The sequence below is a fragment of the Piscinibacter sp. genome (genome assembly GCF_047600445.1).
Lineage (GTDB): Bacteria > Pseudomonadota > Gammaproteobacteria > Burkholderiales > Burkholderiaceae_C > Piscinibacter.
Map to the genome: position 1 here is coordinate 612,763 of NZ_JASGKT010000002.1, position 111,931 is coordinate 724,693.

The window sequence follows — 111,931 nt, forward strand, 5'->3', positions numbered from 1 at the left end:
CCGCGCTTGGCCTCAGACGTTGAACAGGAAGTTCATCACGTCGCCATCCCTGACGACGTATTCCTTGCCCTCGGCGCGCATCTTGCCGGCGTCCTTCGCGCCCTGTTCGCCCTTGTAGGCGACGAAGTCGTCGAAGGCGATGGTCTGGGCGCGGATGAAACCGCGCTCGAAGTCGGTGTGGATCACGCCGGCGGCCTGCGGCGCGGTGTCGCCGACGTGGATGGTCCAGGCGCGCACTTCCTTCACGCCGGCGGTGAAGTAGGTCTGCAGCCCCAGCAGCTTGAAGGCGGCGCGGATCAGGCGATTCAGGCCCGGCTCGCTCTGGCCCATCTCGGCGAGGAACATCTGCCTGTCCTCGTCGCTCATGTCGGCCAGTTCGGCCTCGGTCTTCGCGCAGATCGCCACCACCGGCGCCTTCTGCGCGTCGGCGTAGGCGCGCAGCTTGTCGAGCAGCGGGTTGGCCTCGAAGCCGTGTTCGTCGACGTTGCCGACGAACATCGCCGGCTTGGCGGTGATCAGGCACAGCGGCTTGAGCACCGCCTGTTCCTCCTTGCTGAAGTCCAGGCTGCGCACCGGCCTGCCTTCGTTCAGCGCCGCCTGGCATTTGTTCAGCACGTCGACCAGGCGCTGCGCCTCCTTGTCGCCGCCGGCCCGGGCCACCTTGGTGTAGCGCGCCAGCGACTTGTCCACCGTGGCCAGGTCGGCCAGGCACAGCTCGGTCTGGATCACCTCGATGTCGGAGATCGGGTCGACCTTGCCGGCCACGTGGATGACGTTCTCGTCCTCGAAGCAGCGCACCACGTTGACGATCGCGTCGGTCTCGCGGATGTGGGCGAGGAACTGGTTGCCCAGGCCTTCGCCCTTGCTCGCGCCGGCCACCAGCCCGGCGATGTCGACGAACTCGACGATCGCCGGCACGATGCGCTCGGGTTTCACGATGGCCGACAGCGCGTCGAGCCGCGGGTCGGGCAGCTCGACCACGCCGACGTTCGGCTCGATGGTGCAGAACGGGTAGTTCTCGGCGGCGATGCCGGCTTTGGTCAGGGCGTTGAAGAGGGTGGACTTGCCGACGTTGGGCAGGCCCACGATGCCGCACTTGAGGCTCATGGGGGGCTTTCCGGGGAATGGCGCGGGAAAGCGCGAATTCTAGGGCGCGCGCCCCGCGCCGCCGCGGCTCGCCGGGCCGGTCAGTCGAAGCGGTAGCTCGCCGTGCCGGCCTGGCCGATGCGCAGCACGGCCTCCACGCCTTCGACGATCACCGCGTTCATGCCGAAGGTGATCGCGCCGTCCAGGCGCGCGTCGGCGCGGTAGGCGGCCAGCGTGTCGCCGACCGCGTGGCCGGTCTGCGCCGTGGCCGGGTCGACGTCGGGGATGCTGCAGCGCGCGCAGGGCTTGACCAGCTTGAGGCGCACCGCGCCGTCGGGCGTGTCGAAGACGATCTCGTCGAGGTGGTCCTCGCCGTTGGCCTCCAGCCCGTCGAGCACGAGGTTGGGGCGAAAACGCTGCATCGTCACCGCGTCGTGGCCGGCCTGGCCGAGGCGCGTGTTCAGTTCGTCCAGCCCGGCGCTGGAGGCCACCAGCAGCGGAAAGCCGTCGGCGAAGGCGGTCTCGGCCTCGATCGGCCCGGTCCAGCGCCGGTCGGCGAGGCGGCGCTGTTCGGGGTCGAAGCGCACCAGGCGCAGCGGGCGGCCGAGGAAGTCGCTGAACCACTGCGCGGCGAGGTCGCCCATGTCGTAGGCCTTCACGGTGTCGTTCCACACCGTGGCCTGCGCCGGCGCCTCCACCGCGTCGAGCGCCAGGTGCAGCGCCAGCATGCCGGGCGCGCGCAGCAGCATGTCGGCGTGGCGCAGCGTAGGCCGCACCAGTGCCATGCGCGGCAGCTCGCGCTGCGTGACGAAGCGGCCCTGCGGGTCGACCACCATCCAGGCGCGGTCGAACTCGAAGCCGGTTTCGATGACCAGCGCCTCGTCGACGGCGATGCCGCCGCAGGACTTGACCGGATGCAGGTTCAGCCCGGCGATGCGCACCGCCACGTCGGCGTCGCCGCTCACTTGAACAGCCCCTTCAACAGCTTCTCCTTCAGCACGTCTTTCGGCTTGGGCGCGGAGGCGCCGGGCTCGGCCGGCTTGATGCCGAGCTTTTCCTTCAGCTTGTCTTCCACCTTGTTCTGCAAGGCGCCGGCCGCCACCGCCGACCATTGCACCTTCCAGTCGATGGCGTCGAAGGGCCCGGTCAGCCGCACCGGCACCGTCAGGCCCCTGAGCGCCGCCAGTTCGGCGCCGCCCTGGCCGGCGCTGGTGTCGGTGACGGTGGCGCGCGCGGTGTAGTCGATGCGGCCGCGGCCGATGTCGATGAGGCCGTCGCCGCCCAGGCGCAGGAACGGGCTCTTGACGTCGAGGTCGTGGCTGCGCGCCACGCCGTCGGCGATCTGGAAGGTGGCGCTCAGCTCGGAGAAGTCGGTCTTTTCGGTCTGGCGCGCCTGCTCCACCGCGTCCTGCTTGAGCGACAGCGCGGCCCGCGCCTGGCGCAGCGTCTTGGCCAGGTTGATGCCCTTGATGGCGCCGTCGCGCAGGTGCAGCGCCGCGTTGCCGCGCAACTGCGAGCGCAGCTCGCCGACGCTGCGGCCGCTGGTGTCCACGTCGAGCTGCACGCGGCCGGTGCCTTCGAGCAGGTCTTTCGATGCCACGTCCTTCAGCATCGCGTTGACGTTCACGCCGGTGGCCACCGCCTTGACCGCGATGCGGCTGGCGCGCGCGTCGGCCAGCGCGTTGGCGTCGAGCGCGCCGCCCCAGGCCTTGGCCTGCAGCACCGGCACGCGCAGCATGCCGCCGGCCAGCTTGGCCTCGACGCGCGCGTCGGCGATGCGGTACTGGCGCAGCGCCAGGCTGCCGGCGCGCAGCGTGATGTCGGCGTCCAGCGCGCGCAGGCCCGACAGGTCGACCGGCGCGTCCGCCGGCGCCGGCTTGCCCGAGCCCGGCGCGGTGCCGGCCGAGGCACCCTCGGGCAGCAGGGTATTGAGGTCGAGCGAATCGAAGCGGCCGTTGGCCTTGACGAACACCGGGTGCGCGGCCAGGTTGGCGTTGCCGTCGACGGCGAAGTTGTTGGCGTTCAGCGTGCCGGCCAGCGACCACTTCGCGAGCTGCGGCGAGGCCTGCGCGTTGCCGCGCAGGTTCAGCGCCAGCGGCTTGAGCTGCTTGTCCTGCAGGTCGGCCTTCAGCTCCAGTCCGTCGAGCGCCAGCGCCGACTTGGCCGGCTGCAGGCCGAGGTGGGCGCGCAGCGTGCCGGCGATGCGGCGGCCCGAGCCGTCGCTGTGGATGTCGGCCTCGAAGCCGGGCAGCGCGATGGCGTCGAAGTTGCCGGTCGGCGCGCCGCTCTTGAAGGCGGCGGCGATCGGCAGCTCGCCGCCGAGCGAGAACCTGCCCTGCAGCGCGCTGCCGGAGAGCTTCTCGCCGGCCACGTCCAGCCGCGGCCAGTCGAGGTCGAGCGCGAGCGGATCCTTGCCGCGCTGGCCTTTCAGGCGCAGCTTCAGCGCCTCGACGCGCAAGGCCTGCCGCGCCGGGTCGAAGGCGAAGGCGTCCAGCGCCAGCGTGCTGTCGGCGAGCTGGATCGCGCCGGCGCGCGCGGCCAGCGTCAGCTCGAGCTTGCGCGCCTCGGCCGCGCCCTTGGCGCCGTCCCAGGCGAGCGCGCCGCGCAGTTGCGCGTCGACGCCGGCCGCGCCGGGCAGGTCGCCCTTCCAGGCCAGGTTCATGTCGGCCAGCCTCGCCGAGCCGCTGGCCAGTTCGGGCGTCAGCGTGGTCTTGCCGCTGAGCGTGCCCTTGAGCGCCGGCTGCCTGAAGTCGGCGTTGGCCGACAGCTCCACCGGCGCGGCCACGCCGTCGGCGATGCGGCCGGTGGCCAGCGTGGCCAGCGCCAGCTCGCCGTCGAGCTTGGCCACCTCGTCCTTGATGCGGGCGCGCACGTCGCCGAGCACGATGCGGTCGATGTCGAAGCTCAGCGGGCGGGACGACGCCTCGGCCGGCGTGCCGGCCTTCTTGTCGTCCTTCGTGTCGGTCTTCGCGTCGGCGGGGCCGGTCAGGTCGTCGGTGTTGCGGCGGCCCCGCGCGTCGCGCAGCAGTTGCACGCGCACGCCGCTGGCCTCGACGCGGCCGACCACCACGCGGCCCGACAGCAGCGGCAGCAGCTCGACCGCCAGCGCGGCCTTGTCGACCGCCGCGAACTGCTCGGCGCGGCCATGTTCGCTCAGGCTCACCTGGGCGAGCTTGACCGCCACGCGCGGGAACACCGACAGCTCGATCGGCCCGGCGATCGCCAGCGTGCGGTCGTGGCGGGTTTTCATCCAGTCGATCGCCGCGCCCTTGTAGCGGTTCGGGTCGAAGCTGGCGACCAGCCAGGCGGCGGCCGCGACGGCCACCAGAAGCAGCGCTGCGAGCGCGATGAGGATGCGCTTGATCCAGAAGCTCATGGACGGCACGGTAGCCGAAAAACGGAGCGCGGATTTTGCACCCCGTTGCAAGCGGGGCGTTGTGACCCGCTGCCTACAATGCAAGGCGATGAAACACGTGGACGTGCTGGTGCGGGGCGCGGGCATCGTCGGGCAGAGCCTGGCGCTGTCGCTGGCCCGGCTCGGGCTGCAGGTCGGGCTGTGCCGCGATGCGCCGAACGAGACGCCGCGCCCCGGCGCCGCGCCCGACGTGCGCGCCTATGCGCTCAATGCCGCGTCCGTCGCGCTGCTGAAGTCGCTCAAGGTCTGGGATTCGCTGCCGGCGCACGCCGCGACGCCGGTGTACGACATGCACGTGCAGGGCGACGCCGAGGGCGCGGCGATCGACTTCTCCGCCTGGGAGCAGCGCGCCGGCGAGCTGGCCTGGATCGTCGATGCGCCGGTGCTCGAACGCGAACTGGCCGCGGCGGTGCGTTTCGCGCCGCACGTGCAGGTGCTGACGGCCGCGCAGGCCGATCACGCCAGGGCCGGCCTGGTCGCGCTGTGCGAGGGCAAGGCCTCGGCCGCGCGCGAGGCGCTGGGCGTGCGCTTCGAGCGCCACGACTACGGCCACAGCGCGATCGCCGCGCGGCTGGTCGCGTCGCGCCCGCACCAGGGCGCCGCGCGGCAGTGGTTCCGCTCGCCCGACGTGCTGGCGCTGCTGCCCTTCGATTCGCCCGAACCCCAGCGCAGCTACGCGCTGGTGTGGTCGCTGCCGCGCGAGCGCTGCGCCGAGCTGATGGCGCTGGACGAGGCGGCCTTCGCCGCCGCGCTGATGGAGGCCACGCGCGGCGAGGCCGGCGAGCCGGCGCTGGCCTCGGCGCGCGCCGAATGGCCGCTCGGCATCGCCAGCGCGAGCGCCTGGAGCGGCCCGGGCTGGGTGCTGCTGGGCGACGCCGCGCACCTCGTGCACCCGCTGGCCGGCCAGGGCCTGAACCTCGGCCTGGCCGACGTGGCGGCGCTCGCGCGCGTGCTCGCCGCGCGCGAGCCGTGGCGGCCGCTGTCCGACCCCCGGCTGCTGCGCCGCTACGCGCGCGAACGCGCGCTGCCCACCTGGGCGATGAGCCGCCTGACCGACGGATTGCTGCATTTGTTCGCGCAACCCGCACCCGCCGCGCGGGAACTCCGCAACCGCGGGCTGGGTCTGGTCAATCGCCTCACCCCGCTCAAGCGCTGGCTCACCGAGCGCGCCCTCGACAGCTGAAAGACCCCCCATGCACCGCATCGCCGCCCTCTCGCTCGCGTTCGTTTTCACCACGGCGCTGGCCGCCCCGGCCCAGGCCCAGGAGGCGGCGATCCGCAAGAACCTCGCCGAACGCCTGCCCAACTTCCCGAAGATCGACGAGGTGGTCAAGAGCCCGGTCGCCGGGCTGTACGAAGTGCGCTCGGGCACCGAGATCTTCTACACCGACGAGCAGGCCAACTTCATCGTCGACGGCCACCTGATCGACACGCGCACGCGCGCCAACCTGACGCAGGAGCGCATCGACAAGCTCACCGCGATCGACTTCGCCAAGCTGCCGTTCAAGGACGCGATCGTCTGGAAGCAGGGCAGCGGCGAGCGCAAGATGGCGGTGTTCGCCGACCCGAACTGCGGCTACTGCAAACGCTTCGAGCGCGATTTGAACGAGGTGAAGAACATCACCGTCTACACCTTCCTCTACCCCATCCTGGGCGCGGATTCGCTGGAGAAGTCGAAGAACATCTGGTGCGCGAAAGACCGCACCGCCGCCTGGCGCGACTGGATGCTCGAGGGCGCCGCGCCCGCCAAGGCGATGGGCCAGTGCGACACCGCGGCGCTGCAGCGCAACGCCGACTTCGGCCGCAAGTACCGCATCAACGGCACGCCCGGCGTGATCTTCGAGGACGGCAAGCGCTCGCCCGGCGCGATGAGCGCCGAGCAGATCGAGAAGCAGCTCCTGGCCAGCCGCGCCGCCGCCCCCAAGCCGTGACGATCAGCTACCGCGTCGACGCCGCGGACGTCCACGCGCACCAGTTCCACGTCACGCTGCGCGTGCCGCGCCCGGCCGCCGCGCAGCGCCTCAGCCTACCGGTGTGGATTCCGGGCAGCTACCTGGTGCGCGAGTTCGCGCGCCACCTCAGCGACCTGCGCGCCGAGCAGGGCGGCCGGCCCGTGGCGCTGGAGCAGCTCGACAAGACCACCTGGCTGGCGCGCTGCGCCGGGCGCGGCGAGCTGACCGTCAGCGCGCGCGTCCATGCCTTCGACACCTCGGTGCGCTGCGCCTTCCTCGACGCGCAGCGCGGCTTCTTCAACGGCACCGGGCTGTGCCTGCGCGTCGAAGGGCGCGAGGCCGAGCCGCACCGTGTGCAGGTCGGCGCGCTGCCGCGCGGCTGGCAGGTGGCGACGGCGATGCGCGCGCTGAAGGTCGATGCCAACGGCCGCGGTACCTACGAGGCGGCCGACTACGACGAACTGGTCGACCACCCCTTCGAACTCGGCCGCTTCTGGCGCGGCGCGTTCCGCGCGCACGGCGTGCCGCACGAGTTCGTCGTCGCCGGCGCGCTGCCCGACTTCGACGGCGAACGCCTGCTGGCCGACGCGCGCCGCATCTGCGAGGCGCAGATCGCCTTCTGGCACGGCGCGCGCAAGCCCCGGGCGCCGTTCGACCGCTACGTGTTCCTGCTCAACACCGCCGAAGACGGCCACGGCGGACTCGAACACCGCGCCAGCACCGCCTTGCTGACGGCGCGCCGCAACCTGCCGCAGCTCGGCCGCGCCGAGGCGAGCGAGGGCTACGTCGAACTGCTCGGCCTGATCAGCCACGAGTACTTCCACACCTGGAACGTCAAGCGGCTGCGCCCGGCGGAGTTCGCGCGCTACGACTACACGCGGGAGAACTACACGCGGCTGCTGTGGTTCTTCGAGGGCTTCACCTCGTACTACGACGACCTGATCCTGCGCCGCTGCGGCCTGATCGACACGCCGCGCTACCTCAGGCTGCTCGCGCGCACCGTCGGCAGCGTCGCCGCCGTGCCCGGGCGCGAGGCGCAGAGCGTGGCCGAGGCGAGCTTCGATGCCTGGGTGAAGTTCTACCGCCCCGACGAGAACACGCCCAACGCCACCATCAGCTACTACGCCAAGGGCGCGCTGGTGGCGCTGGCGCTCGACCTTTCGCTGCGCCGCGACGGCAGCTCGCTCGACGCGGTGATGCGCGCGCTGTGGAACGCCAGCGGCGGCGGGCCCATAGGCGAAGCCGACATCGCCGCCGCCTTGCAGGGCTGCGCCGGCCGCTCGTATGCGAGGGAACTGGCCGAGTGGGTGCACGGCCGCGCCGAGCTGCCGCTGAAGGGCCTGCTGCACGGCGCCGGCATCGCGTGGCAGGCGCAGCCGGCCACGCTGGCGCAGCGCGTCGGCCTGCGCGTGGCCGAGAGCGCGCTGACCGGCGTCAAGGCGACGCACGTGCTGCGCGGCGGCGCGGCCGAGGCGGCCGGCGTCGCGCCCGGCGACGAGGTCCTCGCCGTGGCCGGCTGGCGCATCCGCCGCCTCGACGACGCGCTGCGCCTGATGAGGCCGGGGCAGGGCAGCGAGTGGCTGCTGGCGCGCGACCAGCGCGTGCTGGCGGTGCGCGTGGTGCTGCCGCGCGATGCCGGCATCGGCGCGCCGGTGCAACTGGCCGCCGACGCGAAGCCGGCCCCCGCCGCGCAGGCGCTGCGCGAGGCATGGCTGGGCCGCTGAGCCGCGCCGCCTTCACGCCGCGACGACGCCTCGCCTTCGCCGCGCTCACGGCCGCCGTGCTCGCGCTGCATGCGTGGTTGGCCGCCGCGCTGCGCGACCGGCTCGGCGACATCGCGCAGCGCGCGGCGATGCCGGCGCGCATCGAAGTGGCCTACGTGCGCGAGCTGGAGCCGGCCGCGCCGCCGGCGGTCGCACCACCTCCACCGCAGCAGCCGCCGCCGACGCCGCGCCGCGCGCGGCCACCGGCGCCGGCCCCGAGCGCGGCCTCGGCGCCCGAGCCGGTGGACAGCGGGTCCGGAACGGGCTCGCAGGAACCGCCGCCGCCGCCCGAGCCTGAACCCGAGCCAGAACCCGACACGCCGCCGCCCGCCGCTGAAACACCCTTACTGGCCGTCGCCGAACCCGCCAGCGCGGCGGCCTCGGCCCCCGAACCCTTCGCCTGGCCGGCCGCCACGCGCCTGAGCTACAAACTGAGCGGCAACGTGCGCGGCGAGGTGCATGGCGATGCGCAGGTGGAATGGATCCGCCAGGGCGAGCGCTACCAGGTGCACCTCGACGTGACCGTGGGCCTGCCCGTCGCGCCCCTGCTGTCGCGCCGCATGAGCAGCGACGGCGAGCTGACCGGCGAGGGCCTGTTCCCGCGCCGCTACGACGAGGACACCAAGATGATGTTCCGCGACCGCCGCCGCGTGACCCTGCTGCTGGAGCCCGAGACCATCGTGATGCCCGACGGCCGGCGCCTGCGCCGCCAGGCCGGCGTGCAGGACACCGCCAGCCAGTTCGTGCAGATGAGCTGGCTGTTCAGCACCCGGCCGGCGCTGCTGCGCACCGGCAACACGGTCGACTTCGCGCTCGCGCTGCCCAGGAGCGTCGACCGCTGGGTCTACGACGTGCTCGGCGAGGAGCCGGTGGCCACGCCCTTCGGCGCCGTCGAGGCCTTCCACCTCAAGCCGCGGCGCGTGTCGCGCCCGGGCGGCGAACTGGTGGCCGAGATCTGGTTCGCGCCGGCGCTGCGCTACCTGCCCGCGCGCATCCGCATCGAGCAGGACGGCGAGACCTTCATCGACCTCGTGCTGGCGCGCAAGCCCGAGCTGGCGCCGTAGCGCGCGCCGTATAGTCGCCGCAGCACATCCAAGGAGACGCCCATGAGCGACCAGAACATCCTCGTCGAAACCCGCGGCGCCGGCGAGCGCCGCGCCGGCTGGATCACGCTGAACCGGCCCAAGCAGCTCAACGCGTTGAACGACGCGCTGATGGACGAGCTGGGCGCCGCGCTGAAGGCCTTCGACGCCGACGACGGCATCGGCTGCATGGTCATCACCGGCAGCGAGAAGGCCTTCGCCGCCGGCGCCGACATCGGTGCGATGGCGAGCTGGAGCTACATGGACGTCTACAAGACCGACTACATCACGCGCAACTGGGAGACGCTGCGCGGCGTGCGCAAGCCGGTGATCGCCGCGGTGGCCGGCTTCGCGCTCGGCGGCGGCTGCGAGCTGGCGATGATGTGCGACTTCATCATCGCCGCCGACAACGCGAAGTTCGGCCAGCCCGAGATCAAGCTCGGCGTCATCCCCGGCGCCGGCGGCACGCAGCGCCTGCCGCGCGCGATCTCCAAGGCCAAGGCGATGGACATGGTGCTGACCAGCCGCATGATGGACGCCGCCGAAGCCGAGCGCGCCGGCCTGGTCTCGCGCGTGGTGCCGGCCGCCGAGCTGCTCGAGGTGACGCTGGCCGCCGCGCAGACCATCTGCGAATTCAGCGGACCGAGCGTGATGATGGCCAAGGAGTGCGTCAACCGCGCCTACGAGGGGCCGCTGAGCGAGGGCATGGCGTTCGAGCGGCGCCTGTTCCATTCCCTGTTCGCCACCGAAGACCAGAAGGAAGGCATGGCCGCCTTCGTGGAGAAGCGCAAGCCGCGGTTCAGGCAGCGCTGACGCTCAGGGCTGCACCCAGCGCGCGCCGTGCCCGTTGAAGACCGCCCGGCGGTGCCCGTCGGCGTGCAGTTCCAGCCAGTCGATGGACTCGATGCTCGCCTCGATGACCGAGAAGTAGTCGCGCGCCACCGGAGCGTGCGGCGGCGCGGTCGGCGTTGGCGTGGCGACCGTGGCGCCCGGCGGCAGCGGCGAGAGGTAGTCCTGCGCGGCCGGCGTGAGGCGCACGCGCGCCCAGCGCGACGAAGCCGACAGGCCCGACATCTCGATGGCGAGCCGCACGCGGCAGCGCAACTGCCAGCCCAGCGGCTGCGACCACATCACCAGCGTGCCGTAGGGGTGGCTCAGCAACTGGCGCACCTTGCCGGCGCGCTCGTCGGTGTAGATCAGCAGCTGCTTCTGGCGCTCGTCGAGCTCGCGCAGCACCACGGCGCGCGCGTCGGCGCGTTCGCCGTCGACGGTGGCCAGCACCGGCGTGCGCCAGGGGTGCGACTTGTCGGCGATGCACAGCGCCAACTGGCGCCAGATCGCGGCCTCGACGGCACCCAGCGTATCGAGGCGGTCGGCCATCTGCGTCAGGCCTCCTTGCGCAGCGACGGGAACAGGATCACGTCGCGGATGCTCGGACTGTCGGTCAGCAGCATGATCAGCCGGTCGATGCCGATGCCGCAGCCGCCGGTGGGCGGCATGCCGTACTCGAGCGCGCGGATGAAGTCGGCGTCGTAGTACATCGCCTCGTCGTCGCCGGCTTCCTTGTTGGCCACCTGCGCCTGGAAGCGCGCCGCCTGGTCCTCGGCGTCGTTCAGCTCGGAGAAGCCGTTGGCGTACTCGCGCCCGGTGATGAACAGCTCGAAGCGCTCGGTGACGGCCGGGTTGGCGTCGGAGGCGCGCGCCAGCGGGCTCACCTCGACGGGGTAGTCGATGATGAAGGTCGGATCCCAGAGCTTTTCTTCCACCGCCGCCTCGAACAGGCCGAACTGCAGCTCGGCGAGCGTCCAGTGCGCCGGCGGTTCCTCGCCGAGCGACTTCAGCTTGTCGTGCAGCGCGCGCGCGTCGCCGGCCTCGGCGGGCGTCAGGCCGGCGTGCGCCACCAGCGCGTCGTGCACCGTCAGGCGCGCGAAGGGCTTGTCCAGGTCGACCGGCCGGCCGGCGTAGCCGAGGCTCGCCGAGCCGGTGGCCTGGCGCGCCGCGTGGCGAAGCAACTGCTCGGTGAAGTCCATCAGGTCGTGATGGTTCCAGTAGGCCGCATAGAACTCCATCATCGTGAATTCCGGGTTGTGCCGGACGCTGATGCCTTCGTTGCGGAAATTGCGGTTGATCTCGAACACGCGCTCGAAGCCGCCGACGACCAGGCGCTTCAGGTACAGCTCGGGCGCGATGCGCAGGAACATCTCCTGGTCGAGCGCGTTGTGGTGCGTGACGAAGGGCTTGGCGTTCGCGCCGCCGGGAATCGGGTGCAGCATCGGCGTCTCGACCTCGAGAAAGCCGTGCTCGACCATGAAGTTGCGTATCGACGCCACCGCCTTGCTGCGCGCCATGAAGCGCAGCCGCGCCTGCTCGTCGGTCATCAGGTCGACGTAGCGCTGGCGGTACTTCTGCTCCTGGTCGGTCATGCCGTGGAACTTGTCGGGCAGCGGCCGCAGGCTCTTGGTCAGCAGGCGCAGCGTGTTCACGGTGACCGTCAGTTCGCCGGTGCGCGTGCGCATCAGCGTGCCCTCGGCGCCGAGGATGTCGCCCAGGTCCCAGTGCTTGAACTGCTCGTAGCCCTCGGCGCCGATGCCGTCGACGCTGACGCGCAACTGGATGCGGCCCGAGGCGTCCTGCAGCGTCGCGAAGCTGGCCTTGCCCATGATGCGCTTGAGCATCATGCGGCCGGCGACGCTGACCTTCACCGCCTGCGGCTCGAGTTCCTCGTTGGGGATCTCGCCGTACCTGCGCTGCAGCTCCAGCGCGCGCTGCGCGGGCTTGAAGTCGTTCGGGAACACCGCGGCGCCCCTGGCCTTGGCCTGCGCGCGCAGCTCGGCGAGTTTTTCGCGGCGTTCGGCGATGAGCTGGTTGTCGTCGGGGGCGGCGGCGGCGGGGTGGGCGTCGGTCATGGCGGGGTCCGGTGGACCGGCGATTTTAGGGGCCGGGCCGGCCGGTATCATTCCAGGTTCCCCGTCACGGGCGGACCCAGCCCCGAGTTGGCTTCGACATCGATGAAGAACGAGAGTGAGTGGCGACCGAGCAAATACGTCCAGCGGGGCAAGACCCTCGTGGCCTCTCGCAATGTCGAGGAGGTGGGCGTCGCCTCGCGGCTGATCGCGGATCTCGTGGCAGCCCGCTACGCCGCCCTCCTGCCGCGATTCGCACGAGGCCGGCTCGTCGATCTCGGCTGCGGCAAGGCGCCGCTCTATGCGGCCTACCGGCCCCATGTTGACAGTGTGACCTGCGTGGATTGGGGCAACTCGGTCCATGCCAGTCCGTACCTGGATGTGCAGACCAGCCTGTCCGAGCGCCTGCCCTTCGGCGACGGCCAGTTCGACACCATCCTGCTGTCGGACGTGCTGGAGCACATCGCCGATCCCGGCCTGCTGTGGGACGAGATGGCCCGCATCGTCGCACCGGGCGGCCACGTCATCCTGAACGTGCCGTTCCTGTACTGCATCCATGAGTCGCCGTACGATTTCTACCGCTACACGGGCTTCGCGCTGAAGCGCTTCGCGGAGATGCGCGGGATGGCCGTCACCGTGTTGGAACCCATCGGTGGCGGGCTGGACGTACTTGCGGACACGCTGGCAAAGCACCTGCAGTTCGTGCCGGTGCTGGGCGCTCCGCTGGCCCGCGCCGTCCAGGCGCTGGTGGCTTGGTTTGGCAGGACGGGCCCGGGCCGTCGGTTTTCGCAGAACTCCGGAAGGGTAATGCCGTTGGGTTACTTCATGGTGGCATCAAGAGGTGGGCAATGAACGCTGCTGCAGTCAGCGTCAACTGGGACTGGTATGACGACGTGCTTGCCCGTAGCATTCGACCCTCGCAAGACGCGCCGACGTCGCGGTTCGGACTACGAAGCAGGCGGGTGCACTTATCGACGTGCATGGCAGAATGAATTGGGCGAAAAGCGATGAGTGACAAACCGATCTATGTGACGCAACCCAATTTGCCGCCCTTGGAAGAGTTCGTTCCTTACCTTCGGCAAATCTGGGATAGCAAGATCCTGACCAATGGTGGTCCGTACCATCAGCAGTTAGAGCACGCACTCTGTGAATACCTTGGTGTCGATCACCTGTCGCTGTTTGCAAATGGCACTCTAGCGCTGGTTACGGCCTTACAGGCTCTGCGCATCACTGGGGAAGTGATCACGACGCCGTATTCGTTCGTCGCCACGGCTCATGCGCTACTTTGGAACGACATCAAGCCGGTGTTCGTGGATATCGACCCCGAATCGCTCAATCTCGACCCCGCGAAGGTCGAGGCTGCAATCACTACGAAGACCACAGCCATCCTGCCGGTGCACTGTTATGGGCGGCCGTGCAACGTATCTGCGATCCAGAAGATCGCAGACAACTACAATCTCAAGGTGGTGTATGACGCTGCGCATGCGTTCGGCGTGCAGAACGCATGCGGCGGCATCTTGCGGCATGGTGACCTGTCCGTGCTCAGCTTTCATGCCACCAAGGTGTTCAACACATTCGAGGGCGGGGCGATCGTTAGCCCGGACGCCAAGTCAAAGCAGCACATTGACCACCTGAAGAACTTTGGATTTGTGGACGAAGTGACTGTCGTCGCACCGGGCATCAACGCCAAGATGAGCGAAGTCAACGCGGCCTTTGGTCTGCTGCAACTGCGGCACGTAGATGAGGCCTTGAAGCGACGGGCACAGATTTCAAACACCTATCGTCAAGCTCTTGAGCGGGTCCACGGTATTCGTCTGTTGAGCGAGCCGGAGCACGTTCAAGCAAACCACGGCTACTTTCCGATTTTGGTCGAGGACAGTTATCCGCTGGCGCGTGACGAACTCTATCAACGGATGCGTGAACGAAATATCTACGCGCGGCGCTACTTCTACCCATTGATCTCGGAGTTTCCGATGTATCGAGGACTGCCATCGGCACAAGCTACCAACTTGCCTGCGGCGACCCGGGCTGCAGCACGAGTACTCTGCCTGCCAATATTTCCGGCTATGACACCGGCGGAGCAGGAGCGAGTCATCGACGTAGTACGAGCGAGCTGATATGGCACACCTCGTGCGCGAAGAATTGGAGCGCATGGGATTTGCGTCCGTCGGCCGCAACGTGTTGCTCTCGGATCGAGCTTCGTTCTACAACTGCTCGCGGATTTCTCTTGGGGACAACGTTCGAATAGACGATTTTTGCGTCCTCTCTGCTGGCTTGGGCGGTATCGAAATTGGCGACTACGTGCATGTTGCCGTGTACACATCGCTCATCGGTGCCGGCCGGATCGTTCTTTCCGATTTCTGCAATCTCTCTTCGCGGGTCTCCGTCTACTCCAGCAGTGATGACTATTCGGGTGCGTCTATGACCAACCCGATGGTCCCGGCCAAGTACACAGGTGTCACCCACGCAGATGTGCTCATGGGCAAGCATGTGATCGTCGGCGCGGGTAGCGTGATACTTCCAGGGGTGACCCTGGGAGAGGGGGTTTCCGTGGGTGCTCTCAGTCTCGTCAATCGGGACTGCGAACCTTTCAGCGTCTACGCAGGTATACCTGCACGCCGATTTGGAGAACGCAAGCGAGATCTGCTGGCGCTCGAGGCCGAGCTTCTTCGCGGCAGCGAACGTCGGTGAGTCCGCTCAAGATCAACCTTCTCGCCAACTACATCAGCCAGATCTATGTTGCGCTGATCGGCATCGTTATGGTGCCGGTGCTGCTGAGCTACATGGGCGCGGAGGCCTATGGGCTGGTCGGATTCTTCGCGATGTTGCAGGGATGGTTTGTCGTGCTTGACTTGGGGTTCTCAGCGGCACTATCGCGGGAAGCGGCGAGACGCAAGGGCCTTGCGTCGGAGATGGCTGACTTGCGACACCTGCTGCGGGTGGTTGAGAAGCTGTTCCTTGTAGTCAGCGCGGCAGGAGCGGTGCTAGCCCTGGTGGGCGCACCGGTTGTCGCTCAACGATGGTTGCGGGTCGAGCACCTAGCATCAGCCGATGTTCGTTCTGCACTGATTCTGATGACGCTGGCCGCGCTACTACGTTGGGTATCCGGCCTGTACCGTGGCGTTATCGCCGGCTTGGAGAGGCAGGTATGGTTGGGTGCCTTCAACTGTCTGATCGTGACCTTGCGCTTCGTTGTGGTCATACTGTTCTTCATGTGGGTTGGTGTCGGGCCCGTTGCCTTCTTTGCTTACCAATTGGGTGTGGCCGCCTTCGAACTGCTCGTCGTGGGTGGCTATGCTTACCGGTTGCTCCCGACTGAAAGACCTGATGCGGCGACCGGGGAGCGTCTTCCAGAGTCATTTCGGGAGTTTGCTCTGTTCGCTATCAGTATGGCCTCGACCAGTATCGTCTGGGCATTTGCTACCCAAGTCGACAAGGTATTGCTTTCAAGCATGCTCCCATTGTCCGAGTACGGCTACTTTTCAGTCGCCGTCTTAGTTGCGGGCGCCGTACTCATGATGACTGGGCCGCTGGGCATGGCTGTGTTACCGCGAATGTCTCGACTTGTCCGCGAGGGAGACATCGAAGCGCTAGTTGTGCTCTACCGGAACGCAACACAGCTAACGACGGTGGCGTCGGTTCCGGTTGTCCTCACGCTTAGCCTTTTTCCCGAGCAACTGCTTTGGGCTTGGACAGGCGACCAAGCCACGGTGTCACAAGCCGCTCAAGTGATGGCGCTGTATGCAGCGGGCTATGGCTTTCTCGTCCTTGCCGCGCTCCCCTACTTTATTCAGCATGCCAAGGGCGATCTGCGCCTGCACCTTACCGGCACGGTGCTATTCGTGATCGTGTTGGCGCCGCTGCTGTGGGTGGCGGTGGCTCGGAATGGCATGGCCGGCGCCGGATTGGCCTGGTTGGTGGTCAACATGCTGTTCTTCTTTGCGTGGGTGCCCTTGGCGCATCAGCGCTTTCTCCCAGGGGTGCATACAACTTGGCTACTACGAGACATTGCCTCAATTGTTCTGCCGACGCTGCTGTGCGCACTCTTACTGTCGGCTCTTCTACCTTGGCCTGAACAACGGGCGACGGTGGCGTTGCAGATAGTCGGAGTGACTCTATTGTTGCTGTCGTGCGCGACCATCTGCAGCCGCCAGGGACGCGCGCTTCTGACGCAACTGATGAGAAGGTCTTGATGATGCAGAGGTGCGTGGTCGGGCGTCGAGCCGGGGAGTGGCGTTGCCTTATGCGACGCGCGAATCGCGTAGGGCGAGGGGAAAACCTCCTGCGTGTGTGTTGCGGGTGGGCAGAACAGCGCTGCTTCATGTTCGAGAGGAAGGTATGACCTCGCCAAGTGCCCCTCTGGTGTCGGTGTGCGTTGCTACCTACAAGCAGGATCGCTACATCGAAGAATGCCTGCTGAGTGTTTTGGCGCAGGCAGGCGATGTCCCGATAGAAGTATTGGTCGGCAACGATGGCGACTCCCCTGATACGCCACATATCGTGGCGCGACTGTCGGCACGTTTTCCAGGAGTCATCCGCTATTTCGCGCACGAGCGGAATCTCGGTGCATCACGCAACTACCAGTTCTTGGTGCGGGAGGCGAGGGGGTACTACATCGCCCATCTGGACGGCGACGATTATTGGCTGCCCGGGAAGCTCAGGGCGCAGATCGCATTGCTGGAGGAGCGACCTGATAGTCCAGCCTGTTACGCCAACGCTGTCGTGATTGATGACGCGGGCAGGTTGCTCGGTGCCTTCACATCCTTCTCAGGGCGAGAGATCGATTTGCCCACTCTTGTGATGCGGGGCAACTTCCTGAACCATAGTTCGTTGTTGTATAGAGCGAGCCATCGCGATGTGGTGCTCGATATCAGCGACGAGTGGGTGGACTACCGGTTGCACTTGGGGTTTGCGCGCCGTGGAGTGCTTAGCACGATCGATCGAGTCTTGGTCGTTTATCGGTCCGGCTCGGAGCAGTCGATGATCGATACCATGGCGGATCACGTCCATGAGCGGGTGTTCGAAGCCATGTGCACCGTTCTGCCTCAGTCGTCCATTGTCCGGGAGGTGAGGCGAAGTGCCCTGGGGACATTCTGGGCTGCACACTTGATCGCGTCGATGCGGCAACGGCGGCGTCGACCAGCTTTGTACTGGTACCGGCGCATCCGCGACGCATTCCCACAAGATGCCGTGCCGACGCTGATCGTCGGTGTGTACATCGCTGGCGGCCGGATGCTACGCGCCGTAGGTTCGAAGCTTTGGCGTGGTCGATCGTCGGTGGGGGCGTTGAGAGTTCTGTTCGAAAGGTAGGTACTAACCCTCACCGGTCGGTATGCCTGAGCGTGCTGATTGTCTTCCGCCTTTCAGTCCTTAAAGGCGGGAAGGGTCGAGTGCAGTTCAATTCTGTAATCTGGATGAATCGATTCGCTGTGGTACTGTTGAATTGGAACGCGGTTTCCGACACGATTGCGTGCCTGAACTCGCTCCCGAAGGCCGGGAAGGGCTCCGTTTCCATCGTCGTCGACAACGGTTCAGAGGACGATTCCGTCCCCCGACTCCTGCAATGGTCGCGAGCCCGCGGTGTCGCGCTGGCCGATTGCCGCGACGACGACTTGGCGGCCCTGTCGCAGTTCGCCGCCATGCCCGACTTGGTGCTGGTACGCAGCAAGGAGAACCTGGGCTTCGCCAAGGGCTGTAACCTCGGCCTGCAGGCTGTGTGTGCGCTGGGCCTTGAGGAAGTCGTCTTCCTAAACAACGACACCGTCGTCGCGCCGCGTGCGCTGTCGCGTCTTGTGGAGCGCCTGCGCGGCGATGCGGGCTTGTTCGCCACGATTCCGCTGATCCTGGTCCACGGCACGCGGACCATTTGGAATTGCGGGGGCAGGATTTCGAGGCTGGGCTTCCGGCGCTATCACCACGCCGGCGCCTCGCTCGACGCAACGCCGCTGCCGGCTGAACTCGAGTGCACCTTCTTCACAGGCTGCTGCTTCGCAGTACGAACGCAGCAGTTCGCCGCGCGCGGTGGCTTCACCGAGCGCTTCTTTTTCGGCGAGGAGGATTTCGAACTCTGTCTGTGGATGCTGGATCACGGCAAACGCGCCATGGTCCTGACCGACTGCGTTGTCGAGCACAAGGTCAGCGCGGCTTTCAACCGCGCCAGCCGACGTGATGCCGCACGGGTCTACGTTTACTACTTGAACCGCTTCATCCACATGCGGCTGCGGCTCGGGCGCGCGACCTGGTTCCTGTGGCTGCTCCTGTACCTGCCCTACACGGCCCAACTGCTGCTGCGCGGCTCGGCAGTGCGCCTGCGCGAGTTGCCGGGATTCGTCTGGCGATTGATCCGGGACGCGATGCGGCACGACGGCGTCGATCGGGCGAAGTTCATGAGCGTCATGAAAGGCGCGGCGGGATGAGCCTTGCCGCTGCCGCCGTGCTCGCGCTGCTCAGCCTTGCGTTTGGCAAGCTCGACCGCTGGTTGTGGGGCTCTGCGCTTACGCCAGGTGTTGTGCTGGCCTCAGGGTACGCGGTGATCGTGTTGATCTACGGCATCGCGCGCAGCTTCTACGACTTCGCCGAAGTGCGATGGATCACCTACGCTGCCCTGGCGCTGTTCATCGCCGCATGCATGCTTTGCAGCGTGGTTGCAGCGGCAACTCTGCACTGGCGGCGCAGTGAGATCCACACCAATGCTCGTGGGACGGGCGCAGCCGCGTCGATCGTGCTCGTGTTGGTACTGGCCGTGTTTCTCCCTGTCGCCGTGGTCACGTCGATCGCCAACGGTGGGCTTTGGTCGACGGGCGCGCGCGATGCGATGTCGAGTGGCCCAATTGGACACTTGCATGTGCTGTTGGCGTTTGCGACTGTGTGGTACGCGGTCGGCGGGAGAGGTGACGCATGGCGTCGCGCGCTTCTGCTCGCTACCGCACTTGCGGCGCTGTCGCTCTACCCGGTCAAAGGATGGACGCTCATTCCGCTGACCGCCGTCATTTTTGCCGTGCTCTATCGATCCCGTACTACTAGTAGTTCCGCGTGGAAGTATTTGCCACTGCTCGCATTGACCGGGACAGCAGTGTTCTTCACGATCTACGTGGCGCGCGCCGACCTCGGGGCAGCAGACGGTGAAGTCGCTGCAGGGGTTCTCTCGGCGGTCTTCGAGCACTTTTTGTTCTACCTGACAGCGGGTCTGTTTGGGCTGGACGCTGTCGTCGCAGGGTTGCAACTACCGGGTGGGCCAATTCTCCTATTTGCGCCGCTGCACAACATGCTGGCCATATTGACTGGTGATTTGCTGGTCTCGTCGTTCAGTTCGGTGTATGTGGAGGGAATGGAGAGCCACGACACAGGGGGCAACGTCTTTTCGTTTCTCGGAAGCTTAGTCGGCTATGGTGGTGTGCTTGTGGGGGTGGCCACCGCAGGCCTGATCGTGACTCTTGCCTATATCTTGTTGGGTTTGGCCTGGCGAATGCGCGCGGCTCCGCTTCGCGCCGCGGCGCTGTATGTCCTCGCGACGCTTGCGTTTGGGTGGTTTGACTACTACCTCTGGTTGCTAACGCCTTGGGAAGTACTAGTCATCGGCGTTCTGGTGGCGTTGCCGGCACTATCGTGGCGCCGGAGATCGACATGAAAGTCGCCTTCATGGCCCCCGCCAGCGTCGTGCACACCCAGCGCTGGGTCACGAGCCTCGCTGCCCGCGGGGTCGACCTGCTGTTGCTGACGCAGCACGCGCCGGGCGAGTGGCCCGTCCCGGGCGGCGTTCGCCTGCAGATGCTGCTCTTCGAAGGCAACAAGGGCTACTTCCTCAATGCACCGGCGGCACGCCGCGCCTTGCGCGACTACGGCCCCGACTTGGTCAATTGCCACTACGCATCGGGTTACGGCACGCTGGCTTCGCTGTGTGGCCGTCGCCCCTGCTTGTTGTCGGTATGGGGCTCCGACGTGTACGACTTTCCCTACCAGTCCGCCATTGCCGGTCGCATCGTGCGCCACAACCTGCGGCATGCGGACCGTATCGCGTCGACCAGCCATGTGATGGCGGCACAGGTGCGCCGGCTCGTGCCCAACGTCGGCGAGATCGACATCACACCGTTCGGCGTGGAGTGCGATCGTTTCATCCCCATGCCGCAGCGGCGCGATGGCGGCGCGATCACGATCGGCACGGTGAAGACGCTGGCCGACAAGTACGGCATCGACACGCTGATCGACGCGTTCGCCGCGCTGCTGCGCGAGGCGTCGTCGCTGCCACCGGAACTGCGCGGGCGCCTGCGCCTGCTGCTGGTGGGTGACGGCCCCGAACGCGCGGCGCTGGAGGCGCGCGTCGATGCGCTGGGGCTGCGCGAGCGCGTCACGTTTGCGGGCAAGGTGCCGCACTGCGAGGTGCCGGCCTGGCTGAACCGCCTCGACATCTACGTGGCAGCCGAGCCGCCTCGACAGCGAGAGCTTCGGCGTGGCGATCATCGAGGCCTCGAGCTGCGAGCTGCCGGTCGTCGTGTCGGATGCCGGCGGCCTGCCGGAAGTCGTGCGCGACGGCGTGACGGGGCTGGTGGTGCCGCGCAACGACAGTGCCGCACTGAGCGCGGCGCTCGCACGCCTTGTTGCCGACGCAGAACTGCGCGCACGGATGGGCAAGGCCGGGCGGGCCCTGGTGCAGCGCGAGTACGAATGGGAGCGCTGCGTCGACCACATGCTCGAGTGTTATGCGGCGCTGCTGCGTTCGCACCGCCGCTGATCCCGAGGACTTCCGAAGGCTGCCATGCTCGTCTCCATCATCTCCCCGTGCCGCAACGAAGCCGGCCACATCGACGCCTACGTCGAAGCCGTGCTGGCGCAGCAATGCCGCGGGTTCGAGCTGGAGGTCGTGATCGCCGATGGCCAGAGCGACGACGGCACGCGCGAGAAGCTCGAGGCCTGGATGCGCCGCGAGCCGCGCCTGAAGGTGATCGAGAACCCCGGCCGCATCGTTTCCACCGGACTGAACCTGGCGCTGCGCGAGTCGCGCGGCGAGATGGTCGTGCGCATGGACATCCACACGACGTATGCGCCCGACTACGTGGCCGAGTGCGTCAAGGCGCTGGAGGAGACCGGCGCCACCTGCGTGGGCGGGCCGTGGGTCGCCAAGGGTGAGGGGCTGGTGCAGCGCGCCATCGCCCGCGCGTTCCAGAGCCGTTTCGGCTCGGGCGGAGCGGCCTCGCGCGACGCGGCCTACAGCGGGCCGGTCGACACCGTCTATCTGGGCGCCTGGCGGCGTGCCGACCTGCTGGCGATCGGGGGCTTCGACGAAAGCCTGGTGCGCAACCAGGACGACGAGCTGAACCTGCGCATCGTCCGCGGTGGCGGCCGTGTGTGGCAGAGCAGTGCGATCCGCTCCGAGTACCGCCCACGGGCGTCGCTGGCGGCGCTGTTCCGGCAGTTCCACCAATACGGGTACTGGAAGATCCCGGTCATCCGCAAGCACCAGCTGCCCGCCTCACCGCGCCACCTGGTGCCATTCGGCTTGGTGCTGTGGCTGGTGGTGCTGGCGCTGGCGACGCCTTTTTCGATGATCGCTGCGATCGTGCTGGCGGCGACTCTGCTGGCGTACGGCGCGGCGGTGCTCGCCAACGCCTTTGCCGTCCAGGACGACGAATGGACCTTGCCGGGCGTGGCCGTCACCGCGCTGGCGTTCGCCTGCATGCATGCTGGCTACGGCCTGGGGTTCGGCCGCGCGCTGTGGGACTTCGCCGTCCTGCGGCGCGGCGCGGCCACGACGATGACGCGATTGACACGATGAAAGCGGTGTGGAACAAGCCATGAAGGAAGTCGACGCGGTGCGCGAGCGCTACGCTCGCCGGGACAGCCAGGCGACGCAGCAGCGCTACAGCCTGCTCAACGAGTCGGCGCTGCTGCCGCGCCAGGAATGGGAGCGGGCCGTCGTGCGCTGGGCCAAGCGCAGCGGCATGGCGCCGCTCGAGTCGCGCTCCCTGTTGGAGGTTGGCTGTGGTGCCGGCGCGAATCTCATCGAGTTCATGCGCCTGGGCTTCCAACCCGAGAACCTCGTCGGCAACGAATTGCTGCCGGAGCGCAGCGAGGCCGCGCGGCGCCTGCTGCCCGTGGCGGTGCGCGTGATCGCCGGCGACGCGACGCAGATGGACGTCGCACCTCAGAGCTTCGACGTCGTGCTCCAGTCGACGGTGTTCTCCTCGCTGCTCGATGACGCCTTCCAGCAGCGCCTCGCCGACGCGATGTGGCGCTGGATCAAACCCGGCGGCGGCGTGCTCTGGTATGACTTCGTGTACGACAATCCGACCAACCCCGACGTGCGTGGCGTGCCCTTGAGGCGGATTCGAGAGCTGTTTCCCCAAGGCCGCGTGGACGCGCGCCGCATCACGCTCGCGCCGCCGATCGCGCGCCGCGTATGCCGCGTCCATCCGTCGCTGTACACCGTTTTCAACGCGCTGCCGTTGTTGAGAACGCATCTGCTTTGCTGGATCGAGAAACCATGAGCACCCCCTTCCTGCCCTTTGCGCTGCCCGACATCGGCGACGAGGAGATCGCGGCCGTCACCGAAGCGCTGCGCTCGGGCTGGGTGACGACCGGGCCGAAGACGAAGCAGTTCGAACAGGACTTCAGCGCATACCTCGGTGGCGGCGTCGAGAGCATCGCGGTGAATTCGGCCACCGCCGGCCTGCATCTGGCGCTGGAGGCGCTGGGTGTCGGACCGGGCGACGAGGTGATCGCCCCGTCGCTGACCTTTACTGCCACCGTCGAAGTGGCGCGCTATCTCGGCGCCGATGCGGTGGTGGTCGATGTCGACCCGGTCACGCTGAACATCGACCCGGCGAAAATCCGTGCCGCGATCACGCCGCGCACCAAGGTGCTGATGCCGGTGCACTACGGCGGCCTGGCCTGCCGCATGGACGAGATCCTGGCGATCGCGAAGGAGCATGGGCTGAAGGTCGTCGAGGACGCCGCCCATGCGCTGCCCACGACCTGGAAGGGAACGCCGATCGGCCGGCTCGCCTCCGACATCACGGTGTTCAGCTTCTACGCCAACAAGACCATGACGACGGGCGAGGGCGGCATGGCGGTGACGCGCGACCCCGAACTCGCCAGGCGCATGCGTGTGATGCGCCTGCACGGCATGAGCCGCGACGCCTTCGACCGCTTCGTGTCGAAGACGCCTGCCTGGTACTACGAGATCGTGGCGCCGGGCTTCAAGTACAACTTGACCGACATCGCCTCGGCGATGGGCATCGAGCAGTTGCGCAAGCTGCCGCGCTTCCTGGCGCGGCGCCAGCAACTCGCGGCGCGCTACCACGAAGGCCTGGCCGGGTTGCCGCTGATCCTGCCGGCCGACGCTCCGCCGGGCGACGTGCACGCCTGGCACTTGTTCGTGATCCGGCTCGGCGAGGCAGCGAAGCCTGGCCGCGATGCGGTGATCGAGGCCTTGTCCCGGCGCGGCATCGGCACCAGCGTGCACTACGTGCCCTTGCACCGCCAGCCGTATTGGCGCGATCGTTACGGCCTCACGCCGGAGATGTTCCCGGTGGCCGATGCCGCCTATCGTTCGATGATCAGCATTCCGCTGTTCACGAAGATGAGCGATGCCGACCAGGATCGCGTGATCACCGCGCTGCACGAGGTGCTGGGCTGATGGCCAAGCGCCTGTTCGACATACTGTTCTCGGCCGTGGTGTTGTTGGTGCTCACGCCGCTGCTGCTGGCGGTGGCGGTGTGGGTCCGGCTGGATTCGCCCGGGCCCGCGCTGTTCCGCCAGGTGCGCGTCGGGCGCGGGGGGCGCGAGTTTCGCATTCTCAAGTTCCGCACCATGCATGTGGACGCGCCAGCACGCGGCCCGCAGATCACGGCCGGGCGCGATCCGCGCATCACTCGGGCGGGCCATGTCCTGCGCCGATATAAGATCGACGAGTTTCCCCAGTTCATCAACGTGCTGGTGGGCGACATGAGCGTGGTCGGCCCGCGGCCGGAGGTGCCGCGCTACGTGGCGATGTATCCGACGGCGACGCGCGAGCTGGTGCTGAGCGTGCGGCCCGGTATCACCGATCTGGCCTCGATCGAGTACCGTGACGAGAGCGAACTGCTCGGACGCAGCGCCGACCCGGAGCGCACCTATGTCGATCAGGTGATGCCGGCCAAGCTCGCGTATTGCGAGCGCTACGTGCGCGAACGCAGCTTCGTTGGCGACATCGGCATCATCGGCCGCAGCTTTGCGGCTTCGTTCGTGAGCCGATGAAACCGACCTCGATGTTCTCCCAGCTCACGAGACTGCCGCCCGTCGCGAAGAGCCTGCTCATCGTGGCGGCGGACGTCGTCGTGCTGCCCTTCGCGTTGTGGTGCGCCATCGCGCTGCGTCTGGGCAGCCTGCCGCCCGTGGGCGTGCCGAAATGGTGGGTGTATGCGCTGACGCTGCTCATCACGCTGCCGATCTTCCTGCACCTGGGGTTGTATCGGGCGGTGATTCGCTATCTCGAGACGCGCGCCTTCCTGCTAGTGATCGGCGCGTCGCTCGGCGCGGCAGCCGTGTTCTCCGCCATTGCGCTGGCGCTGGGCTTCGAGGGCGTGCCAGGCACGTCGCTGGTGATCTACGCCGTGTTCTCGGCCGCCTACGCGGCGCTGGCGCGGCTGCTGGCGCGGCAGTTGCTGCGTGGCGCCGTCGGCCGCGCCGGGCACATCGAGCGTGCGCCGCTGGCGATCTACGGCGCCGGCGCGGCCGGGCGGCAACTGGCGCAGGCGCTGCGCGCCAGCAGCGAGTTCCGGCCGGAGATCTTCGTCGACGATGCCCCCGCGCTGCACGGCCGCACGGTGATGGGCCTGCGTGTCTTCTCGCCGGCGGAACTGCCGCCGGCGATCGAACAGCACGACATCCGCACGGTGGTTGTCGCGATCCCGAGCCTGTCACCCGGGCGGCGTGCCGAGTTGCTGCGCCGCCTCGAACCGCTCCATCTCGAAGTCCGCCTCGTGCCGGGCATGGCGGACCTGATCCGCAATGAAGTCGGCTTGGCCGACATCCGGCGCGTGCGCCCGGAGGATCTGCTCGGCCGCGACGCCGTGCACCTGGACACGCAGGCGATGCACCGCTTCCTGGCCGATCGTGTCGTGATGGTCACCGGCGCTGGCGGCTCGATCGGCTCCGAGCTGTGTCGCCAGATCCTGCACTACCGCCCGAGCCGTCTGGTGCTGTTCGAGATCAGCGAACCGAGTCTGTACACCTTGCGCGAGGAACTCGTCGCGCTGGCGCCGTCGATCGTGCTGGTCTGCGCGATCGGCGACGTCAAGAACGCGTCCCGCGTCGACGCGGTGTTGCAGGAGCATCGGCCCGCGGTGGTGTTCCATGCGGCGGCCTACAAGCACGTGCCGTTGATGGAGGAGATCAACGCCTGGGAGGCGGTGCGCAACAACACGCTGGGAACCTACGTGATCGGGCAGGCGGCGATACGCCACGGCGTCGAGCGCTTCGTGCTCGTCTCCACCGACAAGGCCGTCAACCCGACCAACGTGATGGGCGCATCCAAGCGCCTCGCGGAAATGGTCTGCCAGGCGCTGAACGGCGCGGGCGGCACGCACTTCGGGATGGTGCGCTTCGGCAACGTGCTCGGCAGCAGCGGCAGCGTGATCCCGAAGTTCCGCGACCAGATCGTCGCCGGCGGGCCGGTGACGGTGACGCACCCGGACATCGTGCGCTACTTCATGTCGATCCCGGAAGCCGCGCAACTCGTGCTGCAGGCCGCCTGCATGGGCCAGGGCGGCGAGGTGTTCGTGCTCGACATGGGCGAGCCGGTGAAGATCGTCGATCTGGCGCGCAACATGATCCGCCTCTCGGGTTTCAGCGAAGACCAGATCCGCATCGAGTTCACCGGCCTTCGCCCGGGCGAGAAGCTCTTCGAGGAACTGCTGGCCGACAGCGAGTTCACGCGGCCGACGCACCATCCGAAGATCCGCATCGCGCGCGTGGCCGGCGTCGACGAGGAGCGCTGGTCTCACCTTCGTGAGTGGGTCGTCAGCGACGGCTGCTTCGACGACGACGCGGTGCGTCGCCGGATGGCGGGGCTGCTGCCCGAATACAAACCCTGGCAACCCTGACGGCCAGCGTCATCAGACCACCCCGGCGTCGAGCAGCATGCGCATGTTGACGGCGCCGACGAGGGTGCCGGCCGCGTCGACGACGGGTACCGCCGAGATGTGCTTATGCTCCATCAGCTCGACGGCTTCCACGGCGAGTTGCTCGGGCCGCACCGCTGTGAAACGGCGCGTCATCACGGCTTCGATCGGCGTCGTGCGGATGTCGAGGTCACGATCCAGCGTGCGGCGCAAGTCGCCGTCGGTGTAGACGCCGACCAGGGCACCGGCCGGATCCAGGACGTTGACGAAGCCCATCGCGCCGCGCGACATCGCCACGAGCGCCTCGCGGACGGTGGTTGTCGTGGTGCTGCGCGGTATGTCGTCGCCCTGCGCCATGACGTCGCCGATCGTCACGAGCAGCTTGCGCCCGAGTGTGCCGTGCGGATGCGTGGCGGCGAACATGTCGGCCGTGAAGCCGCGCGCCTCCAGCAGGCACAGGGCGACGGCGTCGCCGAGCGCCAGCGTGAGCGTGGTGCTCGCCGTCGGCGCGAGGCCCAGCGGGCAGGCCTCGCGCTCCACAGCGGTGTCGAGCATCGCGTCGGCATGCTGCGCCAGGGGCGAGTCGGCCGCGCCGGTCATCGCGATCACGCGGATGCCGTTGCGCTTCATGTAGGGCATGACGCGCAGCAGCTCGTCGCTCTTGCCCGACTGCGAGATGGCGATCACCACGTCGTCCGCGGTGATCATGCCGAGATCGCCGTGCCCGGCCTCGCCCGGGTGGACGAAGTGCGCCGGCGTGCCGGTGCTGGCGAGCGTCGCGGCGATCTTGCGGCCGATGTGGCCGGACTTGCCCATGCCCATCAGCACCACGCGACCGGACTTGCTGACGCCCAGCAGGATGTCGAGCACGTCGATGAAGCGTTGGTCGAGCCGGCGCCGGGCGGAGACAATGGCCTCGGCCTCGGTGTCGAGGACATGGCCGGCGAGGGCTAGCAGTCGTTTCATGACGCCGATTGTGCGCCGCCGGACGCGGCGGCGCGAAGTCTCAGTCGAAGAGCGCTGCGGCCGACAGTTGCGGGCCCTGGGCATCCTTGGCGGACAGCAAGGGCGAGGTGTGCGGCCAGTCGATGCCGATGTCGGGATCGTTCCAGCGGATGCAGCATTCGGCCGACGGTGCGTAGTAGTCGGTGGTCTTGTAGAGAAAATCCGCCGACTCGCTCAGCACCAAAAAACCGTGCGCCATCCCCTCCGGCAACCACATCTGCCGATGGTTCTCTCCGCTCAGCTCCACACCCACCCATTTTCCGAACGTCGGGCTGCTGCGGCGAATGTCAGCGGCCACGTCGAACACCTTTCCCTGCGTCACCCGCACCAGTTTGCCCTGCACATGCGGCGGCAGCTGGTAGTGCAGCCCGCGTAGCACGCCTTTCGTGGAGCGCGAGTGGTTGTCCTGCACGAACGCCACGTGCCGCCCCACCGCCTCGTCGAACACCTTCCGGTTGAAGCTCTCCATGAAGAAACCGCGCTCGTCGCCGAACACATCCGGCTCGAGGATCAGCACGCCGGGAATCGCAGTGGGTATGACCTTCATCGAAGTACCCGCTCCTCGAGCAGTCGCACGAGGTATTGCCCGTAGCCGTTCTTCAGCATCGGCTGGGCGAGCCGGCTCAGTTGCTCCGCGTCGATCCAGCCGCTGCGCCAGGCGATCTCTTCCGGGCAAGCCACCTTCAGGCCCTGACGCCTTTCCAGCGTGGCGATGAACTGGCCGGCCTCCATCAGGCTGTCGTGCGTGCCGGTGTCCAGCCACGCATAGCCGCGGCCCATGATCTCGACGTCGAGCTGGCCCTGGCCCAGGTAGCGCGCGTTGACGTCTGTGATCTCCAGCTCGCCGCGTGCCGAGGGCTGGATGCTCGCGGCGATGTCACACACCTGGTCGTCGTAGAAATACAGGCCAGTCACCGCGTAGTTGCTCTTCGGCGCCTTGGGTTTCTCGGCGATGCTCAGTGCGCGCTTGTCCGCCCCGAACTCGACCACGCCATAGCGTTCGGGGTCGGTCACGTGATAGGCGAACACGGTGGCGCCGCTGGCGCGGTCGGCGGCGTTGTGCAGCAGGCGCTGGAAGTCGTGGCCGTAGAAGATGTTGTCGCCCAGCACCAGCGCGCTCGGATGCCCGGCGACGAATTCGCGGCCGAGGATGAAGGCCCGCGCTAGGCCGTCGGGGCTGGGCTGCACGCGGTAGCGGATGTCCAGGCCCCACTGCGCGCCGTCGCCGAGCAATGCCTCGAAGCGTGGTGTGTCCTGCGGCGTGCTGATCAGCAGGATCTCGCGGATGCCGGCCAGCATCAGCGTGGTCAGCGGGTAATACACCATCGGCTTGTCGTACACCGGCAGCAGCTGCTTACTCATTGCCAGCGTGGCGGGGTGCAGACGGGTACCGGAACCTCCGGCGAGGATGATGCCTTTGCGGTTCATGCTGTTGTGCTCCGACGCGCCTGCGCGCGCAGCCCGCCCACGATGACGAACAGGCTCGCGCCGAGCAGGGCGGCGAGCGCCGCCGCCACGGTGATGAAGGCCCGCTTCGGCCCCGCTTTGCGCTCGGCCGGCAGCGCCGGGTCGACCACCTGGATCAGCGCGCCTTCGCGGCTCTCGTCGACCTTCGCCAGCTCGTACTGCTTGACGAAGATCTCGAACAGCGCTTCCTGGTACTTGAACTCGCGGTACTTGTTGACGTAGTCGGAATCGTTGCCGCGGCTGTCCTGCCGCTCAGCGCGTGCCAGCTGCTCGCGCAGCGCGGCCAGCGCCGCCTGCTGCTGAGCGACTTCCGGCGTGTTGTCGGCCAGCATGCGGCGCAGCGTCTGCAGCTTGACTTCGGCAGCCGTCGCCTGCGCGCGTAGCCGTGCGTAGCTCTCAGCGGCGGTCTTGGGCTCGACCTTCAGCGCGCCCTGGCTGATGCCGCTTTCCTCCAGAGCCGATTGCGCCGAGGCGAGGCGCTTCTTGGTGTCGTTCAACTGCTGCTCGAAGAACATGCGGCGTTGCTGGGCCTCCGAAACGGCCAAGCCGTTGGTCATCTCGCGCAGTTCCTCGACGTAGGCGTTGGCCATCGCGGCGGCGCGCGCCGGCTCGCGGTCGTCGACTTCGACGGCGATCAGCCCGTCCTTCTTGCCGACCGTGATGCGCACGTTGTTCTTCAGCTGCTTGCGCGCGTCCTGGCGAAACTCCACGTCGTACACCTTCAGCAGCTCGAAGCGGTCGATGATTCGATTGCTGATGGTGGCGCTCTCCATCAGCGCGACGTACTGGTCGGCTGGGCTCTTGACGTTGGCCAAACCTCCCGCAAGGCCGGCCAGCGCGCCGAGCTGCGAGATCGCCGCGGCGGCGGAGCTTTGCTGCTGTTGCGGCGGCAGGAACACGGTTTTCGACGTGTACCACTTGGGCACGAGGAAGGCGATGACCAGGCCGATCAGCGCGCCCAGCAGCGTCGCGGCGCCGATCAGGCGGCCACGCGCGGCCAGCAGCGCGAACAGCTCCGACAGCGTGATGCCGTCATCGGCTTCCATCTCGTCCATGGCGGGTACGGCGCTCATTTCATTTGAGGCTGTTGATCGCCGCCACGCCCAGGCCGAACTGCGCCAGAATTTGCGTCCACTCCTTGGCGGCCTGCACGAAGGTGGTCTTGCCGACCTCCTCAGGCACGAAGATGGTGTCGCCCGGCTGCGCGTTCACGCCGGCCAGCGAGCCGCCACTGATCCAGGTGGCGCGCTGCCGCGCGCTGACCACGCTGCCGTTGGCGCGCAGCACGAAGGTGCTGTCGGCGTCGGCGCCGCGTGTCGCTCCGCCGGCGAGCTTGAGGAAGTCGTCGACGGTCCGACCTTGCGCGAAAAGGTAGTTGCCGCCGTTGAAGACGCTGCCGAACACGCCCACGGTGTTGGGCCGCGGCGGGATGTAGAGCCGGTCGCCGTCTTCCACCACCAGCGGCGGGATTTCGGGGGCCGCAGGGTCGAGTTGCAGCACCACGCGGCCGTTAGGACGCACGTCGCGCAGGCGCTGGATCAACACCGATGAGCCGCTGCCTGCCGCCGCCTGCGCCGCAGCCTCGTCGGCGCTGATGGCGCGGCGCGTATAGGCGGCCTTGGCGAACTCGACTTCCAGGTCGCGCAGCGCACGCTCGTAGTTCTCCTGCTGCGCGACGCGCACGCTCTCGCGCGTGAACTCGGCGCCGAACACATAGGCCAGCGGCGTCAGCCCGCCGGCGGTGCGCAGCGCGTCGGCCAGCGTGCTGTCGGGCGTCAGGATGTATTCGCCGGGCTTGGCGACTTCGCCCTCGATGCGCACGCGCTTGTTCTGCAGCTGCGTCGACAGGCGCGCATCGACCTCGCTGAACGAGCGCAGCACGTCGCCGCTGGCGAGCATGTCCTTCGAGGCGTCGGGCATGCGCAGTTGGGCGATGCGCTTTTCGCCACGCTCGGACAGGCGCTCGACCGACAGGCGCGTACGGTCCGCGACGGCCGTGAAGCCGCCGGCCATCACGATCACGTCGCCAACGGTCTCGCCCGCCTTCAGCTCGAACACCGCCGGCTTGTTGAAGCTGCCGATCGCGCCGATCTGCGCGCCCACCGGGCCGATGTAGAGCACGTCTTCAGCCTGCACGATAGCGTCGGCCGCCTTGTCGCCCTTGAGCAGCAGGTCGTAGAGATCGAAGCTGGAGACGGTCTTGCCGGCGCGGCGCAACTCGATGTGGCGGAAACTGCCCGCCGCCGACGGCCCGCCCGAGCGCATCAGCACGTTGACGATGGTCGACAGGCTGGCCACGAAGTGGGCGCCGGGCTGCTTCGCGAAGCCGGTCACGTAGACGCGCACGCTGCGCAACTGGCCCAGGCCGACGCTGATCTGGAAGTTCTTGAACACCTGGCCGACGCGCCGGCCGATCACGTCGGGCAGGTCGGCGTAGCGCGTACCGGCCACCATGATGCTGCCCACGCGCGGCAGGCTGATGCGGCCGGAGCGGTCGACGGTGGCTCGCACGTCGGCGTCGACGCTGCCCCACAGCGTGACCATCAGTTCGTCGCCGGCGGCGACGATGTAGTCGGCCGGCACGAGAGCGCTGTGGTCGGCGGCAGCCATCGCCTGCCCGGTCATCAGGTCGACGCCGAAGCGGCGGATGTCGGGCTGCGTCGGGTCGGCCGGTGTCGTGGCGGTGGCGACGGCGCGCGATTCGTCGATGCCGGCAAGCTTGCGCACGTAGCGCTCGAAGTCGTCGGGCTTGTACGGTTGCGGCGGTTCGAGGCGCTCGGCCAGCGGCCGGCGCGGCATCGTCGACAGGCCTTCACCGGGCAGCGCATCACGCTGCTCGGCGCGCACGGTCGACGGCGTCTGGCGCAGCCGGATCGGCGCGCCCGAGACGCTAGCTCCCGGCTCGTTGGCCACCTGCGCCGGCTCCAGCTGCGCATGCGCGCTCCAGCACGCGGCCAGCAGCGCCGCGGCCAGGGCCATGCGCACGGGCCGAACCAGGGGCGTGATCCAGGGGTCTGCAGACATGGGCGAGAGCACCTTCGAGTTGTCGTGGCGCGTGCGCACCGGCTAGGAGGATCGCGGATTCTATGCGCCGGCCCCGACGCGCCTCAGCGGCCCAGCACCTCGGTCAGCATGCGCTCCACCCCCCAGCGCCAATCCGGCAACACGAGCCCGAAGCGCTCGCGCAGCTTGCCCGTATCCAGCCGCGAGTTCAGCGGCCGCCGCGCCGGCGTCGGGAAAGCCGAAGTCGGCACCGCCTCGACCGCCTCTTCGCCCACCTTCAGCGCCACGCCGGCCGCGCGCGCGAAGGCGATCACGTGGCTGGCGTAGCCGTGCCAACTGGTCTCGCCGGCGGCCGCGGCGTGGTAGGTGCCGGCGAGGGACGCATCGGCGCGCACGGCGCGGATCATGTGCGCGCTGAGGTCGGCAAGCAGGTCCGCGCCGGTGGGCGCGCCGATCTGGTCGTCGATCACCTTCAGCGTCTCGCGCTCCTGCGCCAGCTCGAGCATCGTGCGCGCGAAGTTGCCGCCGCGCGCGCCGTAGACCCAACTGGTGCGCAGGATGAGGTGGTGGCAGCCGCTGGCGCGGATCGCCTCCTCGCCTTCCAGCTTGGTGCGGCCGTAGACGTTCAGCGGGCCGGTAGCCGCTTCTTCGTCGCGCGGCGTGCTGCCGCTGCCGTCGAACACGTAGTCGGTGCTGTAGTGCAGCAGCCAGGCGCCGCGTACCGCCGCCTCGCGCGCCAGCACGGCGGGGGCTTCGGCGTTGATCGCGCGCGCCAGTTCGGACTCGCTCTCGGCCTTGTCGACGGCGGTGTGCGCGGCGGCATTGACGATCACGTCGGGCGCCACCGACTGCACCGTGGCGGCGAGCGATTCGGGCTTCGAGAAGTCGGCCTTCAGCGGCCCGGGGCTGTCGAAATCCAGCGCGACCAGCTCGCCCAGCGGTGCCAGCGAGCGCTGCAACTCCCAGCCGACCTGGCCGTTCTTGCCCAGCAGCAGGATCTTCATGCGATGTCAGCGCGAAGCGTAGTTGGTGGCCACCCAGTCGCGGTAGCTGCCGCTCTGTACATGCGCCACCCAGTCGGCGTTGTCGAGGTACCAGCGCACCGTCTTGCGGATGCCGCTGTCGAAGGTCTCGGCCGGGCGCCAGCCGAGTTCGCGCTCGATCTTGCGTGCGTCGATCGCGTAGCGGCGGTCGTGGCCGGGGCGGTCGGTCACGTGGGTGATCAGCCTTGCGTACGAGCCGGCTGGGTCGGGTTTCATCTCGTCGAGCAGCGCGCAGACGCTGCGCACGATCTCGATGTTGGGGCGCTCGTTCCAGCCGCCGACGTTGTAGGTCTCGCCGACGCGGCCGCAGGCCAATACGGTGCGGATCGCCGCGGCGTGGTCTTTCACGTACAGCCAGTCGCGCACCTGCATGCCGTCGCCGTACACCGGCAGCGGCTTGCCCGCCAGCGCGTTGACGATCATCAGCGGGATCAGCTTCTCGGGGAAGTGATAAGGCCCGTAGTTGTTCGAGCAGTTGGTGGTCAGCACCGGCAGGCCGTAGGTGTGGTGCCAGGCACGCACGAGGTGGTCGCTGGCCGCCTTGCTGGCCGAGTAGGGGCTGTTCGGCTCGTAGGTGTTCGTCTCGGTGAAGGCGGGGTCGTCGGCCTTCAGCGAGCCGTACACCTCGTCGGTCGAGACGTGGTGGAAGCGGAACGCCTCCTTCTCGCCGGCCGGCAGCGCCGCCCAGTGCGCGCGCACCGCTTCGAGCAGCGTGTAGGTGCCTGCTATGTTCGTCTTGATGAACGCGCCCGGGCCGTGGATGCTGCGGTCGACGTGGCTCTCGGCGGCGAAGTGCACCACCGCGCGCGGGCGGTGCTCGGCGAGCAGGCGATTGAGCAGCGCGCGGTCACCGATGTCACCTTTCACGAACACGTGCCGCGCATCGCCTTGCAGCGATTTCAGGCTCTCGAGGTTGCCGGCGTAGGTCAGCGCGTCGAGGTTGAGCACCGGCTCGCCGGTGGCGGCGATCCAGTCGAGCACGAAATTGGCGCCGATGAAGCCGGCGCCGCCGGTGACGAGGATCATGACGAGCGTGTCCGCAGGTGTGGCAGGGAACCCAAGATTCTAGGGTGCCCTGCGGGTGTTCCCGGAGGCCGGCGGCCCCAGGGGCGATAATCGCGAAATGAGTGACCCCACCCCCGGCATCGCCATCAGCGGCGCCACCCCGGAGCCCGCGACACCCGCGCCGGCCCGTTTCGACACCCTGCCGCTGGACGACAAGCTGCTGCGCGCCGTGGCTGACAGCGGCTACCAGACGATGACGCCGATCCAGGCCAAGGCGATTCCGATCGTGCTGGCCGGGCGCGATGTGATGGGCGCGGCGCAGACCGGCACCGGCAAGACCGCCGCGTTCTCGATCCCGCTGCTGCAGAAGATGCTCAAGCACGAGAACCCGAGCATGTCGCCGGCGCGCCACCCGGTGCGCGCGCTGGTGCTGGCGCCCACGCGCGAGCTGGCCGACCAGGTGGCCAACAACGTCAAGCAGTACTCCAAGTTCACCAAGCTGCGCGCCGCGGTGGTGTTCGGCGGCATCGACATGAAGCCGCAGACGCTGGAGCTGAAGGCCGGCGTCGAGGTGCTGATCGCCACGCCGGGCCGGCTGCTCGACCACATCGAGGCGAAGAACTGCGTGCTGAACCAGGTCGAGTACGTGGTGCTCGACGAGGCCGACCGCATGCTCGACATCGGCTTCCTGCCCGACCTGCAACGCATCCTCAGCTACCTGCCCAGGCAGCGCCAGACGCTGCTGTTCTCGGCCACCTTCTCCAACGAGATCAAGCGCCTGGCCGAGAGCTACCTGCAGGACCCGGTGCTGGTGGAAGTGGCGCGCCCCAACGCCACCGCCTCGACGGTGGAGCAGCGCTTCTTCAGCGTCGCCTCCGACGACAAGCGCCGCGCGGTGCTCAAGCTGCTCAAGGAGCGCTCGATCGGGCAGGCCATCGTGTTCGTCAACTCCAAGCTCGGCTGCGCGCGGCTGGCGCGTTCCTTCGAGCGCGACGGCCTGCGCACCAACGCGCTGCACGGCGACAAGAGCCAGGACGAGCGGCTGAAGGCGCTCGAAGCCTTCAAGCGTGGCGAGGTCGACGTTCTCGTGGCCACCGACGTGGCGGCGCGCGGCCTGGACATCGCCGACCTGCCGGCGGTGTTCAACTTCGACGTGCCCTTCAACGCCGAGGACTACGTGCACCGCATCGGCCGCACTGGCCGCGCCGGCGCCTCGGGCCTGGCCTTCACGCTGGTGGCGCGCGAGGACATGCGCAACGTCGGCGACATCGAGAAGCTGATCAAGAAGAAGATCGAGATCGAGCCGCTCGAACTCGACGACGCGGCGCCGCCGCGGCGCGAGCGCTACAAGGACCGCGACCGCGACGACGACCGCCCGCCGCGCGCCGCCGCGCCGCGGCCCAGCGCCCCGGCGCGGCCGGCCGATCCGCTGTTCGACCAGCCCTACGTGCCCAGCAATACCGAGGCCAAGCCCGAGTGGGAGCAGAAGGCTGCCGCGCCGGTGCCGCGCGGCCTGTCGGCCTACATCAAGCCGAAGAAGAAGGTGGCGGCGCTGTTCGGCGCCAAGAAGACGCCCGCGCCGGACGAGGAAGTGTCCTCGTCCTGAGCCGCGCGCTCAGACCTTCACTCAAGCCGCGAGCAAGGCGAACACCGCCGGCCGGTCGCCCGGCAGCGATGCGGGCTGGGCGCGCCAGCGCGCCACCGTGTCGCTGCGCGTGAAGCCGCCCGGCGCGGTCAGCCCGCAGCCCACCGCGAGCCGCGTGCCGGCTTGCAGGTGCGCCAGCAGCGCCTCCAGCAGCGCGGCGTTGCGGTAGGGGGTCTCGATCAGCAGTTGCGTCTGGCGCGCCTTGCGCGACAGCGTCTCCAGCTCGCGCACGCGCGCGGCGCGCTCGGTCGCGTCCACCGGCAGGTAGCCGACGAAGGCGAAACTCTGGCCGTTCAGCCCGCTGGCGGCCAGCGCCAGCAGCAGCGAACTGGCGCCGGGCAGGGCGACCACCTCGATGCCGGCGGCATGCGCCGCCTGCACCAGCGCCGCGCCGGGGTCGGCCACCGCGGGCAGGCCGGCTTCGGAGATCAGGCCGAGGTGGTGGCCGGCGCGCAGCGGGGCGAGCAGGGGAGCGAGGTCGGGCTGTGATGCGGTTCTCACGCCTTTCGGCGCGCGCGGCAACTCGACGATTTCGATCTGTTGCAGCGGCAGCGCGAGCGGCACAACGGCATCGACGCGCTTGAGGAAGGCGCGCGCGCTGCGTGCGTTCTCCGCCACCCAGTGATCGAGCCGCGCCGCGATGCGCAGCACGCCCATAGGCAGCAGCTCGTCGAGCGGCACGGCCTCGGCGCCTTCGATGCCGAAGTCGAGCGGGCTGGGCACGAGATGGAGCGTGCCGGGTTTCGGGCTCATGGCCGCAGCGCGTCGATGCCCGCTTCGCGCAGCAGCGCGCTGGTGCGGATCAGCGGCAGGCCGACCAGCGCGGTCGGGTCGTCCGACTCGATGGCCTCCAGCAGCGCGATGCCCAGCGTCTCGCACTTGGCGCTGCCGGCACAGTCGTAGGGCTGCTCGGTGCGCAGGTAGTGCTCGATCTCGGCGTCGGACAGCTTGCGAAAGCGCACCGTCACCGGCGCCAGCGCCGCGCCGGCATGGCCGCTGGCCGCGCATTGCACCGCCACCGCGGTGTGGAACACCACGCTGCGCCCGCGCATCGCGCGCAGTTGCGCCACCGCGCGCTCGTGCGTGCCGGGCTTGCCGATCGCCTGGCCGTCGAGTTCGGCCACCTGGTCGGAGCCGATCACCACCGCGTCCGGATGCAGCGCCGCCACCGCCGCCGCCTTGGCCGCCGCCAGGCGCCGGGCCAGCGCGGCCGGCGCCTCGCCGGGGCGCGGCGTCTCGTCGACCTGCGGCGACACCACCTCGAAAGGCAGGCGCAGCCGCTCCAGCAGTTCGCGCCGGTAGCGCGAGGTGGAGGCGAGGATCAGCGGTGGGCGCGGCGTCATGGCGGGCATTGTCCCATCGCGCCTCGCCCGCCCCGCGGCCCCGTACACTCGCCGCGATGAAACCGCGCGTGCACGATCCGCTGCGCCTCGATGTCGAGGTTTTTGCCAAGGACGCCGGCCGGCTCGAAGGCCGCTGGCCGCTGGCCGGCTTCGCGCGCCTGGCCGAATCGGCGCATGCGCAGGCGCGCCCCGGCGCGGCCGACCCGGTGGCCTGGCAGGCGCGCGGCGAGCAGCGCGCGCAGCGCGGCGGCGCGGCGCAGACCTGGCTGCACGTCGAGGCCGAGGCCGAGGTGCAGCTCGAATGCCAGCGCTGCCTGCAGGCCGTTGCCGTGCCGCTGGCCGTGCGGCGCAGCTTCCTGTTCGCGCCTGATGAACCCACCGCCGCCGCGATCGACGCCGACAGCGAAGACGACGTGTTGGTGCTCACTCGCGCGCTCGACCTGCACGAGCTTGTCGAGGACGAGCTGATCCTGGCACTGCCGCTGGTGCCGCGCCACGACGTTTGCGCGCAGCCGCTGGCGGTGCCGGCGCCCGCCGAGGAGGCGCAGGCCGAGCGCCCCCATCCCTTCGCCGCGCTGGCGGCACTCAAGCGCGGCGCGGGCGGCTCGCACTGAGGCGCTGCCGGGGGCATCGCGGAGGGGTAGCCCCGCCCATGCTAGAATCATCGGCTTTTCATCGGGTGCCTTGCCGTTTGGGTTTGCAGGGCCGTCAGGAGAATTCCACATGGCCGTTCAGCAGAACAAGAAGTCGCCGTCCAAGCGCGGCATGCACCGCTCGCACAACGCGGTGGCCGCGCCCGGCACCGCGATCGAGCCGACCACCGGCGAGACGCACCTGCGCCACCACATCAGCCCGACCGGCTTCTACCGCGGCCGCAAGGTCCTGAAGACCAAGGCCGACGCCTGATTCCCGGGTGACGGCGGCGCGCCGCCGCGCCGCCCCCGAGCCGCTTCCGGTCAGACATGATTCCAGCCGCCCTCGCGCGGGTGACGCTCGCCGTCGACTGCATGGGCGGCGACCACGGTCCGTCGGTCACGCTGCCGGCCTGCCGCGCCTTCCTCGAGGCGCACCCTCAAGCCCACCTGATCCTCGTCGGCAAGCCCGACGTGCTGGCCGAAGCCGCCGGCTGGCCGCGCTGCATCGTGGTCGGCGCGAGCGAGGTCGTCGAGATGGACGATCCGGTCGAGGTGGCGCTGCGCAAGAAGAAGGATTCGTCGCTGCGCGTGGCCGTCTCGCAGGTCAAGCCGGGCGAGAACGGCGAATCGGCCGCGCACGCCTGCGTCTCGGCCGGCAACACCGGTGCGCTGATGGCGGTGTCGCGCTACGTGCTCAAGACGCTGGAGGGCATAGACCGCCCGGCCATCGCCAGCGTGATGCCCAACGAGCGCGACGGCTACACCACCGTGCTCGACCTCGGCGCCAACGTCGACTGCACGGCCGAGCACCTGTTGCAGTTCGCGGTGATGGGCAGCGCGCTGGTCGCCGCCGTCGAGGGCCGCGACGACCCCAGCGTCGGCCTGCTGAACATCGGCGAAGAGGCGATCAAGGGCAGCGACACCATCAAGCGCGCCGGCGAGCTGCTGCGCGCCGCGGCCGCCAGCGGTCAGTTGAACTTCCACGGCAACGTGGAGGGCAACGACATCTTCAAGGGCACGACCGACATCGTCGTGTGCGACGGTTTCGTCGGCAACGTCGCGCTCAAGACCGCCGAGGGCCTGGCCTCGATGCTGTCGAACTTCATCAAGCAGGAGTTCACGCGCAGCGTCTTCACCAAGCTCGCCGCGCTGGTGGCGCTGCCGGTGCTGAATCACTTCAAGGCGCGCGTCGACCACCGCCGCTACAACGGCGCCGCGCTGCTCGGCCTGCGCGGGCTGGTGTTCAAGAGCCACGGCTCGGCCGATGCCTTCGCCTTCCAGACCGCGCTGAACCGGGCGTATGATGCCGCGCGCAATCGACTGCTCGATCGCGTGCACGACCGCATCCTCGAGACGCTGGCGGCGATGCCGGCGCCGGGCGCGGAGCCTTCGACCGACACGCCGGCGCTGGCCGCTTCAGCCTCACGATGAGCCCATCCTCACCGCGCTTCTCCCGCATCACCGGCACCGGCAGCCACCTGCCGCCGCAGCGCGTGACGAACGCGGCGCTCGCCGAGCGGCTGGCGCGCGACGGCATCGAGACCTCCGACGAGTGGATCGTCGAGCGCACCGGCATCCGCGCGCGCCACTTCGCCGCGCCCGAGATGGCCTGCAGCGACCTGGCCGAGCAGGCGGCGCGCCACGCGCTCGAATCCGCCGGCCGCAAGCCGGAGGAAATCGACCTGATCATCGTCGCGACCTCGACGCCCGACATGGTCTTCCCGTCCACCGCCTGCATCGTGCAGCGCAAGCTCGGCGCCGCCGGCGGCGCGGCCTTCGACGTGCAGGCGGTCTGCTCGGGCTTCGTCTACGGCCTCGCGGTGGCCGATTCGATGATCCGCGGCGGCCTGGCCACGCGCGCGCTGGTGATCGGCGCGGAGGTGTTCTCGCGCATCCTCGACTTCAAGGACCGCACCACCTGCGTGCTGTTCGGCGACGGCGCCGGCGCGGTGGTGCTGGAAGCGAGCGACACGCCCGGCATCCTGGCCAGCGACCTGCACGCCGACGGCCGCCACGTCGACATCCTGTGCGTGCCGGGCACCGTCTCGGGCGGGCAGGTGCTGGGCGATCCGCTGCTCAAGATGGACGGCCAGGCGGTGTTCAAGCTCGCCGTCGGCGTGCTCGAAAGCGCGGCGCGCGCGGTGCTCGCCAAGGCCGGCCGCAGCGACGCCGACATCGACTGGCTGATTCCGCACCAGGCCAACATCCGCATCATGCAGAGCACGGCGCGCAAGCTGAAGCTGCCGCCCGGCAAGCTCGTCGTCACTGTCGACCGGCACGGCAACACCTCGGCCGCCTCGATCCCGCTGGCGCTCGACGCGGCGGTGCGCCAGGGGCAGGTCCAGCGCGGCGACACCATCATGCTCGAAGGCGTGGGCGGCGGTTTCACCTGGGGTGCGGTGCTGCTCGACTTCTGACGCGCCGGCCCGCCGGCGCGGGCCGCGAGAAACTCATACAAGACAGAGAGACAAGCCGCGATGACCACCTTCGCATTCGTCTTCCCCGGCCAGGGTTCACAAAGCGTCGGCATGCTCGACGCCTGGGGCGAGCACCCGGCCGTGCGCGACACGCTCGCCGAAGCCTCGCAAGCGCTCGGCGAGGACATCGCCCGGCTGATCCACGAGGGCCCGAAGGAGCAGCTCGACCTCACCACCAACACCCAGCCGGTGATGCTGGCCGCGGCCGTGGCCTGCTACCGTGCCTGGATGGCCGAGACCGGCCGCGCACCCGCGCTGGTGGCCGGGCATTCGCTGGGCGAGTACAGCGCCTTGGTGGCGGCCGGTTCGCTGACGCTGGCCGACGCGCTGCCGCTGGTGCGCTTTCGCGCCCAGGCCATGCAGGAGGCGGTGCCTGTCGGTGCCGGCGCGATGGCGGCCATCCTCGGGCTCGACGCCGAACTCGTGCGCAGCACCTGCGCCGAGGTCGAGGCGGCGGTCGGCGAGACGGTCTCGGCGGCGAACTACAACGATCCCAAGCAGACCGTGATCGCCGGCAGCAAGGCGGCGGTCGAGCAGGCCTGCGAAGCGCTCAAGGGCCGCGGCGCCAAGCGCGCGCTGCCGCTGCCGGTGTCCGCGCCCTTCCACTGCGCGCTGATGAAACCCGCCGCCGAGCGGCTCGAGGAGCGCCTCGCCGCGGTGGAGCTGCGCGCGCCGCAAATCCCGCTGATCAACAACATCGACGTGGCGGTGCACGACGCGCCCGAGGCGATCCGCGAGGCGCTGTACCGCCAGGCCTTCGGCCCGGTGCGCTGGGTCGAGGTCGTGCAGGCGATGCACTCGCGCGGCGTCACGCACGTCGTCGAATGCGGGCCGGGCAAGGTGCTGGGCGGGCTGGCGCGGCGCATCGTCGCCGAGCTGGCGGTCGGCCACGTGAACGATCCGGCCTCGCTGGCCGAGACCAAGGGGATGCTGGCATGAGCGAGACCACGACGAGCGCCACGCCGAGCGGGCAGGTCGCGCTGGTCACCGGCGCGTCGCGCGGCATCGGCCGCGCGATCGCGACGGCGCTGGCCGCGCAGGGCATGAAGGTGGTCGGCACCGCCACCACCGAGGCCGGCGCGGCCGCGATCGGCGAGGCGCTCGCGCCGCACGGCGGCAGCGGCCTGAAGCTCGACGTCACCGACGCCGCGGCGCTGGACGCGGCCATCGACGCCATCGTCAAGCAGCACGGCGGCCTGCACGTGCTGGTCAACAACGCCGGCATCACGCGCGACACGCTGGCCATGCGCATGAAGGACGAGGACTGGGACGCGGTGCTGGACACCAACCTCAAGGCCGTGTTCCGCGCCAGCCGCGCCGCGATCCGGCCGATGATGAAGCAGCGCTACGGGCGCATCGTCAACATCACCTCGGTGGTCGGCGCCAGCGGCAACCCGGGCCAGGCCAACTACGCCGCCGCCAAGGCCGGCGTGGCCGGCATGACACGCGCGCTGGCGCGCGAGCTCGGCAGCCGCGGCGTCACGGTCAACTGCGTCGCGCCGGGCTTCATCGCCACCGACATGACACACGGCCTGCCCGAAGCGCAGAAGGCCGCGCTGCTGGCACAGATCCCGCTTGGCCGGCTCGGCGCGGCCGAGGAGATCGCGCACGCGGTGGCCTTTCTCGCCTCGCCCGGCGCCGGCTACGTCACCGGCACCGAACTGCACGTCAACGGCGGCATGTACATGGCTTGATTCCGGTCCGTGCCGGGCCCGGCGACCGGGCCGGCCGCCGGCCGGGCAAGCCCTTAGAATCCGCCCCTGTTTTCAGCAAACAACTCCCGGAGGAGTCATGAGCGACATCGAAGCACGAGTCAAGAAGATCATCGCCGAACAGTTGGGTGTGCCCGAAGCCGATGTGAGCAACGAGAAGGCCTTCGTCGCCGACCTCGGCGCCGACTCGCTGGACACCGTCGAGCTGGTGATGGCCCTCGAAGACGAGTTCGGCATCGAGATTCCCGACGAGGAAGCCGAGAAGATCACGACCGTGCAGTTGGCGATCGACTACGCCGTCAAGCACCAGAAGGCCGCCTGAGGCGCTTCGGCACCGTTCGCATGAGCCGCCGTCGCGTCGTCGTCACGGGCCTCGGCCTGGTCAGCCCCGTGGGCAACACGGTGGCCGAGGGCTGGGACAACATCGTCGCCGGCCGCACCGGCATCGCGAACATCACGCGCTTCGACGCGTCGGCGTTCGCCTGCCGCTTCGCCGGCGAGGTGAAGGGCTTCAACGTCGAGGACTACATCCCCGGCAAGGAAGCGCGCCACATGGACACCTTCATCCACTACGGGATGGCGGCGGCGATCCAGGCGGTGCGCGATGCGGGCCTGCCCACCAACGACGCGCTGGACGAGGAATACGCCGAGCGCATCGGCTGCATGGTCGGCTCGGGCATCGGCGGGCTGCCGATGATCGAGCAGACCGAGGTCGAGTACGCCGCGCGCGGCCCGCGCCGCATCTCGCCGTTCTTCGTGCCGGCCTCGATCATCAACATGATCTCCGGGCACGTGTCGATCCACTTCGGCTTCCAGGGGCCGAACCTCGCCATCGTGACGGCCTGCACCACCGGGCTGCACTGCATCGGCGAGGCGGGCCGGCTGATCGAGTACGGCGACGCCGACGTGATGGTGGCCGGCGGCGCCGAGTCGACCGTCTCGCCGCTGGGCATCGGCGGCTTCGCGGCGGCGCGCGCGCTGTCCACGCGCAACGACGACCCGGCCACCGCGTCGCGCCCGTGGGACAAGGGCCGCGACGGCTTCGTGCTCGGCGAGGGCGCCGGCGTGCTGGTGCTCGAGGAGTACGAACACGCGAAGAAGCGCGGCGCGAAGGTCTACGCCGAGCTGTCCGGCTTCGGCATGGGCGCCGACGCCTTCCACATGACCGCGCCGAACGTCGACGGCCCCAAGCGCAGCATGCGCGCCGCGCTGCGCAACGCCGGCATCGACGCCGCGCAGGTGCAGTACCTCAACGCGCACGGCACCTCGACGCCGCTGGGCGACGTGAACGAGACCAACGCGATCAAGCTCGCCTTCGGCGAGCACGCGAAGAAGCTGGTGGTCAACTCCACCAAGTCGATGACCGGCCACCTGCTCGGCGGCGCCGGCGGCATCGAGTCGGTGTTCACCGTGCTGGCGCTGCACCACCAGGTGTCGCCGCCGACGATCAACATCTTCGACCAGGATCCCGAGTGCGACCTGGACTACTGCGCCAACGAGGCGCGGCAGATGAAGATCGAATACGCCGTCAAGAACAACTTCGGCTTCGGCGGCACCAACGGCACGCTGGTGTTCCGCCGCGCCTGAGCCGGCACACGCGGTTCGGCCGCGTGATGGCGCCGCCATGACTGCCTCCCGCTTCGAGTTCGGCTGCGCGCGCGCCTGGCGCGCCGGCAGCCTCGCGCTCGCGGCGCTGGCCCTGCTGGCCGCCGCGGCCTGGGCGCTGACGCTGCTCGGGCGCGGCGAGGCCGGCCTCGCCTGGCTGGCGCTGCCGGCGGCGGCGCTGGCGCCGTGGGCCGCGAGCGCGAGCCGGCTGCCCGGCGGCGCGCTGCGCGACGAGGGCGGGCGCTGGTGGCTGGACGCCGCGCCCGGCTCGCTGGCCGTCGCCTTCGACTTCGGCGCCTGGATGCTGCTGCGCTTCCGCCCCGACGGCGCGCGCCGCGGCCGCTGGCTGGCGCCGTCGCGCGCCGACCTGCGCGACGCCTGGCCGGCGTTCCGGCGTGCTGTATATTCGCCGCGCAGCGCCCCGGCCGGCCTCTCGGCGCAGGCTCCCGCCGACCCTCCCGCATGAACCCCAACGACGCCGACGCACCGCTGATCGAGAGGATCCGGCAAGGCGACGTGCGGGCCTTCGAGATGCTGGTGGTCAAATACCAGCGCCGCATCGAGCGCCTGATCGGCCGCATGGTGCGCGACGTCGACCTCGTGCCCGACATCGCCCAGGAGACCTTCGTGCGCGCCTACCGCGCGATCGGCCAGTTCCGCGGCGACAGCGCCTTCTACACCTGGCTGTACCGCATCGCCGTCAACACCGCCAAGAAGGCGCTGGTCGACCTCAAGCGCGATCCGATCGTGACCGAATCCGCACTCGCCAGCCGCGACGACGACGACGAAACTTCGCGGGTGGAAAACGAACTAAGCGACGGCGAGACCCCCGACGCCGTCCTGGCCAGCAAGGAAATCGCGGCGGCGGTGAACTCGGCGATCGAAGGCTTGTCCGACGATCTGCGCCAGGCCATCACCCTGCGCGAGATCGAGGGCTTGAGCTACGAAGAGATCGCGGAGTTGATGAACTGCCCGATCGGGACGGTGCGTTCGCGCATCTTCCGGGCGCGCGAGGCGATCGCGGCGCGGCTGAGGCCGCTGCTCGACACCCGCGAGGGCGAGCGGTGGTGAGGGGTCGGGAAGGGTATGGAGTCGAAGATGTCGATTGAGCACAGCGGGTTGACGGCCGGAGGCGCCGAGCGCTTGTCGGCGCTGGTCGACGGCGAAGTCGCCGCCGATGAAGTGAAGCATGTCTGCATGGCCTGGCGCGGCGATGCGCAGGCGCGCCAGCGCTGGCATACCTACCAGTTGATCGGCGACGTGCTGCGTTCCGACGACCTCGCCTCGGCGCCCGGCCGCGACGAAGCCTTCCTGCAAGCGCTGCGCGCGCGCCTGGCCGGCGAGCCGGTGGTGCTGGCGCCCCAGCCCGCCGCGCCGGCGAAGTTGGACATGGCCGCCGGCCGCTCGCTGCGCCGCTGGCGCACCGGCATGGCGGTGGCGGCCGGCTTCGTGGTCGTGGCCGGTGCGCTGGTGGCCGTGCAGATGCCTTCGGGGCCCTCGGTCGACAACGCAGCGGGGCTGGCGCAGGCGCCGGCACCCGCGGCGCCGCCGCTGGCGGTGGCCGCGCCGGCCGTGCCGACGCTGGCCAGCGCCGAACAGCCGCTCGAAACGGCCGACGCCTCGGCCGATGCCGCCGCGCTGGTCACCGACGGCCGGGTGATCCGCGACGCGCGGCTCGACCGCTACCTCGCCGCGCACCAGCGTTTTGCCGGCGCGTCGGCGCTGGGCGTGCCTTCGGCCTTCCTGCGCAGCGCCACCGCCACGGCGGACGGCGCCAAGCGCTGAGCATCGCCTCATGCTGCTGCGTCCCGCGCTCGCGCTGACCCTGTTCGGCGCCCTCGGCGGCCTCGTGCCCGCCGCCGTGCTCGCCGGCCCGGCCGCGGCCGGCGAGGGCGGCGAGATCCGCTCGCTGCTGACGCGCATCCACGAGGCGGCGGGCAAGCAGAATTTCCAGGGCACCTTCGTCGTCAGCGGCGGCGGCGCGGTGTCCAGCGCGCGCATCGCCCACTACGGCGAGGGCAGCAACCAGTACGAGCGCATCGAGTCGCTCGACGGCCAGGCGCGCTACGTCTACCGCCACAACGACGTGGTGCAGACGATCTGGCCGGGCAGCCGCGTCGCGCTGGTCGAGCAGGCGCGCTCGATGACCAGCTTCCCGGCGCTGCTGCAAGGCGGCGTCGAGCGGCTGGCCGAGTTCTACGAGCTGAAGGCGCAGGGCAGCGAGCGCGTCGCCGGGCGCGAGGCGCAGGTGCTGCTGGTGCAGCCGCGCGACGCGCACCGCTTCGGCTACCGGCTGTGGTCGGACACGGCCTCGGGCCTGCTGCTGCGCGCCGACGTGCTCGGCGAGCGCGGCGAGGTGATCGAGACCTCGGCGTTCTCCGAGGTCACCATCGGCGTCAAGCCGCAGTTCGACAGCGTCACCGGCCCGATGCGCAAGCTCGACGGCTACCGCGTGATCCGTCCGGCGGTCAGCAGCACGAAGATGGAATCCGAGGGCTGGGCGATGCGCCAGCTCGTGCCCGGCTTCCGCGAGGTCAACTGCGTCAAGCGGCCGATGGAGTCGCCCACCGCCGGCGCGCTGGAGGCCGCCTCCGAGCCCGTGCTGCAGACCATCTTCTCCGACGGCCTGACCTATGTGTCGGTGTTCATCGAGCCCTTCGACGCGCAGCGCCATTCGCGCGCGATGCGCACCGCCGTCGGCGCCACGCAGACGCTGATGCGCCGCCAGGGCGAGTGGTGGGTCACCGTGGTGGGCGACGTTCCCCAGGCCACGCTGCTGGCCTTCGCCAAGGGGCTCGAACGGCGCAAGTAGCGCAACCATTTTCGGTCTTCCGGATCCGAAGACCGTCGCAGTTCCAAAGGAGCATGAAGAACATGCAAAACCACCTCATCGCGGCGGTCCGCCGCAGTGTCGCCGCGGCGCTGGCCGGGCTCGCCCTCATCGTCGCCGCCGCGGCGCTGGTGCCGCCGGCCGCGCACGCGCAGAGCAACCTGCCCGAGTTCGCCGACCTCGCCGAGCGTGTCGGCCCGGCGGTCGTCAACATCCGCACCACCGAGCGGCGCGCCGCGCGCGGCGGCGCGACGGGCGAGATGGACGAGGACATGCTCGACTTCCTGCGCCGCTTCGGCCTGCCGGTGCCCAACCAGCCGGGGCCGCGCGGCCAGCGCCCGCAGCAGCCGCAGCCCGACGCCGAGCCGCAGCAGCGCGGCATAGGCTCGGGCTTCATCCTCAGTGCCGACGGCTACGTGATGACCAATGCGCACGTGATCGAAGGCGCCGACGAGGTGTTCGTCACGCTGACCGACAAGCGCGAGCTGAAGGCGCGCGTGATCGGCTCGGACCGCCGCTCCGACGTGGCGCTGGTGAAGGTCGATGCCAGCGGCCTGCCGACGGTGCGCATCGGCGACGTCGGCAAGCTGCGCGTCGGCGAGTGGGTGATCGCGATCGGCTCGCCGTTCGGGCTGGAGAACACCGTGACGGCCGGCATCGTCAGCGCCAAGGCGCGCGACACCGGCGAATTCCTGCCGCTGATCCAGACCGACGTGGCGATCAACCCGGGCAACTCCGGCGGCCCGCTGATCAACATGCGCGGCGAGGTGGTGGGCATCAACTCGCAGATCTACAGCCGCTCGGGCGGCTACATGGGCATCTCGTTCGCGATCCCGATCGACGAGGCCACGCGCGTGGCCGAGCAGCTCAAGGCCGCCGGGCGCGTCAGCCGCGGCCGCATCGGCGTGAGCATCGACCAGGTGAGCAAGGAGGTCGCCGAGTCGATCGGCCTGGGCAAGCCGAGCGGGGCGCTGGTGCGCAGCGTCGAGGCCGGCGGGCCGGCCGAGAAGGCGGGCGTCGAGCCGGGCGACATCATCACCCGGTTCGACGGCAAGCCGGTCGAGCGCTCGGGCGACCTGCCGCGCATCGTCGGCGCGGTGAAGCCGGGCAGCAAGGTGTCGCTGCAGGTGTTCCGGCGCGGCGCCACCAAGGACCTGAGCGTGACGGTGGCCGAGGTCGAGCCCGACAAGACGCGCCGCACCGCCGAGGCCGAGGGCAAGCCGCAGGCGACGCCGACGACGACGCTGGGCATCGGCGTGTCCGACCTGACCGAGGCGAGCAAGCGCGAGCTGAAGATCAAGAACGGCGTGCGCGTCGAGGTGGCCGAAGGCGCGGCAGCGCGCGCCGGCGTGCGCGAGGGCGACGTGATCCTGTCGATCGACAACACCGAGATCGGCAGCGCCAAGCAGTTCGAGACGGTTGCGGCCAAGCTCGACAAGAGCCGCGCGGTGACGCTGCTGGTGCGGCGCGGCGACACGGTCAACTTCCTGATCGTCCGCCCGGCGCGCTGAGCGAGGCACCCGACTGCAAAGTCGGGTCTTTCCGGGATCCGGGAAGTGATCCGAAGTGATCGCACCCGGATCTCTAAGTCAGTGACCGCAAACGTTCGCTTGCCAGCTCGGATTGCTGTTGCCAGGGGCTAGAATTCGGGGGTTGTCAGCGTTCGTTTCGACGTTCGAGGCAATAAAAACAGGCGACTCCAACTATCCCCAGGCGGTCCACAAGGGTTTGTGGATAAGCTGTTGATGAATTTCGATGTTGGAACCCTGCAACGCGCAGCAAACCAGCATTGGCGCGGCTTCCGGAGGGGTGCTTTTGGCTACAATGAAGGCCCAACAAGCAGTTGCCATACGTTTTGTTGGAAGGCGCGTCACTCTTTCGACGTGCCTTTTTTTTGACTTCGACACGCCGCTTCGCGGCTTCACATCGCTGCGCGATGGGAGTCTGCGTCGCAACGGCTGCGCCGTTGTGTCTACCGCGTGAGCTTCGAGTCACGGCTTCATGGACCACATCCGCAACTTTTCCATCATTGCCCACATCGACCACGGCAAGAGCACGCTGGCGGATCGGCTGATCCACCGCTGCGGCGGCCTGTCCGACCGCGAGATGGAGGCGCAGGTGCTCGACTCGATGGACATCGAGCGCGAGCGCGGCATCACGATCAAGGCGCAGACCGCGGCGCTGGAATACAAGGCGCGCGACGGCAAGACCTACAACCTCAACCTGATCGACACCCCGGGGCACGTCGACTTCAGCTACGAGGTCAGCCGCTCGCTGTCGGCCTGCGAGGGCGCGCTGCTGGTCGTCGACGCCAGCCAGGGCGTCGAGGCGCAGACGGTGGCCAACTGCTACACCGCGATCGAGCTCGGCGTCGAGGTGGTGCCGGTGCTCAACAAGATGGACCTGCCGCAGGCCGACCCCGAGCGCGCCAAGGAGGAGATCGAGGACGTGATCGGCATCGACGCCGACGACGCGATCCCGTGCAGCGCCAAGACCGGCGAGGGCATCGACGAGATCCTCGAAGCCGTGATCGCGCGCATGCCGGCGCCGCGCGGTAAGCCCGACGGCGCGCTGCGGGCGATGATCATCGACTCCTGGTTCGACAACTACGTCGGCGTCGTGATGCTGGTGCGGGTGGTCGACGGCTCGCTGTCCCGCGGCGAGCGCATTCGCCTGATGGCCAGCGACGCGGTCTACGGCTGCGAGCAGCTCGGCGTGTTCACGCCCAAGTCGGTCGCGCGCGAGTCGCTGCGGGCCGGCGAGGTCGGCTTCGTGATCGCCGGCATCAAGGAGCTGCAGGCCGCGCGCGTGGGCGACACCATCACGCTGGAGAAGAAGCTGCCCAACAACAACGGCGTGGCCAGCGAGCCGCTGCCGGGTTTCAAGGAGATCAAGCCGCAGGTGTTCGCCGGCCTGTACCCGACCGAGGCGAGCGAATACGACCAACTGCGCGACGCGCTGGAGAAGCTCAAGCTCAACGACTCCTCGCTGCAGTACGAGCCCGAGGTCAGCCAGGCGCTGGGCTTCGGCTTCCGCTGCGGCTTCCTCGGCCTGCTGCACATGGAGATCGTGCAGGAGCGCCTGGAGCGCGAGTTCGACCAGGACCTGATCACCACCGCCCCTTCGGTGGTCTACGAGGTCGAGCTGAACGACGGCACGGTGCTGCAGGTCGAGAACCCCTCGAAGATGCCCGACCAGGGCCGCATCCGCGAGATCCGCGAGCCGATCGTCACGGTGCACCTGTACATGCCGCAGGACTACGTCGGCCCGGTGATGACGCTGGCCAACCTCAAGCGCGGCAACCAGATCAACATGGCCTACCACGGCCGCCAGGTGATGCTCACCTACGAGATGCCGCTGGCCGAGATCGTGCTCGACTTCTTCGACAAGCTGAAGTCGGTGTCGCGCGGCTACGCGTCGATGGACTACGAGTTCAAGGAGTACCGCGCGGCCGACGTCGTCAAGGTCGACATCCTGCTCAACGGCGACAAGGTCGACGCGCTGTCGATCATCGTGCACCGCAGCCAGAGCGTGTACCGCAGCCGCGCGGTGGTGAGCAAGATGCGCGAGCTGATCTCGCGCCAGATGTACGACGTGGCGGTGCAGGCGGCCATCGGCGCCAATATCATCGCGCGTGAGACAATCAAGGCGCTGCGCAAGAACGTGCTCGCCAAGTGCTACGGCGGCGACATCACGCGCAAGCGCAAGCTGCTCGAAAAACAGAAGGCCGGCAAGAAACGCATGAAGCAGATCGGCTCCGTCGAGGTGCCGCAGGAGGCGTTCCTGGCCATCCTCCAGGTGGACGACTGAATGGGAACCCTCACCGGTGCGCTGTACGGACTGCTGCTCGTCTACCTCGGCGGCTGGTACGTCGGCAAGTGGACGGGCAACTTCTCGCTGCTGCTGTTCATCCTGAGCGTCGTCACGCTGGCCTACTGGCTGGCCGAGCGCTTCCACTTCGCGCCGCGGCGCGCCGCCGCGGCCCGCGCGCTCGAGGCGCAGGACGCGCAGCGCCGCGCGCAACTGGCCGCGCAGGGCATCGCCAAGGTCGACACCGACATCGCCCCGGCGCGCGAGAAGCTGCTGATGCAGCCGTGGTGGCTCGACTGGACGGCCGGGCTGTTCCCGGTGATCCTGGCGGTGTTCCTGCTGCGCTCGTTCCTGTTCGAGCCCTTCAAGATCCCCTCGGGCTCGATGATCCCGACGCTGCTGGTCGGCGACCTGATCCTGGTGAACAAGTACCACTACGGCATCCGCCTGCCGGTGATCAACAAGAAGATCATCGCCAACCACGACCCGCAGCGCGGCGACGTGATGGTGTTCCGCTTCCCGCGCGACCCCAGCGTCGACTACATCAAGCGCGTGGTCGGCGTGCCGGGCGACGAGGTCAGCTTCCGCGGCCAGCGCCTGTACCTCAACGGCGAGGCCGTGCCGCTGGAGCCGCTGCCGCCGCCGGGCTTCTACGACGAGACCACGCTGCGCTACTCGCCGGAGTTCAAGGAGAAGCTCGGCAAGGTCGAGCATCGCATCCTGGTCGACCCGAACGCGCAGCGCCTGTTCGGCGCCGACGGCGCCTACGTCTTCCCGTTCCGCGAGAACTGCCGCTACAGTGCGCAGGAAGTGACCTGCAAGGTGCCCGAAGGGCACTATTTCATGATGGGCGACAACCGCGACAATTCGGAGGACTCTCGCTTCTGGGGCTTCGTCCCGGACGAGAACATCGTCGGCAAAGCCTTCTTCGTGTGGATGAACTTCGGCAACCCGAAGCGCATCGGCTCGTTCCAGTGACGTTCACGTTGGGAGCATGAACGCATGACCTGCAAGCCCGCATCGAGCCGCCGCCAGCGCGGCGTCACCCTGTTCGGCCTGATGTTCTGGGCCATCCTGATCGGCATCACGGCGCTGGTGGTGATGCGCGTGCTGCCGACCGTCAACGAGTACTTCACCATCCAGCGCGCGGTCGACAAGATCGCCCGCGAGGGCGGCACGACGGTGCCGGAGATCCGCGCCGCGTTCGAGAAGCAGAAGCAGATCGAGTACTCGATCACCTCGATCGACGGCAAGGACCTGCAGGTCACCAAGGAGAACGAGCAGGTCGTGGTGGCGTTCGCCTACGACAAGGAGATCGAGCTGGTCGCGCCGGTCTACCTGCTCATCAAGTACGAGGGGCGCTCGAAGAAGTAGCGCGCGGGGGCAAGCCCGGGCCCGGCCCGAGGACAATTCACCCGATGGATCCACGACTAGCCGAACTCCAGGCCCGCATCGGCCACCGCTTCCGCGAGGCGGACCTGCTCGAGCGGGCGCTGACGCACCGCAGCTTCGGCGCCGACCACAACGAGCGCCTCGAATTCCTCGGCGACGCCGTGCTGAGCCTGGCCGTCTCCAGCCTGCTGTTCGAGCGCTTCGGCGGCTCCGACGAGGGCGACCTGACGCGCGTGCGCGCGCATCTCGTGCGCGAGGACAGCCTGCACCGCGCGGCTTTGCAACTCGGCCTGCCCGATGTGCTGCGCTTGTCCGAAGGCGAGGCGCGCGGCGGCGGCGCGCAGCGCGCCTCCATCCTCGCCGACGCGCTGGAGGCGGTGATCGGCGCGGTCTTCCTCGACGCCGGCTTCGACGCCGCGCAGGCGCTGGTGCGGCGCCTGTTCGGCGAGGTGATCGCCGGCTCGGAGATCGGCGGCTGGGCCAAGGACGCCAAGACCGAATTGCAGGAGTGGCTGCAGGCGCGCCGCCTGCCGGTGCCGGGCTACCGCATCCTGGCCACGCGCGGCCAGGCGCATGCGCAGACCTTCGACGTCGAATGCGCGGTGCCGGCGCTGGGCCTGACACAAAGCGGCGAGGGCCGCTCGCGCCGCCAGGCCGAGCAGGAGGCGGCGCGCAGGATGCTCGACGTGCTGAAAGCCAGCGACCGCCCCGGCGGCCCCCTTCGGTCATGACCCCCCCCCGGAGCGCCTCCGGCGCTCCCCCCCAGGGGGGCGCCGCCAGCGAACCGGCGGAGCCGGATCCGCGGCGACCGCTCGATCCTTCCATCCAACGCTGCGGGCTCGTCGCCATCGTCGGCCGGCCCAATGTCGGCAAGTCGACGCTGCTCAATGCGCTGGTCGGGCAGAAGATCAGCATCACCTCGGCCAAGGCGCAGACCACGCGGCACCGCATCACCGGCATCCGCACGGTGGGCGACACGCAGTACGTGTTCGTCGACACGCCCGGCTTCCAGACGCGCCACGGCGCGGCACTGAACCGCACGCTGAACCGCACCGTGCAGGGCGTGCTGGCGGATGTGGACGTGGTGCTGTTCGTCGTCGAGGCCGGCCGCTTCGGGCTGGACGACGCCAAGGTGCTGTCGCTGATCCAGGGCGAGGGGCTGCGCGACAAGCCGGTGTTCCTGGTCGCCAACAAGCTCGACGCGGTGCAGCGCCGCACCGAGCTGCTGCCCTGGCTCAAGGGCATGCAGGACCGCCACGCCTTCGCCGAGTACGTGCCGCTGTCGGCCAAGAAGGCGGCCGAGGTGGAGCGGCTGCTGGCCATCGTCCGCCCCTACCTGCCCGAGCAGGGCTGGTTCTACGAGGAAGACGCGCTGACCGACCGCAGCGAACGCTTCCTCGCCAGCGAGATCATCCGCGAGAAGCTGTTCCGCCTGACCGGCGACGAGCTGCCCTACACCTCCACCGTGGTCATCGACAAGTTCGAGGAAGAGGGCAACCTGCGCCGCATCGCCGCCTCCATCGTCGTCGAGCGCGACGCGCACAAGGGCATGATCATCGGCAGCGGCGGCGAGCGCCTGAAGCGCATCGGCTCGGAGGCGCGCCAGGAGCTCGAGCAGTTGATGGAGGCGAAGGTCTTCCTCGAACTGTTCGTCAAGGTGCGCTCGGGCTGGGCCGCCGACGAGCAGCACCTGCGCAGCTACGGCTACGAGTGATGGCCACGGCGCGCGGCGCGGCGCCGCTGGCGGCCTACGTGCTGCACCGCTGGGACTGGAGCGAATCCAGCCTGATCCTCGACCTGTTCACGCGCGCCCAGGGCCGCGCCACCGTGGCCGCCAAGGGCGCGAAGAAGCCGCACTCGAACCTGCGCGCGGTGCTGTTGCCGTTCCAGCGCGTCAACGTCACGCTCGGCCGCCTGCCCGAAGGCGAGGGCGCGAGCGACATCCAGACACTGCGCCAGGCCGAGTGGGCCGGCGGCGCGGCGATGCTCACCGGCGAGGCGCTGTTCAGCGGCTTCTACCTCAACGAACTGCTGATGAAGCTGCTGGCGCGTCACGACCCGCACCCGGCGCTGTTCGACGCCTACGCGCAGACGCTGCCCGCGCTGGCCGCGGCCGACGAGGCGCGCGCGCAGGCGGCGCTGCGCGCCTTCGAGCTGACGCTGCTGCGCGAGATCGGCCTGCTGCCGGACCTCGCGGCGGCGACGCTGACGCTGCAGCCGCTGCGGCCCGAGGCGCTCTACGCGCTGCGCCCCGAGGCCGGCGTGATCGAGGCGGCCGGCGACGAGGCCGGGCTGCCCGGCGCGGTGCTGGCGGCCCTGCAGGCGGCGCTCGATCGTGCCGGGCTCGACGCGCTGCAACAGACCTGCGCGCTCGCGCTGCCGCCGCTCAAGGCGCAGTTGCGCGCGCTGCTTCACTATCATCTCGGCTCCACCCCGCTGCGCACCCGCCAGGTGATGCACGACCTCCGCACGCTCTGATGAACCCGCTCGTCACCACCGGCCTCGATGCCCAGCGCGGCGCGACGGCGCTGTCGGTCAACCTCAACAAGGTCGCGCTGCTGCGCAACACGCGCGCGCTCGGCATCCCGAGCGTGACGCGCGCCGCGACGCTGGCGCTGGAAGCCGGCTGCCAGGGCATCACCGTGCACCCGCGCCCCGACCAGCGCCACATCCGCCCGCACGACGTGGTCGAGCTGGCCGAGCTGCTGAAGGCCTGGCCGCAGGCGGAATACAACATCGAGGGCAACCCCTTCCACAACCTGATGGACTGCGTGCGCGACCTGGTGCGGCGTGGCCTGCCGGTGCATCAGGTGACCTTCGTGCCCGACAGCGTGGACCAGCCGACCTCCGACCACGGCTGGCGCTTCCCCGACGACCACGCGCGCCTCGCGCCGCTGGTGGCCGAATGCCGGGCGATGGGGCTGCGCGTGAGCCTGTTCATGGACCCGGAAGGCTCGCAGATGCGCGGCGCGCGCGAAGCGGGGGCGGATCGCGTCGAGCTGTACACCGAGACCTACGCGCGCGCCCACGGCACGCCGCGGCAGGCCGAAGTGCTGGCCGGCTTCACCGCGGCGGCGCGGGCCGCGCTCGCCGAGGGCCTGGGCCTGAACGCCGGCCACGACCTGAACCGCGACAACCTCGCCGACTTCCTGCGCGCCGTGCCCGGCGTGCAGGAGATGTCGATCGGCCATGCGCTGATCGCCGACGCGCTGGAACTCGGCATGGTCGAGACGGTGCGCGACTACCTGCGCTGCATCCACCGCGCGTACGAATGAGCGTCCCGAGATCGAGGCGGGCCGAGCGCCGGGCCGCTCCCAAGCCGGCCGGCATTCCCTCGGGGGATCGGCCGGCGTACTCGACGGCCGAGGGGTCGTCATGATCTACGGCGTCGGCACCGACATCTGCGACATCCGCCGCCTGCGCGACGCCTATGCGCGGCGCGGCGAGCGCTTCGCGCTGAAGGTGCTGGGGCCGCACGAGATCGAGGTGTTCCGCGCCCGGCTCGCCAAGGTCGAGTCGCGCGGCATCGCCTACCTCGCGACGCGCTTCTCGGCCAAGGAGGCGTTCTCCAAGGCCATCGGCCTGGGCATGCGCACGCCGATGACCTGGCGCGACTGCGAGATCGTCAAGGCCGCCAGCGGCAAGCCCGAGATCCGCCTGCACGGCGCGCTGGCCGAGTGGTTCGCGCAGCGCGGCCTGCGCGCGCAGGTCAGCGTCAGCGACGAAACCGACTACGCGGCGAGCTTCGTCGTCGTCGAAACCCTGGACAACCGATGAGTCCCATGCGCCATTCGCCCGTCATCCTCGACATCGCCGGCACCACGCTGAACGCCGACGACCGCCGCCGCCTCGCGCACCCGCTGGTGGGCGGCATGATCCTGTTCGCGCGCAACTGGGCGAGCCGCCGCGCGCTGGTCGAGCTGAACGCCGAGATCAAGGCGATCCGCCCCGACCTGCTGGTCTGCGTCGACCACGAGGGCGGCCGCGTGCAGCGCTTCCGCAGCGACGGCTTCACGCACCTGCCGGCGATGCGCGTGCTCGGCGAGCTGTGGATGCGCGACGCGCTGGCCGCCACCGATGCCGCCACCGCCGCCGGCCACGTGCTCGGCGCCGAGCTGCGCGCCTGCGGCGTCGACCTCAGCTTCACGCCGGTGCTCGACCTCGACCACGGTGAAAGCGGCGTGATCGGCGACCGCGCCTTCCACCGCGACGCGCGCGTCGCGACGCTCCTGGCCAAGAGCCTGATGCACGGCCTGCTGCTGGCCGGCATGGCCAACTGCGGCAAGCACTTCCCGGGCCACGGCTTCGTGAAGGCCGACAGCCACACCGAGGTGCCCGTCGATCGCCGCGGCCTCAAGGCCATCCTCGCCGACGATGCGAAGCCCTACGAATGGCTCTCGACGAGCCTCGCCAGCGTGATGCCGGCGCACGTGATCTATCCCAAGGTCGATGCGCACCCGGCCGGCTTCTCGCCGCGCTGGCTGAAGGAGATCCTGCGCCAGCAGCTCGGCTTCACCGGCGCGATCTTCAGCGACGACCTGAGCATGGAAGGTGCACGCCGCCTCGGCGGCGTGGAACTGAGCTACGCCGAGGCGGCGGCCGTGGCGCTGTCGGCCGGCTGCGACCTGGTGCTGCTGTGCAACCAGTCGGTGGACGGCGGGCGCGCCGTCGACGAACTGCTCGACGGCATGCAGCGCGGCCTGGACCAAGGTCGCTGGCAGCTCGACCCCGACAGCGAGGCGCGGCGCCTGCGGCTGCTGCCGCAGAGCCGCCCGCTGTCGTGGGACGAGCTGATGCACGACGCGGCGTACCAGCGCTCGCTGGAACGCCTGCCCTGACGGCGGATCAGCGCGCCGCGTCGAACGGCAGCGTGATCTGCGACAGGTCCTTGCGCGTCTCGACCAGCACCAGCGGGCCTTCGTCGATCACCACCGGCGCCGGGCGCTCGCGCGGCACGTGCACCGGCTTGGGCTCGCGCGCCATCGCCTCCTGCACGGCGCGGATCTTCTCGGCGTCGGAGTTCACCCACTGCAAACCGGCGGCCTCGGCGATCGAGGCGAGCTGATCGGTCGGTAGCACGAAGGCCTGGACGCGGGGGGCGGCTGCCACGATGGGTGCCGGCGCCGGCTGCGCCGCGACGGCGGGTGCGATAGCGACGGGTTCGACGGGGGCGGCGGCAACTTCTTCGACCACGGCTTCGGCCACGGTCGTCGCGGGAGTCACGGCTTCGGCAACCGCTTCCGGCGCGACGGGCGTCGGCTGCTCGGCCTCGACCGCGCCGTCTTCACGGCGCTCGCGGCGCGGCCGGTCGCCGCGGCCACGGCGGCGGCGGCCGCCTTCTCGTTCTTCGCCTTCGGCGGGCGGCGCGGTGTCGACGGGCGCGGTGTCGGCCACGGCCTCGCTGGCGACGGCTTCGCTGTCCGCCGCCGCATCGGCGGCCTCGGCATCGCCGTTCAGTTCGTTGATGGCCTCGCCGTTGCGCGCCTCGTCGCGGTCGCGTCCACCACGGCCACGGCGGCGACGGCGGCCGCCGCGTTCGCCCTGGGCCTGCTCACCGTCGGCCGGCGCGTCGCCGGTCGGCACGGTGTCGACGAAGGCCTGCGGCGGCACGGCGGCGCTGTCCGGCGCCACCGCTTCCGGCGCCGGACGGCGCTCGCTGCGTTCACCACGTTCGCCGCGCCCACCGCGGCGGCCTTCGCCGCGCGGCTCGCTGCCGGCCTGTTGTTCGCCTTCGGGGCGCTCGGCGCGCGGCTGCTGCTCGCCACGGCGGCCACGGCCGTCGCGGCCCTCGCGTTGTTCGCGGCCTTCACGGCCTTCACGGCCTTCGCGGGCGCTGCGGCCTTCGCCGCGCTGTTCTCCGCCACGCTCGCCACGTTCGCCGCGCCGGCCATCGCGCCCGCCCTTGCCGCCGCGCTCACCACGCTCGCCCCGGCCTTCCTTGCGCGGCTCGCCGGCCGTCGCTGCCTTGGCCGGCGCTGCCGGTGCGGTTGCCGGCGCGGCGGTTTCGCCAGCGCCGAAGATCTTCTTCACCCACGCGAAGAAGCCGCCACCCGCCACGGGCGCGGCCACCGCCACCGGCGCGGGCGCCGGCACCGCAGCGGCCGGCACCGGCGCCGGCTTGGGCTCGGGCTGCGGCGCCGGCGCGTCGGGCAGGATGCCCTTGATCACCGGCTCCTGCTTGGCCTTGGCCTTCTCGCGCCGCGTGATGCCGACTTCCTCTTCCACGTCGTCGATCATCGTGTAGCTGGCCTGCAGGTTCTCCAGGCGCGGATCGTCGTGGCGCAGGCGCTCGAGGCGGTAGTTCGGCGTCTCGAGGTTCTTGTTCGGCACCAGCAGCACGGTGACGCGCTGCTTCAGCTCGATCTTGGTGATCTCGGTGCGCTTCTCGTTGAGCAGGAAGGAGGTCACCTCCACCGGCACCTGCACGTGCACGGCGGCGGTGTTCTCCTTCATCGACTCCTCCTGCACCATGCGCAGGATCTGCAGCGCCGAGCTTTCGGTGTCGCGGATGTGGCCGGTGCCGTTGCAGCGCGGGCAGGTGATGTGGCTGCCTTCGCTGAGCGCCGGGCGCAGGCGCTGGCGCGAAAGCTCCAGCAGGCCGAACTTGGAGATCGAGCTGAACTGCACACGCGCGCGGTCCTGGCGCAGCGCGTCGCGCAGCCGGGTCTCGACCTCGCGGCGGTTCTTGCTCTCCTCCATGTCGATGAAGTCGACGACGATCAGGCCGCCCAGGTCGCGCAGCCGCATCTGGCGCGCGATCTCGTCGGCGGCTTCGAGGTTGGTGCGCGTGGCGGTCTCCTCGATGTCGCCGCCGCGCGTGGCGCGCGCCGAGTTCACGTCGACGCTGACCAGCGCCTCGGTGTGGTCGATCACGATCGCGCCGCCCGAGGGCAGGTTGACGGTGCGGCTGAAGGCCGTCTCGATCTGGTGCTCGATCTGGAAGCGGCTGAACAGCGGCGCGTCGTCGCGGTAGCGCTTGACCTTGTGAGCCGTCTCCGGCATCACGTGGTTCATGAACTGCTGCGCCTGCTCGTAGATGTCGTCGGTGTCGATCAGGATCTCGCCGATGTCCGCGGTGAAGTAGTCGCGGATCGCGCGGATCACCAGGCTCGACTCCTGGTAGATCAGGAAGGCGCCCTTGCCGGCCTTGGAGGCGCCGTCGATGGCGTCCCACAGCTTGAGCATGTAGTTCAGGTCCCACTGCAGCTCGGCGGCCGAGCGGCCGATGCCGGCGGTGCGGGCGATCAGGCTCATGCCCTTGGGGTAGTCGAGCGACTCGAGGTTCTCCTTCAGCTCCTCGCGGTCCTCGCCCTCGATGCGCCGGCTCACGCCGCCGCCGCGCGGGTTGTTGGGCATCAGCACGAGGTAGCGGCCGGCCAGCGAGATGAAGGTGGTCAGCGCCGCGCCCTTGTTGCCGCGCTCTTCCTTCTCGACCTGCACCAGCAGTTCCTGGCCGTTGGCGATCACGTCCTGGATCTTCGCGTCGCGCACCGAGACGCCCTGCTTGAAGAACTCCTTGGCGATTTCCTTGAAGGGCAGGAAGCCGTGGCGGTCTTCGCCGTAGTCGACGAAGCAGGCCTCCAGCGAGGGCTCGACGCGCGTGACGACGGCCTTGTAGATGTTGCCCTTGCGCTGCTCGCGCCCCTCGATCTCGGTTTCGAAGTCGAGCAGCTTCTGGCCGTCGACGATCGCCAGGCGGCGCTCTTCCTGCTGCGTCGCGTTGATCAGCATGCGTTTCATGTGCACTCCTCCTGCGCCGCGTTCATGCGCGGCGCGCATTCACCAGCCGCCGCCCGCCGAAGGCGGGAAGCGGCGCTTCGATGCACGAGAAAACGCGAGGGAACCGGGAAGGAATCGCCCTGGACTGCGCTGCGCGCCGATCAGCGGATCGGCGGCGAAAGCAGCGTTGGCGCGTGCGTGGCAGTGGGGAACAACGGGATCATCCGACTGGATTCACTGGACGCGGGCCAGGAGCGCAGCCGCCTCGGCGGGGCCGGGCGTTTGTCTCCTGTGCACAAAACCTTGGGTTGGGTTCGTTCTTCGTTTGCTCTGCCGCGCCGCCCCTGCCGCCGCGCCGTCGCTTCGGGACGGCACCTGCGGTGGCCAGCGGTGCGTTGCATCACCGGATGAGCCGCTCTCCTGAGCGGCCCGCCACGCCGGCTTGCAAGGCTAAACTCCGAAGAATCAAGCACTTAGAGCACAGCGTGGACCGGCCGATTATAGGTGGGAAATCTCCGGCGGCCGCGCCACCGGGCAAGCCCGCGGCCGTGCTGCGGGTCACGGTCGACGAGGGTGCCGAGGGCCAGCGGCTCGACAACTTCCTGATCCGCCTGCTCAAGGGCGTGCCCAAGACGCATGTCTACCGCGTGATCCGCTCGGGCGAGGTGCGCGTCAACAAGGGCCGCGCGGCGGCCGACACGCGGCTGGCCCTAGGCGACGAGGTGCGCGTGCCGCCGGTGCGCGTGGCCGAACGCGGCGCCGAGAGCACGCCCGTGCCGGCGCGCGAGTTCCCGCCGGTCTACGAAGACGAGCATCTGCTCGCCGTCGACAAGCCCGCCGGCGTGGCGGTGCACGGCGGCAGCGGCGTGAGCTTCGGCGTGATCGAGCAGTTGCGCCGCGCCCGGCCGCAGGCGAAGTTCCTCGAACTGGTGCACCGGCTCGACAAGGAGACCTCGGGGCTGCTCTTGATCGCCAAGAAGCGTTCGGCGCTGACGGCCTTGCAGGACCAGTTGCGCGAACGCGAGACGGGCAAGACCTACGCCGCGCTCGTCGTCGGCGCGTGGCCGGCGAGCCGCAAGGTCATCGACGTGCCGCTGCACAAGTTCCTCACCGATGAGGGCGAGCGCCGCGTGCGCGCCGTCGAGCCGGGGCACGAACAGGCCAAGCGCTCGATCACGCTGGTCAAGGTGGCCAGGCGCTACGCCGAGTTCACGCTGCTGGACGTGACCATCAAGACCGGCCGCACGCACCAGATCCGTGTGCACCTGGCGCACGAGGGCCACCCCATCGCCGGCGACGCCAAGTACGGCGACTTCGCGCTGAACAGGCAGCTCGCGCGCGGCGCGTCGAAATTCGAGCGCATGTTCCTGCACGCGCGGCGGCTGCGCTTCCGGCACCCCGCCAGCGGCGAGATCCTCGAGCTGGAAGCGCCCTTGCCGGCAGAATGCGAGGCCTTCCTCGCCACGCTCGTGACATGACCCGACCGCGCCAATTCGACCTCATCGCCTTCGACTGGGACGGCACGCTGTTCGACTCCACCGCGCTGATCACGCGCTGCATCCAGTCGGCCTGCGCCGACGTGGGCGTGCCGGTGCCCAGCGAGCGCGACGCCAGCTACGTGATCGGCATGGGCCTGGTGGAAGCCTTGACGCACGCCGCGCCCGACCTGCCGCGCGAGCGCTACAAGGAGCTGGCCGAGCGCTACCGCCACCACTACTTCGCGCGGCAGCACGAGATCGTGATGTTCGAGGGCACGCTGGCCATGCTGCACGACCTGAAGGCGCGCCACCACTGGCTGGGCGTGGCCACCGGCAAGTCGCGCCGCGGGCTCGACGAGGCGCTGCGCACGGTCGAGCTGCACGGCGTGTTCGACGCCACGCGCACCGCCGACGAAACCGCCTCCAAGCCGAACCCGCGCATGCTGCTCGAGCTGATGCGCGAGTTCGGCGTCGCGCCCGAGCGCACGCTGATGATCGGCGACACCACGCACGACCTGCAGCTCGCCGCCAACGCCGGCGCGGCGGCCGTCGGCGTGAGCTACGGCGCGCATGCGCACGAGGCCTTCGAGGACTTCGACACGCGCTTCGTCGCGCATTCGACGCGCGAGCTGCACGACTGGCTGCTGCGCCATGCCTGACGCGCAGCGGCTGTGCGCCTCGGCCGAGCTGGCCGAGCGCGGCGCGGCGGTTCTGTTCGACGTGCGCCAATGGGGCCAGCCGGCGCGCGCCTTCGCGCTGCGCATCGACGGCCGCGTCGTCGCCTACCTGAACCGCTGCGTGCACGTGCCCACCGAGATGGACTGGCAGCCCGGCCAGTTCCTCGACAGCGAACGCCGCTTCATCCTCTGCTCCATCCACGGCGCCGCCTACGAGCCGGCCAGCGGCCGCTGCGCGGCCGGGCCCTGCGGACGCGGCAGCCTGGTGGCGATCGAGGTCGAGGAACGCGGCGGCGAGGTGTATTGGTATCCTTCCCGCGACACCCAACCCGCCGCCCAACCCGCTGAACCGGCCCAACCGGGCCCGCCCGACCGATGAACCCATCCGACGAACCCCGCTCCTCCGGCGCGCGCGTGGAGCCCGCTTTCGGGCAGGCCGCCGGCGCGCCCGCCGCCGCCGCGCCCGCCTGGGGCGCCAACCTCGAGCAGCTCGCGCAGGACATGCTGCGCGAGCGCCGCGCCGAGCGCCGCTGGCGCATCTTCTTCCGCCTGCTGTGGCTGCTGCTGGCGCTGGTGGTGATCACCGTGCTGCTGTCCTCGCCGGTGCGCAACGCTACCAAGAGCGCGCCGCACACCGCGCTGATCGAGGTGCGTGGCGAGATCGCCGCCGATACCGAGGCGAGCGCCGAGAACCTGGTGGCCGCGCTGAAGTCGGCCTTCGACGACCAGGGCGCGCAGGCGGTGGTGCTGCGCATCAACTCGCCGGGCGGCAGCCCGGTGCAGGCCGGCATCGTCAACGACGAGATCCAGCGCCTGAAGAAGCTGCACGACAAGCCGGTCTACGCGGTGGTCGAGGAGATGTGCGCCTCGGGCGCCTACTACATCGCGGTGGCGGCCGACGAGATCTACGTCGACAAGGCGAGCCTGGTGGGCAGCATTGGCGTGCTGATGGACGGCTTCGGCTTCACCGGCACGATGGAAAAGCTCGGCGTCGAGCGCCGCCTGCTGACCGCCGGCGAGAACAAGGGCATGCTCGATCCGTTCTCGCCGCAGAACGAGCAGCACAAGGCCTACGCCAAGGCGATGATCGACCAGATCCACCGGCAGTTCATCGCGGTGGTCAAGCAGGGCCGCGGCGAGCGGCTGAAGGAAACGACCGACACCTTCTCCGGCCTGTTCTGGAACGGCGAGGAGGCGATCAAGCTGGGTCTGGCCGACAAGACCGGCAACCTCGACTTCGTGGCGCGCGAGGTCGTCAAGGCCGAGGAGATCGTCGACTACACGCCGCGCGAGAACGTCGCCGAACGCCTGGCCAAGCGCTTCGGCGCCGGCGTGGGCGCCGGCGCGGTCAAGGCGATGCGGGAGTTCGCGCCGCAGATGCGCTGAAGGCGGAATTCCCCGGCAGCCCGTTCGCCCTGAGCCTGTCGAAGGGCGTCGCGCCGCACCTCGCCCGGGTGTCGTCTCCGCAGCTCACGGCGCCTTGGGCTGGAAGCCCGCCACGCCCATCTGCCAGAGGAAGAAGGCGTAGATGTCGGCGCGCTCCTGCATCTGCTGGGCGCGAGTGTTGCCGATGCCGTGGCCGGCGTCGTAGTCCAGGCGCAGCAGGATGGGCCGGCCGCTGGTGCTCGCGGCGGCCAGCCGCGCGGCCGCCTTGGTGCTGTGCCACACCTCGACGCGCGGGTCGTTGACGCCGTGCGTCAGCATCACCGCCGGGTACTTGGTGCCGTCGGCGATCTGGTGGTAGCTGCTCATCGCCAGCAGCGCGCGGAAGCCCGCTTCGTTGGTGCGCGTGCCGAACTCGGGGATGTTGGGCACGCCGTTGGGCGTGACCTCGGCGCGCACCGCGTCGAGCACGCCGACCGCCGGAACCACGGCGGCGAACAGGTCGGGCCGCTCGGTCATCGCGCGGCCGACCAGGATGCCGCCGGCGCTGCCGCCGAGGATGCCCAGCCTGTCGGGCGAGGTCCACTTCCGTTCGATCAGCCACTGCGCGCAGGCGATGAAGTCCTTCCAGGTGTTGGGCTTGTTCGCCTGCCAGCCGGCCTTGTACCAGTCGTGCCCGTACACCGAGCTGCCGCGCGGGTTGGCCACCGCGAACACGCCGCCGGCGTCGAGCCAGGCGAGCCGGGCCGGGCTGAAGAACGGCTCCTCGGTGATGCCGTAGCTGGCGTAGCCGTACAGTAGGGTCGGGTTGCGGCCGTCGAGCGCGACGCCCTTGCGATGGATGATGGACAGAGGCACCTGCGCGCCGTCGTGGCTGGCCACCTTGACCTCGGTGGCCACCACGTCGTCGGGCGCGTCGTAGGGGCCTTGCGGCTGCAGGCCGGAGTTGCGCACCGAGCCGTCGGCGCCCACCAGGTAGATCTGGCGCGCGCGGGTCCAGCTCTGCAGGTCGAGCACCAGGCCTGGCAGGCGCGGGTCGGCGGCGCTGCCCAGGCCCTCGTCGTCGTTGAGGCGGAACGAGCCTTGCACCGGCAGCTTCACCTCGGCCAGCTCGGCGGCCGGCGCGTAGGCGCGCTTGTAGAGGCGCTTGACGTTGCCGTCGCGGCGCTCGACGTACAGCGCGTCGACCGCCGCCGCGATGCCGGTGACCACCTGCTCGCCCGGCGGCACGAGCAGCTCGGCCGCGGCCATGCCGCCGGCGCCCAGCGGCACGCGCAGCACCTTGGAGCGCGGCGCTTCGTGGTGCGAGACCAGGTACACGGCGTCGCGCTGGTAGGCGACGCCGGTGACTTCGGCGGCGGCGTCGAAGAGCCGCGTCCAGCGCGGCGTCTTGCCGGCCAGCACCGGCGCCGCGGGCGCGGTGTAGAGCGTCAGCTCGCGCTGCGTGCCGTTGAAGACGAGGCCGAGCAGCCAGCGGCCGTCGTGCGTGAACACCGCGATCGGCACTTCCACCGGCGTGATGTCCACGCCGGGCAGGCCGCGGCCGAACACCATGCGCGCCTTCTCGGGGTCGCCGCCGACGCGCATCAGCCAGGTCTTGGCGTGTTGGTACTTCTCGGTGGCCGGCATGCCGGGCTTCATCGCCTGCAGGCGCGAGTACATCAGCCAGCGGCCGTCGGGCGAGAAGTTCGGGCTGCCGTAGTCGGCGCGTGTCACCGGCTTGCCCACCGGCTTGCCGCTGCGTGTGTCCAGCACGTGCAGCACCGCTGCCTCCGAGCCCTGCGCCGACAGGCCGTAGGCCACGTGCGCACCGCCCGGCGCCGCGGCGTAGTAGTTGATCGCGTGCGGCTTGCCGGTCTTCTTCTCGATCGCCTCGGGGTCGACCAGCACGCGCTCGCGCCCGGCCGGGCCGTCGCGCATCAGCAGCTTGAACTGGTTCTCGCCCGCGCCGCGGCGCTCGAAGAACCAGCGGTCGCCGCTCTCGCGCGCGACGCCGAAGACGCGCGCGGGCACCGAGCCGTCGAGCTTCTCCAGCTCGGCGAGCAGCTTCGCGCGGCCGGGAATCGCGGCCAGCGCCGCGTGACTGCGCTCGCTGGACGCCTTCATCCACGCCGCGGCCTCGGGCGACTTGATGTCCTCCAGCCAGCGGTAGGGGTCGTGCACCGTGGTGCCGAAGAAGGTCTCGGCCACGTCGCGCGCCGGCGGCGCGACGGTGGGCGAGGCGATCTGCGTCACGGCCTGCGTCGGGGCCTGCGCCTGCGCGCCGGCCAGCGCGGCCAGCAGCAGCGCGGCGATGAAATGGCGGTGCGTCTTCATGTTCTCAGCATTCCCCGGGTTTCGATGAAGTCGATGACCTGCTGCAGCCCGGCCTTCGTCTTCAGGTTGGTCATCACGTAGGGCCGCGCGCCGCGATGATCGGGGCGCATGCGCTGCGTGTCGGCTTCCATCACGGCGAGGTCGGCGCCGACGTGGGGCGCGAGGTCGGTCTTGTTGATGACGAACAGGTCGCTCTTGGTGATGCCGGGCCCGCCCTTGCGCGGGATCTTCTCGCCGGCGGCCACGTCGATCACGTAGATCGTCAGGTCGGAGAGTTCCGGGCTGAAGGTCGCGGCGAGGTTGTCGCCGCCCGACTCGATGAAGACGACGTCGGCGTTCGGGAACTTCTCCAGCATGCGGTCCACCGCCTCGAGGTTGATCGAGGCGTCCTCGCGGATCGCGGTGTGCGGGCAGCCGCCGGTCTCGACGCCGACGATGCGCTCGGGTTCGAGCGCGCCGGCCACCGTCAGCAGGCGCTGGTCTTCACGGGTGTAGATGTCGTTGGTGACGACCACCAGGTCCCAGCGCTCGCGCATCGCCTTGCACAGCATCTCGACCAGCGTCGTCTTGCCCGAGCCGACCGGCCCGCCGACGCCGACACGCAGCGGCGGGAGTTTCCTGGTGCGGCCGGGGATGGAGTGCAGGGTGCTCATGGCGCCGATCATAGGCGCCATGCCGGGCGGCGTCAGGCCGCTTCAGGTGCCTTCAGGTGGTGATGCCGACCGTCAGCGTGGCGGCGAAGCCGCTGCTCGCGTCGCCGCTGACCGTGGCGAGCTGCGTCGTGTAGCCGTCGCTGAAGACGTTGTCCGAGGCCAGCGAGATCGCCGCGAAGTTCGAGGCGCTGGCCGAGTAGCCGGCGACCACGCCGTAGACCTGGCTGCAGGCGGCCGCCGGCAAGGCGAGCTGCGAGGTCTTCACGTCGTTCCTGCCGCTGGTGGCCGCGCTCAGGCTGGAGTAGACCTCGAAGTGCATGTGCGGCCAGCGCCCGCTGTAGCAGCCGGGGAAGATGGTGGTGAAGGTGACCTCGCCGTCGGCGTCGGTGACCTGCACGCCGCGCAGGAAGTTCTCGCTCGTGACGCCGCTGGAGTAGAGCGAGTAGCCGCCCTCGCGCGTGCAGTGCCACAGGTAGATCGCGTAGCCGGCCAGGCTGGCGCAGCCCGAGGCGCTGTCGACCAGCTTGAGCGTCACCGTGGTCGGCACGCCCTGGGCGGTGCCGCTGGCGCCGGCCACGCTGCCGCGGATGTCGCTGCGCACGATGCCCGCGAGCGTCAGCGCGTTGACGGTGCCGCTGGCGTTGGCGTTGGTGCCGTCGGCGGGGTAGGGGCCTTCGGTCTCGCTCGGGATCACCGAGCAGCTCGTCGTCGTCGTGCCGCCGCTGCCGGTCGATCCCGTGCCGCCCGTCGAGCCGGTGCTGCCGCTGCCGCCGGTCGTGGTGGTGGTCGTCGTCGTGCCGGCGCCGTCGTCGCCGCCGCCACCGCAGCCGAGCAGCGCGGCCGGGGCGGCGCCGGCCACGCTCAGCCAGCGCAGCAGGCGGCGGCGCCGCATCGCCTCGAGGTCGTGCAGCAGGCAAGGGGAGTGGGGGTGCTTCATGGCTCGCTCCTGTCGTGAGGAAGCGAAGCCTGGGGCCTTGCCGTTTCGGCTTGCGTGGCGCCGCGTGTCGGCGCCGACACAATGGTTTCAGGCGGCCGGCAGCACCAGCAGCGCGCGCAGCCCGCCCTCGGGGCGGTTCACCAGCGTGAGCCGGCCGCCGTCGCGCTCGGCGAGGTCGCGCGCGATCGCCAGGCCCAGGCCGTGACCGTGGGTCTGCCCGTACACCGGACGCGCCGCGTCGCCGGGCAGGCGCACCCAGGGCTCGAAGGCCTGCGCGATGCGCTGCGGCGGCAGGCCCGGGCCGTCGTCGTCGACGTGGATCTCCAGCGTGTCGCCGCGCGCCACGGCGCCGATGCGCGCGCGCTCGCCGTAGCGCAGCGCGTTGTCGAGCAGGTTGCCGAGCACGCGGCGCAGCGCCACCGGCCGGGCGCGCACGCGCAGCGGCGGCAGCGCGCCGTCGATGCGCACGTCCTGCCCCTGCTCGGCGCGGTCGTCGGCCACCGCCTGCAACAGCGCCGCCGCGTCCAGGCGCCGCGGCGGCTCGGCGTCGCGCTGTTCGCGCATCAGCGCCAGCGTGTCGTCGACCATCGTGTCCATCTCGTGCAGGTCGGCGGCGGCGGCCTCGGCCTGCGGCTCGTCCAGGCCCAGGCGCTCGAGGCGCAGGCGCAGGCGCGTCAGCGGCGTGCGCAGGTCGTGCGACAGCGCGGCCATCTGCAGGCTGCGCGCGTCGAACTGCTGTTGCAGGCGCGTCGCCATCGTGTTGAAGACCTGCGCGGCCTCGCGCACCTCGCGCGTGCCCTGCGCTTCGTCCAGACGCGGCGCGGCGCGGCCGTGAGCCAGGTCGTCGGACAGCGAGGCGGCGGCGCTCGAGAGCTGCTTCATCGGCCGCGCCAGCCAGCGCGCGCCGAGCGCCGCGCCGAGCGCGATCACCAGCGCGCGGATCGTGTAGTCGGCCCACAGCGCGCCGGCGGGCATGGCGGGGCGGGGCGGCGGCGGCGCGTCGCGCAGTTCGTCGAAGGGCACTCGCGGCGGCGGCGCGCGCCCTGGTTCGAGCAGGCCGGCCGGCGGCAGCGAGGGCAGCGGCGGCATCGCCCGCGGCGGGCCGTGGTTCGGCGCGGCGGCGCTGAAGGCGACCAGGTGGCTCGCCACCAGCGTCACCCACATCAGCAGGAACAGCCGCACGAACAGCGTGTCGAAGCGTCTCCAGGTCATGGCTGTACTTTCGCGTCGAAGACGTAACCCTCCCCGCGCAGCGTGCGGATCAGCGGCGCGCCGCCGGCGCCCTCGCCGAGCTTGGCGCGCAGGCGCGAGACGGCCAGGTCGATGCTGCGTTCGCTCACCGCGGCGCCGCGCGTGCGCGTCAGCTCGACGAGGCGCTCGCGCGTCAGCGCGCGGCCCGGGTGGTCGACGAAGGCGCAGAGCAGGCGGAACTCGGCGGCCGACAGCGCGAGCACGGTGCCGTCGCGCGCGACGAGTTCGCGGCGCAGCCGGTCGAAGCTCCAGGCGTCGAAGCGCACGTGCGTCGAGGGCGCGGCGGCGGCCGTGCCGGCGCTGCCGCCGCGGCGCATCACCGCCTTGATGCGCGCCACCAGCTCGCGCGGCTCGAAGGGTTTGGGCAGGTAGTCGTCGGCGCCCAGTTCGAGGCCGAGCACGCGCGACATCGGGTCACCCTGCGCGGTCAGCATCAGCACCGGCAGTTCGGGGCGCTCGCGCTTGAGCCACTGGCACAACGACAGGCCGTCCTCGCCGGGCAGCATCAGGTCGAGCAGCAGCACGTCGGGCGTGGTGCTGGCGATCTCGCGGCGCAAGGCGCGGCCGTCTTCGAGCGCGCGCACCGCGAAGCCGAAGCCTTCGAGGTAACCCGGCAGCAACGCGCGGATCTCCGCGTCGTCGTCGACCAGCCAGCATTGGACCGTCATGAGCGGAACAACCGCGAATACTGCGTCTCGTGCTGCGCCGAGAGAATGGACAGCAGCGGCGCGAAGGCCTGGCGCTCGTCGTCGCCGAGCGGCAGCGCGGCGTCGACCGCGGCGGGCATCGCCTCCACCAGCGCGCCGAGGATGCGCTGGCCGGCGCTCTGGCCGAGCGGCACGGCCTTCAGCGCCGCCTGCACCATGTTCTCGGCCCAGCCGAAGGCGAAGGCGAGCAGCGCCTCGCGCGGCGCCGCGCTGCCTTGCGCACACGCCAGCGCGAAGGCCAGCGGCCAGCTCGGCGCGGGCGGCAGCGCGGCGAGCACGGCGATGCGCGTGTCGGCGCCGCCGCGGTTCTTCAGCCATTCGAGCATCGAGCGGCCCATCTGCTCGGCCTGCGCGCGCAGCTCGCGCGATTCGCGCGTGGCGAGCACCCAATCGTTGAGCGAGCGCACGCGCGCCGCGTCGCTGGCGCGCCAGGCGGCGATCGCCTGCGCCAGCAGCGGCAGCTCGCTGCGCGCGAGGCTCAGGTGCAACTGGTCGAGCAGCCAGCGCGCGGCCTGCGCTTCGTTCGTCACGCGGCCGCTGTCGACCGCCGCCTCCAGCGCCTCCGAGTAGCTGAAGCCGCCCACCGGCAGCGCCGGCGAGGCCAGCCACAGCAGTTGAAGCAGCGCGGCCGGCGCGGCGTCAGTGGCCGTGATCGTGGCCGTGGGAGTGGTCGTGGTGGTGCTCATGCCCGTGATCGTGGTGATGCCCATGCCCCTGCGCGTGCGCCGCCGCGTAGGCGCCCGACTCGGGCTCGAACGGCGCCTGGGCCTCGGTCACGATCAGGTGCATGGCCCGCAGCATCTGCGCCAGCACGTGGTCGGGCTCGATCTGCAGGTGATCGGGCTTCAGCTCGATGGGCACGTGGCGGTTGCCGAGGTGGTAGGCGGCGCGCAGCAGGTCGAAGGGCGAGCCGTGCGCGGCGCAGTGCGTGATGCGCAGCACCGGCTGCGGCGCGGCCAGCACGCGCAGCAGCGAGCCGTCCTCGGCCACCAGCACGTCGCCGCCGCGCACCACGCTGCCGCGCGGCAGGAACACGCCGAGCGGGCGGCCGCCGGAGTCGGTGGCGTCGAAGCGGCTCTTCTGCCGCACGTCCCAGCCCAGCTCGACCGTGGGCGCGCGCTCGAGCAGCACGCCGGCCAGGCCGCGCCCGCCGGGAATCAGCTTGTTGATCGTCAGCATGGCGGCATTGTGCCGCGCGGCCACGACGGCGCATGTCGTCGATCCGATACGAAGCCGGGCGCCGTGGGTGGCGGAAACGCGGGCTGTGGCGGACAAGGCACGCTCGCGGTCGTCTTTCGGGGGAGGGGCGCGAACGCCGCGCGGCGTTTCGGGCGCGGCACGTCGAGATTGCCACGCGATCTTCCTAGGCTGGACCCCGTCCTCGCTCTCATGGCATGGGACGCGCAACCCAACCCACCCTGAAGGAACATCATGAAGAAGATCGTTATCCTGGCAGCCCTGGCTGCCGCCGCCGGCGCGGCCTCGGCCCAGTCGTCGTCCGTCACGCTGTTCGGCATCGCCGACGCGGCCGTGCGTCAGGTGAAGAACGGCGACACCTCGCTGAAGTCGCTGGCCAGCGGCGGCTACAACAGCAGCCGCCTCGGCGTGCGCGGCGTCGAGGACCTGGGCGGCGGCCTGTCGGCCGGCTTCTGGCTCGAGCACGGCTACAACGTCGACAGCGGCTCGGTCAGCGACACCACGCGCTTCTGGAACCGCCGCGCCACCGTCAGCCTGATCAGCGGCATCGGCGAAGTGCGCCTGGGCCGCGACTTCTCGCCCACCTACACCGGCTATGCCGACTACGACCCGTTCGGCGACAACGGCGTGGGCGCATCGAGCAAGTTCGACTCGTCGCTGGGCACCGCGCGCGACACCGGCACGCGCGCCGACAACCAGGTGACCTACCTGACCCCGGGCAACCTGGGCGGCCTGTACGCGCGCGTGTCCGTGGCGGCGGGCGAAGGCGCGCTGGGCAAGCGCTACGTCGGCGGCCGCCTCGGCTACGCGGCGGGCCCGCTGGACGTGTCCGCCTCCTACGGCGAAACGCTGGTGGCGCCGGTGGCCGGCGAAGACCAGTTCAAGACCGCCGGCTTCGGCGCCGCGTACAACTTCGGCTTCGCCAAGGCGCTGTTCTACTTCCGCCAGGCCAAGATGGCCGACTACGAGCTGGCGGTCTACGGCCTGGGCGCGCACGTGCCGGTCGGCAACGGCGTGCTGCGCGTCGGCTACACGCATGCCAACGCCTCGGGCAACAACGCGGCCGGCGCCAGCGTCGACGCGAACGACGCCAACCAGCTCGCGCTGGGCTACGTGCACAACCTGTCCAAGCGCACCGCGCTGTACGGCACGGCCGCCTACGTGAAGAACAAGGGCAACGCGACCTTCGCCGTCGCGTCCACGCCGGCCCTGCCGGCCGGCCAGAAGTCGACCGGCTACGAGGTCGGCCTGCGCCACAGCTTCTGATCGGCGCGCCCAAGGCGTTTGCGAGGGCCGCACCCGCGAGGGTGCGGCCCTCTTTCGTTGGCACGTCATCGCATGGTCAAAAAAATGTCAAGGGTAAACCCTATATTGGGTGCGAACACGGAACCCTGCATGCGACGACAAGACATTCAACTGCTCGCGCTGGCGCGCCAAGGCGATGGCGCGGCGCGCTGCGAGGTGGGGCGGCGCTACCTGCTCGGGGCGGACGGCTTCGCCCGGCACGTGGCCAGCGGGCTCGACCACCTGGGCCGCGTCGATGCGGCGCAGCGCCCGCTTGCCGCGCGCATCGTCGCCGAGAGCCTGGCCCTGGAGGATCTGGTGACGCTGCGGCAGGAGCCGGCTTTGGCGCAGGCCGCGGCCGACGGCAGCCCGCTCGCGCAGGTCAAGCTCGGCGTGTGGCTGTGCCTGCGCGAAGGCCGCGTCGACGAAGGCGTGCGCTGGATCGACCGCGCCGCCACGGCCGGCCATGCCGGCGCGCGGCGGGCCGCCGCCGCGCTGCGCCGGCCCGACGCCGACGATCCGCTGGCCGCCTTCCTGCAAGCGCTCACGCGCTGCGGCGAACTCGACGGCCTCTCGGTCGCGCTGCTGGCGGCGCGCCAGGCGCAGTCGCAGGCCGACCTGCGCCAGTTCGTCGCCGCGCTGCGCACCGTGCTCGCGCTGCGGCCGCAGGTCGATCCCGAACTGGCCGAACTGATCGCCGCCGCCGTCCACCTGGCCGAGCAGCGCGGCCAGCCGCTGGTCGGCCTGTCGGCCGAGGCGATCGAGACGGCGCTGGAGATGCGCTGCCAGCGCGGCGACGGCGACGCCGCCCATGCGCTGGGCCGCGCCCTGTGCGGCATCGCCTGCGGCGAACTCGCGCCGCGCGCGCTGGCCGGCGGCCAGAACATGCGCAAGGGCGTGGCCTTGCTGCTGCGTGCCGCCGACGCCGGCCGCAATGCCGCCTGGATGCACCTGTACCGCATGCACGGCGACCACCGGCTGTCGGTGGCCAACCCGCAGATGGCGCGCTTCTGCCTGGAGAAAGCGGCGCAGTCCGGCGACACCGAGGCGCAGCGCAAGCTCGGCGCGCTGATGCTGCGCGACGCCGAGGGGCTGGCCGACAGCGAGGCGGCGATCGAATGGCTGCAGCGCGCGGCCGGCAAGGGCGACGCGCACGCCGCCGGGCTGCTGCGCTCGCTGGTGCTGCCGCTGGCCGGCGACGACGCCGCGGCCGAGGCCGCGATCGAGCGCGTGCGGCAGGACGACCCCTGGGTGGCGGCGCGCATGTCGCTGGCGCGCCACTTCGGCCTGACCAAGCTCGAAGCCCTGTGCGTCGACCCGGTCGACGGGCAGCGCGCCTGGGGCCTGGTGGTCGGGCGCAACCCCTTCATCACGCAGGTGCGCCTGTCGGCGGCGCGGGCGATCCCGGCGCTGCACGACGCGGCCTTGCAGGCGTTGCAGCGCGCGGTGAGCTTCTACCACCAGGCGCAGCGCGAAGCGCCGCTGCTGGAAGGCGACCTGCGCCGCCGCTCGCGCCGCCAGCGCCGCGCCTTCGAGCGCCACGGCGTCGACGAATCGATGTTCTTCGCCCAGGCCAGCGCCACCACGCTGCAGACGCTGCGGCTGGGCACCAAGTGGGCGTTCCATGCGCGCGAGCCGCTGAAGTCGGCGCTCGCCGCCTGAACTGCGGCGCCGCGCTTCAGCGGCTCAGAACAGGAAGTAGCGCTGCGCCAGCGGCAGCACCTGCGCCGGCTCGCAGCTCAGCAGTTGCCCGTCGGCGCGCACCTCGTAGGTCTGCGCGTCGACTTCCATGCGCGGCGCGTAGCCGTTGTGCACCATGTCGCGCTTGGCGACGCCGCGGCAGCCCTTCACCGCGGCGACGTGCTTCTTCAGGCCCAGCGATTCGGCGATGCCGCCGGCCAGCGCCGCCTGGCTCGTGAAGGTGATCGCGCCGGCGTGCAGCGCGCCGCCGAAGGCGCCGAACATCGGCCGGTAGTGCACCGGCTGCGGCGTCGGGATCGAGGCGCTCGGGTCGCCCATCGCCGCCACGGCGATGAAGCCGCCCTTGAGGATCAGCGCCGGCTTGACGCCGAAGAAGGCCGGCTTCCACAGCACCAGGTCGGCCCACTTGCCGGGCTCGACGCTGCCGATCTCGTGCGCCATGCCGTGCGCCAGCGCCGGGTTGATGGTCAGCTTGGCGACGTAGCGCTTGACGCGCACGTTGTCGTTGCGCGCGCCGTCGCCTTGCAGCGCGCCGCGCTGCACCTTCATCTTGTGCGCGGTCTGCCAGGTGCGGATCACGACCTCGCCGACGCGGCCCATCGCCTGGCTGTCGCTGCTCATCATGCTGATCGCGCCCAGGTCGTGCAGCACGTCCTCGGCGGCGATGGTCTCGCGGCGGATGCGGCTCTCGGCGAAGGCCAGGTCCTCGGCGATGCCGGCGTCGAGGTGGTGGCACACCATCAGCATGTCGACGTGCTCGTCGAGCGTGTTGACGGTGTAGGGCATGGTCGGGTTGGTGGAGCTGGGCAGGAAGTTCTGCTCGCCCACCACCTTCAGGATGTCCGGCGCGTGGCCGCCGCCGGCGCCCTCGGTGTGGAAGGCGCACAGCGTGCGGCCCTGGGTGGCGGCGATGGTGTTCTCGACGAAGCCCGACTCGTTCAGCGTGTCGCTGTGGATGGCGACCTGCGTGTCGGTCTCCTCGGCCACGTCGAGGCAGCAGGAGATCGCCGAGGGCGTGGTGCCCCAGTCCTCGTGCAGCTTCAGCCCGGCCGCGCCGGCCTCGACCTGCTGGCGCAGCGCCTCCGGCCGGCTGGCGTTGCCCTTGCCGAGGAAGGCGAGGTTGACCGGGAAGGCGTCGGCCGAGCGCAGCATGCGCGCGATGTTGGCCGGCCCCGGCGTGCAGGTGGTGGCGAAGGTGCCGGTGGCCGGGCCGGTGCCGCCGCCGATCATCGTCGTCACGCCCGAGGCCAGCGCGGCCTCCACCTGCTGCGGGCAGATGAAGTGGATGTGCGAGTCGATCGCGCCGGCCGTGACGATCATGCCCTCGCCGGCGATCACCTCGGTGCCCGGGCCGATGACGATGTCCACGCCCGGCTGCACGTCGGGGTTGCCGGCCTTGCCGATGGCGGCGATGCGCGTGCCGCGGATGCCGATGTCGGCCTTGACGATGCCCCAGTGGTCGATGATCACCGCGTTGGTGATCACGCAGTCGGCCGCCTCGTGCGCGCCCGGGCCGTTGACGCGCTGGCCCTGGCCCATGCCGTCGCGTATGGTCTTGCCGCCGCCGAACTTCACCTCCTCGCCGTGGCCGCCGGCCCGCAGGGTGTAGTCCTTCTCGATCTCGACGATCAGCTCGGTGTCGGCCAGGCGCAGGCGGTCGCCGACGGTGGGGCCGAACATCTCGGCGTAGGCGCGCCTGCCGATGGTGGCCATCTCAGAGCGCTCCCTGCACCAGGCCACGGAAACCATACACGACACGCGCGCCGGCGAAGTCGACCAGCTCCACCGTGCGCTGCTGCCCCGGCTCGAAGCGCACCGCGGTGCCCGAGGCGATGTTCAGCCGCATGCCGCGCGCGGCGTCGCGGTCGAACTTCAGGGCGCCGTTGGTCTCGGCGAAGTGGTAGTGCGATCCCACCTGGATGGGTCGGTCGGCGCCGTTCTCGACCACCAGCGTCAGCGTGCGCCGGCCGGGGTTGAGCGCCAGCTCGCCGTCGTCGACGAGCAGCTCGCCGGGGGTGAAGTGAGTCGTCATGCGTCCGCCTATGCAATCGGTTGGTGCACGGTCACCAACTTGGTGCCATCGGGGAAGCTGGCTTCCACCTGGATGTCGGGAATCATCTCGGGCACGCCGTCCATCACGTCGGCGCGCGCGAGGATGGTCTTGCCCTCGCTCATCAGCGCCGCGACGCTCTTGCCGTCGCGCGCGCCTTCCATGATCGCCGCGCTGATCAGCGCCACCGCCTCGGGGTAGTTCAGCTTCAGCCCGCGCGCGCGGCGCCGCTCGGCCAGCAGCGCGGCGGTGAAGATCAGCAGCTTGTCCTTCTCGCGCGGCGTCAGTTCCATGGCGCGGGATCAGCAGGAGGCGTGCCAGAGGCCGGGCAGCGCGCCCGTTGGCACAGGCCTTGCCCCAAGGCGGCGCATGCACGACACCGCCCTCGCTCACCCGGCGCCGCCCGCGCTCGGCCCGGCCATCGCCGCGCCGGCAGGCACCGAAGCGGTGCAGCGGGTCGTCAAGGTGCGGCGCGACTACAACAGTTGGGTGGCGCGCGAGACCATGGAGGACTACGCGCTGCGCTTCACGCCGCGCAGCTTTCGCAAGTGGTCGGCGCCGCGCGTGGCCAACACGGCCTTCGGCGCGGCCTCGTTCCTGGTGCTCGAGGCGGTGGGCGGCACGCTGCTGGTGGACTACGGCTTCGTCAACGCGCTGTGGGCCATCCTCGCCACCGGGCTGATCATCTTCGCGGCCGGCTGGCCGATCAGCGTCTACGCGGCGCGCCACGGCGTCGACATGGACCTGCTGACGCGCGGCGCCGGCTTCGGCTACATCGGCTCGACCATCACCTCGCTGATCTACGCCAGCTTCACCTTCATCTTCTTCGCGCTCGAAGCGGCCGTCATGGCCTATGCGCTCGAACTCGCCTTCGACATCCCGCCGGCCTGGGGCTACCTGCTGTGCGCGCTGGCGGTGATTCCGCTGGCGACGCACGGCGTCACGACGATCAGCCGCCTGCAGGTGTGGACGCAGCCGCTGTGGCTGGCGATGCTGGTGCTGCCCTTCGTCTACGTGCTGCAGCAGCACCCGACGGTGCTCGCCGACATCTGGCAGTTCGGCGGCATCGCCGAGGGCGGCACGCTGGACGACGCGCTGCCCGGCGGCTTCGACCTGATGAAGTTCGGCGCGGCGACGACGGTGGGCATCGCGCTGATCACGCAGATGGGCGAGCAGGCCGACTACCTGCGTTTCATGCCCGAGCCCCGGCCCGGCCGCAAGCTCGCGTGGTGGGCCAGCGTCGCCATCGGTGGCCCCGGCTGGGTGATCCCGGGCGTGCTGAAGATGCTGGCCGGCTGCCTGCTCGCGTACCTGGCGATCGGCTACGCCGTGCCGGTGGCGCGCGCGGTCGACCCGAACCAGATGTACCTCGTCGCCTGGGGCGCGGTCACGTCCAACGTCGGCCTGGCGGTCGCGGCCACCGCGCTGTTCGTCGTCGTCTCGCAGCTCAAGATCAACGTCACCAACGCCTACGCCGGCTCGCTGGCGTGGTCGAACTTCTTCGCGCGCCTGACGCACAGCCACCCGGGCCGCGTGGTGTGGATGGTGTTCAACACGCTGATCGCGCTGATGCTGATGGAACTGGACGTGTTCCAGGCCATCGGCAAGGTGCTGGGCCTGTACTCGAACATCGCGATCAGCTGGATCATGGCGGTGGTGGCCGACCTGGTGGTCAACAAGCCGATGGGCTGGTCGCCTCGCGGCATCGAGTTCAAGCGCGCGCACCTGTACGACGTGAACCCGGTCGGCGTCGGCGCGATGGGCGTGGCCTCGCTGCTGTCGATCACGGCCTACCTCGGCGCGCTCGGCCCGATGGCGCAGGCCTTCTCGGCGCTGATCGCGATGGTGACGGCCTTCACCGTCTCGCCGCTGATCGCGTGGTGGACGAAGGGCCGCTATTACCTGGCACGGCAGCCCGAGCAGGGCGCGTACCGGCGCCTGACGCGCTGCACGATCTGCGAGCGCGAGTACGAAAGCGACGACATGGCAAGCTGCCCGGCCTACGGCGGCGCGATCTGCTCGCTGTGCTGCTCGCTGGACGCGCGCTGCCACGACCTGTGCAAGCCGCAGGCGCGCGTGGCGGTGCAGTGGCGCACGGCGATGGCGCGCCTGCTGCCGGCGCGGCTGTGGCGGGGCCTGGACACCGAACTGGGCCACTACCTGATGCTGATGGCGCTGGCGATGCCGCTGCTGGCCGCGCTGTTCGCGGCGGTCTACCGCCACGAGCGGCGCGCGCTCGGCCCGCTCTCGGCCGAAGCCGAGGCGGCCCTGCGGATGGGCTTCGTCAAGATCTACGCCGTGCTGCTGGTGGCCAGCGCGGTGGTGGCGTGGTGGCTGGTGCTCAAGCACCGCAGCGCGCAGGTGGCGCAGGAGGAGTCGAACCGCCAGACGCTGCTGCTGATGCAGGAGATCGAGTCGCACCGCCGCACCGACCTCGCCTTGCAGCAGGCCAAGCAGGCCGCCGACGCCGCCAACCAGGCCAAGACGCGCTACCTCTCGGCCATCAGCCACGAGCTGCGCACGCCGCTGAACAGCATCCTCGGCTATGCGCAACTGCTCGACGACGACCCCGCCATCCCCGAGGCGCGGCGCCAGGCGGTGCGCGTCATCCGGCGCGGCGGCGACCACCTGCTGTCGCTGATCGAGGGCACGCTGGACATCGCGCGCATCGAGGCCGGCAAGCTGCGGCTCGAACCGGCGCCGATGCGGCTGCGCGAGAGCCTGCAGCAGATCGCGCGGCTGTTCGAGCTGCAGGCGCGCTCCAAGGGCATAGCCTTCGCCGCCGAGATCGACGCGCACGCGCCCGAGCTGGTGCGCGCCGACGAGAAGCGCCTGCGCCAGATCCTCATCAACCTGCTCGGCAACGCGGTGAAGTTCACGCGCGAAGGGCGCGTCGAACTGCGCCTGCGCTACGCGCGCGAGATGGCGCACTTCGAGATCGAGGACACCGGCCCCGGCATGCCGCCCGACGAGCTGGCCCGCGTGTTCGAGCCCTTCGCGCGCGGCTCGGCGGCCGGGCAGGGCGGCGGCGCCGGCGGCACCGGCCTGGGCCTGACGATCGCCAAGATGCTGGTGGAGCTGATGGGCGGCGAGATGACGGTGCAAAGCCAGCCCGGGCGCGGCTCGACCTTCCGCGTGCGCCTGTTCCTGCCCGAGCTGCGCGCCGACGCGCTGCCCGCGCCGCAGGCGGCGCCGCGCGCCGGCTATGCCGGGCCGCGCCGGCGCATCCTCGTCGTCGACAACGAGGAGGCCGACCGCGGGCTGCTGGTCAGCGTGCTCGCGCCGCTGGGCTTCGAGCTGCGCAGCGCCGGCTCGGGCGAGGAGGCGCTGGCGCTGCTGCGCGAGCGGCGCTGGCGGCCCGACGCGATCTTCATGGACCTGGCGATGCCCGGCATCGACGGCTGGGAGACCATCCGCCGCGTGCGCGGCGAGGGGCTGGGCCCGGCGGCCATCGCGGTGGTCTCGGCCAACGCCTTCGACAAGGCGCTGGACAACGACGCCGGCATCGCGCCGGCCGACTTCATCACCAAGCCCGTGCGCGTGGCCGAGCTGCTCGACTGGCTGGGCGGCGCGCTGGCGCTCGAATGGCACGCCAGCGCGCCCGCCGAGGCCGCGCCGGCGGCCGAGGCGACGCTCGCGCTGCCGGCCGCGCCGCAACTGCGCGCCTTGCAGGAGCTGGTGGAGATCGGCTACGTGCGCGGCATCGTCAAGCGGCTCGACCGCATCGAGGCCGAATCGCCCGAGAGCGCCGCCTTCGTCGAGCGCCTGCGCGTGATGGCGCGCGGCTTCCAGCTCGACGAGATGACGGGCGTGCTGCGGCGCGCCTTGCAGACGCCATGAGCGCGGCGATGGAACTCGACCGCGGCCATGCCGACGTGGTGCTGATCGTCGACGACGCGCCCGACAACCTCTCGATGCTGCACGACGCGCTCGACGAGTTCGGCTACACCGTGCTCGTCGCCACCAACGGCGAGCAGGCCTTGCAGCGCGCCGCGCAGGCGCTGCCCGACGTGATCCTGCTCGACGCGCTGATGCCGGGGCTGGACGGCTTCGAGGTGGCGCGGCGGCTCAAGGCCGAGGCCGCCACCGCCGGCATCCCGGTGATCTTCATGACCGGGCTGACCGAGACCGAACACGTGCTCGCGGCCTTCCGCAGCGGCGGCGTCGACTACGTGGCCAAGCCGATCCGGCCGATGGAGGTGCTGGCGCGCATCGCCGCGCACGTGCAGGGCGCGCGCGAGCGCCGCCAGGCGCGCAACGCGCTCGACGCCTTCGGCCACGCCACGCTGGCGGTGCGCGCCGCCGACGGCCGCATCCTCTGGCAGACGCCGCTGGCGCGCCAGATGCACGGCTGGCTGGGCGCGCACGAGGCCGGCGGCGGCGCGCGGCTCGGCGAGGGCGTGCTCGACTGGCTGCAGGCGCAGGCCGTGGTGCAGGCCACCGGCGGCACGCCGCAGCCGCTGACGCTGGCGCGCCACGGCCGCCGCCTCGTGGTGCGGCTGCACGAGGCCAGCGCGGCCAGCGGCGGCGCGAGCGGCGGCGACGACGAATGGCTGCTGGTGCTCAACGAATCGTCCGACGAATCGACCATCGAGGCACTGGGCCTGGCCTTCAAGCTCACCGCGCGCGAGGCCGAGGTGCTGTACTGGGTGGTGCAGGGCAAGACCAACCGCGACATCGGCGACATCCTCGGCACCAGCCCGCGCACCGTGCACAAGCACCTGGAGCACGTGTTCGAGAAGCTCGGCGTCGAGACGCGCACCGCCGCCGCGGGCCTGGCGTTGACGCGCGTCAGGCAGTTGGCGGCCGGGCGCTGATCCCGTTCAAGGCGGGGGCGCCGCGGCGAGGCACACTGCGGGGGTTCGAACCGGAGGACCGCCGCCATGTCCAGACTCGGCCCGCTGCTCGCCGCCACCGACTTTTCCGCCCCCGCGCGCCTCGCGGTGGAGCGCGCCGCGCGCCTCGCGCACGAGGCCGAGGCGCCGCTGACGCTGCTGCACGTGCTGCCCGGCGAGCCGCTGGCGCAACTGCGCAACTGGCTCGGCGCCGACAGCGCGCCCGAGCGGCAGATGGCGCAGCAGGCGCAGGCCGAACTGCAAGGCCTGGCCGCCGAGGTGGCCGCGGCGAGCCGCGCCGAGGTCGACGCGCGCTGCGCCGGCGGCGTGGCGATCGACGAGATCCTGCGCGCCGCCGACGCGCTGGACGCCGCGCTGATCGTCACCGGCGCGCGCGGCAGCGGCTTCCTGCGCCGCCTGGTGCTGGGCACCACGGCCGAGCGGCTGATGCGGCGCAGCGCGCGGCCGCTGCTGGTGGTGCGCCAGCCGCCGCGCGAGGCCTACCGGCGCGCGCTGGTGGCGCTGGACTTCTCGCCCTGGTCGGCCCGGGCGCTGGCGCTGGCGCGGCGCGTCGCGCCGCAGGCGCGGCTGGTGCTGCTGAGCGCCTACCAGGTGCCGTTCGAGGAGAAGCTGCACTTCGCCGGCGTCGACGCGCCGACCATCGACCTGTACCGCGGCCACGCCCGCGCCGAGGCGACGCAGCGCCTGCACGCGCTGGCCGCCGAGGCCGGCCTCGCGCCCTCGCAATGGGAGCCGCGCATCGTCGAGGGCGATGCCTCGCTGCGCATCGTCGAGAGCGAGCAGGCCCTGGCGTGCGACCTGACGGTGCTGGGCAAGCACGGCCTGTCGGCCGGTGTCGAACTGCTGCTGGGCAGCGTCACCCGGCACGTGCTGGCCGAGGGCGGCGCCGACGTGCTGGTGTCGACGGCGCGCGGCTGACGCTTCGCGCCGCTCACGGCCGCGACGGATCGAGGAAGCGCGCGACGCCGACGACCTTGTCCACCGGCAGCACGAAGGCGATGCCCTGTCCCACCTCGTTCAGCCCGGCGGCCTGCACGATGGCCTCGAGGATGGCGTCGGCGCGCGTCTCGGGCACCAGCGTGAGCACGATCTCCTTCTCGGGCTCGATCGAGACGCCGAAGATCTTCTCCTTCTCGTTGATGCCGGCGCCGCGGCCGCCCATCACGGTGCCGCCGCGCGCGCCGGCCTCCACCGAGGCCTCCAGCACGGTGCTGCCCCAACCCTTGCGCACGATGGTGACGATCAGCGAGGTGTTCATGCCCGGACTCACTTTCTGGAACGCTCCGGCCGCGTCCGCCAGCGGATCACCAGGCCGAGAATCATGACCGACAGGATGGGCGCCAGGGCGATCAGCGCCACCAGCCCGAAGCCGTCGAGCAGCGGGTCGGCGCCCTCGGCGGCGGAGGCGATGCCCAGCGCCAGCGCCAGCAGGAAGCTGTTGGCCAGCGGGCCGGTGGCCACGCCGCCGGCGTCGGCGGCCACGGCGACGAAGGCCTTGTCGCTGAAGCGCATCAGCAGCAGCGCCAGCGCGTAGCCCGGCACCAGCAGCCAGGCCATCGGCAGCTCCAGCGCGATGCGCAGCACGCCCAGGCCCACCGAGACGGCCACGCCGATGCAGATGGTGACCAGCACCATCGAGCGGTGGATCGAGCCGCCCGAGGCGTCCTGCACCTCGTCGGCCAGGATGCGCACCGCCGGCTCGCCCCAGGTGGTGACGAAGCCGAGCAGCAGCCCGACGCCCAGCATCGCCGCCGGATGCGGCAGCGTGGCGATGGCGCGGCCGATCAGCGTGCCGAAGGGCAGGAAGGCCAGCGCCACGCCGGTGAGGAACAGGAACAGCCCGAGCGCCGCCACCAGCGTGCCGGCGAGGATGCGCACCACCTCGCGCTGCGGCAGCTTCAGCAGCAGCGCCTGGAAGACGAGGAATACCACCAGCAGCGGCGTGACCGCGATGACCACGCTGCGCGCGGTGTCGCCGGCCAGCGCGAGCAGTTCGGCGCCGTTCAACGCAGCCACCCGATCAGCAGCACGACGATCACCGGCCCGGTGGAGGCCAGGCCGAGCAGGCCGAAGCCGTCGAGGCTGCCGGCATGGCGCGCCAGCACCGAGCTGAGCCCCAGGCCCAGCGCCAGCAGCACCGGGCCCGACAGCACGCCGGTGGTCACGCTGCCGGCGTCGAAGGCGAGCGGGATGAAGCTGGGCGCGGCCAGCAGCGAGAGCACGATCATCAGCGCGAACGCGATCGCCAGCAGCAGCGTCAGCGAGCGGCCGTGCGCGATGCGCCACAGCGCGGCGGCGCTGAACACGCCGACGCCGGCGGCGATCAGGACGGCCAGCGCCTGCGCGCCGACCGGGCTGTCGGCGATCGTGCCGACCTGCGCCGACAGGATCATCACGTCGGGCTCGGCGATCGTGGTGACGAAGCCGAGCGAAGCGGCCACCGCGAGGATCAGCGCCAGCGAGCCCTTGCGCGGCAGCTCGGCGCCGATGTAGCGGCCCATCGGCAGGATGCCGTGCTCGACGCCGGCGAACAGCAGCAGCATGCCCAGCGCGGCCAGCGCCGAGCCGGCCAGGAACTGCAGGAACTGCGGCAGCGGCGCCTGCACGAAGGCGACCTGCAGCACGCACACCGAGCCCACCAGCGGCGCCATCGCGCGCAGCACCTCGGGCAGCTTGGCGCGCAGGAAGTCGCGCATGGCGCGGCCCGCCCGCTCAGCCGCGCCGGCCCAGCGGCGGCGGCAGCGCGTCGCCGGCCTGGCGGCGGCGGAACAGCGCGGCGCGCGCCAGCACGATGGTGGTGACCGGCGCGGTGATCGACAGCACGATGATCACCAGCCACACGTGCAGCGCCAGCGTGCCCTCGCGCGCGCTGAAGTGCACGATGGAGGCGAAGGTGACGATCCACGCCGCCAGCGTCGAGGCCAGCGCCGGCGCGTGCATGCGGGTGAAGAAGTCGCGCAGCCACGCCAGGCCCAGCGCGGCCACCAGCACCACCGCGCCGCTGGCCAGCAGCAGCACGGCGACGGCGATCTCGGAGGCGGTCGCGTTCATTCGATCACCTCGCCGCGCAGCAGGAACTTGGCCAGCGCCACCGAGCCGACGAAGCCGAACAGCACCATCAGCAGCGCGCCCTCGAAGTACATCTCGCTGTCGTAGCGGATCGCCAGCACCAGCATCACCAGCATGCCGACCACGTACAGGAAGTCGAGCGCCATCACGCGGTCCTGCGCGCTCGGGCCGCGCCCCAGGCGCAGCGCGCCGATGCCCATCGCCAGCACGTACAGCACCAGCGTGGCGTCGATGGCCAGCAGCAGCAGCGGGCTCATTCGAAGATCTCCTTCAGCGGCTGTTCGTAGTCGGCGCTGAAATGCGCCAGGAAGTGCGCCTCGTCGTCGAGGTCGAAGACGTGCAGCAGCAGCGCGCTGCGGTCGGGCGCCAGCTCGCACCAGACGGTGCCGGGGATGACGGCGGTGATCATCGCCAGCGCGGCCAGCGCGTGCTCGTTGCGCAGCGTCAGCGGCACCACGACGAAGGCGCTGCGCGGCGGCTGGCGGCGTGCGCGCAGCACGCGCCGGCCGACCTGCAGCGCCGAGCGCAGCACGTCGCGCCCGACGCGCAGGATCAGCCGCGCCAGCACGCCCAGGTGGCGCAGCGGCCCGGGCTGCGGGCGCAGCGGGCGCGCCAGCAGCGGCATCACGACCGCCAGCGCCGCGCCGAGCAGCAGCGTGCCGGCGCCGGTGCTGCGCGCCAGCAGCACCCAGCCGCCGAAGATGCCCAGCGACAGCCAGGGCGAGGGCAGCCAGCGTTTCATCGCACGCCCTCCGCCGCCGGCGGCGGCAGCGCGCGCGTGCCCAGCACCGCGGCGATGTAGCGCTGCGGCTGGTGCAGCGCGCGCGCCGCCTCGCGGGTGTAGTCGAGCAGCGCCTCGCCGCGCACCACCAGCGCCGCCAGCGCCAGCACCAGCGCCGCCACCGGCAGCGACTCGGCCACGCGCAGGCGCGGCGCCGGGCCGTGGCCGGCGGTCCAGAAGTGGCGCATGCCGACGCGCACCAGCGCGATGGCGGCGAACAGGCCCGAGCCGATCAGCAGCGCGAACAGCGTCCAGGCGCGCGCCGAGCCGATGTCGATCAGCGCGCGCAGCATCGCCAGCTTGGCGACGAAGCCGGCCAGCGGCGGCAGCCCGGCCACCACCATCGCGCACATCGTGAACGACACGCCGAGAAAGGCCAGCGCGGCCGGGATCGCGCGGCCGATCAGCGCCTGCTCGTCGTCGTCGAGGTTGGTGCTGGGCGGCGGCTCGGCGTCGAAGAACACCGGCAGCGCGTCGTTGCCGTCGTCGAGCTGCTGCGGGCCCAGCTCGACCTGGCGGCCGCGCTCGAGCAGCTCGACGAGCAGGAACATCGCGCTGCCGGCCAGCGTCGAGGTGGCGAGGTAGAACAGCGCGCCGCCGGCCAGCGCCGCATCGCCGAAGCCGATCGCCGCCACCAGCGTGCCCGACGAGGCGATCACGCTGAAGCCGGCCAGCCGCGCCAGCCGCTGCGAGGCCAGCATGCCCACGGCGCCGAAGGCCAGCGTCGCCAGCCCGCCCCACACCAGCACGCCGCCGCCGAAGCCGGCCGAGGCGCCGGCGTCGGCCGGGAAGCACAGCGTCCACAGGCGCAGCAGCGCGTAGACGCCGACCTTGGTGAGGATCGCGAACAGCGCGGCCGCCGGCGCGCTGGCCGCGGCGTAGGCCGGCGGCAGCCAGAAGTTCAGCGGCCACACCGCCGCCTTGGCGAGAAAGGCCACCGCCAGGATGGCCGCGCCGGCGTGCAGCAGGCCGCGGTCGCCGGCCGGCACGAACGGCAGCTTCAGCGCGATGTCGGCCATCGTCAGCGTGCCGGTCACGCCGTACAGCACCGCCACGCCGATCAGGAACAGCAGCGAGGCCACCAGGTTGATGGCGATGTAGTGCAGCCCGGCGCGCACGCGCGCCATGCCGCCGCCGTGCAGCAGCAGCCCGTAGCTGGCGGCCAGCATCACCTCGAAGAAGACGAACAGGTTGAACAGGTCGCCGGTCAGGAAGGCGCCGTACAGGCCCATCAACTGCAACTGGAACAGCACGTGGAAGTACACGCCGGCGTGCTGCCAGCGCGCCAGCGCGTACAGCAGCGCGGCCAGCCCGACGCCGCCGGCCAGCAGCGCCATCAGCGCCGAGAGCCGGTCGGCGACCAGCACGATGCCGTAGGGCACCGGCCAGTTGCCCGGCAGGTAGGCCGCGAAGGCGGCCGGCCCGGCGGCGTCCACGCGCAGCAGCAGCGCCAGCGCGATCACCACGCCGAGCGCGGCCGAGGCCACGTTGAGCAGCGCCTTCAGGCGGCGCCGGTGCTCGCCGAGCATCAGCATCAGCGCGGCGGTGGCCAGCGGCAGCAGCACCGGCGCGACCACCAGGTGCTCGGGGGCCGGGGTCGGCGTCACGGCGCCTCCTCCTCGCCGTCGACGTGGTCGCCGCCGGACAGGCCGCGCAGCGCCAGCAGCACCACCAGGAACAGCGCGGTGGTGGCGAAGCCGATCACGATCGCCGTCAGCACCAGCGACTGCGGCAGCGGGTCGCTGTAGTGCGCGAGGTCGGGCACGACGCCGGGCTCGACGATGGGCTCGCGGTCGATCGCCAGGCTGCCGACGCTGAAGATGAACAGGTTGATCGCGTACGACAGCAGCGACAGCCCGATCAGCACCTGGAAGCTGCGCGGGCGCAGCACCAGCCACACGCCGGCGCTGGCCAGCACGCCCACCGCGATCGAGACGACGATTTCCATCAGTGCCGTTCCTCCCGTGCGTCGTCCTCGGCGGCGGCCTGCTGGCGGCGCGCGCGCAGCGACTGGTGCGCGATCGCGGTCAGCAGCAGCAGCGTCGAGCCGACCACCACGGCGAACACGCCGAGGTCGAACAGCGTCGCGCTGGGCAGGTGCACCTCGCCGACCAGCGGCCAGTGCACGTGCGCGGTGTGCGTGGTCAGGAAGGGGTAGCCCAGCGCGATCGAGCCCAGCCCGGTCAGCAGCGCCGCGCCCAGCCCGAAGGCGATCCAGCGCGGCGGCTGCAGGCGCACGCGCGCCTCCACCCAGCGCGTGCCGGAGACCATGTACTGCGCGATGAAGGCGATCGCCACCACCAGCCCGGCGACGAAGCCGCCGCCCGGCTCGTTGTGGCCGCGCATGAACAGGTGGAAGGCGAACACGAAGGCCACCGGCAGCAGCAGCCGCACCAGCACCGCCGGCACCTCCAGGTAGCGCTGCGCGGCCTCGCCGCCGTCGTGCGTCTGCAGGTCGCTGACCGCGTCGGCCGGGATGATGCGCTGCTGCGCCGGCCGGTCGATCACCTCCACCGGCGGGCGGAAGCGCCGCAGCAGCGCGTAGACGGTGATGCCGACGATGCCCAGCACGGTGATCTCGCCGAAGGTGTCGAAGGCGCGGAAGTCGACCAGCATCACGTTGACGACGTTGGCGCCGCCGCCCAGCGGCAGCGCGTTCTCGAGGAAGAACGGCGAGATCGACAGCGGCGCGCTGCGCGTCAGCAGCGCGTACGACAGCGTCGCCAGGCCGAGGCCGATCAGCACCGCCAGCGCCAGGTCGCGGCGGCGCCGCCAGCGCGCGCGCAGCGTGATGCGCGGGTCGTCCTGCTCGACGCGCTTGGGCATCCAGCGCAGGCCGAGCAGGAACAGCACCATGGTCACCACCTCCACGGCGAGCTGCGTCAGCGCGAGGTCGGGCGCGGAGAACCAGGCGAAGGTGATGCACAGCGCCAGCCCGACCACCGACAGCATCGCCAGCGCGGCCAGGCGGTGGAACTTGGCCTGCCAGGCCGCGCCGATGGCGCAGGCCAGCGCGACGATCCACAGGCCGACGAAGGCCGGCGAGGCCGGCACGCGCGCGCGGTCGCCCCAGATCAGCGGCACGATCAGCGCCGAGCCGAGCCCGGCCAGCCCGGCGATCAGCACCATCAGCGCGAGCTGCGGCTGCAGCCGCCGCGTGCCGAGCAGGCGCACCGTGCGGCGCGCGCCGTCGCTGGCCAGCGCCAGCGCGGCGTTGAACAGGCGCCGGCCGTTCAGCGCGCGCAGCAGCGGCGCGCCGAGGTGGCCGCGCAGGCGCAGCCGCTGCCCGAACCACAGGTACAGCAGCAGGCCGCCGAGCATGGCCGCCAGGCTCATCATCAGCGGCGTGTTGAAGCCGTGCCACACCGCCAGGCTGTAGGCCGGCAGCGTGCCGCCGACCACCGGCGCGGCGGCGATGGCCAGCACCGGCCCGATCGACCAGGCCGGCGCCGTGCCCACCACCACGCAGGTCAGCACCAGCAGCTCGACCGGCACGCGCATCCAGTGCACCGGCTCGTGCGGCTGGCGCGGGCAGTCGCCCGAGGTGGGGCCGAAGAACACGTCGTGGCCGAAGCGCAGCGAGTACACCACCGCGAACATGCTGGCCAGCGTGGCCGCCGCCGGCAGCAGCCGCTCGACCGCCGGGTGCGCCGCGACGAACACCGTCTCGGCGAAGAACATCTCTTTCGAGAGGAAGCCGTTGAGCATCGGCACGCCGGCCATCGCCGCGCAGGCCACGATGGCCAGCGTGCCGGTGATCGGCATGGCGCGGAACAGGCCGTCGAGCCGGCGCATGTCGCGCGTGCCGGTCTCGTGGTCGATGATGCCCACCGACATGAACAGCGAGGCCTTGAAGGTCGCGTGGTTCATCATGTGGAACACCGCCGCCACCGCGGCGACCGGGCTGTTCAGGCCCAGCAGCAGCGTGATCAGCCCGAGGTGGCTGATGGTCGAATAGGCCAGCAGCCCCTTCAGGTCGTTCTGGAACATCGCCACGTAGGCGCCCAGCAGCAGCGTCGCCAGGCCGGCGCCGCCGACGATCCAGAACCAGGCGTCGGTGCCGGCCAGCACCGGCCACAGCCGCGCCAGCAGGAACACGCCGGCCTTGACCATGGTCGCCGAGTGCAGGTAGGCCGACACCGGCGTCGGCGCGGCCATCGCGTGCGGCAGCCAGAAGTGGAAGGGGAACTGCGCGCTCTTGGTCAGCGCGCCCAGCAGCACCAGCGCCAGCGCCAGCGGGTACAGCGGGTCGGCGCGCACGATCTCGCCGGCGGCCAGCACCGCGTCGAGCTCGTGGCTGCCGACGATGTGGCCGATCAGCAGCACGCCGGCCAGCAGCGCCAACCCGCCGGTGGCGGTGACGGTGAAGGCCATGCGCGCGCCGCGGCGCGCGTCCTTGCGGTGCGTCCAGTAGCCGATCAGCAGGAAGGAGAACACGCTGGTCAGCTCCCAGAACACCACGAGCTGCACCAGGCTGCCCGACACCACCACGCCGAGCATCGCGCCCATGAAGCCCAGCAGCAGCGAGTAGAAGCGCGCCGCCGGGTCTTCCGGCGAGAGGTAGTAGCGCGCGTAGATCACCACCAGCAGCCCCATGCCGCTGACCAGCATCGCGAACATCCAGGCGAAGCCGTCGATGCGCACGACGATGTCCAGCCCCAGGCTGGGCAGCCATTCGAGGCGCTCGGCCACCACCGTGCCGGCGCTCACCTCGGGGTACAGCAGCGCCAGCGGCACGGCCACGGCGAGCGCCACCGCCGCGGCCCAGAGCGATTCCAGGTTGCGCGCGTTGGTCGGCAGCAGCGCCGCGACGGCACTGCCGGCGAAGGGCAGCAGGAGGATGAGCAACAGCGACATGGGCGGCGCCATTCTAGAAAGGGATGGCGCCTCTCAGGCCGCGGCGCCCTGCGCCGCCAGCAGCACGTCGGCGCCGCCCTCGGCCAGCACCATGCGCGCGGTGCCGCCGAGCAGGAATTCCTCGAGCGCGCCGCGGCCCTGGCGGCCGATGGCGACGAGATCGCAGCCGCGCTCCTGCTCGGCCCGCACGATCAGCATCCACGGGTCGGCGCCCTCGGGCGTGACGAAGCCGGTGCGATGCGGCGCGAGGCCGGCGCCGGCGGCCAGCGCTTCCAGCCGCTCGCGCGCCTCGAGGCGCGCGCGTTCGAGGTAGAGCCCGGCGCCGCGGCCGGCCGCGCCGGCGCCGCGCAGGCGCGCCTCGAAGGGCAGCTCGACGGCGTGCATCAGCAGCAGCTCGGCCTGCGGCGCGACACGCGCGGCCAGCGCGATGGCGCCGGCGCTCCAGGGCGAGAAGTCCACCGGCAGCAGCACGCGGTGGTAGGCCGCCTCGGGCGCGCGCCGCACCATCAGCACCGGCCGCGCCAGGCGCCGCGCGATGCGCTCGGCGGTGGAGCCGACCGCCATGCGGCGCACGATGCCCGCGCCGCGCGTGCCGGTGAGCACGAGCTCGGCCTGGAGCTGCTCGGCCACTTCGCGCGTGCTGCGCACCGCATGGCCCTGCACGAGCCGTTCGGCCACCGCGATGGCGTGGCGCGCGGCCAGCTCGCCGGCCAGCGCGTGAAGGCGCCCGCGCGCCTCGTCGCGCACGCCGCCGGCATCGGCGCCCGCATCGCCAGCCTCGTCGCCCAGCCAGCGCGCCATGTCCTGCAGCGCCAGCGCGTCCAGCGTGTGCAGCAGCGTCAGCGCGGCGCCGTGCTGGCCGGCGAGCTGCGCGGCGCGTTCGACGGCGCGCAGCGAGGCTTCGGAGAAATCGGTGGCGGCCAGCAGGGTGCGCAAGGGGGTCATCGGGTCTCCTCCGGGGACGGGCTCGGGGACGGAGCGGCGCCGCGCGCCGCGGTTCCCCAGCGGCGGTTGTACGCCACCTTGCGTATTGGGCATCGGCGGCGCCGCACCTAACCTGCGTGCAGCCCCGGACGATCCGGGATCAACGCAGGAGCCCAATCGCATGAACACCACCCGCCGCTTCGCCACGAAGACGCTCACCGCGCTGGCCGCCGCCGCCTGCACGATGGGTCTGACCACCATCGCCCGCGCCGCCGACACCATCAAGGTCGGCGTGCTGCACTCGCTGTCGGGCACGATGGCGATCTCCGAGACCGTGCTGAAGGACGTCGCCCTGATGACCATCGACGAGATCAACGCCAAGGGCGGCGTGCTCGGCAAGAAGCTCGAGCCGGTGGTGGTCGACCCGGCCTCCAACTGGCCGCTGTTCGCCGAGAAGGCCAAGCAGCTCATCGACCAGGACAAGGTCGCCGTGACCTTCGGCTGCTGGACCAGCGTGAGCCGCAAGTCGGTGCTGCCGGTGTACGAGGAGAAGAACGCGCTGCTGTTCTACCCGGTGCAGTACGAGGGCGAGGAGCTGAGCAAGAACGTCTTCTACACCGGCGCCGCGCCGAACCAGCAGGCCATTCCCGCGGTGGAATACCTGATGAGCAAGGACGGCGGCTCGGCCAAGCGCTGGGTGCTGCTGGGCACCGACTACGTCTACCCGCGCACCACCAACAAGATCCTGCGCGCCTTCCTGCACAGCAAGGGCGTGGCCGACGCCGACATCATGGAGGACTACACCCCGTTCGGCCATTCGGACTACCAGAGCATCATCGCCAAGATCAAGAAGTTCGCCTCCGAGGGCAAGAAGACCGCGGTGGTGTCGACCATCAACGGCGACTCCAACGTGCCCTTCTACAAGGAGCTGGGCAACCAGGGCCTGAAGGCGACCGACGTGCCGGTGGTGGCCTTCTCGGTCGGCGAGGAAGAGCTGCGCGGCGTCGACACCAAGCCGCTGGTGGGCCACCTCGCGGCCTGGAACTACTTCATGAGCATCAAGAGCCCGGCCAACACCGCGTTCGTCAAGCAGTGGAGCGACTACGCCAAGGCCAAGGGCATCCCCGGCCACAAGGACAAGCCGCTGACCAACGACCCGATGGAGGCCACCTACATCGGCATCCACATGTGGAAGCAGGCGGTCGAGAAGGCCAAGAGCACCGACCCCGACAAGGTGATCGCCGCGATGGCCGGCCAGACCTTCCCGGCGCCGGGCGGCTTCATGTCGACGATGGACAAGGAGAACCACCACCTGCACAAGCCGGTGTTCATCGGCGAGATCAAGGCCGACGGCCAGTTCAACGTGGTGTGGAAGACCAAGGGCCCGGTCGTCGCCGACCCGTGGAGCGACTACATCCCCGAGAACAAGGGCAAGAAGAACGTCCCGGAAAAGAAGTAAATCCCCCCCGGAGCGCCTGACGGCGCTCCCCCCCCCAGGGGGGCGACGCCAGCGGACCGGCGCAGCCGGATCCGCGGCGTCCGCTGGAGGGGCGGGCGGGCTTCGCCCGGCCCGCCCGGTTCGTCCGACTTTCCTTGCCATGATTCGACGTCTGGTTCTCTGCTGGCTGCTGCTGTGCTCGTCGTGCGCGGCGTTCGCCCTCACGCCCGAGCAGGCGCGCGGCATCGCCGTCGGCGACGGCGACGAGCGCATCGCCGCGCTGAACCGGGCGGCGGGCGAGGGCGCCGAGGGCCTGGAGGCCTTCGTGCAGGCCCTGCTCGCCGACGAGGTCAAGGTGGCCGGCGAAGCGGTCTTCATCGTGCAGGGCGACAAGGCGGTGGACGCCGCCAGCGGCGCGCCGGCCACGCTGCCGGCCGATGCCGACGACGTGGTCAACAACAACCGCGTGCGCGGCGCGCTGCAGGCGGCGCTGGCCTCGCTGCACCTGTTCTCGCCCGATGTCGCGGTGCGGCGCGCGGCGGTGACGGAGCTGATGGGCCAGTCGTTGGACGAATCGCAGCTTGTGCTGCTCGACAAGGCCGTCGCCGCCGAGAGCGACGCGGCGCTGAAGGATTCGCTGGCGCGCATGCGCGCGGCGATCCTGGTGGCCTCGCCCGACAAGGCGCGGCGCCTCGAGGCCATCGCCGAACTGGCGCGCAGCGGGCAGGGCGCGGTGGCGAGCCTGCTGCAGGAGCGCCTCGCCCCCGACGCGGAGCTTGATGCGCAGGTGCGCGCCGCGCTGGCCGGCGCGCTGGCCGAGGTGAAGTCGCGCCTGGCCTGGGGCGAGCGGCTGGGCGTGCTGTTCACCGGTGCGAGCCTGGGCTCCATCCTGCTGCTCGCGGCGCTGGGCCTGGCGATCACCTACGGCCTGATGGGCGTCATCAACATGGCGCACGGCGAGCTGCTGATGATCGGCGCCTACGCCACCTACGTGGTGCAGAACCTGTTCCGCCAGTACCTGCCGGGCGCGTTCGACTGGTACATCGCGGCGGCGATACCGGCGTCCTTCCTCGCCGCGGCGCTGGTCGGCGCGGCGATGGAGCGCAGCGTGATCCGCTGGCTCTACGGCCGCCCGCTCGAGACGCTGCTGGCCACCTGGGGCATCAGCCTGGTGCTGATGCAGGCGGTGCGCTCGTTTTTCGGCGCGCAGAACGTGCCGGTGGAGAACCCGGCCTGGCTGTCCGGCGGCGTGGCCGTGATGGGCAACCTGACGCTGCCGTGGAACCGCATCGCGATCATCGCCTTCGCCGCGCTGGTGCTGGCGGCGGTGGCGCTGCTGATCGCGCGCACGCGGCTGGGCCTGTTCGTGCGCGGCGTGACGCAGAACCGCCGCATGGCCGCCTGCGTCGGCGTCGACACCGCGCGTGTCGACACGCTGGCCTTCGCGCTCGGCGCCGGGCTGGCCGGGCTGGGCGGCTGCGCGCTGTCGCAGGTGGGCAACGTCGGGCCCGATCTCGGCCAGGGCTACATCGTCGACAGCTTCCTCGTCGTCGTGCTCGGCGGCGTCGGCCAGCTCGCCGGCACCGTCTACGCCGCGCTCGGCCTGGGCGTGCTGAACAAGTTCCTGGAAGGCTGGGCCGGCGCGGTGCTGGCCAAGATCATGGTGCTGGTGTTCATCGTGGTGTTCATCCAGAAGCGGCCGCAGGGCATCTTCGCGATGAAGGGCAGGAGCGCCGAGGCATGATCCCGCGCCGCTGGTTCGCCGTCATCGTCGCGCTGTTCGCCGTCGCCGTGCTCGCGCCGGTGCTCAACCTCGTCGTGCCGCCCGGCAGCGTGTTCCACATGAGCGACTTCGCCGTCGCGCTGGTCGGCAAGATCATGTGCTACGCGATCTGCGCGCTGGCGATGGACCTGATCTGGGGCTACACCGGCATCCTCTCGCTCGGCCACGGCCTGTTCTTCGCGCTCGGCGGCTACGCGATGGGCATGTACCTGATGCGCCAGATCGGCCGCGACGGCCAGTACCGCGCCGACATGCCCGACTTCATGGTGTTCCTGAACTGGAAGGAATTCCCCTGGCACTGGGCCTTCAGCGACAGCTTCGTCTTCCAGATGGCGATGGTGGTGCTGGTGCCGGGGCTGCTGGCCTTCGTGTTCGGCTTCTTCGCGTTCCGCTCGCGCATCAAGGGCGTGTATTTCTCGATCATCACGCAGGCGATGACCTACGCGGCGATGCTGCTGTTCTTCCGCAACGAGACCGGCTTCGGCGGCAACAACGGCTTCACCGACTTCAAGCGCATCCTCGGCATCCCGATCGCCACGCCCGGCACGCGCATGGCGCTGTTCGTGATCACCGGGCTGGTGCTGATCGGCTTCTACCTGCTGGCGCGCTGGCTGGTGGCCAGCAAGTTCGGCCGCGTGCTGATGGCGATCCGCGACGCCGAGAGCCGCGTGATGTTCACCGGCTACGACCCGATCCGCTACAAGCTGACGATCTGGGTGATCTCGGCGGTGATGTGCGGCATCGCCGGCGCCCTGTACGTGCCGCAGGTGGGCATCATCAACCCGGGCGAGATGAGCCCGGCCGCGTCGATCGAGATGGCGATCTGGGCCGCCGTGGGCGGGCGCGGCACGCTGGTCGGGCCCATCGTCGGCGCCTTCGTCGTCAACGGCGGCAAGAGCGTGTTCACGCAGCACTTCCCCGAGTTCTGGCTCTACGTGCTGGGCGCCTTGTTCATCGCGGTGACGCTGTTCCTGCCGCGCGGCATCGTCGGGCTGTTCCGGAAGGAGCCGCGCTCATGACCCCCGAGCTGATGAAGGCCGGCGCGAAGACCCGCGCGGAACATGGCGGCGCGAGCTACGGCCGCGTCGTCACGCCGGGCGAGGTGGACACCGCGCACGGCGCGATCCTCTACCTCGACGACATCACGGTGAGCTTCGACGGCTTCAAGGCGCTCAACGCGCTGAGCCTGGCGATAGACGCCGGCGAGCTGCGCTGCATCATCGGCCCGAACGGCGCCGGCAAGACGACGATGATGGACGTCATCACCGGCAAGACGCGGCCGGACGCCGGCCGTGCCTTCTTCGGCTCGACCATCGACCTGCTGCGCCTGCGCGAGAACCAGATCGCCACCATCGGCATCGGCCGCAAGTTCCAGAAGCCGACGGTGTTCGAGCACCTGTCGGTGTTCGAGAACCTCGAGCTGGCGCTGAAGACCGACCACGGCGTGCGCGCCTCGATGTTCTTCCGCCTCGGCGGCGCGCAGCTCGACCGCATCGGCGAGGTGCTGGCGCTGATCCACCTGAAGGACAGCGCCCAACGCAGCGCCGGGCTGCTCAGCCACGGCCAGAAGCAGTGGCTGGAGATCGGCATGCTGCTGATGCAGGACCCCAAGCTGCTGCTGCTCGACGAGCCGGTGGCCGGCATGACCGACGACGAGACCGAGCGCACCGCCGAGCTGTTCCTCTCGCTCGAAGGCAACCACTCGCTGGTGGTGGTGGAGCACGACATGAAGTTCATCGCCGCGCTGACGCAGGGCCGCGCGGACAAGAAGGTCACCGTGCTGCACGAGGGCAGCGTGCTCGCCGAAGGCCCGCTGAAGAGCGTGCAGGCGAACGACAAGGTCGTCGAGGTCTACCTGGGCCGCTGAGCCGGCACACGCCATGCTGAAGGTCGAAGGCATCAACCAGTACTACGGCGGCTCGCACATCCTGCGCAACCTCGCCTTCGAGGCGAAGGCCGGCGAGGTGAGCGTGGTGCTCGGCCGCAACGGCGTCGGCAAGACCACGCTGCTGAAGGCGCTGATGGGCGTGGTGCCGGTGAAGACCGGCAGCGTCCGCCTGGACGGCCAGGACATCACGCGCGACACGCCCTACCAGCGCGCCCGCAAAGGCATAGGCTACGTGCCGCAGGGCCGCGAGATCTTCGGCCGCCTGACGGTGGAGGAGAACCTGCGCATGGGCCTGGCCAGCCGGCCCGGCGGCACGGCGATTCCGGCCGAGCTGTTCGAGCTGTTCCCGGTGTTGAAGCAGATGCTGCAGCGGCGCGGCGGCGACCTCTCCGGCGGCCAGCAGCAGCAGCTCGCCATCGCGCGCGCGCTCGCGGCCGGGCCCAAGCTGCTGGTCCTCGACGAGCCGACCGAGGGCATCCAGCCCTCGATCATCAAGGACATCGGCCGCGTGATCCGCATGCTGGCCGATCGCGGCACGATGGCCATCGTGCTGGTGGAGCAGTACTACGACTTCGCCGCCGAACTCGCCGACCAGTACCTGCTGATGGAGCGCGGCGAGATCGTGCAGCGTGGCCGCGGCGCGGCGATGGACGCCGAGGGCGTGCGCGACCGCATGGCGATCTGAGCGGGCCGGCGCGGCCGGGCTCGATCAGAATGCGCGCCATGATCACCGTCCACCACCTCAACGATTCGCGCTCGCAGCGCGTGCTGTGGCTGCTCGAGGAGCTGCGCCTGCCCTACGAGATCCGCCACTACCAGCGCGACGCCAGGACGATGCTCGCGCCGCCCGAGCTGCGCGCGGTGCACCCGCTGGGCAAGTCGCCGGTGATCACCGACGGCGACACGACGGTGGCCGAGTCGGGCGCGATCGTCGAATACCTCGTCGACCGCGCCGGCGGCGCGCTGCGCCCGGCGCCGGACACGCCCGAGTTCCTGCGCTACCGCTACTGGCTGCACTTCGCCGAGGGCTCGGCGATGCCGCCGCTGCTGCTCAAGCTGGTGTTCGACAAGGTGAAGAGCGCACCGATGCCGTTCTTCGCCAAGCCGATCGCGCGCGGCATCGCGGCCAAGGTGATGGCGGGCTTCGTCACGCCCAACCTCGAACGGCAGCTCGACTTCATGGAAGCGGAACTGGCGCAGCGCCCGTGGTTCGCCGGCGACGAGTTCAGCGCGGCGGACATCCAGATGAGCTTCGCGGTCGAGGCCGCGGCGCAGCGCGCCGGCCTGAACACGAGCCGGCCCCAACTGATGGACTGGCTCGCGCGCATCCACGCGCGGCCGGGCTACCGCAAGGCGCTGGAGCGCGGCGGGCCGTACGGCTTCGCGGACTGAGGCGTCGGCCCGGCGCCGCCTCAGGTCGTCCAGATGCGCGGCGGCGCCGCGCCCAGCGCCCAGGCCTGCGCGCGCCATGCGTCGCGCACCGCCTTGAAGAGATCCATCAGCGGCTCGACGCGCGGCGCGAGCGCGCGCAGCAGCACCACGGCGTCGTTGGGCGCGGTGGCGCCGGCCTGGCGCGCCAGCGCGTGGTCGGCGCAGGCGGCCCGCGCGGCGTCCAGCAGCGCGTCGCGCCGCGCCGGCGCCAGCGGCGTGCCGGCGGCGAACCACAGCGTGCCCAGCACACGCTGGCCGGCCAGGCCGAGCGGCGAGTCGAGCAGCAGCGTGTCGTCGGCGGCGATCACGCCGCGCTCCAGCCAGCGGCCGGCGACTTCGAGCTGCTGGCGGTAGCGGCCGCGCTCGAAGGGCTGACCGGCGGCCGGCAGGCCGAGCGCGAGCACGTCCCAGCCGAGCATCTCGGCGCCCGGGGCGAGGTCGAAGCGCAGCCGGTTCTCGCCCTCGCAGCCGCTGTAGGCCAGGGTTTCCAGCGGCAGCCATTCGAGCCGCGCGCCGGCGGCCAGGCGCGCGTCCACCCGCTGCAAGGCGCGCTCGCCGCCGCTGCGGTAGAAGCGCGCCGCGCCGGGGCTGGTGACCAGCGCATGGGCCTGTTCGCCGAGCGCGAGCGAAATGGTCAGCGTGTCGCCGCCGACCATGCCGCCGGGCGGATGCACCAGCACGTGGTGGCAGATGCCGGGGCCTTCGGGGTACAGGCGCTGCAGCACGCGCAGCGGGCCGTCGTGGCGGTCGTGGGCGAGCGTGGTGTCGCCGTCGCGGCGGTAGTCGAGTTCGAGTCGGCCGTGCCAGCCCATGCGCGAGAGGAGGAAGTGAGCCGGCAGTGTAGCCAGGGCCGGCGCGGGGCTGGCGCGGCTTCAGGCGGGTGCAGCCGCCTCCGGCCGGCGCTGGCGCACGCGCACGATCACGTCGACCTCGTCCAGCGTCAGCCCGGCGGGCAGCTCGGGCAGGCCGTCGAGGCGCACCGCCAGGCTCGGCAGGTCGCTGACCTCGCCGGTGTCGACGTTGTACAGGTGGTGGTGCGGCGCGACGTTGGAGTCGTACACCGTCGCCGCGCCGGCGATCGGCAGCTCCTTCAGCAGCCCGCGCCGCACGAACAGTTGCAGCACGCTGTAGACGGTGGCGCGCGAGATCGGCGGCAGCAGCTCGCGCGCGGCGCGCAGCACCTGCTCGGCCGTCATGTGGCGCGGCTCGCGCAGCAGCACGCCGGCCACCGCCATGCGCTGCAGCGTGGGCAGCACGCCGGCAGTGCGCAGGCGCTGGTGCAGGGTGCGGGTGTCGTCGCTCAGCATGGTGTTCTGCGCGTGCGGCGGCGCCCGCCGTGGCGGGCGCCGGCCGCCGGACTCACTTGAACGGGCTGGGCCGCGGCGTCGCGTCGCTCGACGGCGGCAGCACCGGCAGCGTGAAGCTGGGCTGGTCGCCGGTCAGCGTCTTCAGGAAGGCGACGATCTTGGCGTTCTCGTCCTTCGTGAAGTTCTTGCCGAGCTGCAGCCGGCCCATCGTGTCCACCGCCTGCGTCAGCGTGTTGGCCGCGCCGTCGTGGAAGTACGGGTAGGTCAGCTCGACGTTGCGCAGCGTCGGCACCTTGAAGCTGAAGCGGTCGATGTCCTTGCCGGTCACCGCGCTGCGGCCCTCGGCCGGGCTGGTGGCCTTGTAGGCCTGCACGATGCCCATCTTCTGGAACGAGTTGCCGCCCACCGCCGGGCCGTTGTGGCAGGCCACGCAGCCGCTTTCCTTGAAGAGCTTGTAGCCGGCCTGCTCGTCGCCGGTCAGCGCGTCCTTCTTGCCGAGCAGCCACTGGTCGAAGCGCGAGTTCGGCGTCACCAGGGTCTTCTCGAACTCGGCGATCGCCAGCGTCACCTGCTCGATGTCGATCTTGTCCTTGCCGAACACCTGCTTGAATTCGCGCTGGTAGGTCGGGATGGACTCGAGGATGCCGATGGCCAGCGTGTGGCTGAAGGCCATCTCGCCGGGGTTGGCGATCGGGCCACCGGCCTGCGCCTTCAGGTCGGCGGCGCGGCCGTCCCAGAACTGCGCGACGTTCAGGCTGGAGTTCAGCACCGTCGGGGCGTTGATCGGGCCCTGCTGCCACTTGTCGCCGATGGAGGTCGGGATGTTGTCGGTGCCGCCCATCGACAGGTTGTGGCACGAGTTGCACGAGATGAAGCCCGACTTGGACAGGCGCGGGTCGAAGTACAGCTTCTTGCCCAGCTCGACCATGCCGAGGTTCACTTGCTGGGGCGGCACGATGGGCTGGATCGGCTCCTGGCTCTGCGCCATGGCGGCGCTCAGGCCCAGCAGCGATGCCACGGCGGCGAAGGCCAGCGGCGCGAGACGGGTCAACATGTTCACTCCTCGTTCCATCCGCGGGGTTCGAGTGCGCGGCCGGATGGAAGGAGCCGCTCACCGCGCCGATCTGGACTGAATCCAGACCATGGCGTCATTCCAGCGGCTTGCGGGGAAACCCGCATTGCATTGAGTCAAGGTGACGCGGCTCCGGCCCTCCCGGCGGCAGCCATCGAAACAAACCTTGATCGGGCGCAAACCCTCGCCGGCAAAGCGGCAAGACGGGATCTCAGGCGAGGGCGCCGCGCCGGTAGTCGCTCGGCGGCAGCCCGAGGTGGGCGCGGAACACGCGGCTGAAGTGCGCCATGTTGGAGAAGCCGAAGTCGAAGGCGATCTCGGTGATGGAGCGGTGCGCCTGGGCGCGGTCGTCCAGGCAGCGGCGGCAGCCTTCCAGGCGGCGGCGCAGGATGTAGCCGGCCACGCCGTCGGGCTCTTCGGCGAAGGCGTTGTAGAGCTGGCGGCGGCTGCAGTTCAGCGCCAGCGCGATGGCGTCGACGCTCAGGCCCGGGTCGCCGAGGCGCTCGCCCACGTGCTGCTTGATGCGCTCGCGCAGCGCCTCGCGCTGCGTGACCGCCGTGCCGATGCCGGCGAGGTCGAGCATGGCGAGCTGCACGAGCTGGGTGATCGCGTCGCCCACGCCGCGCGCGGCGCTCTCCGACATGCCGGGCAGCTCGCGGTAGGCGTTGCGCATGGTCTCCAGCGCGATGCGCGCGACGCCGCCGCTGCCGCCCAGGCGGCGCGCCATCAGCGCGTCGAGCGAGATGCCGCGCTCGACCAGCCGGTCCTTGGGCAGCATCACGATCAGGTGCTCCACGCGCACCGGGTTGGCCACGGCGTAGCTGTCGGTGGTGTCGTAGATGCTCCACTGGTCGGGCGTCACCCAGGCCTCGCGGCCCTTCTGCTCGACGCCGGCGCAGCCCACCCAGGGCGCGACGATCTTCAGGTAGCCGACGTCCGAGTGCCGCACCAGCGAGGCCGAGCGCATCACGCGGTGGCGGTTCGCCTCCAGCCGCGTCAGCACCACGTCGCCGGCATGCACGGTGGCGATGCGGGCGTCGAAGTCGCCGTCGCCGTAGAGGTCGGAATCCAGCCCGTGGAAGAGACGGTGCAGCCAGTCGGCCCAGAACCCCGGCCGCTCGGCGGCGGAGACCTGGTCGGTGCTCATCGCGCTGACGGCCGGACTGCTCATGGGGCGCGAGCGTAGCGGCCCCGCCCCGGCCCCTCAAGCGCCGCGGCGGGCGCATCGGGAAAGCCCTAGGCGGCGTGCACGGATCGTCAATCCGCGCTGCACGGCCGGCAAAGCCGCGCGGCGCGCGGCCGCGAAGAATGCGCCCACAACTCCAGGAGACAGACCATGAGCACCCGCCGCACCGTCGTCCAGGCCCTGGCCGCCGCGCCCGCCGCGCTGGCCTTCCCCTCGCTCGCGCTGGCCCAGACCGGGCCGGTGCGCATCGGCTACGCGATGCCGCGCACCGGCGCGATGGCCGGCGGCGCGCAGGTGAGCCAGGAGCCCAACTTCATCATGTGGGCCGAGCAGCACAACGCCGCCGGCGGGCTGAACGTGAAGGGCGTGCGCCGCCCCATCGAGCTGATGGGCTACGACGACCGCAGCGAGGTCGAGACCACGGTGCGCACCTACGAGAAGCTGATGGGCAGCGACAAGGTCGACCTGGTGCTCGCGCCCTACGGCTCGAACTACAACTTCGCCGTCGCGCCGCTGGCCAACCGCTTCGGCTACCCGCTGGTGGCGCCGTCGGCGCTGTCGCGCAAGCTGATCGACATGCGGCTGCCGTACTTCTTCTCGATGCTGCAGCAGCCCGACCAGATGATGGGCGCGCTGATCGACCTGCTGGTGGCGCAGGGCGTCAAGTCGGTGGCCATCCTCTACATGGACGACCTGTTCGGCCTGGAGAACTTCGCCGCGCTGAACGCGGCGCTGAAGAAGACGAGCATCCAGGTGGTCGAGCGCAAGGGCTACCCGCTCGGCGTGAAGGACCTGTCGCCGGTGCTGCGCACCATCAAGGACCAGAACCCCGACGCCTTCATCGGCATCACCTACCCGCCCGACACCATCCTGGCGAGCAAGCAGTCCAAGGAGATCGGCTTCAACCCGAAGTTCTTCTACGCCGCGGTGGGCGTGGCCTTCCCGCTGTACAAGAACGTGATGGGCGCCGGCGTCGACGGCGTGCTCGGCATGGGCTCGTGGAACCCCAAGACCAGCCCGGCCGCCAAGGCCTACTTCGACGCGCACGTCAAGCGCTGGCAGAAGGAGCCCGACCGCTGGGCCAGCGGCCACTGCTGGGCCGGGCTGGAGATCCTCGCCGACGCGGTGGCCAAGGTGGGCCTGGACCGCAAGGCGATCCGCGACCACATCGCCGGCAACACGCACGACACGATCATCGGCAAGGTGAAGTTCAGCGGCAGCGAGATCTCGGTGCCGGGCTCGGTGGGGCAGTGGCAGGGCGGCGACTTCGAGGTGGTGTGGCCGCAGGGCATGGCGACGGCGGCGCTGCACCCGGCCAAGCCGGCCTGGAAGTGAGCTTCGGCGCCTGGCTCGAACTGATCGCCTCCGGCCTGATCACCGGGGGCGTGTACGCGCTCATCGCGCTCGGGCTGAACCTGCAGTACGGGCTGATGCGCATCCTCAACATCGCGCACGGCGAATTCCTGATGCTCGGCGCCTTCGCCACCTGGCTGGCGCAGACCGCGTTGGGCATCTCGCCGCTGCTGATGGCGCCGATCGCCTTCGCGCTGCTGATGGCGCTCGGCCTGGCGATCCACCGCCTCGCGTTCCGGCGCCTGGCGGCGACCTCGGCGAACGTCGACCTGTTCGAGGCGCGCGCGCTGATGGTCAGCTTCGGGCTGATGTTCCTGGTGCAGAACTTCGCCGCGCTGGTGTGGGGCGGCGAGCTGCGCGGCTACGACTACCTGACCGAGCCGGTAGCCGTGGGCGGCGCGCAGTTCGCCGGCAACAAGCTGGTGCTGCTGGGCGCCGCGCTGCTGGCCAGCGCGGCGCTGATCGCGCTGCTGCGGCGCACGCTGCTCGGCAAGGGCGTGCGCGCGCTGATGCAGTCGCCCACCGGCGCGCAGCTCGTCGGCATCGACACCGAGCGGCTGCACCCGCTGATGTTCGGCGTCGGCCTGGGGCTGTCGGGCCTGGCGGGCAGCCTGCTGTCGATGAGCTACGCCATCTCGCCCTCGATCGGCGAGCCCTACACGGTGACGGCGCTGATCGTCATCACGCTGGGCGGCTTCGGCAGCATGACCGGCAGCCTCGTGGCCGCGCTGGCGCTGGGCGTGATCGAGGCGCTGGGCATGCACTTCACCAGCCCGTCGCTGAAGCCGCTGCTGTCCTACGGCGTGTTCATCGCCGTGCTGCTGTGGAAGCCGAACGGCCTGTTCAAGCGATGACGACGACCACGACCGCGCGCGACGCGCTGCTGCTGTTCGCCCTGGCCGGCTGGGCGCTGGCGCTGCCGCACTACGGTAGCGACTTCGCCGTCTCGATGGCGCTGACCTGCCTGATGTACGTGGCGCTGTCGTCGAGCTGGAGCCTGTTCTGCGGCAGCACGCGCTACATGTCGCTGGCCACCTCGGCCTTCTTCGGCGCGGGCGCCTACGCCGGCGCGCTGACGATAGAGCAACTGCCCTGGCTGGCGGTGATCGTGCTGGGCGCCGCCGTGGCGGCGGCGCTCGCGCTGCTGATGGGCGGCGCGGTGCTGCACCTGCGCGGCACCTATTTCGCGGTGCTGACCTTCGGCATGACGGAGCTGATCCGCCACGCCGTGACCTACGCCGAGAAGCAGCTCGCCGGCACCGTGGGGCGCGTGCTCGCGGTGGCGCCCGAGCGCGACACCATCTACCTCACCGTGCTGGCGCTGGCCGTGCTCGCGGTGGCCACCGCCATCGTCGTGCGGCGCAGCCGCTTCGGCCTCGCGCTGCTGGGCATCGGCGCCGACGAGCAGCGCGCGCAGACGCTGGGCGTGAACACGCGGCACGTGAAGATCGCCGGCTTCGCGCTGACGGCGGCGTTCGCCGGCGCGGTGGGCGCGGCGATGAGCGTGCGCTGGACCTACATCGACCCGGCCACCGTCTTCAACCCCTTCATCGGCTTCCAGACCGTGCTGATCGCGCTGATCGGCGGCGCCGCCACGCTGTGGGGGCCGCTGCTCGCCGCGGTGGTGTTCAGCCTGCTGGCCGAGACGCTGCGCCTGCAGCTCCCGCAGCTCTACATGATGACGCTCGGGCTGCTGCTGATCCTGTGCGTGCTGTACCTGCCCGGCGGGCTGGCCTCGCTGCGCCCCGGCGCCTGGCGCAGGAAGGCGGCGCGATGAACGGCCACCCGCTGCTCGAAGCCCGCGGCGTGACGGTGCGCTTCGGCGGCCTGACGGCGGTCGACGGCGTCAGCGCCGCCTTCGCGCCCGGCGAGCTGGTCGGCATCATCGGGCCGAACGGCGCGGGCAAGACCACCTTCTTCAACGCGCTGTCGGGCGTGCTCGAGCCGAGCGCGGGCGAGCTCTACGCCGCCGGCGCGCGGCTCACCGGCGCCCGGCCGCACCGCTTCGCGCAGCAGGGCATCGCGCGCACCTTCCAGACGCCGCGTGTGTTCGCCGAGCTGAGCGTGGCGGCCAACATCGACTTCGGGCTGCAGTTCGCCGGCCGGCGCCGCACGGCGTCGTGGCTGCTGAAGGACGAGGCGAGCATCCTCGAGCTGATCGGCCTGGCGGTGCAGGCCGCGCTGCCCGCCGCGGCGATCACGCCCAGCCAGCAGCGCCTGCTGGAGATCGGCATGGCGCTGGCCACGCGCCCGAAGCTGCTGCTGCTCGACGAGGTGGCCGCCGGCCTGACCGAGAACGAGATCGAGGCCATGGCCCGGCTCGTCCGCCGTCTGCGCGACGAGCTGGACCTCACCGTGATCTGGATCGAGCACGCCGTGACCACGCTGCTGCGCCACGTCGAGCGCGTGCTGGTGCTGCACCAGGGCCGCAAGATCGCCGACGGCACGCCGGCCGAGGTGGTGCGCAACGCCGAGGTGGTGGAGGCCTACCTCGGCGACGAGATGGTCGAGGCCGCATGAAAGCCGCGCACCTGAGGATCGAGGGCCTGTCGGCCGGCTACGGCGCCTTCCTGGTGCTGCGCGAACTGACGCTCGAAGCGCGCCCCGGCCTGACCGTCATCCTCGGCCCGAACGGCGCGGGCAAGACCACGCTGCTGAAGGCCGTCGCCGGGCTGATCCCGCGCGGCGGCGCGGTGCGGCTCGACGGCGAGGAGATCGCTCGCGGCGCCAAGACCTCGGCCATCGTCGAGCGCGGCGTCGCGCTGGTGGCCGAGGGGCGGCAGCTCTTCGCGCAGATGACGGTGACCGAGAACCTCGAACTCGGCAGCTGGCTGCTCGGCAAGGACGAGCGCGCGAGAAGGCTCGAACAGGCCTTCGCCGACTTCCCCAAGCTGCGCGAACGCGCCCAGCAGCTCGCCGGCACGATGAGCGGCGGCGAGCAGCAAATGGTGGCGGTGGCGCGCGCGATGATGAGCGCGCCGCGCCTGCTGATGCTCGACGAGCCCTCGCTCGGCCTCGCGCCCCGGATGGTCGACGAACTGCTCGCCATCGCGCGCCGCATCGCCGACGCCGGCACCACCGTGCTGATGGTCGAGCAGAACGTGCGCAAGGCGCTGGCCGTGGCCGACCGCGGCTACGTGCTCGAACGCGGCCGCCTCGTCGCCAGCGGGCCGGCCTTCCTGCTGGCGCGCTCCAGCGTCGTCCGCCACGCCTATCTCGGCCAGGGCTCGGCCCCGACCGCATCTCAAGCAGCCCACAAGGAGCACACCATGTCCGACCTGTCCATGCTGATCAACGGCCTGGCCGTCACGGCCGAGAACGGCGCCACCTTCGAGCGCCGCAACCCGCTCGACGGCTCCGTCGCCACGCGCGCGCCGGCGGCCAGCGAGGCCGACGTGGTGGCCGCCGTGGAGGCCGCCGCCGAAGCCTTCAAGACCTGGAGCCAGACCGGCCCCGGCGAGCGCCGCGCGCTGCTGTTGAAGGCCGCCGAGGCGCTCGAGGCGAAGACGCCCGCCTTCTGCGAGGCCGTGCCGGCCGAGACCGGCGGCACCGCGATGTGGGCCGGCTTCAACGTGATGCTGGCCGCCGGCATGCTGCGCGAGGCGGCGGCGCTGACGACGCAGGTGGGCGGCGAGGTGATCCCGTCCGACGTGCCGGGCTCGCTGGCGATGGGCGTGCGCCAGCCGGCCGGCGTGGTGCTGGGCATCGCGCCATGGAACGCGCCCGTCATCCTCGGCGTGCGCGCCATCGCCACGCCGCTGGCCTGCGGCAACACGGTGGTCTTCAAGGGCAGCGAGAACTGCCCGCGCACCCACCAGCTCATCGTCGAGGCGATGCAGGATGCCGGCTTCCCGGCGGGCGTGGTCAACTACGTCACCAACGCGCCGGCCGACGCCGGCAAGGTGGTGGAGGCGATGGTGGCGCACCCGGCGGTGCGGCGCGTGAACTTCACCGGCAGCACGCGCGTGGGCAGGCTGATCGCGCTGACCTGCGCCAAGTACCTCAAGCCGGTGGTGCTGGAGCTGGGCGGCAAGGCGCCGCTGGTGATCCTGGACGACGCCGACATCGACGACGCCGTCAACGCCGCGGCCTTCGGCTGCTTCGCCAACTCGGGGCAGATCTGCATGTCGACCGAGCGCCTGATCGTCGACGAGAAGGTCGCCGACGCCTTCGCCGACAAGTTCGCCGCCAAGGCGGGCTCGTTGCCGCTGGGCGACCCGCGCAAGCCCGAGCCGGTGGTGCTGGGCTCGGTGGTGGGCATGGGCACGGTGGAGCATTGCAACGCGCTGATCGACGACGCGCTGGCCAAGGGCGCGCGGCTGCTGTGCGGCGGCAAGGCGAAGGACACGCTGATGCCGGCGACGGTGCTGGATCGCGTGACGCGCGCGATGCGCATCTACCACGAGGAGACCTTCGGCCCGGTGAAGTGCATCGTGCGCGTCAAGGGCGTGGACGCCGCGGTGGACTGCGCCAACGACAACGAATACGGCCTGTCGGCCGCCGTGTTCGGGCGCGACATCGCACGCGCGCTGAACGTGGCGCGGCGCATCGAGTCGGGCATCTGCCACGTCAACGCGCCCACGGTGCACGACGAGGCGCAGATGCCCTTCGGCGGCGTGAAGGCCTCGGGCCTCGGGCGCTTCGGCGGCAAGGCCGGTATCGCCGAGTTCACCGACCTGCGCTGGATCACGGTGCAGACGGCGCCGCGGCACTATCCGTTCTGAGCTCAGTGCCCCTGCGACCCCCGGTGCGCCCACGCCGTGGTGCGCTTCTCGATCACCGAGAACAGCTCGTACATCAGCATCGCCATCAGGCCCACGACCACCAGTCCGGAGAACGCCAGCCCCATCTGCATCGAGCTGCCGGCCGAGATCAGCAGGTAGCCGATGCCCTCGTTGCTGGCGGTCATCTCCGAGACCGTGGTGCCGACGAAGGCCAGCGTGATCGCCACCTTCAGCGAGCCGTAGAAGTAGGGCAGCGAGCGCGGCAGGCCGACCTTCATCAGCACGTCCCAGCGCTTCGCGCCGAGCACGCGCAGCACGTCTTCCAGCTCGGGCTCCAGCGTCGCCAGCCCGGTGGCGATGTTGACCATGATAGGGAAGAAGCTGATCAGGAAGGCGGTCAGCACCGCCGGGCCGACGCCGATGCCGAACCACACCACCAGGATGGGCACGAAGGCCGCCTTGGGCAGCGCGTTGAAGCCGGTCATCAGCGGGTACATCGCGTCGTAGGCCAGGCGCGAGCTGCCCATCAGGAAACCCAGCAGCACGCCGACGACGATGGCCAGCGCGAAGCCGAGCATCGTCACCCAGAAGGTGCGCCAGGCGTGGCCGAGGATGGTGGCGCGGTGCTCCCAGGTCTGCTCGGCGATGCGCCACGGGCTGGGGAAGATGAACTCGCTGACCTCGAAGGCGGAGCAGGCCAGTTGCCACAGCAGCACCGTGGCGGCCAGCAGCAGCAGCGGCGCCGCGCGTTCGATGGGCGACTTCACGGCGCCGCCTCCGCGACGCCGCCCGCCGGCTTGCGCATCGCGCCGATGTGGCCGCGCAGCTCGTGCACGATGTCGGTGAAGCGCGCGGTGTAGGTGATCTCCAGGTCGCGCGGGCGCGGCAGCTCGATCTCGCGGCGCACGACGAAGCGGCCCGGGCTGCGGCTCATCACGTAGACGGTGTCGGCGAGGAACACGCTCTCGCGCAGGTCGTGCGTGACGAGGATGACGTTGAACTTGCGCGCCGCCTGCAGGTCGCGCAGCGCGCACCACAGCTCCTCGCGCGTGAAGGCGTCGAGCGCGCCGAAGGGCTCGTCGAGCAGCAGCATCTTCGGCTCGTGGATCAGCGCGCGGCAGATGCTGGCGCGCTGCTGCATGCCGCCGGAGAGCTGCCAGGGGAACTTGTCCTCGTAGCCCGCCAGGCCGACCGAGGCGAGCAGCGCGCGCGCCTTGGCGGCGTACTCGGCGCGCTTGCCGCGCAACGCCGAGCGGTACGGCTCGACGATCTCCAGCGGCAGCAGCACGTTGTCCAGCGTGGTGCGCCAGGGCAGCAGGCTGGGCGCCTGGAAGGCCATGCCGGTGATCTTCAGCGGCCCGCTGACCTGCTGGCCGCCGATGATCACCGTGCCGCGGCTGGGCCGCTTCAGCCCGGTGGCGAGCTTCATGAAGGTGCTCTTGCCGCAGCCCGAGGGCCCGACGATGGCGATGAACTCGCCTTCGCTCACCTTCAGGTCGATCGCCTCGACGGCGAACTGCCCCTTCGCGAGCAGTTCGTCGTTGTAGGCGAGCCAGACGTCGTGAAAGTCGACGAACGCGTTCATGTCCGCCCCTCGGCCGCCGGGTACGTCGGCCGATCCCCTGAGGGGATGCTCGCTTGCTTGGGGCGGCCCGGCGCGGCGCTCGCGCTCATTTCTTGAAGATGTTGCGCTCGGCGGCGCCGGGCAGGTACGCGCCGCTCCACACCGCCGCCGCGTTGACGCGCTCCTTGGTCGCGAAGGCGTCCGACACCTGGCTGGCCATCAGCGCGAGGCGCGAGGCATCGACCTCGCCGAAGCCCTCGGCCTTGGCGTCCGGCGTCAGCACGGTCTGCTCGAGCGCGAGCTTGAGGCGGCGCAGCTCGAGATCGGCGTTGGCGATGCCGTCGCGCGCCTTGACCTCGGCCACCGCGGCCTTCGGGTCGGCGATCACGTCCTTGACGCCCTTGGTGAAGGCGCGCAGGAAGGCTTTCACCGCTTCCGGGTTCTTCTTGAGGAAGTCCTCGCCGGCGATGATCACGTTGCCGTACAGCTTCACGCCGTGCCGCGCGTAGGGCAGCATGACGATGTCCTCGGTCTTCACGCCGCGCGCCTCCAGGTTGAGCAGCGAGGTGAACGAGAAGCCGGTGATCGCGTCGATGTCGCCGCGCACCAGCATGGTCTCGCGCAGCGGCGGGTCCATCGCGGTCCAGGCCACGTCCTTGACCGCGTTGGCCTTGGCGAAGATCGGCCAGGCGCGCCGCCCGGCGTCGAACACCGGCGCGCCGAGCTTCTTGCCGCTCAGGTCGGCCGGCGTCCTGATGCCGCTCTTCTTCAGCGCCAGCACCGCGGCCGGCGTGTTGTTGTAGACCATCATCACGGCCACCGGCTTGTTCGGCGCCGTCGGGTTGTTGGCGTGGAACTCCATCAGCGCCGCCAGGTCGGCGAAGCCCATGTCGTAGGTGCCCGAGGCCACGCGCGTGACCGTGCCGCCCGAGCCGTTGCCGGCGTCGACGCTGACCGACAGCTTCTCGGCCTTGTAGTAGCCCTTGGCGGCCGGCACGAGGAAGAGCGCGGCCGGGCCCTCGAAGCGCCAGTCGAGCTGGAACTTGATCGGCGTGTCCTGCGCCCGCGCGGGCAGGGCGGGCAGCAGGCCGAGCAGCGCGGCGAACAGGGGCGCCGCGAGCAGGGTCAGGCGGCGGGCGGCGATGGGCGTCGAGGGCATGGGCGGCTCCGGATCGGTGACGAGCCGGTCCGGATCGCAAGAAGCGTGCGCGGCCGTCCATGCCCGCGCCGGTGCGCGATGCACCGGCGGGGGTCGCGGCGCCTCAGGAGAGCAGGTCGAACAGCGTGCGCGCCACCACCTTGGTGGCGCGGCGCAGGTCGTCGAGCACGATGTGCTCGTCGGCGCGCTTGGCGTTGCTCTCCAGCACGGTGCGCGGGCCGGCGCCGTAGATCACCGCCGGGATGCCGTGCTCGCAGTACAGGCGCACGTCGGTGTACAGCGGCGTGCCCGAGGTCGGGATGGGCTCGCCGAACACCGCCTCGCCGTGTTTCTGAAGCGCCTGCACCAGCGGCTGGTTGCCCGGCAGCGGCGTCAGCGCGCGCGCCAGCAGCATGCGCTTGATCTCCACCGTCACGCCCGGCACCTGCCGGGCGGCGTCTTCGATCACGCGGCGGATCGTCGCTTCCACCTCGGCCGGGTTCTCCTCGGGGATCATGCGGCGGTCGAGCTTCAGCACCACCTTGCCCGGCACCACGTTGGTGTTGGTGCCGCCCTGGATCAGCCCGACGTTCAGGTAGGGGTGCTTGATGCCCTCGACCTTCGAGCTGATCTGCTTGTACAGCGTGTTCTGCGCGTACAGCGCGTTGAGGATGGCGGTGGCGCCCCGCAGCGCGTCGACGCCGGTGTCGGGAATCGCCGCGTGCGCCATGCGGCCGTGCACCGTCACCTCCATCTGCAGGCAGCCGTTGTGCGCCGTCACCACCTGGTAGCTGAAGCCGGCGGCGATCAGCAGGTCGGGCTTCGTGTAGCCCTTGTCCAGCAGCCAGCCGGGGCCGAGCTCGCCACCGAATTCCTCGTCGTAGGTGAAGTGCAGCTCGACGCCGCCCTTCAGCGGCGCGCCCAGCGATTCGAGCGCGCGCGTGGCGAAGACGTAGGTCGAGAAGTCGCACTTGCTCACCGCCGCGGCGCGGCCGTAGAGCCGGCCGTCGTGCACCTCGCCGCCGTAGGGCGGGTGCGTCCAGCCCTCGCCGGGCGGCACCACGTCGCCGTGGGCGTTCAGGGCCACGGTTCTTCCTTCGCCGTAGCGGCGGCGCACGATCAGGTTGGTGATGCTCTCCAGGCCCGCGGCCTTCACCTGCTCGGCGGGCACCGGGAACTTCTCGGCCTCGAAGCCGAAGCCCTTCAGCAGCTCGGCGGTGCGCTCGGCGTGCGGCGCGTTGTTGCCCGGCGGCGTGTCGGTGGGCACCTGCACCAGCGCCTGCAGCGTGCGCACCTGCTCGTCGAAGTGGGCGTCGATCCAGGCGTCGAGTTTTTGATAGGCAGTCATGAGAGTTCTTCGTTGAGTTGATCGAGCAGATGCCGGAAGGCGCGCACGCTCAGGTCGGCGTCGTCGTTGGTGCTCGATTCGAGCGGGTTGTGGCTGATGCCGGCGTTCAGCCCGCGCACGAACAGCATCGCCTGCGGCATCACCTCGTGCAGCTTCATCGCGTCGTGGCCGGCGCCGCTGGGCATGCGAAAGACCGGCAGGCCCAGCGACTCGACGGCGCGCTCCCAGCGTTTTTGCCACGCGGGCGCGCTGGGCGCGGCGGCGGCACGCATGGTCTCCTCGGCCTGGTAGGCGAGGCCGCGGCGTTCGCAGATCGCCGCCAGTTCGGCCAGCACGTCGCCGGCCAGCGCGTCGCGCGCCGCGTCGGTGGTGGCGCGCAGGTCGAGGCTGAAGCGGCAGCGCCCGGGCACGACGTTGATCGAGCCGTTGGGCACGTCCAGCATGCCGATGGTGCCGACCACCTCGGGCACGCCGGCCGCGCGCCTTTCCACGTACAGCGCCAGTTCGGCCACCGCCACGGCGGCGTCGCGGCGCCGGTCCATCGGCGTGGTGCCGGCGTGGCTGGCCATGCCGCGCACCTCGCAGGCGTAGCGCACGCTGCCGTTGATCGAGCTGACCACGCCCAGCGGCAGGTCGAGTTCGTTGAGCACCGGCCCCTGCTCGATGTGCACCTCGACGAAGCCGAGGTAGCGCGACGGGTCGCGCCGCTCGGCGTGGATCGCCTCCAGCGTGGCCGGCAGGCCGGCGGCGCGCATCGCTTCGCGCATCGTGATGCCGTCGGCGTCGCGCTGCTCCAGCCAGGCGGGGTCGAAATCGCCCGTCACCGAGCCCGAGCCCAGGAAGGTGGCCTTGTAGCGCTGGCCTTCCTCCTCGGCGAAGCCGATCACCTCGATGCCGAAGGGCAGGCGGCGCCCGGCGCGGTGCAACTCGCGGACCGCCACCAGCGGCACGAAGATGCCCAGCCGCCCGTCGTACTTGCCGCCGTTGCGCACGGTGTCGTAGTGGCTGCCGGTGAGCAGGCGTTTGGCCGCCGCATCGCTGCCGTGGTAGACGCCGACGACGTTGCCCACCGCGTCGACGCGCACCTCGTCGAAGCCGCAGTCGTGCATCCAGCGCCGCAACTGCGCCTGGCAGGCCAGGTGCGCATCGGTCAGATAGGTGACGGTCAACTGGCCCAGCTCGGCGTAGCCGGGGTCGGTGTGGCGCGCGAGGATCTCGGCGCAGTCCCACACCTGGTTGCCCAGCACCGGCTCGAAGCCGAACTTGTCGGCCAGGCGCATCTCGGCGATGCGGTGGATGTTGCGCAGGCACTCGGCGAACTCGAAGTCGGGGTGGTTGGCGAGCCGGCGCGCGAAGGTGTCGATGATCTCGGCGCGCGCCAGCCCCACGCCGCGCGGCCCGCGCACCGCGAGGATGAAGGGCCAGCCGAACCTGGCGTTGTAGTCGGCGTTGAGCCGCTGGATGCGCGCGAACTCCTCGGCCGAGCAGTGCGTCAGGCCGGAGGCCGTCTGCTCGTGCGTCGACTCGGCGGTCAGCGCCTTCGCCACCATCGCCTTGCCGGCCAGTTCGGGGTGGGCGCGGATCAGCGCGAGCTGCGCGTCGCGGCCGCCCTCGGCCAGCGCCTCCACCAGCGCGCGTTTCAACTGCGCCAGCGAGACGAACGGCCGGCGCCGCAGCGCGCGCTCGGCGATCCACGGCGAGTGTTCGTACAGGCCGTCGAGCAGCCGCGCCGCCTCGTCGGGCGTGGCGGCGTTGAGTTGGTCCAGTGTGGTCGTCATGCGGTGGCCTCGCAGGGGTGCACCTGTTTCCAGTGGCGCGCGATGTCGATGCGGCGGCACACCCAGACGCGGTCGTGGCGCTCGACGTGGTCGAGGAAGCGTTGCAGCCCGCGCAGCCGCCCCGGCCGGCCGAGCAGCCGGCAGTGCATGCCGATGCTGAGCATCTTCGGCGCCTCCTCGCCCTCGGCGTAGAGCACGTCGAAGGCGTCGCGCAGGTAGGTGAAGAAGTCCTCGCCCTGGGTGAAGCCCTGCGGCAGCGAGAAGCGCATGTCGTTGGTGTCCATCGTGTAGGGCACCACCAGGTGCGGCACCGTGCTGCCGTCGCTGCGCGTGACGCGGGTCCAGAACGGCAGGTCGTCGCCGTAGTAGTCGCTGTCGTACTCGAAGCCGCCGAAGTCGGCGACGAGGCGGCGCGTGTTCGGGCTGTCGCGGCCGGTGTACCAGCCCAGCGGGCGTTCGCCGGTGAGCTTGCGGATGGTCTCCACGCCGAGGCGCATGTGCTCGCGCTCCTGCGCTTCCGGCATGGTCTGGTAGTGGATCCAGCGCCAGCCGTGGCAGGCGATCTCGTGGCCGGCCTCGACGAAGGCGCGCGTCAGCTCGGGGTGGCGCTCCAGCGCCATCGAGACGCCGAACACGGTCAGCGGCAGGCCGCGCTTGTCGAACTCGCGCAGCAGCCGCCACACGCCGGCGCGCGAGCCGTATTCGTAGATCGACTCCATGCTCATGTGCCGGTCGGGGTAGGCGATCGGGTTGAACATCTCGGAGAGGAACTGCTCGCTGCCGGCGTCGCCGTGCAGCACGCAGTTCTCGCT

Annotated in this window: 105 protein-coding genes and 3 pseudogenes (1 of these 108 cut by a window edge); 63 read left to right on the forward strand and 45 right to left on the reverse strand. The window is 70.6% G+C overall.

The genetic code is table 11. The annotated features are described in order from the left end of the window. Positions 1-12: 12 nt before the first annotated feature. The 3 genes from ychF to QM792_RS06910 form a co-directional block, all read right to left on the reverse strand. Positions 13-1,107 carry a redox-regulated ATPase YchF gene (gene ychF, locus QM792_RS06900; protein ID WP_415148698.1) on the reverse strand — a complete coding sequence of 365 codons (1,095 nt, stop codon included), beginning with the start codon at positions 1,105-1,107 and terminating at the stop codon, positions 13-15. 80 nt (positions 1,108-1,187) lie between these two features. After that, the gene (locus QM792_RS06905) at positions 1,188-2,051 is read right to left on the reverse strand and encodes an MOSC domain-containing protein (protein WP_415148700.1); all 864 of its coding nucleotides are present in this window, start codon (positions 2,049-2,051) and stop codon (positions 1,188-1,190) included. Beyond that, positions 2,048-4,462: an AsmA family protein gene (locus QM792_RS06910; protein ID WP_415148702.1), complete on the reverse strand. Its 2,415-nt coding sequence runs from the start codon at positions 4,460-4,462 to the stop codon at positions 2,048-2,050. The genes QM792_RS06905 and QM792_RS06910 overlap by 4 nt, the downstream gene beginning before the upstream one ends. A gap of 88 nt (positions 4,463-4,550) precedes the next feature. On the opposite strand from QM792_RS06910, the gene QM792_RS06915 reads away from it, so the two are divergent. From QM792_RS06915 to QM792_RS06935, 5 genes are read left to right on the forward strand one after another with little or no spacing between them, the layout of a single operon-like run. Beyond that, positions 4,551-5,684 carry an FAD-dependent monooxygenase gene (locus tag QM792_RS06915; RefSeq protein WP_415148703.1) on the forward strand — a complete coding sequence of 378 codons (1,134 nt, stop codon included), beginning with the start codon at positions 4,551-4,553 and terminating at the stop codon, positions 5,682-5,684. A gap of 10 nt (positions 5,685-5,694) precedes the next feature. After that, positions 5,695-6,432, forward strand: coding sequence for a DsbC family protein (locus tag QM792_RS06920; protein ID WP_415148705.1), 738 nt, complete (start codon positions 5,695-5,697; stop codon positions 6,430-6,432). Further along, positions 6,429-8,177, forward strand: coding sequence for a M61 family metallopeptidase (locus tag QM792_RS06925; protein ID WP_415148706.1), 1,749 nt, complete (start codon positions 6,429-6,431; stop codon positions 8,175-8,177). The genes QM792_RS06920 and QM792_RS06925 overlap by 4 nt, the downstream gene beginning before the upstream one ends. After that, entirely contained in the window at positions 8,162-9,280 is a 1,119-nt protein-coding gene (locus tag QM792_RS06930; RefSeq protein ID WP_415148708.1) for a DUF3108 domain-containing protein, read from the forward strand. Before QM792_RS06925 ends, QM792_RS06930 begins: the two co-directional genes overlap by 16 nt. Positions 9,281-9,322: 42 nt before the next feature. Further along, positions 9,323-10,111 (forward strand): enoyl-CoA hydratase, encoded by a 789-nt coding sequence (locus QM792_RS06935; RefSeq protein ID WP_415148709.1) that lies wholly within the window; start codon positions 9,323-9,325, stop codon positions 10,109-10,111. A 3-nt stretch (positions 10,112-10,114) separates the two neighbouring features. Here QM792_RS06935 and QM792_RS06940 read toward each other — a convergent pair whose 3' ends face one another. Both QM792_RS06940 and lysS read right to left on the reverse strand, forming a co-directional pair. After that, positions 10,115-10,678, reverse strand: coding sequence for a pyridoxamine 5'-phosphate oxidase family protein (locus tag QM792_RS06940; RefSeq protein ID WP_415148711.1), 564 nt, complete (start codon positions 10,676-10,678; stop codon positions 10,115-10,117). Positions 10,679-10,683: 5 nt separating this feature from the next. After that, positions 10,684-12,204, reverse strand: coding sequence for a lysine--tRNA ligase (gene lysS, locus QM792_RS06945; RefSeq protein WP_415148713.1), 1,521 nt, complete (start codon positions 12,202-12,204; stop codon positions 10,684-10,686). A 102-nt stretch (positions 12,205-12,306) separates the two neighbouring features. Between lysS and QM792_RS06950 the strand changes: the two genes are divergently transcribed. The 14 genes and pseudogenes from QM792_RS06950 (at position 12,307) to QM792_RS07015 (ending at position 26,279) form a co-directional block, all read left to right on the forward strand. Further along, a complete protein-coding gene (locus QM792_RS06950; protein ID WP_415148715.1) occupies positions 12,307-13,053 on the forward strand; it encodes a class I SAM-dependent methyltransferase in 747 nt (248 codons plus the stop codon). Positions 13,054-13,208: 155 nt separating this feature from the next. Further along, positions 13,209-14,318 carry a DegT/DnrJ/EryC1/StrS family aminotransferase gene (locus tag QM792_RS06955; protein WP_415148717.1) on the forward strand — a complete coding sequence of 370 codons (1,110 nt, stop codon included), beginning with the start codon at positions 13,209-13,211 and terminating at the stop codon, positions 14,316-14,318. A gap of 1 nt (position 14,319) precedes the next feature. After that, positions 14,320-14,892 (forward strand): acyltransferase, encoded by a 573-nt coding sequence (locus QM792_RS06960; protein ID WP_415148719.1) that lies wholly within the window; start codon positions 14,320-14,322, stop codon positions 14,890-14,892. Further along, positions 14,889-16,394 (forward strand): lipopolysaccharide biosynthesis protein, encoded by a 1,506-nt coding sequence (locus QM792_RS06965; protein ID WP_415148720.1) that lies wholly within the window; start codon positions 14,889-14,891, stop codon positions 16,392-16,394. Before QM792_RS06960 ends, QM792_RS06965 begins: the two co-directional genes overlap by 4 nt. A gap of 145 nt (positions 16,395-16,539) precedes the next feature. Continuing rightward, positions 16,540-17,511 (forward strand): glycosyltransferase family 2 protein, encoded by a 972-nt coding sequence (locus QM792_RS06970; RefSeq protein WP_415148722.1) that lies wholly within the window; start codon positions 16,540-16,542, stop codon positions 17,509-17,511. 104 nt (positions 17,512-17,615) lie between these two features. Continuing rightward, entirely contained in the window at positions 17,616-18,617 is a 1,002-nt protein-coding gene (locus QM792_RS06975) for a glycosyltransferase family 2 protein (protein WP_415148724.1), read from the forward strand. Further along, positions 18,614-19,828: a DUF6337 family protein gene (locus tag QM792_RS06980; protein WP_415148725.1), complete on the forward strand. Its 1,215-nt coding sequence runs from the start codon at positions 18,614-18,616 to the stop codon at positions 19,826-19,828. Before QM792_RS06975 ends, QM792_RS06980 begins: the two co-directional genes overlap by 4 nt. Before the next feature lie 11 nt (positions 19,829-19,839). Continuing rightward, positions 19,840-20,556: pseudogene (locus QM792_RS06985) on the forward strand (glycosyltransferase); the annotation flags it as partial. Between the two features lie 91 nt (positions 20,557-20,647). Then, the gene (locus QM792_RS06990; protein WP_415148727.1) at positions 20,648-20,929 is read left to right on the forward strand and encodes a glycosyltransferase; all 282 of its coding nucleotides are present in this window, start codon (positions 20,648-20,650) and stop codon (positions 20,927-20,929) included. Positions 20,930-20,953: 24 nt separating this feature from the next. Beyond that, positions 20,954-21,970 carry a glycosyltransferase family 2 protein gene (locus tag QM792_RS06995; RefSeq protein ID WP_415148729.1) on the forward strand — a complete coding sequence of 339 codons (1,017 nt, stop codon included), beginning with the start codon at positions 20,954-20,956 and terminating at the stop codon, positions 21,968-21,970. A 19-nt stretch (positions 21,971-21,989) separates the two neighbouring features. Beyond that, on the forward strand, positions 21,990-22,682 hold the full coding sequence (locus QM792_RS07000; RefSeq protein WP_415148730.1) for a class I SAM-dependent methyltransferase: 693 nt from the start codon (positions 21,990-21,992) through the stop codon (positions 22,680-22,682). Next, positions 22,679-23,833: a DegT/DnrJ/EryC1/StrS family aminotransferase gene (locus tag QM792_RS07005; protein WP_415148732.1), complete on the forward strand. Its 1,155-nt coding sequence runs from the start codon at positions 22,679-22,681 to the stop codon at positions 23,831-23,833. The genes QM792_RS07000 and QM792_RS07005 overlap by 4 nt, the downstream gene beginning before the upstream one ends. Continuing rightward, a complete protein-coding gene (locus tag QM792_RS07010) occupies positions 23,833-24,432 on the forward strand; it encodes a sugar transferase (RefSeq protein ID WP_415148734.1) in 600 nt (199 codons plus the stop codon). Before QM792_RS07005 ends, QM792_RS07010 begins: the two co-directional genes overlap by 1 nt. Beyond that, positions 24,429-26,279, forward strand: coding sequence for a polysaccharide biosynthesis protein (locus QM792_RS07015; protein WP_415148735.1), 1,851 nt, complete (start codon positions 24,429-24,431; stop codon positions 26,277-26,279). Before QM792_RS07010 ends, QM792_RS07015 begins: the two co-directional genes overlap by 4 nt. 12 nt (positions 26,280-26,291) lie before the next feature. Here QM792_RS07015 and QM792_RS07020 read toward each other — a convergent pair whose 3' ends face one another. From QM792_RS07020 to rfbB, 7 genes are all read right to left on the reverse strand, one after another. Further along, complete coding sequence (locus tag QM792_RS07020) at positions 26,292-27,263, reverse strand: KpsF/GutQ family sugar-phosphate isomerase (RefSeq protein WP_415148737.1); 972 nt, start codon at positions 27,261-27,263, stop codon at positions 26,292-26,294. Positions 27,264-27,303: 40 nt separating this feature from the next. Further along, a complete protein-coding gene (gene rfbC / locus QM792_RS07025) occupies positions 27,304-27,849 on the reverse strand; it encodes a dTDP-4-dehydrorhamnose 3,5-epimerase (protein ID WP_415148738.1) in 546 nt (181 codons plus the stop codon). After that, positions 27,846-28,730 (reverse strand): glucose-1-phosphate thymidylyltransferase RfbA, encoded by an 885-nt coding sequence (rfbA, locus tag QM792_RS07030; RefSeq protein ID WP_415148739.1) that lies wholly within the window; start codon positions 28,728-28,730, stop codon positions 27,846-27,848. Before rfbA ends, rfbC begins: the two co-directional genes overlap by 4 nt. Next, a complete protein-coding gene (locus tag QM792_RS07035; RefSeq protein ID WP_415148741.1) occupies positions 28,727-29,842 on the reverse strand; it encodes a Wzz/FepE/Etk N-terminal domain-containing protein in 1,116 nt (371 codons plus the stop codon). The genes rfbA and QM792_RS07035 overlap by 4 nt, the downstream gene beginning before the upstream one ends. Before the next feature lies 1 nt (position 29,843). Beyond that, positions 29,844-31,793 carry an SLBB domain-containing protein gene (locus QM792_RS07040; RefSeq protein WP_415148742.1) on the reverse strand — a complete coding sequence of 650 codons (1,950 nt, stop codon included), beginning with the start codon at positions 31,791-31,793 and terminating at the stop codon, positions 29,844-29,846. Positions 31,794-31,876: 83 nt separating this feature from the next. Further along, complete coding sequence (gene rfbD / locus QM792_RS07045; protein ID WP_415148743.1) at positions 31,877-32,776, reverse strand: dTDP-4-dehydrorhamnose reductase; 900 nt, start codon at positions 32,774-32,776, stop codon at positions 31,877-31,879. 6 nt (positions 32,777-32,782) lie between these two features. Then, on the reverse strand, positions 32,783-33,841 hold the full coding sequence (gene rfbB / locus QM792_RS07050; protein ID WP_415148745.1) for a dTDP-glucose 4,6-dehydratase: 1,059 nt from the start codon (positions 33,839-33,841) through the stop codon (positions 32,783-32,785). A gap of 97 nt (positions 33,842-33,938) precedes the next feature. On the opposite strand from rfbB, the gene QM792_RS07055 reads away from it, so the two are divergent. Continuing rightward, positions 33,939-35,426 carry a DEAD/DEAH box helicase gene (locus tag QM792_RS07055; protein ID WP_415148746.1) on the forward strand — a complete coding sequence of 496 codons (1,488 nt, stop codon included), beginning with the start codon at positions 33,939-33,941 and terminating at the stop codon, positions 35,424-35,426. A 21-nt stretch (positions 35,427-35,447) separates the two neighbouring features. Here QM792_RS07055 and QM792_RS07060 read toward each other — a convergent pair whose 3' ends face one another. Both QM792_RS07060 and QM792_RS07065 read right to left on the reverse strand, forming a co-directional pair. Then, on the reverse strand, positions 35,448-36,218 hold the full coding sequence (locus QM792_RS07060) for an SAM-dependent methyltransferase (RefSeq protein ID WP_415148748.1): 771 nt from the start codon (positions 36,216-36,218) through the stop codon (positions 35,448-35,450). Further along, the gene (locus QM792_RS07065) at positions 36,215-36,817 is read right to left on the reverse strand and encodes a Maf family nucleotide pyrophosphatase (protein ID WP_415148749.1); all 603 of its coding nucleotides are present in this window, start codon (positions 36,815-36,817) and stop codon (positions 36,215-36,217) included. Before QM792_RS07065 ends, QM792_RS07060 begins: the two co-directional genes overlap by 4 nt. 47 nt (positions 36,818-36,864) lie before the next feature. On the opposite strand from QM792_RS07065, the gene QM792_RS07070 reads away from it, so the two are divergent. The 22 genes from QM792_RS07070 to nagZ all read left to right on the forward strand — a co-directional run bounded on the left by QM792_RS07070 (position 36,865) and on the right by nagZ (position 56,107). Next, entirely contained in the window at positions 36,865-37,422 is a 558-nt protein-coding gene (locus QM792_RS07070) for a YceD family protein (RefSeq protein WP_415148750.1), read from the forward strand. Positions 37,423-37,531: 109 nt separating this feature from the next. Further along, positions 37,532-37,714, forward strand: coding sequence for a 50S ribosomal protein L32 (gene rpmF, locus QM792_RS07075; protein ID WP_112190625.1), 183 nt, complete (start codon positions 37,532-37,534; stop codon positions 37,712-37,714). 56 nt (positions 37,715-37,770) lie between these two features. After that, the gene (gene plsX, locus QM792_RS07080) at positions 37,771-38,874 is read left to right on the forward strand and encodes a phosphate acyltransferase PlsX (RefSeq protein WP_415148752.1); all 1,104 of its coding nucleotides are present in this window, start codon (positions 37,771-37,773) and stop codon (positions 38,872-38,874) included. Further along, a complete protein-coding gene (locus QM792_RS07085; protein WP_415148753.1) occupies positions 38,871-39,860 on the forward strand; it encodes a beta-ketoacyl-ACP synthase III in 990 nt (329 codons plus the stop codon). Before plsX ends, QM792_RS07085 begins: the two co-directional genes overlap by 4 nt. 60 nt (positions 39,861-39,920) lie before the next feature. Continuing rightward, on the forward strand, positions 39,921-40,859 hold the full coding sequence (gene fabD, locus QM792_RS07090; RefSeq protein WP_415148754.1) for an ACP S-malonyltransferase: 939 nt from the start codon (positions 39,921-39,923) through the stop codon (positions 40,857-40,859). Then, positions 40,856-41,614: a 3-oxoacyl-ACP reductase FabG gene (gene fabG, locus QM792_RS07095; protein ID WP_415148755.1), complete on the forward strand. Its 759-nt coding sequence runs from the start codon at positions 40,856-40,858 to the stop codon at positions 41,612-41,614. The genes fabD and fabG overlap by 4 nt, the downstream gene beginning before the upstream one ends. Before the next feature lie 97 nt (positions 41,615-41,711). Continuing rightward, positions 41,712-41,954 carry an acyl carrier protein gene (acpP, locus tag QM792_RS07100; RefSeq protein ID WP_209385515.1) on the forward strand — a complete coding sequence of 81 codons (243 nt, stop codon included), beginning with the start codon at positions 41,712-41,714 and terminating at the stop codon, positions 41,952-41,954. Positions 41,955-41,974: 20 nt separating this feature from the next. Next, positions 41,975-43,219, forward strand: a complete 1,245-nt coding sequence (gene fabF / locus QM792_RS07105) for a beta-ketoacyl-ACP synthase II (protein WP_415148757.1) — start codon at positions 41,975-41,977, stop codon at positions 43,217-43,219. 37 nt (positions 43,220-43,256) lie between these two features. Beyond that, on the forward strand, positions 43,257-43,703 hold the full coding sequence (locus tag QM792_RS07110) for a hypothetical protein (protein ID WP_415148759.1): 447 nt from the start codon (positions 43,257-43,259) through the stop codon (positions 43,701-43,703). Then, positions 43,700-44,308, forward strand: coding sequence for an RNA polymerase sigma factor RpoE (gene rpoE / locus QM792_RS07115; RefSeq protein ID WP_415148761.1), 609 nt, complete (start codon positions 43,700-43,702; stop codon positions 44,306-44,308). The genes QM792_RS07110 and rpoE overlap by 4 nt, the downstream gene beginning before the upstream one ends. Positions 44,309-44,335: 27 nt before the next feature. Further along, positions 44,336-45,022 carry a sigma-E factor negative regulatory protein gene (locus tag QM792_RS07120; protein WP_415148763.1) on the forward strand — a complete coding sequence of 229 codons (687 nt, stop codon included), beginning with the start codon at positions 44,336-44,338 and terminating at the stop codon, positions 45,020-45,022. A 10-nt stretch (positions 45,023-45,032) separates the two neighbouring features. Continuing rightward, positions 45,033-46,049, forward strand: a complete 1,017-nt coding sequence (locus QM792_RS07125; protein ID WP_415148764.1) for a MucB/RseB C-terminal domain-containing protein — start codon at positions 45,033-45,035, stop codon at positions 46,047-46,049. Positions 46,050-46,111: 62 nt separating this feature from the next. After that, positions 46,112-47,578: a DegQ family serine endoprotease gene (locus QM792_RS07130; protein ID WP_415148766.1), complete on the forward strand. Its 1,467-nt coding sequence runs from the start codon at positions 46,112-46,114 to the stop codon at positions 47,576-47,578. Positions 47,579-48,068: 490 nt separating this feature from the next. Further along, positions 48,069-49,877, forward strand: coding sequence for a translation elongation factor 4 (lepA, locus tag QM792_RS07135; protein ID WP_415148768.1), 1,809 nt, complete (start codon positions 48,069-48,071; stop codon positions 49,875-49,877). Next, on the forward strand, positions 49,878-50,855 hold the full coding sequence (lepB, locus tag QM792_RS07140) for a signal peptidase I (protein ID WP_415148770.1): 978 nt from the start codon (positions 49,878-49,880) through the stop codon (positions 50,853-50,855). A 24-nt stretch (positions 50,856-50,879) separates the two neighbouring features. Then, entirely contained in the window at positions 50,880-51,251 is a 372-nt protein-coding gene (locus QM792_RS07145; protein WP_415148771.1) for a DUF4845 domain-containing protein, read from the forward strand. 44 nt (positions 51,252-51,295) lie between these two features. Next, positions 51,296-52,000 carry a ribonuclease III gene (gene rnc / locus QM792_RS07150; RefSeq protein ID WP_415148773.1) on the forward strand — a complete coding sequence of 235 codons (705 nt, stop codon included), beginning with the start codon at positions 51,296-51,298 and terminating at the stop codon, positions 51,998-52,000. Beyond that, positions 51,997-52,983: a GTPase Era gene (era, locus tag QM792_RS07155; RefSeq protein WP_415148774.1), complete on the forward strand. Its 987-nt coding sequence runs from the start codon at positions 51,997-51,999 to the stop codon at positions 52,981-52,983. Before rnc ends, era begins: the two co-directional genes overlap by 4 nt. After that, positions 52,983-53,747 (forward strand): DNA repair protein RecO, encoded by a 765-nt coding sequence (gene recO, locus QM792_RS07160; protein WP_415148776.1) that lies wholly within the window; start codon positions 52,983-52,985, stop codon positions 53,745-53,747. Before era ends, recO begins: the two co-directional genes overlap by 1 nt. Then, a complete protein-coding gene (locus tag QM792_RS07165) occupies positions 53,747-54,544 on the forward strand; it encodes a pyridoxine 5'-phosphate synthase (RefSeq protein WP_415148778.1) in 798 nt (265 codons plus the stop codon). The genes recO and QM792_RS07165 overlap by 1 nt, the downstream gene beginning before the upstream one ends. Positions 54,545-54,644: 100 nt before the next feature. After that, on the forward strand, positions 54,645-55,046 hold the full coding sequence (gene acpS, locus QM792_RS07170) for a holo-ACP synthase (protein WP_415148779.1): 402 nt from the start codon (positions 54,645-54,647) through the stop codon (positions 55,044-55,046). A gap of 5 nt (positions 55,047-55,051) precedes the next feature. Then, positions 55,052-56,107, forward strand: a complete 1,056-nt coding sequence (nagZ, locus tag QM792_RS07175) for a beta-N-acetylhexosaminidase (RefSeq protein WP_415151597.1) — start codon at positions 55,052-55,054, stop codon at positions 56,105-56,107. Between the two features lie 7 nt (positions 56,108-56,114). Here the strand turns inward: nagZ and QM792_RS07180 are convergent, their stop codons facing one another. Beyond that, positions 56,115-59,009: an Rne/Rng family ribonuclease gene (locus tag QM792_RS07180; RefSeq protein ID WP_415148781.1), complete on the reverse strand. Its 2,895-nt coding sequence runs from the start codon at positions 59,007-59,009 to the stop codon at positions 56,115-56,117. Positions 59,010-59,536: 527 nt separating this feature from the next. Between QM792_RS07180 and QM792_RS07185 the strand changes: the two genes are divergently transcribed. Genes QM792_RS07185 through QM792_RS07200 form a run of 4 tightly spaced genes read left to right on the forward strand, consistent with a single transcriptional unit; the run spans position 59,537 to position 62,529 of the window. Continuing rightward, positions 59,537-60,466, forward strand: coding sequence for an RluA family pseudouridine synthase (locus QM792_RS07185; protein WP_415148782.1), 930 nt, complete (start codon positions 59,537-59,539; stop codon positions 60,464-60,466). Further along, positions 60,463-61,125, forward strand: coding sequence for an HAD-IA family hydrolase (locus tag QM792_RS07190; protein WP_415148784.1), 663 nt, complete (start codon positions 60,463-60,465; stop codon positions 61,123-61,125). Before QM792_RS07185 ends, QM792_RS07190 begins: the two co-directional genes overlap by 4 nt. Then, entirely contained in the window at positions 61,118-61,522 is a 405-nt protein-coding gene (locus tag QM792_RS07195) for a Rieske (2Fe-2S) protein (protein WP_415148785.1), read from the forward strand. The genes QM792_RS07190 and QM792_RS07195 overlap by 8 nt, the downstream gene beginning before the upstream one ends. Continuing rightward, on the forward strand, positions 61,519-62,529 hold the full coding sequence (locus QM792_RS07200; protein ID WP_415148787.1) for a S49 family peptidase: 1,011 nt from the start codon (positions 61,519-61,521) through the stop codon (positions 62,527-62,529). Before QM792_RS07195 ends, QM792_RS07200 begins: the two co-directional genes overlap by 4 nt. A gap of 84 nt (positions 62,530-62,613) precedes the next feature. Here the strand turns inward: QM792_RS07200 and QM792_RS07205 are convergent, their stop codons facing one another. The 7 genes and pseudogenes from QM792_RS07205 to ureE all read right to left on the reverse strand — a co-directional run. Then, positions 62,614-64,842 (reverse strand): prolyl oligopeptidase family serine peptidase, encoded by a 2,229-nt coding sequence (locus tag QM792_RS07205; protein ID WP_415148788.1) that lies wholly within the window; start codon positions 64,840-64,842, stop codon positions 62,614-62,616. Further along, positions 64,839-65,495, reverse strand: coding sequence for an urease accessory protein UreG (gene ureG, locus QM792_RS07210; RefSeq protein ID WP_415148790.1), 657 nt, complete (start codon positions 65,493-65,495; stop codon positions 64,839-64,841). The genes QM792_RS07205 and ureG overlap by 4 nt, the downstream gene beginning before the upstream one ends. A 52-nt stretch (positions 65,496-65,547) precedes the next feature. Then, on the reverse strand, positions 65,548-66,432 hold the full coding sequence (locus tag QM792_RS07215) for an intradiol ring-cleavage dioxygenase (protein ID WP_415148791.1): 885 nt from the start codon (positions 66,430-66,432) through the stop codon (positions 65,548-65,550). A gap of 87 nt (positions 66,433-66,519) precedes the next feature. Next, the gene (locus tag QM792_RS07220; RefSeq protein WP_415148793.1) at positions 66,520-67,644 is read right to left on the reverse strand and encodes an ATP-binding protein; all 1,125 of its coding nucleotides are present in this window, start codon (positions 67,642-67,644) and stop codon (positions 66,520-66,522) included. Continuing rightward, positions 67,641-68,351 (reverse strand): response regulator, encoded by a 711-nt coding sequence (locus QM792_RS07225; protein WP_415148795.1) that lies wholly within the window; start codon positions 68,349-68,351, stop codon positions 67,641-67,643. Before QM792_RS07225 ends, QM792_RS07220 begins: the two co-directional genes overlap by 4 nt. Beyond that, the gene (locus QM792_RS07230) at positions 68,348-69,076 is read right to left on the reverse strand and encodes an urease accessory protein UreF (protein ID WP_415148796.1); all 729 of its coding nucleotides are present in this window, start codon (positions 69,074-69,076) and stop codon (positions 68,348-68,350) included. The genes QM792_RS07225 and QM792_RS07230 overlap by 4 nt, the downstream gene beginning before the upstream one ends. Beyond that, a pseudogene (ureE, locus tag QM792_RS07235) lies at positions 69,033-69,569 on the reverse strand (urease accessory protein UreE); the annotation flags it as partial. The gene QM792_RS07230 and the pseudogene ureE, both read right to left, overlap by 44 nt. Positions 69,570-69,821: 252 nt before the next feature. Between ureE and QM792_RS07240 the strand changes: the two are divergent. Next, positions 69,822-70,853: a porin gene (locus QM792_RS07240; protein WP_415148797.1), complete on the forward strand. Its 1,032-nt coding sequence runs from the start codon at positions 69,822-69,824 to the stop codon at positions 70,851-70,853. A gap of 129 nt (positions 70,854-70,982) precedes the next feature. Continuing rightward, positions 70,983-72,533 (forward strand): tetratricopeptide repeat protein, encoded by a 1,551-nt coding sequence (locus QM792_RS07245; protein WP_415148799.1) that lies wholly within the window; start codon positions 70,983-70,985, stop codon positions 72,531-72,533. Between the two features lie 24 nt (positions 72,534-72,557). On the opposite strand, the gene ureC is transcribed toward QM792_RS07245, so the two are convergent. The 3 genes from ureC to QM792_RS07260 are packed head-to-tail and all read right to left on the reverse strand — an operon-like array spanning position 72,558 to position 74,915. Then, on the reverse strand, positions 72,558-74,285 hold the full coding sequence (ureC, locus tag QM792_RS07250) for an urease subunit alpha (protein WP_415148801.1): 1,728 nt from the start codon (positions 74,283-74,285) through the stop codon (positions 72,558-72,560). Position 74,286: 1 nt separating this feature from the next. After that, positions 74,287-74,604, reverse strand: a complete 318-nt coding sequence (locus QM792_RS07255) for an urease subunit beta (RefSeq protein ID WP_415148803.1) — start codon at positions 74,602-74,604, stop codon at positions 74,287-74,289. 8 nt (positions 74,605-74,612) lie between these two features. Continuing rightward, positions 74,613-74,915 carry an urease subunit gamma gene (locus tag QM792_RS07260; RefSeq protein ID WP_415148805.1) on the reverse strand — a complete coding sequence of 101 codons (303 nt, stop codon included), beginning with the start codon at positions 74,913-74,915 and terminating at the stop codon, positions 74,613-74,615. 76 nt (positions 74,916-74,991) lie between these two features. On the opposite strand from QM792_RS07260, the gene QM792_RS07265 reads away from it, so the two are divergent. From QM792_RS07265 to QM792_RS07275, 3 genes are all read left to right on the forward strand, one after another. Further along, positions 74,992-78,462: an ATP-binding protein gene (locus QM792_RS07265; protein WP_415148807.1), complete on the forward strand. Its 3,471-nt coding sequence runs from the start codon at positions 74,992-74,994 to the stop codon at positions 78,460-78,462. 8 nt (positions 78,463-78,470) lie between these two features. Then, on the forward strand, positions 78,471-79,439 hold the full coding sequence (locus tag QM792_RS07270) for a response regulator (protein WP_415148809.1): 969 nt from the start codon (positions 78,471-78,473) through the stop codon (positions 79,437-79,439). A 66-nt stretch (positions 79,440-79,505) separates the two neighbouring features. Beyond that, positions 79,506-80,396 carry a universal stress protein gene (locus QM792_RS07275; protein ID WP_415148810.1) on the forward strand — a complete coding sequence of 297 codons (891 nt, stop codon included), beginning with the start codon at positions 79,506-79,508 and terminating at the stop codon, positions 80,394-80,396. Positions 80,397-80,409: 13 nt separating this feature from the next. Here QM792_RS07275 and QM792_RS07280 read toward each other — a convergent pair whose 3' ends face one another. The 10 genes from QM792_RS07280 to QM792_RS07325 are packed head-to-tail and all read right to left on the reverse strand — an operon-like array spanning position 80,410 to position 89,130. Continuing rightward, positions 80,410-80,736, reverse strand: coding sequence for a P-II family nitrogen regulator (locus QM792_RS07280; RefSeq protein WP_415148812.1), 327 nt, complete (start codon positions 80,734-80,736; stop codon positions 80,410-80,412). Positions 80,737-80,744: 8 nt separating this feature from the next. Next, positions 80,745-81,494: a DUF1538 domain-containing protein gene (locus QM792_RS07285; RefSeq protein WP_415148814.1), complete on the reverse strand. Its 750-nt coding sequence runs from the start codon at positions 81,492-81,494 to the stop codon at positions 80,745-80,747. Next, entirely contained in the window at positions 81,482-82,174 is a 693-nt protein-coding gene (locus QM792_RS07290; protein WP_415148816.1) for a DUF1538 family protein, read from the reverse strand. Before QM792_RS07290 ends, QM792_RS07285 begins: the two co-directional genes overlap by 13 nt. Before the next feature lie 16 nt (positions 82,175-82,190). Continuing rightward, on the reverse strand, positions 82,191-82,529 hold the full coding sequence (locus QM792_RS07295; protein WP_415148818.1) for a monovalent cation/H(+) antiporter subunit G: 339 nt from the start codon (positions 82,527-82,529) through the stop codon (positions 82,191-82,193). Further along, positions 82,526-82,804: a K+/H+ antiporter subunit F gene (locus QM792_RS07300; RefSeq protein WP_415148819.1), complete on the reverse strand. Its 279-nt coding sequence runs from the start codon at positions 82,802-82,804 to the stop codon at positions 82,526-82,528. The genes QM792_RS07295 and QM792_RS07300 overlap by 4 nt, the downstream gene beginning before the upstream one ends. Next, positions 82,801-83,289: a Na+/H+ antiporter subunit E gene (locus QM792_RS07305; protein WP_415148821.1), complete on the reverse strand. Its 489-nt coding sequence runs from the start codon at positions 83,287-83,289 to the stop codon at positions 82,801-82,803. The genes QM792_RS07300 and QM792_RS07305 overlap by 4 nt, the downstream gene beginning before the upstream one ends. Then, positions 83,286-84,935, reverse strand: coding sequence for a monovalent cation/H+ antiporter subunit D (locus tag QM792_RS07310; protein WP_415148823.1), 1,650 nt, complete (start codon positions 84,933-84,935; stop codon positions 83,286-83,288). The genes QM792_RS07305 and QM792_RS07310 overlap by 4 nt, the downstream gene beginning before the upstream one ends. Further along, the gene (locus tag QM792_RS07315; protein ID WP_415148825.1) at positions 84,932-85,276 is read right to left on the reverse strand and encodes a Na+/H+ antiporter subunit C; all 345 of its coding nucleotides are present in this window, start codon (positions 85,274-85,276) and stop codon (positions 84,932-84,934) included. The genes QM792_RS07310 and QM792_RS07315 overlap by 4 nt, the downstream gene beginning before the upstream one ends. Beyond that, positions 85,276-88,185, reverse strand: coding sequence for a monovalent cation/H+ antiporter subunit A (locus QM792_RS07320; protein ID WP_415148826.1), 2,910 nt, complete (start codon positions 88,183-88,185; stop codon positions 85,276-85,278). The genes QM792_RS07315 and QM792_RS07320 overlap by 1 nt, the downstream gene beginning before the upstream one ends. A gap of 33 nt (positions 88,186-88,218) precedes the next feature. Then, on the reverse strand, positions 88,219-89,130 hold the full coding sequence (locus QM792_RS07325) for a universal stress protein (protein ID WP_415148828.1): 912 nt from the start codon (positions 89,128-89,130) through the stop codon (positions 88,219-88,221). Positions 89,131-89,290: 160 nt separating this feature from the next. Here QM792_RS07325 and urtA point away from each other — a divergent pair, with 160 nt between their 5' ends. The 6 genes from urtA to QM792_RS07355 all read left to right on the forward strand — a co-directional run bounded on the left by urtA (position 89,291) and on the right by QM792_RS07355 (position 95,610). Next, positions 89,291-90,568 (forward strand): urea ABC transporter substrate-binding protein, encoded by a 1,278-nt coding sequence (gene urtA, locus QM792_RS07330; RefSeq protein ID WP_415148830.1) that lies wholly within the window; start codon positions 89,291-89,293, stop codon positions 90,566-90,568. A gap of 139 nt (positions 90,569-90,707) precedes the next feature. Further along, complete coding sequence (gene urtB / locus QM792_RS07335) at positions 90,708-92,291, forward strand: urea ABC transporter permease subunit UrtB (RefSeq protein ID WP_415148831.1); 1,584 nt, start codon at positions 90,708-90,710, stop codon at positions 92,289-92,291. Further along, the gene (gene urtC, locus QM792_RS07340) at positions 92,288-93,349 is read left to right on the forward strand and encodes an urea ABC transporter permease subunit UrtC (RefSeq protein WP_415148833.1); all 1,062 of its coding nucleotides are present in this window, start codon (positions 92,288-92,290) and stop codon (positions 93,347-93,349) included. The genes urtB and urtC overlap by 4 nt, the downstream gene beginning before the upstream one ends. Further along, positions 93,346-94,197: an urea ABC transporter ATP-binding protein UrtD gene (gene urtD / locus QM792_RS07345; RefSeq protein ID WP_415148835.1), complete on the forward strand. Its 852-nt coding sequence runs from the start codon at positions 93,346-93,348 to the stop codon at positions 94,195-94,197. The genes urtC and urtD overlap by 4 nt, the downstream gene beginning before the upstream one ends. Positions 94,198-94,210: 13 nt before the next feature. Continuing rightward, positions 94,211-94,903 (forward strand): urea ABC transporter ATP-binding subunit UrtE, encoded by a 693-nt coding sequence (urtE, locus tag QM792_RS07350; RefSeq protein WP_415148837.1) that lies wholly within the window; start codon positions 94,211-94,213, stop codon positions 94,901-94,903. A 38-nt stretch (positions 94,904-94,941) separates the two neighbouring features. Continuing rightward, positions 94,942-95,610 (forward strand): glutathione S-transferase, encoded by a 669-nt coding sequence (locus tag QM792_RS07355; RefSeq protein WP_415148839.1) that lies wholly within the window; start codon positions 94,942-94,944, stop codon positions 95,608-95,610. Positions 95,611-95,630: 20 nt separating this feature from the next. Here the strand turns inward: QM792_RS07355 and QM792_RS07360 are convergent, their stop codons facing one another. The 4 genes from QM792_RS07360 to QM792_RS07375 all read right to left on the reverse strand — a co-directional run bounded on the left by QM792_RS07360 (position 95,631) and on the right by QM792_RS07375 (position 99,199). Then, entirely contained in the window at positions 95,631-96,461 is an 831-nt protein-coding gene (locus tag QM792_RS07360; protein ID WP_415148840.1) for an urease accessory protein UreD, read from the reverse strand. A gap of 60 nt (positions 96,462-96,521) precedes the next feature. Next, on the reverse strand, positions 96,522-96,956 hold the full coding sequence (locus tag QM792_RS07365) for a Fur family transcriptional regulator (protein ID WP_415148842.1): 435 nt from the start codon (positions 96,954-96,956) through the stop codon (positions 96,522-96,524). A 52-nt stretch (positions 96,957-97,008) separates the two neighbouring features. Beyond that, complete coding sequence (locus QM792_RS07370; RefSeq protein WP_415148843.1) at positions 97,009-98,010, reverse strand: cytochrome-c peroxidase; 1,002 nt, start codon at positions 98,008-98,010, stop codon at positions 97,009-97,011. Positions 98,011-98,239: 229 nt separating this feature from the next. Then, complete coding sequence (locus QM792_RS07375) at positions 98,240-99,199, reverse strand: helix-turn-helix domain-containing protein (protein ID WP_415148845.1); 960 nt, start codon at positions 99,197-99,199, stop codon at positions 98,240-98,242. 165 nt (positions 99,200-99,364) lie between these two features. Here QM792_RS07375 and QM792_RS07380 point away from each other — a divergent pair, with 165 nt between their 5' ends. The 6 genes and pseudogenes from QM792_RS07380 to QM792_RS07405 all read left to right on the forward strand — a co-directional run bounded on the left by QM792_RS07380 (position 99,365) and on the right by QM792_RS07405 (position 105,291). Further along, positions 99,365-100,549, forward strand: coding sequence for an amino acid ABC transporter substrate-binding protein (locus QM792_RS07380; RefSeq protein WP_415148847.1), 1,185 nt, complete (start codon positions 99,365-99,367; stop codon positions 100,547-100,549). Then, positions 100,546-101,421, forward strand: coding sequence for a branched-chain amino acid ABC transporter permease (locus QM792_RS07385; protein WP_415148848.1), 876 nt, complete (start codon positions 100,546-100,548; stop codon positions 101,419-101,421). The genes QM792_RS07380 and QM792_RS07385 overlap by 4 nt, the downstream gene beginning before the upstream one ends. Further along, complete coding sequence (locus QM792_RS07390; RefSeq protein WP_415148849.1) at positions 101,418-102,344, forward strand: branched-chain amino acid ABC transporter permease; 927 nt, start codon at positions 101,418-101,420, stop codon at positions 102,342-102,344. The genes QM792_RS07385 and QM792_RS07390 overlap by 4 nt, the downstream gene beginning before the upstream one ends. Then, positions 102,341-103,087 (forward strand): ABC transporter ATP-binding protein, encoded by a 747-nt coding sequence (locus QM792_RS07395; RefSeq protein WP_415148851.1) that lies wholly within the window; start codon positions 102,341-102,343, stop codon positions 103,085-103,087. The genes QM792_RS07390 and QM792_RS07395 overlap by 4 nt, the downstream gene beginning before the upstream one ends. Further along, a pseudogene (locus QM792_RS07400) lies at positions 103,084-103,563 on the forward strand (ABC transporter ATP-binding protein); the annotation flags it as partial. The gene QM792_RS07395 and the pseudogene QM792_RS07400, both read left to right, overlap by 4 nt. Before the next feature lie 273 nt (positions 103,564-103,836). Further along, positions 103,837-105,291, forward strand: a complete 1,455-nt coding sequence (locus QM792_RS07405) for an aldehyde dehydrogenase (protein WP_415151598.1) — start codon at positions 103,837-103,839, stop codon at positions 105,289-105,291. A 2-nt stretch (positions 105,292-105,293) separates the two neighbouring features. Here the strand turns inward: QM792_RS07405 and QM792_RS07410 are convergent, their stop codons facing one another. The 6 genes from QM792_RS07410 to puuE all read right to left on the reverse strand — a co-directional run. After that, positions 105,294-106,058, reverse strand: coding sequence for an ABC transporter permease (locus QM792_RS07410; RefSeq protein ID WP_415148852.1), 765 nt, complete (start codon positions 106,056-106,058; stop codon positions 105,294-105,296). After that, a complete protein-coding gene (locus tag QM792_RS07415) occupies positions 106,055-106,876 on the reverse strand; it encodes an ABC transporter ATP-binding protein (protein WP_415148854.1) in 822 nt (273 codons plus the stop codon). The genes QM792_RS07410 and QM792_RS07415 overlap by 4 nt, the downstream gene beginning before the upstream one ends. A gap of 85 nt (positions 106,877-106,961) precedes the next feature. Then, positions 106,962-108,014, reverse strand: coding sequence for an ABC transporter substrate-binding protein (locus tag QM792_RS07420; protein ID WP_415148856.1), 1,053 nt, complete (start codon positions 108,012-108,014; stop codon positions 106,962-106,964). A 103-nt stretch (positions 108,015-108,117) separates the two neighbouring features. Further along, positions 108,118-109,341: a M20 family metallopeptidase gene (locus QM792_RS07425; RefSeq protein ID WP_415148857.1), complete on the reverse strand. Its 1,224-nt coding sequence runs from the start codon at positions 109,339-109,341 to the stop codon at positions 108,118-108,120. Beyond that, positions 109,338-111,119, reverse strand: coding sequence for a 2-oxo-4-hydroxy-4-carboxy-5-ureidoimidazoline decarboxylase (gene uraD / locus QM792_RS07430; protein WP_415148858.1), 1,782 nt, complete (start codon positions 111,117-111,119; stop codon positions 109,338-109,340). The genes QM792_RS07425 and uraD overlap by 4 nt, the downstream gene beginning before the upstream one ends. After that, positions 111,116-111,931, reverse strand: partial view of an allantoinase PuuE gene (gene puuE, locus QM792_RS07435; RefSeq protein WP_415148859.1) — the 3' portion only. The gene runs 114 nt beyond the window's last position; the window shows 816 of its 930 coding nt (coding positions 115-930); its start codon lies beyond the right edge, outside the window; the stop codon is at positions 111,116-111,118. The genes uraD and puuE overlap by 4 nt, the downstream gene beginning before the upstream one ends.

Bases quoted from the DNA above. Each gene is read 5' to 3' on its own strand.
- ychF (WP_415148698.1), bottom strand. From the start codon at position 1,107: ATGAGCCTCAAGTGCGGCATCGTGGGCCTGCCCAACGTCGGCAAGTCC.
- QM792_RS06910 (WP_415148702.1), bottom strand. From the start codon at position 4,462: ATGAGCTTCTGGATCAAGCGCATCCTCATCGCGCTCGCAGCGCTGCTT.
- QM792_RS06915 (WP_415148703.1), top strand. From the start codon at position 4,551: ATGAAACACGTGGACGTGCTGGTGCGGGGCGCGGGCATCGTCGGGCAG.
- QM792_RS06920 (WP_415148705.1), top strand. From the start codon at position 5,695: ATGCACCGCATCGCCGCCCTCTCGCTCGCGTTCGTTTTCACCACGGCG.
- QM792_RS06930 (WP_415148708.1), top strand. From the start codon at position 8,162: ATGGCTGGGCCGCTGAGCCGCGCCGCCTTCACGCCGCGACGACGCCTC.
- QM792_RS06935 (WP_415148709.1), top strand. From the start codon at position 9,323: ATGAGCGACCAGAACATCCTCGTCGAAACCCGCGGCGCCGGCGAGCGC.
- QM792_RS06940 (WP_415148711.1), bottom strand. From the start codon at position 10,678: ATGGCCGACCGCCTCGATACGCTGGGTGCCGTCGAGGCCGCGATCTGG.
- lysS (WP_415148713.1), bottom strand. From the start codon at position 12,204: ATGACCGACGCCCACCCCGCCGCCGCCGCCCCCGACGACAACCAGCTC.
- QM792_RS06950 (WP_415148715.1), top strand. From the start codon at position 12,307: ATGAAGAACGAGAGTGAGTGGCGACCGAGCAAATACGTCCAGCGGGGC.
- QM792_RS06955 (WP_415148717.1), top strand. From the start codon at position 13,209: ATGAGTGACAAACCGATCTATGTGACGCAACCCAATTTGCCGCCCTTG.
- QM792_RS06960 (WP_415148719.1), top strand. From the start codon at position 14,320: ATGGCACACCTCGTGCGCGAAGAATTGGAGCGCATGGGATTTGCGTCC.
- QM792_RS06970 (WP_415148722.1), top strand. From the start codon at position 16,540: ATGACCTCGCCAAGTGCCCCTCTGGTGTCGGTGTGCGTTGCTACCTAC.
- QM792_RS06975 (WP_415148724.1), top strand. From the start codon at position 17,616: ATGAATCGATTCGCTGTGGTACTGTTGAATTGGAACGCGGTTTCCGAC.
- QM792_RS06980 (WP_415148725.1), top strand. From the start codon at position 18,614: ATGAGCCTTGCCGCTGCCGCCGTGCTCGCGCTGCTCAGCCTTGCGTTT.
- QM792_RS06995 (WP_415148729.1), top strand. From the start codon at position 20,954: ATGCTCGTCTCCATCATCTCCCCGTGCCGCAACGAAGCCGGCCACATC.
- QM792_RS07000 (WP_415148730.1), top strand. From the start codon at position 21,990: ATGAAGGAAGTCGACGCGGTGCGCGAGCGCTACGCTCGCCGGGACAGC.
- QM792_RS07005 (WP_415148732.1), top strand. From the start codon at position 22,679: ATGAGCACCCCCTTCCTGCCCTTTGCGCTGCCCGACATCGGCGACGAG.
- QM792_RS07010 (WP_415148734.1), top strand. From the start codon at position 23,833: ATGGCCAAGCGCCTGTTCGACATACTGTTCTCGGCCGTGGTGTTGTTG.
- QM792_RS07015 (WP_415148735.1), top strand. From the start codon at position 24,429: ATGAAACCGACCTCGATGTTCTCCCAGCTCACGAGACTGCCGCCCGTC.
- QM792_RS07020 (WP_415148737.1), bottom strand. From the start codon at position 27,263: ATGAAACGACTGCTAGCCCTCGCCGGCCATGTCCTCGACACCGAGGCC.
- rfbC (WP_415148738.1), bottom strand. From the start codon at position 27,849: ATGAAGGTCATACCCACTGCGATTCCCGGCGTGCTGATCCTCGAGCCG.
- rfbA (WP_415148739.1), bottom strand. From the start codon at position 28,730: ATGAACCGCAAAGGCATCATCCTCGCCGGAGGTTCCGGTACCCGTCTG.
- QM792_RS07035 (WP_415148741.1), bottom strand. From the start codon at position 29,842: ATGAGCGCCGTACCCGCCATGGACGAGATGGAAGCCGATGACGGCATC.
- QM792_RS07040 (WP_415148742.1), bottom strand. From the start codon at position 31,793: ATGTCTGCAGACCCCTGGATCACGCCCCTGGTTCGGCCCGTGCGCATG.
- rfbD (WP_415148743.1), bottom strand. From the start codon at position 32,776: ATGAAGATCCTGCTGCTGGGCAAGAACGGCCAGGTCGGCTGGGAGTTG.
- rfbB (WP_415148745.1), bottom strand. From the start codon at position 33,841: ATGATCCTCGTCACCGGCGGCGCCGGCTTCATCGGCGCCAATTTCGTG.
- QM792_RS07055 (WP_415148746.1), top strand. From the start codon at position 33,939: ATGAGTGACCCCACCCCCGGCATCGCCATCAGCGGCGCCACCCCGGAG.
- QM792_RS07060 (WP_415148748.1), bottom strand. From the start codon at position 36,218: ATGAGCCCGAAACCCGGCACGCTCCATCTCGTGCCCAGCCCGCTCGAC.
- QM792_RS07065 (WP_415148749.1), bottom strand. From the start codon at position 36,817: ATGCCCGCCATGACGCCGCGCCCACCGCTGATCCTCGCCTCCACCTCG.
- QM792_RS07070 (WP_415148750.1), top strand. From the start codon at position 36,865: ATGAAACCGCGCGTGCACGATCCGCTGCGCCTCGATGTCGAGGTTTTT.
- rpmF (WP_112190625.1), top strand. From the start codon at position 37,532: ATGGCCGTTCAGCAGAACAAGAAGTCGCCGTCCAAGCGCGGCATGCAC.
- plsX (WP_415148752.1), top strand. From the start codon at position 37,771: ATGATTCCAGCCGCCCTCGCGCGGGTGACGCTCGCCGTCGACTGCATG.
- QM792_RS07085 (WP_415148753.1), top strand. From the start codon at position 38,871: ATGAGCCCATCCTCACCGCGCTTCTCCCGCATCACCGGCACCGGCAGC.
- fabD (WP_415148754.1), top strand. From the start codon at position 39,921: ATGACCACCTTCGCATTCGTCTTCCCCGGCCAGGGTTCACAAAGCGTC.
- fabG (WP_415148755.1), top strand. From the start codon at position 40,856: ATGAGCGAGACCACGACGAGCGCCACGCCGAGCGGGCAGGTCGCGCTG.
- acpP (WP_209385515.1), top strand. From the start codon at position 41,712: ATGAGCGACATCGAAGCACGAGTCAAGAAGATCATCGCCGAACAGTTG.
- fabF (WP_415148757.1), top strand. From the start codon at position 41,975: ATGAGCCGCCGTCGCGTCGTCGTCACGGGCCTCGGCCTGGTCAGCCCC.
- QM792_RS07110 (WP_415148759.1), top strand. From the start codon at position 43,257: ATGACTGCCTCCCGCTTCGAGTTCGGCTGCGCGCGCGCCTGGCGCGCC.
- rpoE (WP_415148761.1), top strand. From the start codon at position 43,700: ATGAACCCCAACGACGCCGACGCACCGCTGATCGAGAGGATCCGGCAA.
- QM792_RS07120 (WP_415148763.1), top strand. From the start codon at position 44,336: ATGTCGATTGAGCACAGCGGGTTGACGGCCGGAGGCGCCGAGCGCTTG.
- QM792_RS07125 (WP_415148764.1), top strand. From the start codon at position 45,033: ATGCTGCTGCGTCCCGCGCTCGCGCTGACCCTGTTCGGCGCCCTCGGC.
- QM792_RS07130 (WP_415148766.1), top strand. From the start codon at position 46,112: ATGCAAAACCACCTCATCGCGGCGGTCCGCCGCAGTGTCGCCGCGGCG.
- lepA (WP_415148768.1), top strand. From the start codon at position 48,069: ATGGACCACATCCGCAACTTTTCCATCATTGCCCACATCGACCACGGC.
- lepB (WP_415148770.1), top strand. From the start codon at position 49,878: ATGGGAACCCTCACCGGTGCGCTGTACGGACTGCTGCTCGTCTACCTC.
- QM792_RS07145 (WP_415148771.1), top strand. From the start codon at position 50,880: ATGACCTGCAAGCCCGCATCGAGCCGCCGCCAGCGCGGCGTCACCCTG.
- rnc (WP_415148773.1), top strand. From the start codon at position 51,296: ATGGATCCACGACTAGCCGAACTCCAGGCCCGCATCGGCCACCGCTTC.
- era (WP_415148774.1), top strand. From the start codon at position 51,997: ATGACCCCCCCCCGGAGCGCCTCCGGCGCTCCCCCCCAGGGGGGCGCC.
- recO (WP_415148776.1), top strand. From the start codon at position 52,983: ATGGCCACGGCGCGCGGCGCGGCGCCGCTGGCGGCCTACGTGCTGCAC.
- QM792_RS07165 (WP_415148778.1), top strand. From the start codon at position 53,747: ATGAACCCGCTCGTCACCACCGGCCTCGATGCCCAGCGCGGCGCGACG.
- acpS (WP_415148779.1), top strand. From the start codon at position 54,645: ATGATCTACGGCGTCGGCACCGACATCTGCGACATCCGCCGCCTGCGC.
- nagZ (WP_415151597.1), top strand. From the start codon at position 55,052: ATGCGCCATTCGCCCGTCATCCTCGACATCGCCGGCACCACGCTGAAC.
- QM792_RS07180 (WP_415148781.1), bottom strand. From the start codon at position 59,009: ATGAAACGCATGCTGATCAACGCGACGCAGCAGGAAGAGCGCCGCCTG.
- QM792_RS07190 (WP_415148784.1), top strand. From the start codon at position 60,463: ATGACCCGACCGCGCCAATTCGACCTCATCGCCTTCGACTGGGACGGC.
- QM792_RS07195 (WP_415148785.1), top strand. From the start codon at position 61,118: ATGCCTGACGCGCAGCGGCTGTGCGCCTCGGCCGAGCTGGCCGAGCGC.
- QM792_RS07200 (WP_415148787.1), top strand. From the start codon at position 61,519: ATGAACCCATCCGACGAACCCCGCTCCTCCGGCGCGCGCGTGGAGCCC.
- QM792_RS07205 (WP_415148788.1), bottom strand. From the start codon at position 64,842: ATGAAGACGCACCGCCATTTCATCGCCGCGCTGCTGCTGGCCGCGCTG.
- ureG (WP_415148790.1), bottom strand. From the start codon at position 65,495: ATGAGCACCCTGCACTCCATCCCCGGCCGCACCAGGAAACTCCCGCCG.
- QM792_RS07215 (WP_415148791.1), bottom strand. From the start codon at position 66,432: ATGAAGCACCCCCACTCCCCTTGCCTGCTGCACGACCTCGAGGCGATG.
- QM792_RS07220 (WP_415148793.1), bottom strand. From the start codon at position 67,644: ATGACCTGGAGACGCTTCGACACGCTGTTCGTGCGGCTGTTCCTGCTG.
- QM792_RS07225 (WP_415148795.1), bottom strand. From the start codon at position 68,351: ATGACGGTCCAATGCTGGCTGGTCGACGACGACGCGGAGATCCGCGCG.
- QM792_RS07230 (WP_415148796.1), bottom strand. From the start codon at position 69,076: ATGAGCACCACCACGACCACTCCCACGGCCACGATCACGGCCACTGAC.
- QM792_RS07240 (WP_415148797.1), top strand. From the start codon at position 69,822: ATGAAGAAGATCGTTATCCTGGCAGCCCTGGCTGCCGCCGCCGGCGCG.
- QM792_RS07245 (WP_415148799.1), top strand. From the start codon at position 70,983: ATGCGACGACAAGACATTCAACTGCTCGCGCTGGCGCGCCAAGGCGAT.
- ureC (WP_415148801.1), bottom strand. From the start codon at position 74,285: ATGGCCACCATCGGCAGGCGCGCCTACGCCGAGATGTTCGGCCCCACC.
- QM792_RS07255 (WP_415148803.1), bottom strand. From the start codon at position 74,604: ATGACGACTCACTTCACCCCCGGCGAGCTGCTCGTCGACGACGGCGAG.
- QM792_RS07260 (WP_415148805.1), bottom strand. From the start codon at position 74,915: ATGGAACTGACGCCGCGCGAGAAGGACAAGCTGCTGATCTTCACCGCC.
- QM792_RS07265 (WP_415148807.1), top strand. From the start codon at position 74,992: ATGCACGACACCGCCCTCGCTCACCCGGCGCCGCCCGCGCTCGGCCCG.
- QM792_RS07270 (WP_415148809.1), top strand. From the start codon at position 78,471: ATGGAACTCGACCGCGGCCATGCCGACGTGGTGCTGATCGTCGACGAC.
- QM792_RS07275 (WP_415148810.1), top strand. From the start codon at position 79,506: ATGTCCAGACTCGGCCCGCTGCTCGCCGCCACCGACTTTTCCGCCCCC.
- QM792_RS07280 (WP_415148812.1), bottom strand. From the start codon at position 80,736: ATGAACACCTCGCTGATCGTCACCATCGTGCGCAAGGGTTGGGGCAGC.
- QM792_RS07290 (WP_415148816.1), bottom strand. From the start codon at position 82,174: ATGCGCGACTTCCTGCGCGCCAAGCTGCCCGAGGTGCTGCGCGCGATG.
- QM792_RS07295 (WP_415148818.1), bottom strand. From the start codon at position 82,529: ATGAACGCGACCGCCTCCGAGATCGCCGTCGCCGTGCTGCTGCTGGCC.
- QM792_RS07300 (WP_415148819.1), bottom strand. From the start codon at position 82,804: ATGAGCCCGCTGCTGCTGCTGGCCATCGACGCCACGCTGGTGCTGTAC.
- QM792_RS07305 (WP_415148821.1), bottom strand. From the start codon at position 83,289: ATGAAACGCTGGCTGCCCTCGCCCTGGCTGTCGCTGGGCATCTTCGGC.
- QM792_RS07315 (WP_415148825.1), bottom strand. From the start codon at position 85,276: ATGGAAATCGTCGTCTCGATCGCGGTGGGCGTGCTGGCCAGCGCCGGC.
- QM792_RS07320 (WP_415148826.1), bottom strand. From the start codon at position 88,185: ATGTCGCTGTTGCTCATCCTCCTGCTGCCCTTCGCCGGCAGTGCCGTC.
- QM792_RS07325 (WP_415148828.1), bottom strand. From the start codon at position 89,130: ATGACCCCCTTGCGCACCCTGCTGGCCGCCACCGATTTCTCCGAAGCC.
- urtA (WP_415148830.1), top strand. From the start codon at position 89,291: ATGAACACCACCCGCCGCTTCGCCACGAAGACGCTCACCGCGCTGGCC.
- urtB (WP_415148831.1), top strand. From the start codon at position 90,708: ATGATTCGACGTCTGGTTCTCTGCTGGCTGCTGCTGTGCTCGTCGTGC.
- urtC (WP_415148833.1), top strand. From the start codon at position 92,288: ATGATCCCGCGCCGCTGGTTCGCCGTCATCGTCGCGCTGTTCGCCGTC.
- urtD (WP_415148835.1), top strand. From the start codon at position 93,346: ATGACCCCCGAGCTGATGAAGGCCGGCGCGAAGACCCGCGCGGAACAT.
- urtE (WP_415148837.1), top strand. From the start codon at position 94,211: ATGCTGAAGGTCGAAGGCATCAACCAGTACTACGGCGGCTCGCACATC.
- QM792_RS07355 (WP_415148839.1), top strand. From the start codon at position 94,942: ATGATCACCGTCCACCACCTCAACGATTCGCGCTCGCAGCGCGTGCTG.
- QM792_RS07360 (WP_415148840.1), bottom strand. From the start codon at position 96,461: ATGGGCTGGCACGGCCGACTCGAACTCGACTACCGCCGCGACGGCGAC.
- QM792_RS07365 (WP_415148842.1), bottom strand. From the start codon at position 96,956: ATGCTGAGCGACGACACCCGCACCCTGCACCAGCGCCTGCGCACTGCC.
- QM792_RS07370 (WP_415148843.1), bottom strand. From the start codon at position 98,010: ATGTTGACCCGTCTCGCGCCGCTGGCCTTCGCCGCCGTGGCATCGCTG.
- QM792_RS07375 (WP_415148845.1), bottom strand. From the start codon at position 99,199: ATGAGCAGTCCGGCCGTCAGCGCGATGAGCACCGACCAGGTCTCCGCC.
- QM792_RS07380 (WP_415148847.1), top strand. From the start codon at position 99,365: ATGAGCACCCGCCGCACCGTCGTCCAGGCCCTGGCCGCCGCGCCCGCC.
- QM792_RS07390 (WP_415148849.1), top strand. From the start codon at position 101,418: ATGACGACGACCACGACCGCGCGCGACGCGCTGCTGCTGTTCGCCCTG.
- QM792_RS07395 (WP_415148851.1), top strand. From the start codon at position 102,341: ATGAACGGCCACCCGCTGCTCGAAGCCCGCGGCGTGACGGTGCGCTTC.
- QM792_RS07405 (WP_415151598.1), top strand. From the start codon at position 103,837: ATGTCCGACCTGTCCATGCTGATCAACGGCCTGGCCGTCACGGCCGAG.
- QM792_RS07415 (WP_415148854.1), bottom strand. From the start codon at position 106,876: ATGAACGCGTTCGTCGACTTTCACGACGTCTGGCTCGCCTACAACGAC.
- QM792_RS07420 (WP_415148856.1), bottom strand. From the start codon at position 108,014: ATGCCCTCGACGCCCATCGCCGCCCGCCGCCTGACCCTGCTCGCGGCG.
- QM792_RS07425 (WP_415148857.1), bottom strand. From the start codon at position 109,341: ATGACTGCCTATCAAAAACTCGACGCCTGGATCGACGCCCACTTCGAC.
- uraD (WP_415148858.1), bottom strand. From the start codon at position 111,119: ATGACGACCACACTGGACCAACTCAACGCCGCCACGCCCGACGAGGCG.